The sequence below is a fragment of the Streptomyces sp. NBC_01723 genome (assembly GCF_036246005.1).
Classification (GTDB): Bacteria; Actinomycetota; Actinomycetes; order Streptomycetales; family Streptomycetaceae; genus Streptomyces.
In genome coordinates this window covers 8,584,700-8,697,337 of sequence record NZ_CP109171.1, presented here as the reverse complement: position 1 = coordinate 8,697,337, position 112,638 = coordinate 8,584,700, and the positions used below count along the sequence as shown (strand labels likewise).

Genomic DNA, 112,638 nt, shown 5'->3' with positions numbered 1-112,638 from the left:
TCCTCGTCCGCCCCGACGGCTACGTCGCCTGGACCGCACCCGGCACCACCGACGACCTCGGCCAGGCCCTCGAGCGCTGGTTCGGCGCCGCCCGCACGGCCCTCTAGGCACTCTCGACCGGTGGGCCGGTCCTTCCGGCCAGACTGCCAGGCACCCGTCCGGGCGCCGGGCGCCCGGCGCCGGGACGGCCTCTACGACTCCAACCACGAAGGATCTGGTGGAATGGCTGGCACCGAACAGGATCAGGTGAGCGCAAAGCCCCATGTGGTCGTCATCGGGGGTGGTATCGCGGGACTGGCGGCGGCGTTCCGGCTCCGCAACGAGCCGGTGCGGGTGACGGTCCTGGAGGCGTCGTCCCGGCTCGGCGGGAAACTGTCGGTCTCCGAGGTGGCGGGGGTCGCGGTCGACGAGGGTGCCGAGTCCCTGTACGCCAACCGGCGCAGGACCACCGGGCTGATCCAGGACGCCGGGCTCGGCGAGACGATCATGTCGGCGGGCGAGACCGCGTCGGCGATCTGGTCCCGGGGCGGGATCCGGCGCCAGCCGGACCGTCAGTTCATGGGCGTGCCGTGCGACATGGACGACCTCGCCCGGTCCGGTGTCGTCTCCGCCGAGGGTGTCGGCCGGGCCCGGCAGGACCTCGTGCTGCCGTCCTTCGACCGGGTCGGCGACGTCTCGGTCGCGGACCACGTCGGCGGGCGCTTCGGCCAGGAGGTCGTGGACCGGCTCGTCGAACCTTTCCTCGCCGGGGTGTTCTCCGGCCGTGCCGCGGACCTGTCGTTCGAGGCCACGCTGACGCCGCTGGCCAAGGCGTCGCGCGCGCACGTCTCGCTCGCGGACGCGGCGGGCTCGCTGACGCCGGTGCTCGCCGAGGGGCAGAAGCCGCCGCCGGTGCGGGTGGCGACCCTGGACGGCGGATTCGGTTCGCTGCCCCCCGTGCTCGTACGCCAGGTGCTGGCGGCCTCGCCCGACGCGTCGGTGCGCACCGACGCTCCCGTCCGGGAGCTCACCCGGGTCGCGGGCGGCTGGCGCCTGACCGTGGGCTCGGCCGCCGGCGCGGAGCACATCGACGCCGACGCCGTCGTCGTCGCCGTTCCGGCCGGTCCCGCGGGCCGGCTGCTGGCCGGGGTCCCGGGCACCTCCGCGGCCGTCTCGGCGTTCGGGGAGGTGCCGTACTCGAGCGTGGCGATGGTGACGCTCGCCTATCCCCGCGCGGCGTTCCCCGGCGGGCTCTCCGGCCGCGGCTACGCCGGCTACCGGGTGCCCGCGGTGGAGAACAGGGCGGTCAAGGAGGTCACGTTCACCACGGTGAAGTGGCCGCACCTGGCCGGCGAGGTGGAGATCGTCCGCTGCTCGATCGGGCGGTTCGGCGAGGAGGGCCTGCTGCAGCGCGACGACGCCGGCCTGGTGGCGCTGGCGACGGCCGAGCTGGCCGAGGCCACCGGTGTCCGGGGCACCCCGGTGGCGACCCGGGTCAGCCGCTGGCAGGACGCCCTGCCGCAGTACACCGTCGGCCACTTCGAGCGGGTGCGGCGGATCCGGGAGACGGTGGCCGCCCAGCCCGGACTCGCGGTGTGCGGCGCCCTGTACGACGGTGTCGGCGTCGGCGTGTGCATGGCCTCCGCGCGCCAGGCCGCCGACCAGGTGCTGGCCTGGGTGAGGCAGAACGCCGCGGCCGGTCCGGTCGCGGTCGCAACCTGAGCCGTCCCGGCGGATGCCGAAGGGGGCCGGGCCCGGTGACTTCGGGCACGGCCCCTTCGGTCTGCCGGGCGTGTCAGCGGTCCAGCACCGCGGCGAACGCCTTCGCCAGGACCTGCTCCGGGTCCTCGGCGGCGCCCGTGCCGCGCCAGGCGACGTGCTGGTCGGGACGGACCAGGAGCGCGCCGGCGCCGGTGATCCCCCGGACGGCCTCCCAGCCGCCGTCCGCGTCGGCGTACTCACCGCCGTCGCCGATGCACACCGTGGCGACACGGACCGAGAACTTCTCCGCCACCCGCGCGACCGCCTCGCTCCACGGCGTCCCCTGCGGGCCCGTGATCAGCGTGAAGCCGGTGCTGTCCGTGGTGTCGAGCGTGGACAGGCGCCGTCCGTCGCGGGTGATCCAGGCGTGCGGCAGCCGGTGTCCGGGGCGGGACGTCGGCCGGTGCTCGTTGCGCATGGGGACGCGGGCCGGCGCCTCGCTGCCGTCCGGGACGAGCGCGCCGTCCTCGTAGTGGAAGCCGACCTCCATGTCGAGCGACTGGCAGCCCCCGCGGTGGGTGTGGAAGATCTCCAGGGCGCGCGCCCGCACGGTGTCACCGAGCGGCGAGGGGTCGAAGTACGACTCGAGCCGCTGCCTGCGGCGCCCCGCCGGGATGTTGTGGCCGGCGCCCACGGCGTCGATGACCGCCTGGTGGTGGACGGCGGCGGACACCGCCCAGTCCACGTTCTCCCGGCCCACGGGCCGGCGTTCGCTCTCGTAGGTGTCGATCAGGCCTTCGGTGGCCCGGCCGCCGAGCACCGCGGCCAGCTTCCACGCGATGTTGTGCGCGTCCTGGATGCCGGTGTTGAGGCCGAGGCCGACGGCCGGGGGCTGGCGGTGCGCGGCGTCGCCGGCGATCAGCACACGGCCGACGCGGTAGCGGTCGGCGAGGTGCGCGTGCACGATCCAGTCCGTCACCTGGTGCACCGTCACCTCCAGGTCCGGGATGCGCAGCAGCTCGCGGATCCTGGGGACGACCGTCTCGTTGTCCCAGCGTCCGGGCGGGCCCGGGGCGAAGTGCAGGCCCCACTGCTCGCACGCCTTGCCCCAGCTCGGCCCCATCTCGATGAGGTTGCTGGACAGGTCGGGGTCCTCCGGGCTGAGGAAGTGCGTGATGAGCGTGCCCTCCTCCCACCACGGGGACAGATCGGCGGAGAAGTACGCGGTCGTGGTGTTGACCAGCCCGGGCGGGCCCTGCATCTCGATGCCGACCGCGGCTCCGACCATGCGGCCCCCGTCGGCCCCGATGAGGTACTTCGACGTGACCGTGGTGAGCTCCCCGGTGTCGAGGTCGCGCACCTCGGCGACGACGTGGTCGCCCTCGTCGGAGAAGGAGATCACCTCGTGGTGGAACAGGATCCGGCCCGGATTGCGGTCCTCCGCGTGCCGGCGCAGGATCGGCTCCAGCCACATCTGCGGCAGCTTGGCGGGCAGCACGGGTCCGGCCGCCGCGTAGGTCCCGGTCAGTTCACCGCCGCCGAAGGCGTCCATCTCGTGGATCAGGCGCCGGTCCAGCGGCCCGTCGCCGGCGAGCGTGGTCTGCCAGCGCACCTTGCCGAACTTCTCCAGCGGTGCCGCCTCGGCGAGCACGTCGTCGGCGACCGCGTGCTGGCGGAAGATCTCCATCGTGCGCTGGTTGAGGTAGTGCGCCTTCGGAACCCTCGACGTGTCCGGGTGCCGCTCCACCAGCAGATGATCGACGCCCTGGTCGGACAGGAAGACGGAGGCGGACAGACCACATCCGCCACCGCCCACGATCAGAACCGGAACCTCGACTGATCCCATGGTCGTCCTTTCGGAAGGTGGCAGACAGACCCGCGCCGGCGTTGCGCATCAGGGCGACGGGGACTGCCGTACGTGCCGGTCTTGGTAGTGCTCGCAGCATGGCAAGGACGTCTCCACCGCCGGTCAAGGACGGGTGGAGACGTCCTGCGCCCACCGGTCACCGGGAACGCCGCAGCCACCGCTCGTGCCACGGCCGCCGCGGCCGGCCGGTCTGCGCCGGGAGGTCGCTGAAGGCCCAGCCGAGCCAGTCCTTGATGTCCACCGCCAGCACCGGTCCGCCGTCCTTGAGGTAGCGGGCGCCGTCGAACTGCGCGTACTTGCGGTCGATCAGACCCAGCGCGTGGGTGCGCTCCGGGCTCTCGCCGACCACCCGGCCGGTGCCGCGCAGCCGTACCCACCAGGCCTTCAGCCAGTCGTCGTCGTAGAGGTCGGCCAGGACCGTGACCCGCTGGTCGTGGTCCAGGTTGCGCAGCCGCTTGGGCCGCGGGTTGCCGTTCTTCGGCCGGTCGGTCGGCGAGTAGAAGACGTCGCCGTCGACGACGAAGATGACGGGCACCATATGGGTGCCGCCGCGTTCGTCGACCGTGCCCAGCCGGACGGACCGCTCCCCCTCGAACCGGCTCCGCATCTCGTCCTGTCCGAGTTTCATCACCGCTCCTCGTGTCTGGCGCCGCGCATGGCCGCGGCGCCGAGCAGGCCGGCGCGGAGGTCCCGGCGCCGGTGCGCGCTGCCCGTACGGGCCCGGGTGGCCCGTCAGGCCGCTCAGGTCCGGCCGGCGTGCTGCCGCCCGGACACCGGCTGCCGCTCCCCGCGGTGCCGGCGCGTCCTCACCAGCAGCAGCACAACCACGCCCACGACGGCGAGGCCGACGGTGGTCAGGCCGGACAGCCGGATGGTGCCCCCCGGGCCGAGCGCGCCGACCAGCGGTCCGCCCAGCGCCGCGCCCAGCGGGGTCGCGATCACCAGGATCGCGCTGCGGAAGGCGCTGAGGCTCACCAGCTCCTCCAGGGGTGCCTTCTGTTGCAGCAGGGTGATCGTCACCGGGCCGTAGGGCGCGTAGATCAGTCCGCCGAGGCCGAAGCCCACGATGCCCGCGGCGAGCGTGCCGAACTGGGCGAAGGGGAGGATCGCCAGCCCCCAGCCGGCCACGATGGCCAGCGCGGTCGGCCACAGCGGGAGCCGCCGCAGCGTTCCGGCGACCAGGGCGCCGATGACCGCGCCGACGCCGAAGGTGCCCCAGATCCACCCGAGTGCGGTGGGATCTCCGCCCATCTCCTCGGCCACGAAGACCGGGACCGCCACCTCGATCGGCCCGTACAGCAGGTAGAACACGAAGGTGAGGGCGAGCAGGCCCATCAGTTCCGGGTGGCGGGCGAGGGTCTGGCCGCTGCGCCGCAACGGGACCGGCGGACGGCGGCCGATCTTGCCGGCGCCGCGCACCCGGGCCGACACGACGGCGAGGTACAGATAGCTGACCGCGTCACCGGCCAGCACCGCCGCGGGCCCGAGCGCGGCCGACACCAGACCGGCCAGCGGCGGCCCGATGATGAACGACAGCTGCTCCTGGCTGCCCACCAGCGCGTGTCCGGCCAGCCGGTCCTCGTCCTTCAGGGTCTCGGCGACGAACGTCTGCCGTCCGGCGATCCCCCAGGCGTGCAGGACCGAGGAGGCGGCGAGCAGGGCGATGTAGGTGGTGACGTCCAGCAGATCCAGCCAGTACAGGGCCGGGATCAGGGTGAACACGGCCGCGCGCAGGACGGCGTTCAGCAGGATCAGGCTTCTGGCGTTGCGCCCGCTCAGCCAGCGTCCCAGGGTGAGCGAGCCGATGGCGGCGGGCAGGCTGTAGGCGGCGACCGCCAGGCCCACCACGATGGACCGGTCGGCGGGATCGGCCAGTTCGACGGCCAGCCACGCCACACCGACGAAGCTCATGCCGTCGCCGAGGAAGGAGACCAGGAAGCCGGGCTGGAGCCGGCGGAAGTCGGGGTTGGCGAGGCAGCGGGTGTAGCCCTCGGGCAGCACCCGCCGCGCCCGCCGTGCTCGGGTCTTCACCGCTGTGCCTCGGATTCGCTCACCGCGCAGCGGAAACCGATCTCCGGGCTCCTGGTCACCAGCGTCTTGCCCGCCCGGCTCACGGCGGTGAGCAGGGCCGGGGGTGAACTCCACGCCCCGCCGCGCACGCTGACCTCGGCCGACCACTCGCCCCACAGGTCGCCCGGGTCCATCGTGCCGAAGCGCGGCCGGAAGGGGAGGCCGTCCAGGTACCGGGTGGACGTCCACTCCCACACGTTGCCGCACAGGTCCCGGACCCCGAAGGGCGACTCGTTGCCCGGCAGGCCGTTCACCGGGCCGGTCGGCGCGGTCAGTTCGGTGATGCGGAGGTCCGCGAGCCGGTTCAGCCACGTCTCGCGGTCCGGGTCGCCGTCCGCGTCCCGCGCGAGGACCGCGTGCAGGCCCCGCACCCGCTCCGGGCGGAACGTGTCGCCCCACGGGTGGTGGCGGTGGTCGTCGCCCCGCGCGGCGCGCTCCCATTCGTCCTCGGTGGGCAGCCGCTTGCCGCACCAGTCGGCGTAGGCCACCGCGTCGTACCAGCTGACCCCGGTCACGGGGTGGTCACCGGCGAAGCGGGGGTCGTCGGCGGTGGAACGGGTGTGGTCGGTGCCCCGCGGCTCGTCCGGGTGGCACCACAGGTGGCCGTGGGCGGCGACGTCGGCGACGAACGCGTCGTACGCGTCGTTGGTGACCGGCAGGGTGTCCAGGTGGAACCCCGCCACCTCGACCTCGTCCACCGCCGCTGCGGCCGGGTCGCCCCAGGAGCGTTCCCGGCCGGGGCGGGTCCCGCGGCGCAGCCGTCCGGCCGGGATGTGCCGCATGCCCTCCAGGGAGAGCCGGCTGGGCAGCCGGTCGGCCGACAGCGGGACGGGCAGGTCGTCCAGGACCGACTCGGCCGGTCCCGCCTCGGCGAGCAGTGTCCGCGCCGAGGCGAGGGCGTGCGCGTCCGCCACCGTCACGTAGTTGCCGACGCCCGCGGCGATCTGGTCCGGGGAGCGGCCGAGCACGGCCAGCAGGGCGTGCAGCGCCTGCGGGCCGCCCGCGGACCGCAGGGCCGGTGTCCCGGCCAGGGACGCGAGCGCGGGCCCCCGCACGGTCTCGTCCGGGTCGGCCAGCGCCCACCCGACGGCCTCGGCCGCCAGGTCCGGGGCGAGCCGTACGGCGGCAGCGAGGGCCCGCCGGCGGATCTCGGGCGTGTCGTGCAGCAGGCCGACCGCCAGGCACTCCTCGAGCAGCGGCGGGTCGGTCAGCCGTTCCAGGGTGCGCACATAGCCGTCGAGCAGGGCGTCGCGTTCCGCCGCGGGCCCGTCGGTCCAGCCGGCGATCCGCAGCACCTCGGACGGGACGTCCGAGGCGGCGGGGCCGGGGGAGAACTGCTCGGTGATCGTCATCGCGTGCCGGCCTCCGCTCCGGTGATCATGCTGGCGAAGTCCTCGCCCGCCCGATGGCTGTACTCCGTGCCCGCCGTGGGCTTTTGACCCGCCGAGTAGTACACGTACAGCGTCGCCCGGCTGGTGTCGTCCAGCACCGGGCCCGAGTGGTGGAGGATGTTGTAGGTGTGGCAGATGACGTCGCCCGCCTGCGCCTCGAGCGGAAGCCCCTCGGGCTCGAGGCGTCGCGGCGGGTAGCGGTGGGATCCGGGCACGAGGACCAGGCAGCCGTTGCGGACGGTGGCGTCGTCCAGGTAGATGCCCACGTTCACCAGCGGGGTCACCGGGAGATCGTGCGGGAAGTCGAGGTGCCAGTCCAGCGCGCTGTACGAGCTGCGCCTGCCGCGTTTCATCTGCCACACGGCTCCGTCGATGGCGTCCTCGAACCGCCAGGTCGGCCCGCCCAGCAGGCCGGGGCCGAGCGCGTCCAGGTTCCGGCGTCCGATCAGGTCCCGGGTGGCGTCGCAGTGCAGGGTGAAATAGGGCAGCCGGTGCAGGGTCGCCCGGCCGTCCTCGTCGTACGACGGCTTGATCACCCGGTCGCGGCGGGCGGCCGGCACCTTCCCGTCGAGGGTGTCGCGTTCCAGGCGTTCGGCGTCGCGCCGGATGATGTCCACGTCCTGCGCGTCGAACACGCCGCGGTAGACGACGAACCCGTACTGCTCGTAGAAGGCGCGTTGTTCCGCCGTCACCGTGCCGTCGTAGGTGAATCGCGGGATGCGCTGCGGGGAGCTCACCGGATCACCCCCCGGAATCCGATCTCGTTGTGCCGGTCCGTGAAGAGGTCCTTGCCGCGGAAGTACGCCGTGACCTGTTCCCGCATGGAGGTCCACGCGCCGCCCCGGATCACCACCGAGGTCTCCTCGGCCGTCGCCCATTCGGTACGGGGCCTGCCGGAGATCATCGGATTCATCCGGTCGCGGGTGAAGAAGTTGGTGTCCGTCCATTCCCAGCAGTTCCCGACCAGGTCCGCGACCCCGTAGGCGCTGACGTTCCTGGGGTGGGAGCCGACCGGGACGGTGGTGACCTCGGGGGTCTTCTCGTCGAAGGTGCTCAGGACGTCGCGCCAGTGTTCCAGGCTCCGCGCCGGTCCGAAGGAGGCGCCGAACCACCGCAGGGCGTCCGGGTCGAACTCGTCGCCCCACGGATAGCGCGATCCCCGCTCGCCGCGTGCGGCCTTCTCCCACTCCAGCTCGGTCGGCAGCCGCTTGCCGAGGTGGGCGAGGTAGGCGTAGGCGTCGAACCAGTCGACGCCCGTCGCGGGGTGGTCGGGGCCGAACCGGGTGTCGCCGGCGATCCCGCGGCGGTGGTCCTTGCCCTCGGGCTCCTCGGGGTGGCAGAGCGCGTGCTCGGCGGCCTGCGGGCCGTCCGCCCACGCGTCGTACTGCCCGTTGGTCACCGGGTACCGGTCGATGAGGAAGTCGGGCAGGTGGCGGGTCTGCCGGGGGACCGCGTCGTCCACGTCGTACAGCGGGTGCACGACGTCGTCCATGCCGATGCCGACGACGAACTCCGAGGCCGGGATGCGCACCATGCCGTCGGGGACGGGGGGCAGGTTCTCCGGGTCGTAGTCCCAGTGCTCGTCCAGCGCGGTCTCTGGCGGCAGCTGCCCGGTCCCGGAGTGCTCCCGCTCGATGCCCAGCCGGGCCGCGCGGTCGTCGGCACCCAGGATCCGGTCCATCGCCTTGGCCACGACCGCGGCCCCGATGCCCACCGGTTTGGTGCTGCGGAACAGGCCGGCCTCGGCCGGCCCGGTGATGTGCACCAGTTCCTCGTAGGCCTCGCCGACGCGGTTTCGTCCGGCGATCCTCGCGGCGGTGAACACGACGAAGTCCTCGTCGTCGCCGAGCAGCCAGACCAGGAACTCCCGCGCCGCGGGATGGGTGGCCAGGAACGGTTCGACGCCCTCGAGCACCGACAGCCGGATGTCCGCGCGCGGGTGGGTGGCCGCCAGCGCACAGAGTTCCTCGACGATCCGGGGATGCCGGAACCCGGCGATCGTCTTTCGCAGTTCGGCGCGTTCCCGGTCGGTCAGCGGATCGCGGGATTTCTGCCACGGCTCGTGGGCCAGGAAACGGTCCACCAGCCCACTCAGGGTTTTCTGTTCAACGGAAAAGCGCTCGTAACTCCATCGGTGCACTGGTTCCACCTCGATTGCCCGGGTCAGTGATTCATGAGGTCGAAAACCCAGTCTGTGGAGGGCCCGTACGGCCCTCCACAGACTAAGAGCTTGCCCTGGTCAGGCCGCCCACTTGAAGTGCGAGCCGGCCGGGCGGACACCGCCCTTGCGCTGCGAGCGCAGCGCGTTCCACTGACGAAGCGTCTTCATCTGTTTCACCTCCTGATGCTGAATCGGCAACCGAGTGCACCGACGGTCCCTTTCAGCGATCCGCTCTGTCAAGTTCTCGAATTTTTACGTCCTTTTGACCACGCGGAACGGCTTGTTCAACTGCGCCGATTCAGCGGTTGAACGGCGGGTTCAGGGGCCATTCTCCTGGGTGCGTTCCATTCCGCCCCCCACGATTCGAGAGGAGTACGGCGTGCGCGTTCTCGTCGTGCCGTTTCCCTGGAAGACTCATCTGTACAACCTGGTGCCGCTGGCGTGGTCGCTGCGGACGGCCGGGCACGAGGTGCGCGTGGCCGGCTGGCCCGACCTCCTCGACGCCGTCACCGGAGCCGGCCTGACGGGGCTGGGCGTCGGTCCCGGTGAGGCACCGCGGGTCCGCGCGGAGCGGGACCGGCGCCAGACGTCGGAGCGCGCCTCCGCCGCGAGGAGGGCCCCGCAGGAGGGCGGCCTGGACCCGCTGTTCGACCTGCGGCCGGACCGCGAGCGGCTGAGCTGGGAGCAGGCCTCCCGGGTCTTCGACGACCTGGTGCTGCCGCAGGCCCGGAGGTCCAACGACCCGATGATGGAGGACCTGGTCGCCGCCGCCCGCGCCTGGCGGCCGGATCTGGTGCTCTGGGGCGCCAAGGCCTTCGCGGGGGCGGTGGCCGCCGCCGCGGTGGGCGCGGCCCACGCCCGGGTGCTGTACTCCGTCGACGTGTACACCCGGCTGCGGGAGGACTTCCTGCGTGCCAAGGCCCTGCAGCCACCGCAGGGGCGCGCCGACGCGCTGCGCGACTGGCTGGCCGGCTGGTCCGCGCGGTACGGCGTGGAGTTCTCCGAGGACCTGGTCAACGGGCAGTTCACCATCGCCCCGTTCCCCGAGGCCTTCCGGCCCGACCCGCGGCCGGACACGCTTCCCGTGCAGTTCGTCCCCTACAACGGTCAGGCCGTCGTGCCCGGATGGCTCGCCGGACCGCCGCGCCTGCCGCGGGTCCTGATGACCTTCGGCGACTCGCTCGACGACGGGCCGGTACGGCTGCTGCCCGTCGAGCGCGTCCAGGAGATCCTCGACTCGGTGGCCGGTCTGGAGATGGAGCTGATCCTGGCCCTGCCGCCGCGCACCCGGCGGGAGCTGCGCGAGGTGCCGGCCAACACCCGTGCGGTGGAGTCCGTTCCCCTGTCCGAGGTGCTGCCGACCTGCTCGGCGGTGGTGCACCACGGCGGCACCTGGTCGTTCGGCTGCGCCCTGCGTCACGGCGTTCCCCAGCTGCTGATCGGCCGGGCGTTCGACGCTCCGCTGAAGTTCGGCTGCCTCGAGCGCGCGGGCGCGGGGCTGGCCATGACACCCGCTCAGGCGGACGGACCCGCGGTCCGTGCCGCGCTGGTCCGCCTGCTCGGGGACCCGGATCTGCGCGCGAACGCCCGCCGTTTGGGCGAGGAGACGCTGGCCCTGCCCTCGCCGGGCGAGCTGGCGCGCACCCTGGAGGGCGTGGTCGCCGCCCGCCGGACCGGCCCGGTTCTCGCCCCGCGCTGACCTGGCGGGCGGGCCGGTCGGGCCCCGCACGGTCGCCGTGCGGGGCCCGAAGGGTGTGGCGGCTACGGCGGGTACGGCGGGTCAGGAAGCCGGGACCGGGTCCGGTGCCGCCTGGCAGGTGGCGTCGGCTCCGCTGCGGGAGGCGGGGCGGGTGCCGTCGCGCAGGAAGTCGCCGACATGGGTGTTGAGGCAGGTGTTGTTGTTCGCGGACAGGGCCGCGCCGACGTTGTGGCCGCCCTTCTCCAGCACCAGGCGGGAGTTGGGGAACAGCCGGTGCGTCTCGGTGGCGCCGGCGGTGCCGTGCGCGGTGTCGTACTGCGGCTGCACCAGCAGGACGTCGACCGAGGGGTTGCCGATGGAGTGCGGCTCGCTGCGGTCGGGCTGGGGCCAGAACGCGCACGGCGCGTTGTACCAGGCGTTGGTCCAGGTCAAAAAGCGGTTGCCGGCGTCGTACTGGCGGCTGTGGGCGCGGTGCCACTTCTTCCAGTCGCTGGGCCAGGGGCCGTCGATGCAGTTGACGGCGTTGGTCATGGCGTGCCGGTTCTGGTGGGGGAAGCCCGGCGGGGAGTAGTTGGCGCGCAGGGAGGCCGGGTCCTGGTCGACCACCCAGTCCGAGAGGATCTGCGCGCGCGAGAGCCAGGTCCAGCTGCGGTAGACGACCGGTTCGAAGACGTCCGCCCACTCGGAGGGGCCGATCCTGCCGTCGACGGGTGCGGCGCGCAGGGCGTCCTGGCCCTGGTAGTAGTGCGCCTCGACCTCGGCGGCGGTGTCGCCCAGGTGGTAGACGGCGTCGTACTTGGCGACCCAGGCGAAGAAGATCTCGGCGTTGCGCTGGGACGTCACGTTCTTGTGGAGGCTGCCGCGGTAGCCGACGGTGCTGGGGCGCACCACGCTGTCGAGGACCATCCGCTGCACCCGGTGGGGGTAGAGCGTGGCGTACATGGAGCCGAGGTAGGTGCCCCAGTCGGTGCCGAAGTAGGTGATCTTCTGCAGGCCGAGGGCGGCGCGCATCCGGTCGAGGTCGCGGGCGGCCTCCTCGGTGCCCAGGTGGGCGAGGACGTCGCCGTACTCCTCGCCGCAGCTGGCGGCGTAGGCGCGGGCCCGCTCGGTCCATTCGCGTTCGGCCGCGGGGGTGGCGGGCACCGGGTCGGGCTGGGCGTGGCCGGGGTCGAGGTAGTCGCTGTCGCAGACGACGGAGGGTTCGCTGGCACCGACACCGCGCGGGTCGAAGCCGATCCAGTCGTAGGCGTCTCCGACGTCCTGGGCCAGGCCGGTGGTGCCCTGGGCGTAGCGGGTGGGCAGGTCGCGGCCGATGCCGCCGGGCCACTGGCCCCGGTTGAGGATGACGGCGCCCTTGTACTCGCTGTCGGGGGCGGTGTGCCGGGCCCGGGTCAGCGCGAGGCTGATCTGCCGGCCGCCGGGGTCGCCGTAGTCGAGCGGCACCTCGATGGTGCCGCACTCCAGGCCCTGGAGCATGTCGCCCAGGACCGGGTCCCCGCCCGGGCACGGCGTCCAGGCCACCGCGGCGGGCCCGGCGGCGGGCGTGGCGGCGGCCGGGTCGGCGGATGCGGCCGGGACGAGGGCCGAGCCCAGCAGTCCGGCCGCGATCACTGGCGAGACCAACGCAAGTCTTCTCACAGTTTCCCCTCCTGATTTCAGCGCGCTGGCAGCGTGGCACCGCCCTGTCGGCTCACGCTCAAGAGCGCCTGGAGACCGGCTCGAGGCAGGGGGTGTGAGGGTGCGGGGCGCCGGCGGGGCTCCCTAGCATGAGGCGAACCCATTCCAACCCCCCCGGGAGTGACCATGGCTGACTCGGCCATCCAGGGAATCAAGACCGTGCTGCATCCCGTGGCGGACGTGGCGGCGGCGAAGAAGCTGTACAGCGTCCTGTTCGGCATCGAGCCGCAGACCGACTCGGAGTACTACGTCGGTTTCGACGTCGCGGGCCAGCACGTCGGGCTGGTGCCGGCGGGGGCGCAGGACGCGCAGGTCGCCTACTGGCACGTGGCCGACATCGAGGGCAAGCTCGCCGAGGTGAGTGCCGCGGGTGCCACGGTGACCGGCCCGGCCAAGGACGTCGGCGGCGGCCGCCGGGTGGCGACCTTCACCGACCTCGACGGCAACGTCGTCGGGCTGCTGCAGGACAGCTGACCCCCGCTCCCCCACTCCCCCTTTTCGCCTTCTCTCGCTTTCCCCGCTTTTTTGTTTCCGGCCGGCGGCCGTCTTCGGAAGTCTTCCTTTCGAGCACGTCTCGAGAGGGTTTCGAGGGCGGCCGTTCAGCATCGGCGGACGGGGACGCCCGTCACGAGTCCCCCCTTTTTTTTCTTCTTCCGGCCGGAACACACAAGGGGAAACGGACATGCTCCGAGCGCGGTACGGCGACTGCGACGTGGTCTCATGAACATTCTCGTCACGGGCGGTGCCGGATTCATCGGCTCGCACTATGTACGGACCATGCTGGAGGGCGGGTTCGCGCAGTTCGAGGACGCCCACATCACGGTCCTGGACGACCTGACCTACGCGGGAAACCGGGACAACCTGCCCGCCGCGCACCCGCGGCTGGCCTTCGTGCGCGGCAGCATCCTCGACCGGGAGCTGCTGGCCGGCGTGGTGCGCGGCCAGGACGCGGTGGTGCACTTCGCCGCCGAGAGCCACGTGGACCGTTCCATCCGCGGCGGCGGTGTCTTCGTCCGCACCAACGTGGAGGGCACCCAGGCGCTGCTGGAGGCGTGTCTGGCGGCCGGTGTCGGGCGGGTGGTGCACATCTCGACGGACGAGGTGTACGGCTCCATCGAGCAGGGCGTGTGGAGCGAGGAGTCCCCGCTGCTTCCCAACTCGCCCTACGCCGCGTCCAAGGCGGCCTCCGACCTGGTGGCGCTGGCGTACGTGCGCACGCACGGGCTGAACCTGTCAGTCACCCGCTGCTCCAACAACTACGGCCCCTACCAGCATCCCGAGAAGTTCATCCCGCTGGCCGTCACCAACCTGCTCCAGGGGCGTCCGGTGCCCGTGTACGGGGACGGGGGGCAGGTGCGGGAGTGGCTGCACGTGGACGACCACTGCCGGGCGGTGCACCGGGTACTGACCGGCGGCCGGGCGGGCGAGGTCTACAACATCGGTGCCGGCACGGCGGTGGCGAACCTGACGCTGGCCCACCGGATCGCCGAGCTGTGCGGGGCGGGCGCGGACATGGTCCGCCACGTCACCGACCGCAAGGGCCACGACCGGCGCTACGCCCTGGACCAGGCGAAGATCGAACGCGAGCTGGGCCACCGGCCGCTGACCGCCTTCGAGGCGGGCCTGGCGCAGACCGTCGCCTGGTACCGGGACAACCCCCGCTGGTGGAAGCCGCTCACGGACGGCGGGGTGCGGGCATGAGCGCGACGTTGCTGCTGGTCGACCGTTCCCGGGCGGGCACCGCCGAGCGGCTCGCGCGCTCCGCCGCGGCGCCCGAGGGGGCGCACACGGCCACCGCGCGGATACCGGGCTGGCTGGAGGAGCACCGCCTGCGCACCGCGGCGGTGGTGCGCAAGATCCCCTTCGCCGAGCTGGACGCGTGGTCGTTCGCGGCGGGCACCGGCAACCTCCACCACCGCAGCGGGCGGTTCTTCACCGTCGAGGGACTCGACGTCACGGTGGACGGGGCCGGGTGGCAGCAGCCGATCATCGTGCAGCCGGAGATCGGCATCCTGGGCATCCTGGCCAAGGAGTTCGACGGTGTCCTCCACTTCCTGATGCAGGCGAAGATGGAGCCCGGCAACCCCAACCTGGTGCAGCTCTCCCCCACCGTGCAGGCCACCCGCAGCAACTACACCAAGGCGCACGGCGGGGCGGAGGTGAAGTACCTGGAGCACTTCCTCGACCCCGCTGCCGGCCGGGTCCTGACCGACGTCCTGCAGTCCGAGCACGGCGCCTGGTTCTACCGCAAACGCAACCGCAACATGATCGTCGAGGTGGACGGCGACGTTGCGGCCGACGACTCCTTCCGCTGGCTCACGCTCGGGCAGATCCTCGAACTGCTGGGGCAGGACAACGTCGTGAACATGGACGCGCGCACCGTCCTGGCGAGCGCCCCGGCGCCCGCGGACGGGACCCGGGCGCTGGCCTCCGACGGCCAGCTGCTGGCCTGGTTCACCGGGGAGCGGGCCCGCCACGACGTCCACGCCCGCCGGGTTCCCCTGGCCGGCGTCGAGGGGTGGCGACGGGGCGCGCGGGAGATCGGCCGCCCGGACGGCCGGTTCTTCCGGGTGGTGGCGGTCTCGGTCGAGGGCGCCGGGCGGGAGGTCGCCGGGTGGAGCCAGCCGCTCATCGAGCCGGTGGAGCGCGGTGTCGTGGGCTTCGCCTACCGGGTGTTCGAGGGAGTGGGGCACGTCCTGGTGCACGCCCGCCTTGAGGGCGGCTTCCTCGACACCGTCGAGCTCGCGCCGACCGTGCAGTGCGTGCCCTCCAACCACGAGCCGCCCGCGGGCGGGCCGCGCCCGCCGTTCCTCGACGCGTTCCTCGGTGCCCGCCCCGACCGGGTGCGGTACTCGGCGGTGCACTCGGAGGAGGGCGGCCGCTTCCTGAACGCCGAGAGCCGCTACCTGATCGTGGAGACAGACGAGGCGACGACGCCCGCCCGGGCTCCGCGCGGCTACCTGTGGGTGACGCCGGGCCAGCTGAACTGGCTGGCCGGGCACAGCCGTTACGTCAACGTGCAGGCCCGGACGCTGCTCGCCGTCCTCGGCACGGCCACCGCCGGCCGCTGAAAACGCGTTCGGGGCCTGGTCCGGCGGCTGCGGCCGCCGGGCCAGGCCCCGAACGCGTCGCGGGTTACGGCGCCGGGGTGAGCCGGCTGGTCATCGGGGTCCACGTCTTGGGGTTGATCCGCCAGTCCACCGGCTCCTGCCGGGTGGCGACGTTGACCCGGTTCCAGAGGTTGACCAGGCCGATGTGCATGACGACGGCGGCCAGCTGCACCTGGTTCCAGTGCCGCGCGGCCTCCTCCCACACCTCGTCCGAGACGGGGTCCGGGCGGCCGTCGATGCGCGTGGCCGCCTCGGCCAGGGCCAGCACGGAGCGTTCGGCGTCGGTGAAGCAGGTCTGCTCCCGCCAGACCTCCACCAGCGGCAGACGGTGGTCCTCCTCCCCCGCCTCCTCGAACTCGCGCTGCTTGGTGGGCAGCTGCACCGTGCGGCCGTTGATCTGGCTCACCCTGAGGTGGATGAGCACGAGCGTCTGCAGCGGCACACCGACGCTGTTGACGGCCTTGACCAGCGCGCGCATCGGCGGAAGAACGTCGGGAACCACCAACGAGGGGTTGGGCATCCGCGGCGACATGTTTCTCCTTCGCATGGGGATCGACATCAGGCGGCCCGTCCAGGCGCCGTTTTCCGGTTGGTTCACTTCTGCGGCACGGCCTGGCCGGCCCGGGCCGCCTGGGCCAGCGCCCGGTGCAGCCGCCGGTCGGCGGTCTGCCCCGCCTCCCACTGCACGCCCACCGCAAAGGGGTGGCCGGCCACTTCCACGGCCTCGACGGTCCCGTCCTCGGCCCAGCCGGTGGCGACCAGGCCCTCACCGAGGCGGTCGACCGCCTGGTGGTGGTGGCAGGCCGTCATGGGCTCGGCCTCGTCAAGGACGCCGGCGACGCGGCTGCCGGGCCGCAGCTTGAGCGGGCGGCGGCCCAGCGTGAACGACCGGCCGCGCGGGCGGTGGCCGTCGTGGCCGGTGACGTCCGCCAGGTGCTGGTGCAGGGTGCCGCCGTGCAGCACGTTGAGCAGCTGCATGCCCCGGCAGACGGCCAGGACGGGCAGCCGCGCCTCCAACACCCGTGCGACAACAGCGAGTTCGACCCGGTCGGCGGCCGGGTCCACGGCCCGCGTCGAGGGATGCGCCGGCGCGCCGTACAGGGCGGGGTCCAGGTCGGGGCCGCCGGGCACCAGCAGGGCGTCGAGGCGGCCGGCGATGTCCTCGGCGCCGGGCAGCAGCGGCAGCAGCAGCGGTGTGCAGCCCGCCTCGGACAGGTAGGTCAGGTGCGTGCCGAGCGCCAGCGAGACGACCAGGTCGCTGCCCTGGAGGGTGACGGGCGCCGTCCGCGCGCAGATCCCGACCACCGGCCGGCGCCCGGAGCGGGCCGGGCCGTTCGTGTTGGAATTCATGACCACCCTCGTGGGTTTCCGGGTTCAACTGAGGAAATGCAGCAGATGAAACACGCGCTCTGCCAGACGGCCACCGTGGCCAAATTAATCTGCGCGCCGCTGTGCGGGCCATCGTTCACGACGGGCTCCAGGCTGCGACTACTGAACAGATAGCGGTCCTGCTATCACAGGTGGCCGGGGATTTTTTTCCGGCGAGAACTCTCGCCGGCCATTCAACCGAGGTGACCATGATCGAGGCCAAGAACCTCACGAAACGCTACGGCGACAAGACCGCCGTGGACGACCTGTCGTTCACGGTCGAGCCCGGCCGGGTCACCGGCTTCCTGGGCCCCAACGGCGCAGGCAAGTCCACCACGATGCGTCTGCTGCTGGGGCTCGACGCACCCGACGCCGGCACCGCCACCGTCGAGGGGGTGCCCTACCGCTCACTGGCCCGTCCGCTGCGGGTGGTGGGGGCCCTGCTGGAGGCGCGGGCCCTGCACACCGGCCGCAGCGCCTGGGACCACCTGCTGTGCCTGGCCCAGAGCCAGGGCCTTGGCCGGCGCCGGGTCGGAGAGGTCGTCGAGCAGGTGGGGCTCGCGTCGGTGGCCCGCAAACGCGCGGGGGGTTTCTCCCTCGGCATGGGCCAGCGGCTGGGCATCGCCGCCGCGCTGCTGGGCGATCCCAGGGCGCTGGTCCTGGACGAGCCGGTCAACGGCCTCGATCCCGAGGGCATCCTGTGGATCCGCACGCTGATGAAGTCGCTGGCGGCCGAGGGCCGGGCGGTGTTCGTCTCCAGCCACCTGATGAACGAGATGGCCGTCACCGCCGACCACCTCATCGTCGTCGGGCGCGGCCGGCTGGTCGCCGACTGCTCCACCCAGGAGTTCATCGAGCGCAGCACCAAGCAGTCCGTGCTGGTCAGGACACCCGACGGGGAGAAGCTGGCGCAACTGCTGCGGGAGGCCGGCGCCACCGTGACCGCCACCGCCGACGCCGACCTGGACGTCACCGGGCTCGAGGCCGCCCGGATCGCCGAACTCGCCTCCGCCGGCCACCTGGTGCTGCACGAGCTGTCGACGCGGCGCGGCTCCCTCGAGGACGCCTTCATGGAACTGACCAAGGACGCCGTCGAGTACGAAGCCGGCGTGCCCACCGCCGGAGGTGTCAAGTGAGTGCCACGACCGCGCCCGGCCGGGCGTCCGCGCCGCGGGCCGAGGACCGCGCGCCCGGCTTCGCGAGCCTGATGCTGTCGGAGTGGACCAAGATCCGCTCGGTGCGCTCGACCGTGTGGTCGCTCGCCGTGCTGGTCGTGTTCACCTGGCTGCTGACTGCGCTGTTCATGAAGATGGGCATCGCGAACTGGGACAAGACCGATGCGTCCCAGCAGGCGGAGATGAGGATGGACCCCACGGGCACCATCCTGGGCAGCGGCATCCTGCTCAGCCAGCTCGCCGTGTGCGTGCTGGGCGTGATGGCGATCGCCTCCGAGTACTCCACCGGCATGATCCGGGCCAGCCTGCTGGCCGTGCCCGGGCGGCTGCCGATGCTGGCGGCCAAGGGCACGGTGTTCGCGCTGCTGGTGTGGGCGGTGGGCGAAGTGACCGCGTTCGGCTCCTTCTTCATCGGCGCGCCGATCCTGGACGGCAAGGCGCCGGTCTCGATCGGCGACCCCGGCGTGGCGCGGGCCGTCTTCGGCTGCGGGCTCTACCTCGCGCTGCTGGGCCTGTTCGCGCTGGCCGTGGGCGCGATCATCCGGCACACCGCGGCGAGCATCACCGCCGTCGTCGGCTTCGTCCTGGTGATCACCCCGATGGCGGGCCTGCTGCCCGGCAGCGTCGGCGAGCACGTGTACGCCGCCCTTCCCACCGAGGCCGGCTTCATGATCACTCAGCAGCAGGCCCGCGCGGGCGACCTGCTGGGGCCGTGGCAGGGCCTGGGGGTCCTCGCGCTGTGGACGGCGGCGCTGCTGGCCGTCGCGGCGGTGCAGCTGCGGCGCCGCGACGCCTGACCGGGGGGTGTCCGCCGCCGGCGCGGCGGGCCCCCCTCCCGGCCCGTTTCGAGGCGCCGTCGACCTGCTCTCCACCACGGCTGGACACCCTCCTGCGACCCTCGTCGCCAGCGGCAGCAGAGAGGGAGTTACAGGAATGGCTCAGAGCAACGCGCACGCCGTGCCGATAACGAGTGCATTGAGTCCCGTCCGGATGGAGGGCGTCGCGGCGCCCGCGCACCGCGCATTCGACCCGGGGAATTTCGAGCGACTGCCGGCCCGCGACGTTGTGCTGGCCGCGCTCGCCCCGGGTGTCCTGCTGCGCCAGGGCGGCACGGACGCCGCTCATGTGCGGCTGCTGGTGGACGCCGCGGAGGCGGCGGACCTTCCCCCCATCCTCGTCCAGGCCGACGGCTGCCGCGTCATCGACGGGCTGCACCGCGTGGAGGCCGCCCGGCTCATGGGCGCGCACAGCATCCGGGCCCGCTTCGTGGACTGCTCCAACTCCGAAGCCCTGGTCATCGCCCTGCAGACCAACGGCTCGCACGGCCTGCCGCTGGCGAAGGCGGACCGGGTCACCGGCGCCGAGCGGGTCCTGGGCTCCCACCCCGACTGGTCCGACCGCGCCATCGCCTCCGTCACCGGTCTGAGCGCGAAGACGATCGCGTCGCTGCGCGAGAGGTCCGCGCTCACCGGGCCGCCGGCCGGCAAACGCGTCGGGCAGGACGGCCGGCGGCGTCCGGTGGACGCGGGTGAGGGCAGGCGGCGGGCCGCCGAGTACATCGCCGCCCACCCCCACGCCCCGCTGCGCCAGGTCGCCCGGGCCACCGACGTGTCGCTGGGCACGGTCCACGACGTCAGCGCGCGGCTGCGCCGGGGCGAGGGCCCCGAGCGCGGCGGGCGGCGGGCCGGCGCCCTGCGGCCGCCGCACGTGCGGCCGGTGCCCAGTGCGCTCCCGCCCCAGGCGCCGCCGGCCGAACCCGCCGCCGCGGCCGGTGACGGCGGGGGCCGTCCGCCGCTGCGGGTGGCCGGGCCGGCCGAGAGCCGGGGGCAGCGCCGCAACCACACCGACACCCCGCCCACCTGGGCGACGGTGACCGCCCGGATGGCCACCGACCCCGCCGTCCGCTACACCGCGGGCGGCCGGGAGCTGCTGCGCTGGATGCAGACCCACGCCGCCGGGCCCGGCGAGGACTGGCGGCGCCTGGCCGACGCCGTCCCGCCCCACTGGCTCGCCGTCATCGCGCCGATCGCCGATCACATCGGCAGGGAGTGGCTGCTGCTCGCCGAGCAGCTCAGGGCCCGCCAGGAGCTGTGCCGCACCCCGCCGCCCTCAGGCTCCTGAGGGCGGCCCGTCCGCCACCGTCCGCACGATGCCCGCCGGGTGCGGCTCGGGCTGGGTGAAGGCCGCGCACGGGGCCGGGGGCACAACGTCGGCGGGCGGCCGCAGCGGGGGCAGGGCCAGCAGGACGGGCGGGTCGGCCGGCCGCGGCGGGCGCAGCCGCACCGCCGCGCTGGTGACGCTGTCCGCGGTGACGGTCACGGCCGCGCCGGCCCCGCCCGCCAGCGGCACCGGGCCGGTGCGGGGAGGGTGGCCGGCGCCGGGCGCCGCGGCCGCCACCGCGAGCAGGTGCCAGTGCCCCGCCGGGACGCCGGACAGCAGGTAGCAGGACGGGCGGTCGGCGGGCACGTCGACGATCGTCTCGGCGAGGGCCGGGTAGCGCACGACGGGCGTGGCGAAGACGCCCAGGTAGACGCGGGCGTCGCCGTGGCCCGCCGGCAGGCGGACCGTTCCGGCGACCGCGCCGCGCTCCGGGCCGGGGCCGGGGTCCGGGGCGGGCGGGGCCTGCCCCTGCTCGCGGCACAGCCTGCCGTAGCGGGCGGGCGACAGTCCGGTCGCGGCCGTGAAGGCGGCGCAGAACGCCTGGGGGCCGGCGAACCCCACGGCGGCGGCGACCTCGGCGGTCAGGGCGCCGGAGCACTCGAGGAGCCGTTTCGCCTCGTGCACCCGCACGGCGGTGAGGAATTGGGCGGGGCTCATGCCGGTCGTCTCCCTGAACCGGCGGGAGAATTCGAAACGGCCGAGCCGGGCTCTTTCGGCGAGGCGGGAAACGCTCAGCGGTTCACCGAAAAGCTCGCGTATGCGGTCGATCGCCATGTCCACTGCCGCGTCCACAGTCACCTCTCCCGGGCCGGTCGGCTCAACAGGATGGCTCGCACCGGTGGGGATGTGCTCGAGTCCGGCTCGCGCCCCGCTGCACGACCCGTCCAGGTGGCGGCCGGGGGAAGGCGTCAGGAACGGAGAAGCCGCCCGGGCCGGGGCGCGGCTAGCGTGCGGTCATGGACCTCCGCCTGCATACGAGTTCCCTGCCGCACGACGATCCGGACGCCGCCCTCGCTTTCTACCGGGACGTCCTGGGCTTCGAAGTCCGCCAGGACGTGGGGCGGGGCCGCACCCGCTGGATCACGGTCTCTCCCGCCGGCCGGCCGGACACCGCCCTGCTGCTGGCGCCGGCGGCGGCCGGCGCGCAGGTCACCGACGCCGAGCGCGGCCGTGTCCTGGAGATGATGGCCAAGGGCACCTGGGGTCTCATCGTCCTCGCCACCGGCGACCTCGACGCCACGTTCGCCCGGGTGCAGGCCGCCGGCGCGGAGATCGTCCAGGAGCCGGCACGGCGCGCGGGCGGGGTGCGGGAGTGCGCGGTCCGCGATCCCGCGGGCAACCTGGTCCGTATCCGGGAGGTGCCCCGCGCCACCGGCGGCACCGGGCGAGGGGGCGCGTGATGTGCCATCCGGGATGGCGGCAGGCGATGTGCGCCGCGCAGCGTCTGCGGGACCTCGCGCAGGTGCGCCGCGTCCGCGACCGCATCGACCGGGACAGTACGCGGCCGCTGGACGTCGAGGCACTCGCCCGCGCGGAGGGCCTGCCGGCCGGGCTGCTCGCCGCGCGGTTCCGGGAGGCCTACGGCCTGTCCCCGTACGCCTATGTGACGGTGCGGCGGGTGGAGCGGGCGATGGAACTGCTGCGCCAGGGCGAGCTGGGCACGGCGCAGCTCGCCCGGGCCGTGGGCTGCCCCTGCGCGCAGGTCCTCGCCGCCCGTTTCGCCGAACTGGCCGGCATGAGCGTCCAGGACTACCGCAGGCGGGCAGCGGCCGGCGCCGGCGGGCTGCCGTGGTGTGCGGGCCGGCCGGCGCCGCCGGACTCCCGCGCCCCGGCCCGGCCGGCGTGAACGCCCCCGGCCCGCCCGGGCCCGCCGGTCGCGGCACCGGCCGGCGGGCCCGGGTCCGCGCACGGGCCTGCCGGGCGGTCAGAAGGAGATGCCGGTGCCGACCGGGCCGGTGGCCTCCAGGTAGGCGACCAGCTGGCAGGCCTGTGCGGCGCAGTCCACGGTGACGGTGGAACCGGTGCCGGTGCTCCAGTCGGTGGCCGTGAACTGCCGGCGCACGGTGTAGGGGGTGCGGAAGGTGCCGTCGGCTCCGACGGTGGCCCTGGCCAGGGTGTCGGTGCAGGTGGTGGCCTCCCGGCACTGCGAGACGGCGACCTCGGCGCCGGCCGGGAAGCCGGTGCCGGACACGGTCACCAACTGGCCGTCGGCCAGGCCGGCCGCGGGGGTGGCGGTCACGGCCGGGGCCGCGGAGGCCGGGGCGGCGGTGAAGGCGAGGGCGGCGACGGTGGCGGCGCCCAGCAGGCCGGACCTGGTCAGACGCGAGCGGATCTGCATGGCTGGTCTCCCCAACGGGTGTGAGCGGAACGGCGCGTTCTGGTGATCACGCCTCACTCAGGGTCGGCGGCGGCGCATGAGACCGGCTTGAGAACTCCTCAAGTGCCCGCCCAGCCGCGCTGGGGGGTACGGGTCACAGGCCGTCCTCGACGGCGGCGCAGGTGTGGTGCGGCCGCCCGCCGAGCCGGCGCCTGGTCTGCCGCACGGCCCACCCCGGGGCCGGATCACCGGGCCGCCCCGGGGTGGGGTGGGCTCAGTTCTTCCGGCTCGAGCGTTGCCGCTCCCCCACGGCGGCGGACCGGCTGCCGCAGCTGTGACCACGTTCCGGTCTCCGCGCTGGCGTGCACCCGTGGGACGGGTCTTGGCGGTGGGCGTCACCGGTGCGGGCACATCCACTTGTGGGCCTGGTCCCAGCACGCGGCCCGCCGCCGCGAAGTCGGGCGCCGCCTGCGCGATCCCCGTTTCGCCCCTGTGGAGACCTTCCGTTTCGGCCACCCGGACGCGGCCGCACTCTGGCTGGCGTCCCTGTGACGCGCACCGGCCGCGGGCGCGGCCGCACATGCTGCGCCGGCCGGAAAGATCCAGCGGCGGCACGCACCGCCCGGTCCCCGTTCTCGGGCCTTCAGGGCCGGGCACCGGGCTGGGGGCTGCCCAGCATGAAGCCCACGCCGCGCACGGTGACGATCCAGCCGCTGTCGCCGAGTTTGCCGCGCAGGCTGCTGACGTGGGTGTCGACGGTGCGGCGGGACCAGGAGTCGCCCCAGATGCGCTGGAGGAGCTGTTTGCGGGGGACGACCGTGCCGGGGTGCGAGGCGAGCAGGCACAGCAGGTCGAACTCCTTGCGGGTCAGGGCGACTTCCTCGCCGCCGACGAGGACCTCGCGGGAGCCGGTGTCGATGTGCAGGAGGCCGTGGCGGATCTCGCGGGCGGCGGCGGGCTGCCACTCGGCGCGGCGTATCACGGCCTCGATGCGGGCCATCAGCTCGCGCAGGCCGTAGGGCTTGGCCACGTAGTCGTCGGCACCCGCCTGCAGGCCCAGGACGCAGTCGAGTTCGGAGGCGCGGGCGGTGACGATGATGACGGGCACCCGGCTGACGGCCCGCAGGGCCCGGCAGACCTCCAGGCCGTCCAGGTCGGGCAGTTCGAGGTCGAGGAGGACCAGGTCGGCGTCCTCGTGGGCGCGCAGCGCGTCGCCGCCGCGGCGTACGCCGAGGGCGTGGTGGCCGTGGCGGCGCAGCTGGGTCAGGAGCAGGTCGGCGCTGCCGGTGTCGGCGTCGACGACCAGGACGCGGCGCCCGGAGGGCCGGCTGAGGGCCGCCGCCGCGTGGGCGGCGGCCGGCTCGTGCCCGCCCGCGGTCCGCGGGGCGGCACGCTCGGGCGGGCGGGCGGCGAGCAAGGCCTGTGCCGGTGTGTGGGTCATGCCTCCCCCGGGGGGTCCGGTACGGCGGGCCGCGGGCGCGTGGGCGGCCCCCGGGGGGTGAATCTAGGCACGCGCGGTGGAGTGCCGGTACAGCCCTGCTGGCCGTCTGGGCGGCGTGCCGGTCAGGGGGTGAGGACCCAGGCCGACTCGTGGCGGGTGAAGCCGATGTGCGGGTAGTAGCCGGCGGCCGCGGGCGCGGACAGCAGGACGAGTTTGGCGGCGGGTGCCGCGTCGCGGGTGGCGTTGATGAGGGCGCGGCCGATGCCCAGGCGCTGGTGTGCGCGGACGACGGCGATGTCGCTGACGTAGGTGACGTAGGAGAAGTCGGAGACGGCGCGGACCAGGCCCAGCAGGGTGCCCTGTTCGTCGCGGGCGGCCAGGACGAGGTTGGCGCCGGCGAGCATGGCGGCGAAGCGTGCGCGGTCGGCCAGGGGGCGGCGGGCGCCGAGGCCGGAGTCGCGGTAGACGCGAAGGGCCTCGTCCAGGTCGAGGGCGGCGCCCGTGACGCGTTCAGTCTTCCAGCTCATGCAGCTTCTCCAGTCGGGTGCGGATGACGTCGTGGTGGGTGAGGTAGCGCTCGGGGGCCAGGGCGGTGGTGTGGATGCCGTGGGCGGCCAGGGCGGCGCCGAAGTCCTCGCCGCCGGCGAGGGTGCGGTGGGCGGCGGCCTGCACGCTGCGGTAGGCGTGTTCGCGTTCCGTGCCGCCGGCGAGGAGGTCGGCGAGGACGGCGGAGCTGTAGAGGAGGCCGCCGGTGTCATCGAGGTGGGCGCGCATGCGGTCGGCGTCGACGGTGAGCGAGTCGACGAGGTCGGCGGCCCTGGTGACCTGGAAGTGGCCGACGCAGAGGCTGTCGGGCAGGATCACCCGTTCCACGCTCTGGTGGGCGAGGTCGCGTTCGTGCCACAGGGCGACGTTCTCCAGGGCGGTGTCGGCGTAGCCGCGCAGCAGTCGGGCCAGGCCGCACAGGCGTTCGCTGGTGGTGGGGTTGCGTTTGTGGGGCATGGCGCTGGAGCCCTGGTAGGCGCCGGTGCGGTGTTCCTCGACCTCGCGGACCTCGGTGCGCTGCAGCAGGCGCAGTTCCAGGGCGATCTGTTCGACGCAGGCGCCGAGGGTGGCCACGGCCTGCAGGAGCTGGGCGTGGCGGTCGCGGGCGACGACCTGGCTGGGTGCGGGTTCGGCGGCCAGGCCCAGGGCGGCCAGGACGTGTTCCTCCACGCGCGGGTCGATCAGGGCGTAGGTGCCCACGGAGCCGGAGACGGTGCCCACGGCGACGGCCTGGCGGGCGGCGGCGAGCCGGTGCAGGCTGCGGTCGACGGCGAAGGCGTGGGTGGCGAGTTTGTGGCCGAACGTGGTGGGTTCGGCGTGCATGCCGTGGGTGCGGCCGGCCATGACGGTGTCCCAGTGCTCCAGGGCGCGGCCGGTCAGGACGCGGCGCAGGCGCAGGGCGGCGGCGGTGAGCAGGTCGGTGGCGCGGGCCAGGGTGTGGCCCAGCGCGGTGTCGACGAGGTCGTAGCTGGTCATGCCGTGGTGCACCCAGCGGGCGGAGGGCTGGGGGATGTCCTCGCACCAGGCGGCGAGGAAGGAGAGCACCTCGTGGTCGCGTTCGCGTTCGATCTCCGCGACCCGCTCGGGGTCGGGTACGCGGGCACGGCGCATGTCCTGGACGGCCCGGGCGGGGATGTGGCCGAGGTCGGCCTGGGCCTGGGAGGCGAGGATCTCCACCCGCGCCCAGGTGGCGTAGCGGGTGCGGTCGTCGAAGAGGCGGGCCATGTCGGGCAGCGTGTAGCGGGCAATCATGCGACGCCCTTCGTCTGGGGGGCGGGGGGTCAGTAGGCGCCGAAGTACTCGCGCTGTTCCCACTCGGTGACCTGTCCGGGCGCCGGCGGGCAGGTGTGGCACCAGGCCTCGAAGCGGCGCAGTTCGCTCTCCTTCAGCTTGGCCAGGCAGGCCGCGAGCGGGTCGCCGAGCAGCCGGGCGGCACGGCCGGCGCGGAAGGCGTCCAGGGCCTCGCGCAGCCCCTGCGGTACGAGGCCGGCATCGCCCGGCACCGCGGCCCCGGCGGCCTCCACGGGTGCGGCCGGCGCAGCGATCCCCTCGAGGCCCGCGAACAGCTGGGCGGCGACGGCGAGATACGGATTGGCGCACGGCTCGCCGATCCGGTTCTCGATGTGCGCCCCGGCACCGCGGCCGACGACGCGGAGCATGGCGCTGCGGTCCTCCTCGCTCCAGCCGAGCCGGGTGGGCGCCAGGGTGTGCTCGGCGGCGAGCCGCCGGTAGCCGTTGACGGTGGGCACCGAGAGGAGGAACAGTTCGCGGGCCCAGTTCAGCAGCCCCTCCGCGTACGCCTTGCCGTGCGGGGACAGCCCGCCGGAGGGGCCTTCGGTGCCGAAGAGGTTGGTGCCGGTGGTGAGGTCGGTGACCGACTGGTTGAGGTGCCAGCCACTGGGGTCGGCGGCGTCCAGGAGCGGTTGCGACATGAAGGAGGCGTGGTGTCCGCGTCGGGCGCACCAGCTCTTGGTGACCGTGCGGAAGAGCAGCATCGCGTCGGCGGTGTCCAGGGCGGACATCGGGGCGAACGTCGTCTCGACCTGGCCGGGCCCCGACTCGTGCTCCATCGACCTCAGCGGCAGGCCGAGGGCGAGCAGGTGCAGGGCGAGCGGGTCGGTGAGGGGGGCGACGGTGTCGTAGTACGCGTCGAGGTTGAACTGGTAGCCGGCGTTCAGGGCGGACACGCGCGGTGCCCCGCCCTGCAGCCCGAAGCCGTTGCCGGTGTTGCCGGGGGCGTCGTCGAGGCGCCGGGTGAGGTACCACTCGACCTCGAGGCCGAGGACGGGCGCGAGATCCCGCTCGGTGTACCGGTCGACGACGCGCCGCAGCACGGTCCGCGACGAGAGCGGGTGCGGGCTGCCGTCGCGCAGGTACTCGTCCCCGATGACCCAGGCGGTGCGTGCGTCGCCGCCCGGCAGCGGGTGGAAGGTGAGCGGGTCGGGGACCAGGACGAAGTTCCCGGCGCCGGCGATCTCGTCGACGCCGATGCCGTGGTCGCCGAGGAAGTCGACGGCGACGGCGTGTCCGGTGTCGAAGACGAACGGGCCGGGGCTGAAGTTCATGCCGTTGCGCAGCACGGTGCGGAACGCGTCGGCGGTGAGGGTCTTGGAACGGGCCAGACCGTGCGGGTCGCCGAAGACGAGGCGCACGAAGTCGAGGCCGGCGAGGCTCGCCTCGACCCGCTCGGCCGCGGCGGTCCGGGCCTCGTCCCACAGCCCGTGATCGGCCACGAACGAAGGCTGCCCGACACTGCCCTGCGCTGCGGGCGAGGACCATGACCTGGCGTACATGGGAACGTCCTTTCCACGGGCGTGCGTCATCGGGCGATCGCGGGTTCCGGCACGCGCGCGCCCGGCGGGACCGGTGTGCCGAGGTCGGCCTCCAGGCGTCCGGCGAGCTGCACGACCAGGTCGTCGGCGCCGACCGGACCGACCAGCTGGACACCCACCGGCAGGCCGGCGCGGGTGAGTCCGGCGGGCAGCGACAGGGCCGGCTGGCCGGTCATGTTGAAGGGGTACGAGGCGGGTGCCCAGGCCAGCCACTGAAGGTCCCGGGCATCGGCCGCCCAGGGCGGACCGACGGCGTCGGCGGCGAACGGCTCGACCGCAACGGTGGCCATGGCGAGGATGTCGTAGCGGTCCATGACCGTGCGCAGGGTGGCGCGCAGGTTCTGGCGGACCTCCTCGGCACGGATCACGTCGGCGCCCCCGAGGGTGCGTCCGTGCCGGATCACCGCCAGGCGGCCGGGGTCGGCCCGCTCGTCGTCCTCGGGACGGGCCCCGGCCGCCTCGGAGGCGGCGAGGAGGTCGACGAGCGCGGGGTACAGGTGGGTGCAGCGCACCTCGACGTCCTCGACCAGGTGTCCCTGGTCCGTCAGGGCCAGGCGGGCCTGTTCGGTGACGCGGCGGACCTCGCCGGCGGTGCCGTCGTACTCGATCCAGCCGATCCGCAGCGCCCGCGCGGTGCGTGGCGCGTCGAGGGAGCCGAGGCCGGAGTCGGGGTCGGCCGGGTGCGGACCGGCCATGACCTGCGCGAGCAGCGCGGCGTCGGCGACGGTGCGGGCGATGGGGCCCTGGTGGGCGAGACGGTCGGCGCTGTTGGGCACGTACGGGATGCGGCCGAGGGACGGCTTGAAGCCGACGACGCCGCAGAACGCCGCCGGTATCCGGATCGACCCGGACCCGTCGGTACCGAGGGCCGCGTCGCACAGGCCCGTCGCCACGGCGGCGGCGGCGCCGCCGCTGGAGCCGCCCGCGGTCAGGCGGGGGTCGTAGGGGTTGCGGGTGGGCGGGGCGACGCGGCTGACCGTCGAGGCGCTCCAGCCGTACTCGGAGGTGGCGGTCTTGCCGACGACGACGGCACCGGCGGCGCGCAGCCGGGCCACCGCGGGCGCATCCTCACGGGGACGGTCGTTGGGCAGCAGCGAGCCCCGCCGGGTGGGCAGGTGACGGGTCTGCAGCAGGTCCTTCACGGAGACGGTGGTCCCGAGCAGCGGCATGGTCCGCCAGGCGTCGGCGCCGAGTTCCCGGATACGGGCGTCCGCGCGCCGTGCGGCGCGCAGTGCCTCCTCGCCCGCAACGGCCACGTACGCCTCGAGGGTGTCGCGCTCGCGCGCCGCGCTCAGGACGGCGGCGGTGTGTTCGACGGCGGACACCTCGCCCCGCCGCAGGAGTTCCCTGGTGCGGCTGACGCCGTGGGCGGTCATCGGTCTCCCTTCACGACGCTCGGCGTTCCTGGCCGGCCGCGGACGCGGGTTGCCGGCCGGTGACGGCGCTCCAGTGCCAGCCGGCGTCGAACGCGGTGACCTCGAGGTCCGTTCCGGCGGCGACGAGCCCGGCGGCCAGCGAGGTGGCGCGGGCGATGAACCCCGACACCCGGTGGGCGGCGAGCAGGTCCTGCTCGCCGAACGGGTCCCCGGCGCAGCGCAGCAGTCTGAGGTCCATGAAGCCGTCGAAGCGGCGGCCGTCGACCTCGACGGACTGCGGGGAGCGCAGCGAGAAGCGCACGTTGTTGCTGACGTGCCCGTGGTGGTGCTGGTCCGAGAAGAACGCGACGTCCGGGATGAGGGGCGGCACGAAGTGGTCGCGGGCCACCACCTCGGGCACCCTGGGCAGATTGCCGGCGACGAAGTGCCAGGAGTTGTACTGCATGCGCGAGGACATCGCCCAGGCGGCGTCGGCGAGTGCGGCTTCGGAGCCGCCGAAGTGGGCGGCGGCCGCCGGCCGCGGCACCACGCAGCAGAAGAAGTGCGTGATGTCCCAGTCGCAGATCTCCGCCCAGCTCCCGCCGCGCAGCGCGCGCACCAGGTCCGGCAGTGAGCGCATGCCGCGGCTCATCGCGAAGTCGGCACCGAAGGCGTCGACGGTGGCGGCCACGGTCTCGTACACCAGGGACTCCAGGCCGGTGCCGAAGGCTCCGTGCGGTTCGGCGAGCCAGCCGGGCGCGGCGGCCAGCTCCCGGCCGAGTTCGGCGAGCGTGCCGCCGGCCAGCGGCAGCCTCGCGCGCAGGCGTTCGGCGACGGCGTCCTCGCGGGCCCCGGCGACGGGCCCCGCAGGAGCGGCCACCCGTTCCACCTTGTGCATCAGGACCCCGTGGATCTCGCGGTACAACTGGGCGCGCCCACCCAGCTCCCGGCGTCGCTCGCGCAGCGCCACGGCGAGCCGGTCCAGGTCGGCGACGCGCCGCGAGGCCGCCGCGGGCACGGGTTCGGGCCCGGGTACGGCGTTGTAGGCGCGGCGCACCCGCTCCAGCGTGTACGCGACGTGGTCGACGGTCAGCTGGGTGCCGTTGGCCTCTTCGATCCGTCCGAAGCCGGCCGAGTGGATGAGCAGGGTCAGGCAGACGACGAGCTGGACGTCCTGGTCCGACCACAGGTCGAACGGGAGGTCTTGCAGCGCGCTCAGCGCGCAGTCGGGGTGGCCGGGCCACAGGGTCTTGCCGGTCAGCGTGTTCTGCCCCCGGAAGTTCGTGTACTGCGTGTCCTCCTGGTGGAGGACGAACGGTGCGGTGCGCAGCGCCGCCTCCCGGGCCTGGTCGACCAGCGCGGCCCGGCCCTCGGGACCCTGCCCGGCCAGCCACAAGCGGCAGTCGGCGACGCTGTCGGCACTGTGCTGCCGGGCGCGCTCGAGTTCGCGCCGGTAGGCGGCGAGCGCGGCGCGGTCGTACGGCACGCGGAGCACTCCGCCGACCAGGTCGCGGGGGTCCAGGGGGCGGGCGCCGGGCGTGCGCAGGGCGATGCGGCCGTTGGTGGTGAGCCCGATCTCGCCGAGGAAGGCGGGGCGTCCGGACAGACGGGAGGCCGATCGCGCGGGCGCTGCCGCACGGGCCCCGGGCGAGTCGGCGGGGCTGTCACCGAGGTCGTCCGGGTCACGCCAGCTCAGGCCGAACAGCGCGAGGAGGGCCGCCTGTTCCGCACGGTTCAGGGCCCGCAACGGGACGTCCGCGGGGACGTGTCCGTCGAGGGTGAGCAGGACGTCGAGCGCGGCTCGCGGGTCCCCGGCCTCGCTCGCCCGTCGCCACACGCGTCGCAGCAGCCCGGAAAACCCCGCGTCGGGGTCGCTCACCCGGTCCGGCTTGGCCGTGCTGCCGGCGGGGGTGCCGAGCCGGCTGGGACGGCGGCTGATTCGCTTCCTCGCGTTGGCGGCGCGGCGGGATTCGGGGCGCCCCGCGGGCTCCTTCATGCGGCCCTCGCGGCGGTGAGTTCGACGTGGTTCCACAGCGCGTCGTCGGTCGGGGTCCAGTCCTCGTCGACGTAGATGCAGTCGACCGGGCACTCGAGCACGCAGGCGGGGCAGCCCGAGCACAGCTCCGGGACGATCACCACGTCCAGGCCCCGGTCGAAGATCGCGCCGAACTCCGCGGGGCAGCCGCGCAGGCAGCTGTCGCAGGTGATGCACTCGGACGCCTCGATGCGTCGCGGGGGCTTCTTCCAGTTGCCGGCGCGAGAGCGTGCGGCGATGCGATCGGCGCGCTCCGACAGCGCGGCGGACGAAGCAAGCTTCTTCACGGGATCGGCCCCCTCCGGGACTCTGCTCGGCCAAGCCGAGCCGGACGGTCCCGATCGTCACCGGGCTGCCTCGACTGCCCCCGGAGCGCGGGTGGGGACCAACTGGAGGGCCGCGACGTCCGCTCGAGTCGGCTGCGAGCGCGGCCCGTGCGCGCCGCCGGACCGTTGGTGTCCTTCGTGCACGCGGACCGTCGCGTCCGCTGCGCGTCGACCCGCCCGCCCGCGGGCAAGCCGTCCGGCCGCCCGCCGCCCACCACGGAGGAACCCATGCCCCTGCCGCCCGCCCGCGTCGTGCGGGTCGTCGAAGGCGTGCGTACCGGTCTGCAGCGGCTGGCACGCAAGCTGGCCCCGGCACCGTTCTCGCTGCTCGAGATGGTCCAGGGCGCCATGCTCAGCCAGGCCCTCTACGCCGCCGCGGAACTGCGCGTGGCCGAAGCGCTGAGAGACGGTCCGCTGTCCGCCGAACGGCTCGCCGAGCGCGTCGGCGCCCATCCGCAGACCCTGCAGCGGCTGATGCGGCTGCTCGCCTCGAACGGCGTGTTCGCCGAGCGCGGGGACGGCTCCTTCGAGATGTCCCCGATGGGGGCGGCGCTGCTCGAGGACGCGCCGATGTCGATGCGCGGCATCGCCCGGCTCATGGGCCACCCGATCCACTGGGAGGACTGGTCGCACTTCGTCGACGCGGTGCGCACCGGCGAGCCGAGCCTGCCGAAGCTGCGGGGTATGACCGCCTTCGAGTTCATGGAGGCCAAGCCGGAGTACGGCGAGGTGTTCATGAAGGGCATGGGCGCGATGTCCGCCACCGAGACCGAGCCGGTTCTCGCGGCGTACGACTTCTCGCGCTTCGGCACGGTCGTCGACTTCTGCGCGGGCCGCGGCGAGCTGCTCGCCGGGATCCTGGGGAAGTCGCCGGGCGTGCGCGGCATCCTGGCCGATCCCCGGGTGGACGAGAACGGTGCGGCCGACTACCTGGCCGGGCAGGGGGTCGCCGACCGGTGCGAGGTGGTGTCCGCCGATCTGTTCGGGCCGGTGCCCGGGGGCGGGGACGCCTATGTGCTCAAGCACATCGTGCACGACTGGCCCGAGGAGCAGGCCCTGCGCATCCTGCGCAACGTGCGGGCCGCTATGCGGCCGGGCGGACGGTTGCTGCTGATGGAGATGGTCGTGCCCGACAAGCCGAACGCCGCGCACTCCTCGAAGCTGGTCGACCTGTGGCTGATGCTGCTGGTGGGCGGCCGGGAGCGGACGGCCGGGCAGTACGGGGAACTGCTGGCGAAGGCCGGCTTCCGGCTGGAGCGGGTGGTGCAGACGCCCGCGGCGATCTCGGTGGTGGAGGCCAGTCTCCGTTGACATCCTCGCCGCCCTGAAGGACGGCGATTCCCGCCTACCGCGGCGTTGAAGGCTGCGGTGTCGGGTGGGTTCCTGCTTCGCTGCGCGGTGCCGGGACGAGTCCCGGTCTTACCTGCGCTCCACAGGCTGACACGGCCAGTCCGGCCGCCTTGGCGACGTTGACCGCCGCGTTGATGTCCCGGTCCAGGACCGACCCGCACGCCCCACACGTCCACACACGGACGTGCAGCGGCTTCGGGCCGTCCTTCACGCCGCACTGCGAGCACACCTGGGAGGTCGGCTCGAAGCGGCCGGTCTTCACGAAGGTGCGCCCGTACCGTGCGGCCTTGTACTCCAGCATGTTCACGAACGCCGACCATCCGGCGTCGTGGACGGACTTGGCCAGCGCGTGCGGGCGAGTCCCTTCACCGCCAGGTCCTCCACGGCGACCGCTTGGTTCTCGCGGATCAGCTTCGTGGAGAGCTGGTGGTGGAACTCGCGGCGTGCGTCGGCCACCCTCGCGTGTGCGCGAGCGACCTTGATCCGGGCCTTGTCCCGGTTGCTGGAGCCCTTCTCCTTGCGGGAGAGGGCGCGCTGTGCCTTCTTCAGGCGCTTCTCGGCGCGGCGCAGGAAGCGCGGGCTGTCGACCTTCGTCCCGTCGGAGAGGACCGCGAAGTGCCCGAGCCCGAGATCGATGCCCAGCTCGGGTGTGACCTCGGGAAGGGCTTCCTCCGGGCCGGTCTTCACGACGAAGCTCGCGAAGTACCGGCCCGCACTGTCCTTGACCACCGTCACCGTCGACGGCACGGAGGGCAGCGTCCGCGACCACTTCACCTTGACGTCGCCGATCTTCGGCAGACGCAGCTTTGCGCCGGTCGTGATCGACCAGCGGGCGTTCGCGGTAAGCCGGACGGCCTGCCGGGTGTCCTTCCGCGACTTGTACCGGGGTGCGCCCATACGGGGGCGCTTGCCTTTGAGCCCGTCGAAGAAGTTCTTGTACGCGGTGTCCAGGTCGCGGAGGGACTGCTGGAGGACGACCGCCGACACCTCGCCGAGCCAGGCCCGCTCCGGGGTGTTCTTCGCCTCGGTGATGAGCGCCTTCGACAGGTCCCCGGCCTTCGGGAACGGCATGCCTTCGCTGCGGGCGGTCTCCCGAGCGCGGAGCGCGTCGTTGTAGACCACCCGCGCACACCCGAACGCCCTCGCCAACGCGCTGCGCTGACCGGCGCTCGGGTACAGACGGAAGCTGTACCGAAGCTGCACGCGGATCACGGTACACAATTGGTTTATGGGTATTGATGAGAATGTTCGTACTGGTCGTCACTGTGTTTTCCGCATGCATGTCCACTTGGTTTTCGTGACGAAGTACCGGCACAAGGTCTTCGCCGATCGACACCTGACGCGGTGCGAGGAGATCATGCGGGCCGTGTGCGAGGACTTCGAGGCCGAGCTGGTCGAGTTCAACGGCGAGAACAACCACGTCCACCTGCTCGTGAACTTCCCGCCGAAGGTCGCCGTGTCCAAGCTGGTCAACAGCCTCAAGGGCGTCTCTTCCCGGCGGCTGCGCCAGGAGTTCCCCGACCTCGTCCGCCACTACTGGCGGGCACAACGACTCTGGTCCGGCTCGTACTTCGCCGGTTCCGTCGGCGGCGCACCGCCCAGCATCGTGAAGCAGTACATCGAGCAGCAGAACCGGCCGCTCTGACCTGGGCTGAGGTGAACGATGCGGATCCGTGCACACAGCTGAGGTCAGAGCAGCTCTCAGATTCGCTTCACCACCGGGCTGAAGCCCGCTGCACTGCGAACAGTCCCGGTAGCTCTGGCGCAGCAGTGAGGGGTGCCGCCCGCTGGTTTGGGCGGCACCCCTCACTGCGTACGTCAGTGTCCGGCGGGCTCGCCGAACCAGCGGGCGAGGGCGGTGGCGAGGCCGTCCACGGCGCCGGCGCCGGTCCACGCGACGTGTCCGTCAGGCCGGACCAGCACCGCCTGTGCGCCCGCGAACACGGCACCGCGGTCGGCCGTGCGGGCGGTGACGGTCACGACGTCGACGCGGCCGGCCCAGGGCGCGGCGGCCTCGCGCAGGCCGGGGTCGCCGACGAGGTCGAGCAGGACAGCGTGTCCGGCGTGCAGCAGGGCGAAGGTGTCGGTCTCTGTGTCGGGCCCGGTCAGCGGCGTCTTGCCGAGGCGGCGCCCGAGGAGCGGGTGCGTGCTCCCGCCGTCGCCGGGCTCGCTGCCGTCGATGCCGTCGTAGCGGATGTCGAGGTGGGAGACGATGCCCGCGAGGTGGCGGCGGACCGTGTCGTGGCCGGTCAGCTCGGTGATGATCCGGCGCAGCGGCTCGGCCTGGTCGCCGCCGAGGAAGACCATGCCCTGGGCGCGGGTGTTCATCAGCAGGCGGCGCCCGACGGGGTGGCGCTCGGCGTGGTAGGTGTCGAGGAGGGCCTCGTCGGCGCGTGAGGTGACGACGGCGGCGAGCTTCCAGCCGAGGTTGGCGGCGTCCTGGACGCCGGTGCTCAGGCCCTGGCCGCCGGCGGGCAGGTGGATGTGCGCGGCGTCGCCGGCCAGCAGCACGCGGCCGCGTCTGTACTGGGCGGCCTGGCGGGTCGCGTCGCTGAAGAAGCTGACCCACTCGGCGCCGCCGCCGCTGATGTCCTCGCCGGTGATGTGCTCCCAGGCCTTGGCGACCTCCTCGAAGGTGACGGTGTCGTCGGCGCTGCGGGCGGCGGCGCCGTGCGGGCACACGATGATGCGGTGCACGCCCTCGCCCAGCGGGGCGGCCATCACCATGCCGTTGGGAAGGGTCTCGCCGAGGTAGCGGGGCTTGAGGTCGAGGCCGGTCACGTCGGCGAGGAACATCGCCCGGGTGGCCTCGGTCCCGGGGAAGTCGATGCCGACGAGCTTGCGCACCGTGCTCTTGCCGCCGTCGCAGCCCACCAGGTAGGGCGCGCGCAGCTGCCGCACGCCGTCCGCGGTGCCCACGGTGACCTCGACGTGGTCGCCGTCCAGGAAGCCGTCGGCGACGGCGAGGACCTCGTACCCGCGGCGGATCTCGGCACCGAGGTCGGTGGCCCATGCGGCGAGGACGGCCTCGGTCTGGCTCTGCGGGATACCGCGGGCACCGAAGTGGGCGCCTTGAAGGGCGGTGAAGTCGAACTGGACCCCGCCGAAGTGGCCGACGGGGCTGACCTCCAGGGTCTCGCCCTGCCCGAAGCGCGGCAGCAGCCCGCGCTGGTCGAAGACCTCCATCGCGCGGGCGGTGAATCCCAGGCCGCGGGACTGGCCGGTGGGCTCGGGCAGCTTGTCGAGGACGATCACTTCCGCCCCGCCCAGGCGCAGTTCGCCCGCGAGCATCAGTCCGGTCGGGCCTGCGCCTACGACGATGACGTCGGCGTCCATCGTGGTGTCCTGCATGGTGGTCAAATCCCTCTCATCTTCAGTGGTCCGTGCTCGGCGGGGGCGTGCGAGGGCGGGAAGTGTCCGGTCCGGGGACGAACGGCTCAGGCAATGCCGAACCACCGCCCGGCCGCCTCGGCGAGCCCGTTCCCGTCCCTGCCGCCCGCCCAGACGACGTGGCCGTCGGGCCGGACCAGCAGGGCCGGTGTCCGTTCGAGCGGTGAGCCGGGGGCCGGGTGCGCGGTGACCGTGTCGACACGGCCGGCCGCGGTGGCGTCGAGCCGCGGCGGCGGGGCGCCGAGACCCAGGAGCAGCCCGCGCCCGGAGCGCAGCAGTTCGGCCGTGGTGCAGACGATCTCGCCGACGCGCAGCCGCACGTGCGGCAGCCGCGCCCCCCGCAGTGGGTGCTCGGGTCCCCCGACGTCGTAGCGGACGTCGAGGCCGCTGATCATTGCGGCGAGAGGGGCACGCACCTCCTCGTGGGCGACGAGTTCGGCGAGGACCGTGCGCAGCGGTTCCACCTCGGGGCCGCCGAGCAGCAGCAGGGCCTGGGCCCGGATGTTGCCGAGGACGGCGGCGCCGACGGCGGCGCGTTCGGTGTCGTAGCTGTCGAGGAGAGCGGCGGGTGCGGTGCCGTCGACGGCGGCGGCGAGCTTCCAGCCGAGGTTGTAGGCGTCCTGGAGGCCGAGGTTGAGTGCCTGGCCTCCGATGGGCATCTGCCGGTGGGCGGCGTCCCCGGCGAACAGGACGCGGCCGTGCCGGTAGCGGGCCAGGATCCGGTTCTCGTCGTCGAAGTGGCCCACCCACAGCGGGGTGGCGCCGGTGATGTCCTCCCCGGTGACGCGCTTCCAGGCGGCCGCCAGCTCGTCGAAGTCCGGGGCGCCGGCGCGTTCGCGGACCGCGGCACCGAACTCGTGCACCATCACGCGGGTCACGCCGGCGGGGTTGCGGGCGGCGACGGCGAGGCCGCCGGGGAGGCGTTCGAAGCGCCGGTTCGGAATGTCGACGCCCTCGACGTCGGCGCGCAGCAGCTCGCGGGCGGCCGGGGTGCCGGGGAAACCGGCGCCGGCCAGGCTGCGCACCGTGGAGTCCTGGCCGTCGCAGGCGACGAGGTGGGCGGCGCGCAGGGTGACACGGGTGCCGTGGCGGCTGGTGGCGGCCGCCACGACGTGGGAGCCGAGGTCCCGCACGGCGTGCAGGGTGTGGCCGCATCTGAGGTCGGCGCCGAGGCCGAGGGCCCACTCCTCCAGGACCGCCTCGGTCCTGGTCTGCGGCACCTTCCACTGTCCGGGGTAGGGACCGGGCAGGGTCAGGTCGAGGGGGATGCCGCCGAAGTGACCGCGCGGCTCGCACGGCGGGCTGCCGAGGTCCGCGAGCAGACCCCGGCTGTCCAGCAGTTCCATGGTGCGGGCATGCAGGGTGGAGGCCCGGGACTCCGTGGTCGGGCCGTGGCGCCGCTCGACGAGGGTCACCTGGATGCCGCGCAGCGCCAGTTCACCGGCGAGCAGCAGGCCGACGGGGCCCGCGCCGACGACGATCACCTGGGTGTCGACCGTCTCGGCGGGCCCGGTGCGCGAAGACCGGCCGTTAGGGTGCGGGGCGCCGGCCATGTCAGCGGTTCCGCTCCGCGTGGTCCTTGGCGTGGCCGAGGGTGGCGAGGCTGTTGGTGCTGAGCGCGCCGTGCACATAGGCCCGGGCATCGGCGACGGTCGCCTCGGGGCCGAGGATCCGGGCGATGTTGTCCGTGTTGAGGGTGACGGTGTGCTGGGAGCTGGCCGTGGTACCCGAGTCCTCGGTCTCCTCGAAGGTCCACACTCCGGTGTGCAGGGTCATCAGGGCCGGCAGCGTGACCTGCTTGTAGGCGATGCGGTGGTGGCCCAGGACGACCCGGTAGGACTTCGTCGTGTGCGTGGAGCCGTCCTTGGCGCGGGTGTCCATCTCCAACTCCTGGAGGCCCGGGGTGTCCTCGGTGAAGCGGACACGGGCCACGTGCGGCAGCCGCTGCGGCCACAGCCCCGCCTCGTTGACGAAGGCGAAGGCGTCCTTGGCCGAGCCGTGGATCGTCACGGTGTCGGTGAAGGAGAAGGTCAGTTCCTGCGCGTCGGCGGCGTGGACGCGCTCGACGTTCTCCTTCAGCGCGGTCAGTTCACTGGTGCTGTTCCTGTCCACGGCCCGCTCGATCCACAGCAGGTCGTGGGGGTCGTCGTCGATGGCCCGGTAGTCGTGCAGGAGCCTGACGCGCGAGGTGCCCTCGTCGAGGGGTTCGACGATCCAGGTGCCGCCCATGGCGGCGACCGGCGGTGCCGGCACCTCCTGGCGGAAGGTGATGCGCAGGGCCTCGGGGTCGAGGGTGCGGTGCGAGGTCCAGGTCTTGGGCTCACCGTTGGCGGTGGCCCAGATGCGGATGCGCTCCTGGTCGCCGCCGGTCTCCTCGCGGTCGACGTGGATGGTGGGCGGGAAGATCCGCGGCCAGTTGGTCACCTCGGCGAGGAGACGGTAGACGGCGGCGGCAGGCGCGCTGATGGTGATCTCGTGCTCGACCTCACGAGTCGTCATGACGGCTTCTCCTCGGCGGTACCGGCTGTGCGGACGGCGGGAGCGCGGGCTCCCGGTGGGCGGGCGGCCTAGAAGTTGCCGAGGCCGCCGCAGACGTTGAGTGCCTGGGACGTGATGGACGCCGCGGTGTCGGAGGCGAGGTAGCCGACGAGGCCCGCGACCTCCTGGGGCGTGGAGTAGCGGCCGAGCGGAATCTTGGCCTGGAACTTCTTGAGGATCTCGTCCTCGCTGGTGTCGTACGCCGCGGCGTAGCCCTGCCGCACCCGCTGGGCCATCGGCGTCTCGACGTATCCGGGACAGACGGCGTTGACGGTGATGCCGGTCGGCGCGAGTTCGTTGCCGAGGGCCTTGGTGAAGCCGACGACCCCGTGCTTGGAGGCCGAGTAGGGGGCGCCGAGGACGACTCCCTGCTTGCCGGCGGTGGAGGCGATGTTGATGATCCGGCCGCGGTCCTTGGCGCGCATGCCGCCGGTGGTCAGGACCTCACGGGTCATCCGGAACACGCTGTTGAGGTTGGTGTCGATGACGTCGTTCCACAGCTCGTCGGTGATGTCCGCGGTGGGACCGCCGCCGGAGCGGCCGGCGTTGTTGACGAGCACGTCTACGGTGCCGAACGCGGCGACGGCACCGAGCACGAACTCCTTGACACAGGCGGCGTCGCGGACGTCGAGCTGCCGGCCGTCCACGTCGAGGCCCTCCTCGCGCAGCGCTTTGGCGGTGTGGGCGACGTTGTCCGCGTCGCGCGCGCCGATGAACACCTGGTGTCCCTGGTGCGCCAGCAGCCGGGCGACTTCCAGGCCGATGCCGCTGGTCGCACCGGTGACGAGGGCGACCCTGCGGGTGGAGTCGGACATGGGGTGCTCCCTTTCAGGCGGCCCGGGCCCCGGGCAGGGACAGCTGGGCGTTGACGATGTCGAGCAGGTCGCGCGGCGTGATGTCGTCGCCGAGGTCGTCGTCGTCCAGGACGATGTTGTACTCGCGCTCGATGCGGCCGCCGGTCTCCAGCAGCGCGATGGACTCGTAGCCGAGGACCGCGAACGTGGTGTCCTGGATGTCTCCGTCGAGGTCGACGTTCTCGTCCGCACCCGCGGCCTCGAGAAGGATGCGCCGGAGGTCGTCGAGGGTGAACTGGATACTGGCCATGGGGTGCTTCCTTCGGTCTCGGGGCGGTGGCGCGCCCCAGCTGATCGTTTCTGGTGCGCACAGGCCGGCCGGCGGCCCGCCGGTGGTGTGCCGTCCGCTCAGGCGGACGCCTCCCACCGGTAGAAGCGCCGTGCCATGGCGTCGGCCGGGGAGCGCCAGGTCGCGGGGTCGTAGGGGTCGATGAACGGTTTGAGGTCGTCGCTGATCCGCACGAAGCGCGGGTCGTCCTTGGCGCCCTGGATCAGCTCGCCGCCGTTGTCCTCGTCGAAGTCCTGGAGGTGGAAGTAGAGGCCGTTGAAGGCGAACAGCTGGCGCCGCCGGGTGCCCATCCGGTGCGGCATGTCGGTCGCGTCGAACTCGGCGAACAGTTCGGCGACGTCCGCGCTCGAGCCGGGCGCCATGCGGGCCACGATCAGCGTGCTGTGCATAGTTCTCGCTCCTTGGCGGGTCCGATGGGGTGCGCGGGGCACGGGTGCCGGCCGGCGGCCGACGCCGTAGGGCCGGCGCGCGCCACCCGGTGCGCGGGCCGGGTTACTCGCCCGCGGCGCGCGTGTGCACGACGCGGTAGGTGTTCGCGTCGCACGCGATCTGCAGCTCGGCGATGCGCTCGTCGTTGGTCTGCCGCGGCTTGGGCTTGCGCGCGTGGGGCAGGTCGCGGAACGCCTCGTAGCTCTCCTTGCTGTCCCACTGGGAGTAGACGACGGCGAAGGCGCCCTCGACGAACATGGCGCGCAGCCCCTTGAAGACACTGTGCGAGCGGTAGCCGGGGACGTTCACCAGCCATTTTTGGCCCTCGCCCAGGAGCTTGACCAGCTCGGCCTGGTCGGCCTCGGCGACCCGGTGGACCTCGATGGCCGTGTAGTCGTCGCGCCCCGGCGAGACCTCGACGCGGCCGCCGAGACCGGGGTGGGCCTGGGAGAAGGCGATCTCGTTCTGCAGCAGCCGGATGGCCGTGGTGATCTCGCGGAAGACGGGCAGTGTGCGGTGCTTGAACTCGTCGCCGGCGTAACGCTTCTCCAGGTCCTCGCCGCTGCGCCACTGGATCAGGTTGGCGGTGCCGGGGGTGTCCTGCCCGGCATGCACGGTCGAGGAGATCCATCCCTCGTAGGCAGCCGTGTCGACGATCTTGCCCATCTCGGTGAGCAGCTGCTCCTGGTGCTCGGGGGTGTCGGTGGTGAACAGGTTGAGGACGGTCAGGTAGTTGTCCTCGGTGGAGATGATCGGCATGGTTCCTTCGCTTCCTCGGGATACGTGTGTGCGGTCAAAAGGACCGGTCAGGCGGCGGGGCCGAACCAGCGGGCGAGCGCGTCGGTGAGCGGCATGCCCGTGGCACCGGCGGCCGGTCCCTCACCGGCGGCGCCCACCCAGGCGATGTAGCCGTCGGGACGGACGAGCACGGCGCCGAGGCCGTCTTCGGCGTCCTGCACGGTGACGGTGTCCACGCGGTCGGACCAGCCGTGGCCGGCGGCACGCAGATCCTCGCTCCCGGTGAGGTCGAGCAGCAGGCCACGGCCCGGCTGCAGGAAGGAGAAGACGCCCTGCTTCACGCCGTCCCGGGTGACCTGCTTGTCCTCCAGGCGGCGGCCCAGCAGCGGGTGGCGGTCGCATCCGACGTCGTGGCGGATGTCGAGCCCGGTGACCATGCCCACCAGGTGGCGCTGTACCTCCTCGTGCCGCACCAGCTCGGCGAAGACCTGCCGCAGCGGCGCGACCTCCTCGCCGCCGAGGTAAAGGGTGCGCTGGGCGAGGGTGTTGGCGAGGATGCGGGCTGCGACCGGGTGGCGCTCCAAGTGGTAGCTGTCGAGCAGCCCCTGGGGGGCCAGGCCCTTGACGTCCAGCGCGAGCTTCCAGCCGAGGTTGACGGCGTCCTGGATGCCGGCGCTCATGCCCTGGGCGCCGATCGGCAGGTGGATGTGGGCGGCGTCGCCGGCGACGAAGACGCGGCCCTTGCGGTACTGGGTGGCCTGCCGGCTGACATCGGTGGTCGAGGAGACCCACAGCGGTGTGGCGCCGCTGATGTCCTCGCCGGACAGGCGGTGGAACGCCTCGGCGACCTCGTCGAAGGTGATCGGGCCCTGGCCGGTGCGCATCGGCTGTGCGCGGTCGTAGTAGATGACGCGGCTGCGGTCCGGACCGAGCGGCAGCACCATGACCATGCCGCCGGGCACCGGCTCGCCGCTGAAGCGCGGGCGCAGCTGTACGCCGGCGATGTCGGCGAAGCGCAGTTCGACGGTGGGCGCGGTGCCGTCGAAGTCGATCCCGGCGCTGGTGCGCACGACGCTGCGGGCGCCGTCGCAGCCGACGACGTGGCGGGCGCGGAGCGTGCCGGTGCCCTCGGCGGTGGCCACGTGGACGCGGACCTCGTCGTCGTCCTGTTCGACGCCGGTGACCTCGACTCCGCGGCGCACCTCGACACCGCGCTCCGCGATCCAGCCGGCGAGCATGCCCTCGGTCCGCGACTGGGGGATTCCGCGGGCTCCGTACGAGCCGTTCGCAATGACCCGGTAGTCGAGCGGCACTCCACCGAAATGACCGAACGGAATGACGTCGACATCGCCGAGCCGGGATATGAGTCCACGCTGTGCGAATTCCTCGATCGTGCGCGCGGAAAAGCCGAGGGCGCGGGATTCCTTGATGGGTTCGGCAAGCCGGTCCACGACCAGGGCGGAGACTCCATGGAGACTCAACTCGCCCGCGAGCATGAGTCCGGTGGGCCCTGCTCCTACTACGATCACGTCCGCGTCAAAGGTGTCCATCTTCCCTCTTCCGACTGGTGTTTGATGAGTATTGCCGGACCATGGAGGAACGGTAAAGCGAGTCCGGTACAGGCTTTGCGCAATCCATTACAGAACTTCGCCGGTAATGTCAGATCTCTGGCAGGGTGCTGGTCCGCCGGCCGCGCCCGGCGCCATGCTCGAGCGGTGACTTCCCCTCTCTTGCCCGCCGATTCGGCCGCGGCCGCCGATTCCGCGGACGCCGCAGTGGTCGCCGAACTCATGGGCCGTTATCTGGTCACGCTCGACGACGAGGAGCCCGACGACGCGTGGGCCCGGAGCCTGTTCACCGAGGACGCGACCGTCGCCTTCCCGATGAGCCGCCACCAGGGGTGCGCCGGACTCGCCGAGTGGCACCGCGCCTCGCTCGCGGCGTTCGCGCGCACCCAGCACCTGGGCTCGCCGGCGGTGGTGACCGTCACCGGGGACAGCGCGGTGTTCCGCGCCAACGTGCTGACCACGCACGTGCATCACCCGGGCGGGGACCGGCCGCCGCTCTTTCGTGCGGGGACGCTCGCCTCCGGCGAGGCCCGCAGGACGGCTGCCGGGTGGCGGATCGGCGAGCTGTCGTTCCGGGTCCTGTTCACCGAGGGCGAGCCCCCCGTACGGGGCTGATCACCGCGGGGCTCAGATGTCCACGGCCGGGCCCTCCTCCCCGGGCGGGGTCATCGCCGTGAGCAGGCGCGGGTCCAGCATGGTGGTGACCGAGGTGTCCCCGGCCGGGTCGAGCCCGGCGTCGTGGCAGGCCGCGCTGATCAGGTAGCGGCCGAGCACCGGATGGGTGGCGAACGCCCACTCGTCGCCGAGTGCCGCGGCACCGTCGGGGGTGCGCAGGCCGCCGAGGGCGAGGCCGAAGCCGAACTCGGTGAAGGCGAGCCGCATGCCCTGCCCGAGCGCCTTGGTGTACGCCTCCTTCAGGGTCCACAGCCGCAGCACGCACGCCGCCCGCTGCTGCGCGGACAGCGCGTCGAGTTCGGCCACCTCGGCCGGCGTGCACATCCGGCCGAGCATCAGGTCCAGGTCGAAGCGCCGGTCCGCGCACTCGGCGTCCAGTCCGATCCGGCCCATCCGGCTGATCCCGACGGCCATCAGCTCACCGGTGTGCGTCAGCGCGACCTCCACCTGGTCGAGGCCGCGCAGGTAGGGGCGGCCGCCGAGACGGTAGGCGATGTCGATGTCCTCGGGCCGGATGCCGAGCGCGGCCGCCGCGGTGTACTTGATGAGCAGCCGGGAAGCGGCGAACCGGCTGCGGACGGCGGGGTCGTTCGTGCCGGTGTAGCGGTTCCAGTCCCGCCCCAGCAGCGCCTCGAGGCGCGGCGTGGTGAGCACCGCGGGAAACCACTCGGTCCACGTCGCGTACGCCACCGTGGTCCCGCGCTCCAGGAGGTCCTCGCGTATGCGCAGCCAGGAGCTGTCCGGGCGCGGGATGTGCACGGGCGGCGCGACGGCGGAACCGTGCGCGGTGGCGACGACGCCCAGTGCGCTCAGACGCCGCAGGGTGTCGAGGACGCCCACGGCGTCACGGGAGTCGATGTCGTCCGTGACGCGGCCGTCGTCCCCGCGTGCGGCCACAGGCTCCCTGTGGTTCATGGTGTTCGCCTCCCAGCGTCGTCCTGCGGGTCCGGCGGCCGGCTCCCGGGCCGGCCGGCATCCCGGGCCGGATCGTTTCTGCCCAGTGGGGGCCTCACGCGAGCCGCATCCCGTAGAGGTCGAAGCTGCGCCCGTCGCGGTACCGGTCCACGAGCCGGGCCGCCAGCTCCTGGGTGATGCCGTCCGGCAGGTCAGGCACGTCCAGTCCGAGGCGGCGGCCGAACCTGGTCAGGGCGATCAGCGCCCACTCGGGCTCGGCGAGCAGGCCGCCGTCCGGGGTGCCGAGGCCGGCGTTCTCGCGGACCCCGAGGCAGGACGCGGCCGCGAGCAGCAGGCAGTACCGGTCGACGAGGACGTACGCGGCCGGTGCGAGCGCCCCGGTGTCCGGGCGCCCCAGGAGGGTGGCGCACCGCTGGGCGAGGCTGTGCACCTCGGCGGCGAAGGCGCGGGCGAGGTCGGCGAGCGCGGCCCACCTGGGGCCGCGGTCCCGCGTGCCGTCGAGCCGGGCGGCGGCGCCGGGCAGTACGGCGAGCAGACCGTCGCAGCCGCTGTGCGGATCGCGGGGTTTTGCGTCGAGCCGTCTAAAGTCGAGCGCGCTGCGCCCGGCACCCGGGGTGAAGAGGGCGCCGGGTGCTTCCTGTCCGTTGTCTGCGTCGCGGGCCGCGTGGGCGAGGGTGCGCAGATGGGGGACGAGCACGGCCTGGGTGTCGGCGGTGCCGGCGTGTCCGAGCCCGGCCACCGGGAGGTCGCGCACGAGTTTCTGGAAGCCGCCGTAGGCGGGGCCGCGGTCGTACCCGCGCGCACCGAGCACCGCGGCGAGTTCGTCGAGGTCCTCATGGAGCAGTGCCGACACGGCGTACTTGACGGCGGCGGAGGGAACCAGTGCGTGCTCGGGCGCCAGGTCGAGCAGCCGCAGACCGGTGACGGCGAGGCTGTCGCAGGCGAGCAGGTCGGCGAAGACTCCGGCGAGCACCCGGCCGCGGCGGCCGCGCAGTGTCAGGCCGCGCCGGGACTCGCTGACGGCCCGGACGGCGTAGCGCAGCGCGCTGTCCATTCCGCCGACCAGAGCACCGCCGGACACCAGCGCCCGGCTGACCTGGAAGGTGCGCAGGGAGAGGCTGACGCCCTCGCCCCGCTCTCCCACCAGGGCGTCGGCGGGCACCGGGCAGTCCTCGAGCCGCAGCCCCGCGTAGTGTGCGCCGCGCATGCCGTGGGTGCGGGCGCGGGGCAGCCGGTGCACGGCGTGCGCCGGCAGCCTGCCGCTCTCGAGCAGGAACACGGAGTGGCTGTCCGGGCCGTCGCCGGGCGCGGTGCGGACGTAGGCGACGAAGGTGTCGGCGCGGTCGGCGTTGATGACGACGTCCTTGCGGCCGTCGACCACGTAGCCGTCGGGCGCGGGCCGTGCGGTGTACTCGCCGCGCAGGATCGCGTTGGCGTGGGCGAACTCGCGGTGCAGGATCGTGATCCGGCCGCCGCCGAGCAGCAGCGACGCGGTGTCCCGGCGCTGGCGCTCGTCGCCCGCGGTCCACACCACGGACGCCGCGAACAGGGCGGTCACCCCGGCGCCGAAGCCGAGCGCGACGTCCCTGCGGAAGACCGGCCGCAGCACCTGGGTGAGTGCCTCGACGCCGGTGAAGCGGCCGCCCAGGACGGTGGGCACGAACTCGGCGGCCAGTTTGAAGCGGCCGAGCAGGTCTTCGGTGGCGGCGGGTACCTCGCGCCGTTCGTCGGCGGCGAGCAGCGCCTGCTGGCCGTGCGGGTTGCCGTCGGCGAAGGGGTCGCCGAGCAGGTCCTCGAGGTACCGGGCCCGGGCGGCTCCGTCACCAAAGACCCGCGGGACCCGGGCGTGAGCGGTCACACCCGCGGCCACGGTCGTGCCGGAACCCGCGGTGAGACTGTCGTTCACGTGCGACCTCCAACGTCGGCCCGTCCGGCGGGGGCGGAGGGGCAAGAACAGCGCGATGAGCGGGAGGGGTGCGGCCCGGGGGGAGGCGGTGCGGCTCAGGCCCGGCGGGCCGGCGCGCACTCGGCGTGCTCCCTGGCCAGCCGCAGCGCGACGCCGCTCTCCCGGGCGAGCCGGGAGCGCAGGGCCTTACGTGCGAGGCGTACCGCGTCCACGCCGTCGCCGTACCGCTCGCGGACACCGTCCTCGTCGAGGACCGCGTGGTGCCGCGCGACGACGGTGACCCCCGCGCCCCAGGGGTTGGGTTCGACCGACCATTCCCCCGCGTGCGCGGCGAGCAGCGCCGGCTCCTCGGTGTCCCTGATGTCCTTGTAGACGATGCGCCCGGCGTGCGGGAATCCGATCCGTACCGATTCCGTCGTCCGCGCGGTCCCGTCGGCGCCGTCGAGTTCCACGGTCATCAGCTGCACTCCGGGCCCGCGTTCGGCGATGTCGATCCCCTTCGCGCCGGGTACCGCGTCGGGCCGGTCGCCGAACCGGTGCAGGAAGTCGTACACCGGCTCGACGGGGGTGTCGACGCTCACGGCGTCCTCGAAGGACAGGACCAGGTCGTCGAGGCGGCGCCAGCGCTCGGCGAGCTGCCGGAGGTTGTCGAGGGCGGCCCGGCTGTTGGCGGTGGTGGCCCTCTTCACCCAGTCCACGTCGGCGCGCGCGTTGTCGGTCACGGTGAAGTCGTTGCTGAGGGTGACGAGCGACCGCTCGGGGCCTCGCGGTTCGACGGTCCAGCTGCCGCCCATCGAGGTCACCGGCCGGGGCAGCACCTCCTGGCGGAAGTCGACCCGGTGCGCCACCGGGTCCAGGACACGTCGGGTGGTCCAGGACTTGACCTCGCCGTTGGCCATGACCCACATCCGCAGCCGCTCCGACTCACCGTCGAACTCGAGCTGTTCGACATGGAGGGTCGGCGGCAGGAAGATGGGCCAGCGCAGCGCGTCGGCGATCAGACCGTAGAGCACGCCGGCGGGGGCGTCGACCTGCGCGTGCTGGGCCATGCGGTGCACGGGCGCGAGATACATCCCCACACCTCTCTCGTCTCGGCGTCCGGAAGGCGGGGCGGGCCGCCGTGGACGCCGCCCGCCTGTGGGTACAGGCTCGCCATGGACTGTGTCCTGATCCGGTGGAGAACGACTCGTCCGCTTCTCGAACACCGCTGGAATCCGCAGCGGAACACGGGGCGCCCCCGTGAACGACGACCGTGCTGGACGCCGGATCGATTAGGGCACGACCTCCCTGCCCCACCCTGCGGCACCGCTCCCCCACACCGGTGTCCGGACGGCCGCGCCGGGCAAACGCCACGCCGCCCCCGCACCCGACCCGGCCACTCGTCCGGGCGCTCTCCTCACCCCAAGACCGGGCCCGGCCGCTCCCCCGCCGCGTCACACCGGCACCGGCCCAGAGCCCGGCCACTCCCCCACCGCCCACACCCACACCGGCCCAGAGCCCGGCCACTCCCCCACCGCCCACACCGACACCGGCCCAGGGCCTTCACGCTCGCCTGAGGAGTTGCGCCCGCCCCACTCACACCCGTCCCACGGCCGCTTCCCGCACCGGGTGACACCACGTCGGGTCACGGAACACCGGCCCCCGCGACCATCACTGCGCCGGGACCTCCAGCCCGGTCACCGAACGCTCGACTCGGAGTCCAGAGGACGTCAGACGGTCCTCGAGGGGCCGCTTCCAGCCTGAGCGGAGTGGCACGACGATCCGCCGACCGAAGGGGGCCCCGATGACGATCGCCCGGCGTCTGCTCCGGCTGTCCCGCGCCCTGGCCACCACTGTCTGGCAGTCCATGGTCGCCGTCGGCGCCGTCCAGCTCGCCGGCGAGACGGCCCGCGCCGACACCCGCCTGGTGGACGCGCCTGCGCCGGGTCACCCCGAACGCCTGCGCCCCGACGTGCCGTTGACCGCGCTGGAGCGCGCGCTGCTGAAGGACATCGGCCCGGCACGCTGACGGACGCGGTGCAGCCGCCGGGCCGTCGCCGGGTCAGGCCGCGTACAGGTCGAAGGTAGAGGTGCGTCGCGGCCCGGACGCCAGGTCGAGCTGGGGGTCCACGGCGAGGATCGCCTGGTGCAGCCGCTGCAGCTGCGGCGAGGGCTCCACGCCCAGCTCGTCGACCAGGCGGCGGCGCAGCCGGTGGAAGACGTCGAGCGCGGCGGCCTGCCGCCCGCAGCGGTAGAGCGCCACCATGGCCTGGGAGTGCAGCCCCTCGTGTTCGGGGTGGCGGGCGATCAGGTCCGTGAGTTCGGCGGTGACTTCGGCGTGCCGGCCGATCCTGAGGTCGGCGTCGATGCGGCGCTCGCGCGTGACGAGCCGGCTCTCCGCCAGCCGCATCGCCTCGATCTCCAGGACCGGGCCGACGGGAACGTCGACCAGCGGAGGCCCCTGCCACAGGCTGAGCGCGGTGCGGTAGGTGCGGGCGGCCCGCTCGTCCTCGCCGTCCTCGAAGGCCTGCTGGCCCTCGGCGACGAGGCGTTCGTAGGCGTGGACGTCGACCGCCTCGGCCGGTATCTGCAGCAGATAGCCGCCGTGCCGGGTGGCCAGGACGTCCTTGGCGGTGCCCGGAGCGCCGGGCCCCATCGCGGTACCCAGCCGGCGCCGCAGCTGGAGGATGTAGGTCTGCAGGGTGGTCAGGGCGCTCTGGGGCAGTCCGGTGCCCCAGATCTCCTCCATGAGCGTGGGCACGGGCATGACCCGGCCCGGGTAGAGCGCGAGCAGGGCCAGGATCTGGCGCGGCTTCCCGGCCGTGGGAACGATCGACATCCCGTTGACGTCGGCACTCAGCGGACCCAGAACACGAATCTCCATGGCTTCCTTCCCCGTACCTCGACAACTGGACTCGGCTTTTGAGCCGGCGTTCGAACCGGTGCCCGAGGCTCGGTCGATATTGCGCCACGCGGGGGCCCGCTGTCCTTACCCCACGACGGATGCACGAGGCCCGCCGTATCCCGCCGCAACCACGCGCCCGCCCATTCGTCGAGGAGGCATCGAGCGGAATCCTTGCGGCCCCCCTCCCAGCAGTTCCTGCCGTATGGGCGGCACGCCGTTTTGCACACGGCGAGAAGACGGCGCGCCCCTGTTGCGCCGGCCCGTGCGCGGAGCCGTCCATTTACCCGTCGCCGGGGCCGGGCGGCCACACCGGGAAAGCGGCGTGAGGGTGCGGCGGCCGGATAGGGAAACCGGACGCGCGGCGCCCGGTTTCTTGTTCACGCGTACCGTCCGGAAGCCGGAATCCGGGAAGGGGGGCGCCGGCTCTTGGGCCGGCAGCGGGAATCGCCCCCCTCCCGGGCGGCGTCGCCCTCTGTTTCCGAACGGCCGGCCCCGCCCAGGCCCACTTTTCCCCGTACGGGGCTCAGGGCGCCGCCCACAGGGGGCAAGACTGGCCGGGGCGGCGGAGCGCAGCGCAGCGGCTCACCGGCGGACGGAAGGGGCAGGGCGGGCACCGCATCCGGGCGGACGCAGGGGGCGGTGCCCGCAACGGCCCGTGCGGGCCGGCTGCGTCGGCTGCCGGCACCACCGCGCCCGGGCCTTTGGGGGCGCCGCGCACCGCACCGGGCTGGGACCGCCCATCCTGGCTCTCCCGGCCCGTGCCGCTCCCCGGTCCTGGCCCTCCCGCCCGTGCGGTGGCCCGCCCGGGGCGCAGGACGCGGCCGCAGGGCTGGGCCGCGATGACGGGAGGACCGGGACGGCCGGGACGCCGCGGATGCCGCCGTCCCGGGGGCGTGGAGCGGTCAGGGAACCAGGAGGTCCGCTCAGAGAGGGTCCGCCAGGGAGGTCTGGCCGGGGGGCTGGCCGGGGAGGTCCGGGGGCGAGGGTGAACTGCCGTTCCGGGACGCGGTGTTGGGGTGCCGGGGAGGCGCCGGCCCCGGGAGGTGAACTGCCGTCTGGGCAGCCGGTGTTGGGTCCGGTGGGTGGGCACACGGGGGGGGCGTCGGCGGGAGCCGTCGGCGCGGCCCGGTGCAGTCCGGGTGGAGGGAGGCCGGCCCGCCGCCCGCCCGGGGGGGGGGGGGGGGGGGGGGGGGGGGGCGGGGGGGGGGGGCTGTGCTGAAGCCGGCCGGCCGGTCCCGCCGCGCGGGGGGTGCCTCTGTGTCTTTCGTCAAGCGGCGGGGGGGCTTCCCGGTTCGTAGAAGGTTCCGTCGCGGAGCATGGCGAACAGGACGCTGATGCGGTGGCGGCTTGTCGAACACCGTCTTCCCGGCCGGAGTCAGGCCGTGGCCGTGATGCGTCTGCTTGCCGACGTCCAGGCCACGGAAGATGCCCACCCCGTCGATACTGGTCACCGTGCCCCCACAGGTCTCGCAGCGTGCCGGCCCCAGGGGCGGAGGCCGTTCTCGCGCATCCACGGTATGCAGACCTGCCGCCCGCAGCGGCCGGGCATTGCGCCCGGCCGGGCGGTGGTCGGGCCTCTGATCAGCGTCTGTGACGGCACCCCTCGGACCCGGTGACACCACCCCCCAGGTCATCCCATCGACAGGGGGCAACAGTCATGCCGGGACCGGAGGCCAGCGGCCCTCTTGCAGGACCGCGAAGAAGACAACTGTGAGAGTTCTTCTGCGGCCCGGGATGGGTTGCTGCCAGGCTCGGCGCTCGTGATCCGGCATGACTCGCAAGATAACTGGCGTTCCGTCAAGGGCTGCCGTTCCCCCGAGATGTCTGCCGGACGCGGGCGTCGGCCTGGCCCACCCGTTGGCTTGATCAGCAGCTTGTCCGCCTTCCGGCGTGACTCATCACAGTTCCGCCACGTGGTGACTCCACCCAGGCCGACACCGTCACGGTCGTCCGCCCGGAGGAGAACAGCCGCATGACCATGCTCGCAGAACACGTCGATGGCGTCATCGGCGTCGACACCCACCGCGACACCCTCGCCGCGGCCGCCGTCAGCCCCATCGGCGCCGTGCTGGCCAGCACCGATTCCCCGGCCCACGCCCGCGGCTACCGACGCCTGCTGGACTTCGCCCGCCAGCAGGTCCCCGGCCGCCGCTGCTGGGCCCTGGAAGGCATCGGCAGCTACGGCGCCGGCCTCGCGGCCTTCCTGGACCAGGCCGGCGAGCAGGTCGTCGAGGTCTGCCGCCCAAAACGAGCGGCCAACCGCGGCGGCCGCAAGACCGACATGCTCGACGCCGTCCGGGCCGCCAAGGAGGCCCTGACCACCGAGCATCTGATCCAGCCCCGCCTCCGCGGCGAACGCGAGGCACTGCGGGTGCTGCTTGCCACCCGTCACGGCGCGGTCCTCGCTTCCACCGCCGCGATCAACCAGCTTAAGGCCCTGATCGTCTCCGCGCCGGACGGCCTCCGCTCCGAGCTGCGAAAGCTCAAGCGCCTCGAACAGATCGCCTACTGCGCTCAGTTCCGCGACCGCCCGGCCCAGGACCTGGAGCACCGGATGACGGTGCGGGCCATGCGGTCCACGGCCCAACGCGTCCAGGCCCTGCAGGCCGAGGCCAAGGGGCTCGAGAACGAGATCCTCACGCTGGTGCGGCACCAGGCCCCCGCGCTTCTCAACCTGCTCGGAGTCGGACCGATCACCGCCGCCCAGATCTTGGTCAGCTGGTCTCACCAGGGACGATTCCGCTCGGAAGCCGCCTTCGCCTCCTTCGCTGGAGTCTCGCCGATCCCTGCCTCGTCCGGGCTGACCAACCGACACCGGCTCAACCGCAGCGGCGACCGGCAGCTCAACCGGGCCATGCACACGATCACCTTGATCCGGATGCGGCTCGATCCCTCTACGAAGACGTACGTCGCACGCAAGATCGCCGAAGGTAAGACCTCCCGTGACGCGCAGCGATGCCTCAAGCGAGTGATCTGCCGCCAGGTCTTCAAGATCCTTGAGCGCTCCGACCGGAACCAACTCGGCAACGTCGAAGCACTCACTCAAGCGGCTTGACACGACATAGCAGCCTCGGGGTGTCCGCGGCCGGCGGGAGGGGCCTGACCCTGCGGTTGCGGCGGGCGGCGGTGGCGGGGCCGCTGCCCGCTCACGGGCGGGGCGGGGTGGGGCGGGGTCAGCCCACGCGGGCCACGGCCCGGCCGGTGGCCTCCGGGCCGCGGGCCGGGGCGGTCTCCGCGGCGGCCGTGAGGATGGAGCGCTGGAGCCGGCTGATCGTCGTCGACGGTTCGAGTCCCAGCTCGTGCACGAGGGTGGCCCGCAGCCGCTGGTAGACGCTCAACGCCTCGCCGCGCCGTCCCGAGCGGTGCAGGGCCACCATGAACTGGCCGTGCAGGCTCTCGTGCATCCGGTGCCGGTTGACCAGGACGGTCAGCTCGGACAGCAGTTCGCGGTGGCGGCCGAGTCTGAGGTCGGCCTCGATGCGCTGGTCCAGCGCGCACAGCCGCAACTCCTCCAGGCGCTTGACCTCCAGGCCGAGCCGGCTGCCGGCGCTCACGTCGGCCAGCGCGGTGCCGGTCCACAGTGCCAGGGCCTCGCGCAGCCTGCGTGCGGCGCCCGTGAAGTCCTCGGCGTCCACGGCCCGGTAGCCGGCCCCGGCGCGCTGCTCGAACTCGCGGAAGTCGACCCGGCCGCCCCGGCTGTCCAGGCGGTAGCCGCCGGGCAGGGTGACCAGGACGTCCTTGGCGGTGACGTCGCGTTCGCCGCCGGCGGCCAGCGCGGCGCCGATGAGCTCGCGCAGCTGCAGCACATAGGTCTGCAGGGTGGTGCGGGCGCTGCGCGGCGGCTCGTCGTCCCACAGCTCCTCGATCAGGCAGGAGACGGGGACCACCCGGTCGGCGTGCAGGGCCAGCAGGGCCAGCACCTGACGCGGTTTCGGGGCGGTCGGTGTGATCGAGACGCCGTGCTCGCGTACGGACAGCGCGCCCAGAACTTCGATGTCCACTGTCTTGTCCCCCTTGGAGTCCCATGCCGGTTGCTGCGGGTCCGTGCCGCGAGGGCCGCCGCTTGGACACCCGGAGGGCTCTCGACGACACTGGCTCGAAGACGATTAAAAAAACAGCACAGTCGGTTTGTCAATGGGGGTGGCGCACATCCGGCCATCCCGGCGCCCGGGGCCGACGGCGGCGGACGCCGGGCGCACGCTCGTGCCACCAGGACGGAAAGCCCTTCATACGGGGGGAGTTGCCGCGCCCGCGGGGGCGATGTTCCAGGTGGAGTCGAGGCCGGTATGCCACGCTGGAGGGGCAGGTTCCGGCCTCCCGGCGGCTGCTCCGTCCGGGGCACGGACGCCCGGACGGGAACCGCCGCCCGGGCACGGCCCCCCAAAGAACAGGGCGCATGGTCTTGTTATGGGCGAGGGCGGGGCAGTGTCCGCCCGCGCGCGGCGGGAGGGCGTCCGGGCGCGGCGGGAGGGCGAGCGTACGGGGACGGCGGACAGGCCGCGAGGACGTACCGGGGGGACAGGCCCGGAGGGCGTCCGGACGCGGCGGAAGTGGGCAGGCGTGGGGGCGGGGCAGAGCTGGGGGTGCGTGCCGGCCGGAGCCGGAGCCGCGACGGGAGGCCGCTGCGGCGGTGGCAGGCCCAAGCCGCAGGGCACTCGGCGCGCGCGGGCGGGACGGCGGCCGCAGGCGGCCGGCACGGTCGGCTCGAAGGCTGAGGACCCGGCAGCTGCGGGCTGCGGGTTGCGGGGTGTGGGCGGCCGGGACCGGGCTCCGCCGCCCACGGGTTGCGGGGTGGGGGCGGCCGGAACCGAGGAGGTCGGCTGCGGGTTGCGGGTGCCTCCCGGGCAGGGCTGCCCGCCCCGGGGCGGCCGGGGTTACCGAGGCGGCCGGGGCCGGCGGGGTGCCGGGGGTTGCCCGGGGCCGGGACAAGGAGTCAGCAGAGGCCGGTCCCCGGGGGTGCGAATCCCCGGGGGTGCGGGTCCCCGGGGGGTGCGAATCCCCGGGGGGTGCGAATCCCCGGGGGTGCGGGTCCCCGGGGGCGGGGGCCGCGTGCCCTCTCCGGGGGGTCAGTGGGGGCGGGGGGGCCGCGTGCCCTCTCCGGGGGGGGGTCAGTGGGGGCGGGTGCCGGCGGCGGTGAGGGAGGTGAGGGCGGGGGCGGCGGCCAGCCGGGGCAGCAGGAGCTGCCAGAAGCGGGTGAGGGTGGCGTGCGAGAGCCACTGGGGGTCGCGGGTGCCCAGGACCTCGAAGCCGGTCGTCGCGGCCACCACGGAGGACGTCACCGTCTCGGGTGCGACCTCGCCCAGCACCCCTTCGCCGGCCGCGCGTTCGAGGGCGGCTGCGACCCAGGCGTGCCACTGGCGGTGCAGTGCCTGGCCCGCTCCGCGGACCCGGTTGCGGCCCAGTTCGAAGCCGGCGCGCAGCACCACGTCCGCGGCGAGCCGGCGGGCGAGGTCGTGGGAGGTGTCGACGAGCAGCTGCAGGCAGTTGCCGGCGCTGCCTTCGTGGGCGGTGACGATGGTCTGAAGCCGCTGGGCGGCGGCCTGTTCCACCGCGTCGGCCAGGGCGGCCTTGTTCGCGAAGTGGAAGTGGAGCGCTCCGTTGCTCACCTGGGCCAGGGAGCTGATCGCGGTGAGCGAGGCCACGCTGAAGCCGTCGCGGTCGAAGACCGTGGCGGCCGCCGTGATCAGCGCCTGGCGGGTGCGCAGCGCTCGTTGCTGTCGGGCCATGCGGAGTGCTCCGTTACTGCGGCGGGTTGCCGTGCTTGCGGGAGGGCGGGTCGGCGTGTTTGGTGCGCAGCATCGCCAGGGAGGCGATGAGCACCTCGCGGGTCTCGGCGGGGTCGATGACGTCGTCGACCAGGCCGCGCTCGGCCGCGTAGTAGGGGTGCATCAGCTCGGCCTTGTACTCCTTGACCATGCGGGCCCGCACGGCGGCGGGGTCCTCGGCGGCGGCGATCTGGCGGCGGAAGATGACGCCGGCGGCGCCCTCGGCGCCCATGACGGCGATCTCGTTGGCCGGCCAGGCGTAGGTGAGGTCGGCGCCGATGGACTGGGAGTCCATGACGATGTAGGCGCCGCCGTAGGCCTTGCGCAGGACCAGTGAGATGCGGGGCACGGTCGCGTTGCAGTACGCGTACAGGAGTTTGGCGCCGTGGCGGATGATGCCGCCGTGCTCCTGGCCGACGCCGGGCAGGAAACCGGGGACGTCCACCAGGGTGAGGACCGCGATGTTGAAGGCGTCGCACATCTGCACGAAGCGGGCGGCCTTCTCGGAGGCCTCGATGTCCAGGACGCCCGCCAGGGCCTGCGGCTGGCTGGCGACGACGCCCACGACCTGGCCGTCCAGGCGGGCCAGCGCGCAGATGATGTTGCGGGCCCAGCGCTCGTGGACCTGAAGGTACTCCCCGTCGTCGACGATCTCCCCGATCACATCCGCCATGTCGTAGGGGCGGCTGCCGTCCGCGGGAACCAGGGCGGCCAGGCGCTCGCAGCGCCGGCCGGGCGGATCGGTGCACTCCGCGCGCGGCGGATGAGCCCGGTTGTTCTGCGGCAGCAGGGACAGCAGGTAGCGGACCTCGGCCAGACAGGTCTCCTCGTCGTCGTAGGCGAAATGACACACGCCGCTCGTCTCGGCGTGCACGTCCGCACCGCCCAGCGCGTTGTGCGTGATCTCCTCACCGGTGACGGCCCTGACCACGTCCGGGCCGGTGATGAACATCTGCGAGGTGTCCCGGACCATGAACACGAAATCGGTCAGCGCCGGGCTGTAGGCCGCGCCGCCCGCACACGGGCCGAGCATCACACTGATCTGCGGGATCACCCCGGACGCCCGCGTGTTGCGCTGGAAGATCCCGCCGTACCCCGCAAGCGCGGACACGCCCTCCTGGATACGGGCCCCGGCACCGTCGTTGAGGGAGACCAGCGGGGCACCCGCCGCAACCGCCATGTCCATGATCTTGTGGATCTTCGCGGCGTGCGCCTCCCCCAGCGCACCGCCGAAGATACGGAAATCATGCGCGTAGACGAAGACCGTCCGGCCCTCAACCGTGCCCCACCCGGTCACCACCCCGTCGGTATAGGGCCTCTTGCCCTCCAGACCGAACCCCGACGCCCGGTGCCGGCGCAACTGCTCCACCTCACAAAAAGAACCCGCATCCAGGAGCAGCCCGATCCGCTCACGGGCCGTCAGCTTCCCCCGCGCACGCTGCGCCGCCGTCGCCTGATCACCCGGCCCGGCCAGCGCCCGCGCACGGATCCCGTGCAGCTCGGCGACACACCCCCGCCCGCCCGCCGGCCCCGCGGCCACCTGAGAAACGTCATTGAGGACTGTCACGATGCCTCCCTCCCGGGCGCGACCGGCACGAACCACCAGGTTAACAAACCGTCTGTGCGGTTTACAGGGGGGTGGGTGCCGTGCGCACACACATCAGCTGAAAAATGACCCGCCGGACACAGCCACCCGCCACAACCGCAACCGCCCCCCGCCCCCCGCCCGCCACCCGCCGCCCGGCCGGGGCTGCCCCCGACCCACCCTCCCGGGGCCCCGGCCGAACAACACACCAGGGACGGAGGAAACGGCAGGACCTGGCCTGGACCTGGACCTCGGCCTGGGCATGGGCCCGGACCTCGGCTTGGGCATGGGTTTGGGCTTGGGTCTGGCCTGGGCCTGGGGTTGGGCCTGGGGTTGGGCCTGGTTCTGGGCCTGGGGTTGGGCTTTGGGTCTCGGCCTGGTTCTGGGCCTGGTTCTGGGCTTGGTTCTGGGCCTGGTTCTGGGCTTGGTTCTGGGTTGCGGTCTCGGCACCTGGCTCTGAGGTTTGGGTTTCGGCCTCGGCCTGGGCCTGGGTTCGGCCTTGGCCTGAGGTCTGCAGTTGAGGGTTGAAGGTTGGGTCCCGGTCTGGGCTAGGGGGGTCCGGGTCTGAGGTTTGGGTCTTGGCTTGGGCCTGTGCCTGGGTTCGGTCTTGGCCTGAAGTCTGCGGTTGAGGGTTGGGGGTTGGGGGTTGGGGGTTGGGTCCCGGTCTGGGCTTGGGGGTCTGGGTCTGGGGGTCTTGGTCTGGGCGTGGGTCTGGGGTCTGGCGGCCCTGCTCACCGGTCGTGCGGCGGACGGGGACGAGGGGGGTGGGGGGTGGGGGGTGTTCGTGCCGTCGGCCGCAGGACGGACGGGGCGGCGGACGGCCGGGGGGGGCCGGGGGTGTTACTGCCAGCAGTGGGGCGGGCGGTGGGCCGCCCGGGGGCTCTCCGGGCGCCAGGACGCCGCGCCGGGCGGCTCCTGCCCCGCGGCCGGCACGCGGTGTGCGGCCCGCGCCCGCCGGGCCAGTACCGCACACAGCACCGCCGTCAGCGCGGCCAGTTCCTGCTCGCCGGCCCGGCCGCGCTCGATACGCAACACCGGGGCCCGGGCACCGGATTCACCCATGTCCGCTCCTCTCCACTGCAGCCACCGTGCCCCGCCCCGCTGCAGGACCGCCTCAGCCCCGCTCGAGAACCACTCGGCCCGCCACCCGCCCACACCCGCCCGGACCGGCACGGCGTGAACTGCAACGACCCCCACGAGCGGGCCGGCACCCAAGGCCGCCCACCGGACCGGCCCTCGACGCCGGCTCGCAACATTCCCGGGCGGAGGCTGCGATTCCTCTGGAAATCAAACCGGGTGGTCTCTATCTTTTGGGCCTCCGCAGACCATCTCCGATCTCGTTCTGGGGGAGCGATGACCGCGAGCACGTTCGACACCGTCAGACCGCCGGCCGCACAGCCGGCACCACCCACAGCCCCGCCACACCCGCCGCACCTGCCGCACCTGCCGCACCTGCCGCACCTGCCGGCCGTCCCGGGCCACGGACCCTGGACCTCCACCGTCCCCAGCGAACTGGTCCACCGGGCAGCCGTCGCCGAGGTGATGCTCACCGACTGGCAACGCCTGACCGAGACCCGCTACACCATGCGCGCACAATGGCCGCGCGGCCACAGCTTCTTCACCCCCCTCAACGGAAACCACGACCCCCTCATCGCCGCTGAAACGATCCGCCAGGCCGGAGCCCTGCTCGCACACGCCGAGTTCGGCGTCCCCCTCGGACACCACTTCCTGCTGGAAGAACTCACCCTCACCGTCGAACCCGGCCAGCTGCACGTGGGCCACGCACCGGCCGACCTCGACCTCCACATCACCTGCACCGACATCACCCGACACGGCCGACGCCTGGCCGCCCTGCGCTACGAGACCACCCTCCAGCGCCACGGACAGCCCGCCGGACACGGCCAGATCTCCTTCAGCGTCGTCACCCCCGCCGTATACCGGCGACTACGCCCCCCACACGTCTTCACCCCCCACCACACCCCCATCCCCCTCACCACCCCCACCGCCCCCCACACCGTCGGACGCCACTCCCCCGCCGACGTCGTCCTCACCCCCACCCCCCACCCCCACCAATGGCAACTACGCACCGACACCCGCCACCCCATCCTCTTCGACCACCACGTCGACCACATCCCCGGCATGCTCCTGCTCGAAGCCGCCCGCCAAGCCGCCACCGCCCTCCTCGGCCAACCCACCACCCAACCCCACCACCTCACCACCCACTTCACCAAATACGCCGAACTCGACCAACCCTGCCTCATCAACGCCCACCCCCACCCCCACCAACCCCACACCATCCACATCACCGGCCACCAAAACAACCAACCCATCTTCACCACCACCCTCACCACCACCCCACCCACCACACCCACCACGCCCACCAGGCCCACAGCCGCATCGGCAAACAGCGAATAGCCCAGAACAACACCCACCTCCCACCAGGCCAGCACCCAGGCACCCGCCAACACACACCAAGACCAAGACCCGACCCCACCCCCCGACCCCACACACCAACCCCCCAACACCCCCTCCCCTCCCCTTCTCCTTTCGGCCCACGACCAGCGCAAAAGGCGCACAAAAAGAACAATGCCAGACACCCCACCACCCCATGAAAGGCATAGCAGCCTACATCCTTAAGCTGCGGGTTCAAGTGGGGAGCACAGATACCAACGGAGTTGCCGGACCGGCCCGTGGTGGGATTGCAGGCGAAGCCGGGAACGGTGTTCTCACTTCGCAACCACGGCCGGACCCACACAGCCGACGGCCTGAGCGAGGCCGGCCAGTGCCGTGGACAGGATCAGCGGTTCCGCGACGGTGCGGCACCGCATGCCCCCTTCACGGCAGGAGCTTGAGGGACGGTGCACGCGGACGCGGGCCGTGGGGACCGGCCGGCGCTGGCCGTTGTAACGCAGTACCGGACGGGGACGACAGAGCAGATACATGTACTGATCACGCCCAGAATGCGGATCAAGCAGACCCGGCGGCAGCTGCCCAAACCGTGCAAGAAAAGGCCGGTGGACCGGGTGACGCTGCCGCAAGCCGGCCGGACCCGCTGCTGGTTCCTCACCCAGTACGGGGCGCAGATCGCCTCCGAGCGGCCGGAGCTGCGGGGCTGGCGGCCGTCGCGGACCGTATCCGACCCGACCGCCGCGAGGCTACGGATCGGGCACGCGCTGACGGTGACGGACACCGGGCTGGCGTTCGTCCAGGACGCCTGCCGGCGTAGGGACGCGTGCCAGCCTTCGGTGCCACCAGTTGGACTGGATTCCCGAAGTCCACCACCCCCTCGGCGGGGGTGAGGCGGTCAGTCCTGACGCTCTGCTCCTCTACGGGACAGCACCGACAGCGACCGGGGACGGGGGCGGGGGTGGTTCGATGCTGCGGGCGTCCAACGCGCCATCCGTGAGCAGATCGCAGTCCTGCTGACACGCTGACGTCGGCTGCGCAACCAATACTTCACGGGCATGCGACACGGAACCGACTCGCGCACGGTGGGACCGGCACACCAGGCGCCAGCCCCCTTCCCTCAACACCTCCGCCCGGCCACAGACACTTCGGCACCCACACGCGCGGTCGACGTGCACCCGCACCGCGCCCTCAATCAGCCTGCTTCGGTCAAGGTTGCGTGCGCGGCGGCGAGGATCTCTTCGGAGAGCGGAGAGCCGTTGGTGGCCCGGGACAGGACCAGCGCACCGAACAGGGTGCAGAGGCGGACGATGCCGTCCTGGTCGTCGGTGGCGAGGAAATCGGCGAAGTCGGCCACCCCCTCGGTGTAGACGCGACGGGCCTCACGCCCCCCGCCCTCGCGCGCGATGTCGGAGGCGAGGGCTGCGACCGGACAGCCGTCCGCCGGGCCGTCGCGATGCTCGACGGAGAGGTAGGTGTCGATCAGCACCCGCTGGGCGGCGTCGCGCCGCTCTTCGTACCGCTCGAGTCCCCCGGCGTAGCGCCGGGCGAGCTCGGCGAACGCATGGGCGGTGGCCTCGCCGACGAGCGCCTCCTTGGACGCGAACTGCTTGTAGAAGGCGCCGTGGGTGAGGCCGGCCGCCTTCATCAGGTCGGCGACGCTGACCTGCGTGCCCTGCTCCCGGAACAGCCGGGATGCGGTGTCCACCACCCGCCTGCGATTTTCCTCCGCCTGCGCCTGCGATACGCGGCCCATGGCCACCTCCCGTTTGGATGTCGGCTGGCATCTATCGTAAACCCATGTTTAGATTGTCTCCATAATCTAATCTGCTGCGGGCACCGCCGGTGCCCGCCAGGACCAGGAGTGAGCATGGAACTGAAGAACGCGGTCGCGGTCGTCACCGGCGCAAACCGGGGGCTCGGGCGATACCTGGCAGCCCAGCTCGTCGAGCACGGCGCGAAGGTCTACGCGGCGGCCCGGCGTCCCGAGTCGGTCGACCTGCCGGGCGTCACCCCGCTGCGCCTCGACGTGACGGATCAGGAGTCGATACGGGAGGCCGCCCGCATCACCTACGACGCGACGCTGCTGATCAACAACGCGGGCATCTCCACCGGCGCGACGCTGATCGGCGGCGACCTGGACGAGGTACGTCGCGAGATGGAGACGAACTTCTTCGGCCCGCTCGCCGCGACCCGGGCCTTCGCCCCCGTCATCGAGGGCAACGGCGGCGGCGCCGTACTCAACGTCCTGTCCGCCCTGTCCTGGTTCCACCCGGCCGGCCTCGGCTCCTACGCGGCCTCCAAGGCCGCAGCCTGGGCGCTGAGCGACGCGACCCGTGAGGAACTGGCGCCGCGCGGCATCACCGTCTCGGCGCTGCACGTCGGCTACATGGACACCGACATGGCCGCCGACGTACCCGCCGACCAGAAAGTCGCCGCCGCCGACGTCGCGGCCCAGGCCCTGCATGGCATCGAGACCGGCCTGCCCGAGATCCTCGCCGACGGAACCAGCCGATACGTCAAGCAGAACCTGTCCGCGGCACACCAGCCGAACGCAGGCTGACACCCACCCCCGTCCACCCCGGCGCGACCGCCTTCCCACCCCCCACGCAAAGACACCTCACGCATGACACGGCCTTCGGCCACCGGACCGGACTGCGCGCCTCCGAGTACACGCTCGGCACCGCGAACTTCGGCACCGACTGGGGCGCCGGCGCCAAGCGGACGAGGCACGCCGGATCTTCGACCGATTCGCCGAGGCCGGCGGCACCTTCCCCGCCAGCGCGGACGGCTACCAGTTCGAGGAGTCGGAGGAACTGACCGGAAAGCAGATCTCCACCGACCGCGACCACTTCGTCCTGGCCACCAAGTTCCCCCTCGGCGCCACCTGGCAGCCGGACATCTCCAAGACCGGCAACAGCCACAAGAACATGGTCGCCTCGGCGGAGGCCAGCCTGAAACGCCTGGACACCGACTACATCAACCTGCTCTGGGTGCACTTCCCGACGCACTCCGACGGAGGAGCTCCTGCGCGGACGTGACGACCTAGGGTCTGTCGTCAAATAATCTTCGGTCGGAGATCATGGTCGGGTGATACGTCGCCATGAACTCTCCGATGCCGAATGGGCGTTCGTGCAGCCGCTGCTGCCCCGGTCCGAGCGAGGCCGCAGGCGGCTGGACGACCGGACGGTCCTCAACGGGATCGTGTGGAAGTTCCGGACCGGTACGGCTTGGCGGGACGTGCCCGAGCGGTACGGTTCCTGGGCCACGCTGCACACCCGCTTCCGCCGGTGGGCCAAGGACGGCACCTTCGAGCGGATGCTCCGGGCTGCCCAGGCCAAGGCCGACGCGGCCGGGGACATCGAGTGGCTGGTGTCGGTCGACTCCACGATCGTCCGGGCCCACCAGCACGCGGCCGGAGCGCGAAAAGGGGGCTCCGGACCCCGGGACTCGGCCGGTCCAGAGGCGGCCTGACCAGCAAGATCCACCTGGCCTGCGACGCTGTGGGCCGACCGCTCGCCTTCACCGTCACCGGCGGCAACACCAACGACTGCACCCAGTTCACCGCCGTGATGGAGGCGATCCGGGTGCCCCGGCTGGGGCCGGGCCGGCCCCGGGTCCGACCCGGCCACGTCATCGGCGACAAGGGCTACAGCTCCAAGGCCATACGCACCTGGCTGCGGCAGCGGAACATCCGGCACACCATCCCGGAACGGTCCGATCAGACCCGCAACCGGCTCCGACGCGGCAGCCGTGGCGGACGCCCGCCGGCCTTCGACAAGCAGGTCTACAAGCGGCGCAACGTCGTCGAACGGTGCTTCAACCGCCTCAAGCAATGGCGCGGCATCGCCACCCGCTACGACAAGACCGCCGAGTCCTTCCGGGCAGCCGTCACCCTCGCATCGCTGCTGATGTGGGCGTGACATTTGACGACAACTCCTAGGGCCCTGGGGAGTCGCGAGCAAGGTGTCGGTTGGAGGCTGTGAAGCCAGATGACGGTGCCGCGGAGGTGGAGGGCGGCGAGGTAGCTGTCCGGCGTCTTGTCGTACCGGGCGGCGGTCCCGCGCCACGCTTTGAGCTTGTTGATCAGGCGTTCGACGGTGTTGCGGTCCTTGTACAGGTCCGCATCGTGGGTGACCGGCCGTCCGCCGCGCCGTCCCCTCTTCTTCCGGTTGGCCGCCTGGTCCTCCTTCTCCGGATGACGGCCTTGATGCCGGGCATAGAACGCCGAGGACCGCGCCGCGGACGTGCTGGCGGACCGCGTGGCGCTGCTCCTCCATCAGTCCGCGGTACGCCTCGGTCCGCTGTGGATCGTCGGTGCTTCGGGCGAAGGCGAAGCTGCAGAGCTCGCATCGGGTTGCTCGCGCTTGATGGCCGCGTCCACTGCGGCACCGATGCGGCGCAGTGCCGCCAGCTCGTGGGGCTCGAGATCATCGATCAGGTACTCGCGGACTGCGGCTACGTGCCCCGGCGCCGCTGCCACCACTACGTCGTAACCGGCCTCGGTCAGCGTCGCGGTGGTGCGCCTTCCGGAACCGGGGATCCGCTTCCGTGCGAGCAGTTCGCGCTTCTCGAGCCGACCGACGACATGGGACAGCCTCGACAGTGACGCCGCCGTTTGCGCGGCCAGGGCGCTCATCTGCATGGTGCGATCCGGCTGCTCGGAGAGGACCGAGAGCACCATGTACTCGAAGAAGGTCAGCTGAGCCTCGCGCTGCATGCGCGCATCCAGCGCGGCCGGCAGGCTGATCATGATCGCGGAGTTGGCCAGCCACGCCGCCAGCTCGTCGCCGTTCAGCCATCGCGTCTCGGCAACCGGACCGGTGGACGCCCCCGAGTCGGAGCCTTCGTCGGCACGAGCCGTCGCCTCGGATGTCGGCCCGTTCCGTGGTCGCCGACGGCGCCGGCCGTTCGTGTCATCTGCCGTCCTCGCCATGAGGACATCCTAGACCCACTTATTGACGCGTCAAGTTCGAAGGAGTAGAACTTGACGCGTCAAGTTCGCTGCGGCGCTGAGGCCCGCCCCACACGGAATGGACAACAGATGCAGTCCACGTCGCTCGGCAGGCTCGATGTCCCGCGCATCGGCCTGGGTGTCATGGGGATGTCGGCCTTTTACACCGGCGCCGGCCGGGACGAAACCGAGTCGATCCGCACCATTCGTCGCGCCGTCGACCTCGGTGTCACCCATCTGGACACCGCCGAGGTGTACGGCCCCTACGTCAACGAGGAACTGCTGGGTCGCGCGATCAAGGGCCGCCGGGACGAAGTCGTCCTCGCCACCAAGTTCGGCCTCGTCTCCCACACCGGCCGGCCGGGCCCGGACAGCACCCCCGCCAACATTCACACGGCTGTCGACGGCTCACTGCGGCGGCTCGGAACCGACCGCATCGACCTCTACTACCAGCACCGGGTCGACCCCAACACTCCCATCGAGGAGACGGTGGGGGCGCTGAGCGAGCTGGTGGAGGCGGGCAAGGTCCTCCACATCGGACTGTCGGAGGCGGCAGCGGCGACCGTCCGCCGGGCCCATGCGGTCCGTCCCGTGGCCGCTGTCCAGAGCGAGTACTCGCTGTGGACGCGGGACCCGGAGGCCGAGGTGTTGCCCACGCTGCGCGAGCTCGGCATCGGACTGGTTCCCTACGCACCGCTGGGACACGGCTTTCTCACCGGTGACATCCGCACCCTGGACGGTCTGGACGCCGCCGACTGGCGTCGCTCCAATCCCCGGTTCACCGGCGACAACCTCACGCGCAACCTGCGCATCGTCGACCAGGTACGCGAGGTCGCCGACGAGGTCGGGGCCACGCCCGCGCAGGTCGCTCTGGCCTGGCTGCTCGCGCAAGGAGACGGCATCGCGCCCATTCCGGGGACGACACGCATCGACCGCCTCGAGGAGAACAGCGCCGCCGACGTCATCCGACTCACCCCGGGCCAGATCGCCCGCCTGAACAACCTCACACCGGCGTCCGGCGAACGCCATGCCGAGCCCGACATGGCCGCCGTCGACCAGTGAGAGAAGCGCGAACGCGCCGATTCGCCCCGCGCACCACACCACGTCTTGCTTCAGCGAAAGAAATGGAACACCACATCATGTCAAGCAATCTCATTCGCGTCGGAATCATCGGCGCGGACACGAAGGCGAGCTGGGCGGGCGCATCGCACATACCCGCGCTGGCGGCACAGCCCGATTTCCACCTGGCCGGTGTGGCGACGCGGCACGAGGAGAGCGCGCGCAGCGCTGCCGCGGCGTTCGGCGCCGAGCGTTGGTTCGCAGACCCCTACGCGCTCATCGGTGACCCTTCGATCGACCTCGTCACCGTCGCGGTGAAGGTACCGGCTCACCGCGAACTCGTCCTGGCGGCCCTCGCGGCGAACAAGGCCGTGTATTCGGAGTCGCCGCTGGGCGCGACCGTTGCACAGACGGAAGAGATGGCTGACGCGGCCGGCTCTCTGCACACCGCGATCGGCCTGCAGGGCCGGCTCAACCCCTCGGTACGCCGCGCGGCGGAGATCATCGCTCAGGGCCGGCTCGGGCGGCTGCTCTCGGCGCGAGTCGCCGCGACGACCTTCGGCAACGGCCCGGAGTCGGTGAGCGCGTATGAGTACTTCGACAAGGCAGCGTCCGGAGCCGGCTTCCTCACCATCGCCGCGGGTCACGTGCTGGATGTGGTCGAGGCCGTTCTCGGCGACATCACCGAGATCGACGCCCGCACCGAATTCCTCTGGCCGCAGGTGAAGCTGGTGGACACCGGCGCGATCACCGTCCGCGAGGTCCCGGATCACCTCGACGCCATCGCCAAGACTTCCTCGGGGGCGCCGGTCGGAGTGCAGATCCTGGCGGGCGTGCCCGCCCCCGACGCCCACTTCAGCCTGGAAGTACGCGGATCGGAGGGCTGGCTGAAGCTGACGGGCGACCACCCCGCGGGCGTTCAGGTCGGCGACCTCACCCTCTCGTCGAGCGTCGACTTCACCGCGCCCGACCGCCCGGTCGCCACCGGCGCGGGACCCACCGCCGCCGACATCTGGACGGGCGCTTCCATCAACGTCGGCGAGGTCTACGCCAGCCTGGCCCGCGACATCACGAACGGCACCCACCACACCCCGGGTTTCCAGCACGCCGCCCACAACAGCCGTCTCATCGCCCGAGTCGAACAAGCCGCTCGGACCGGCGTCCGGTGCTGACGCCATCGCACCTCGCGGCACCGTGCATTACTGCCGTGACGGATACGGCGACCGATCCGCGGGCACGGGCGGCCGACATAGGTTCGGGCCGCTGAAGGGTTCCTGAGACCCACAACCCCGATCAGGGAGTCGTTGATGATGTCAGTCCCTCGTCACTATGGCGCTCGCGGCGCTTCGCGGCAGGCTCACGGCGTATGACCACCTCCGCGCGCGCCGCTGTTCTCGAAGCGCAGGACGGGCCCTTCGAATTTCGCGACATCGAGATCGAGGACCCGCGGCCCGACGAGGTACTCGTTCGCATGGTCGCGACCGGAATATGCGCGACCGATGCGCACGTGCGGGCGCAGCGAATGGCGACTCCGCTGCCGGTGGTGCTGGGGCACGAGGGAGGAGGAGTCGTCGAACGCGTGGGGGCCGCTGTCACCACCGTCGAGCCCGGTGACCACGTCGTCCTCTCCTACCACTCGTGCGGCCGCTGCAAGCCGTGCAGGTCCTCTCACGCGGCCTACTGCGACAACGTCTGGGCAGCCAACTTCGCCGGTGCCCGTCTGGACGGCTCGAACGGTCTCCACGTCGCCCACGGCACTGAGCCGCACGGTCACTTCTTCGGCCAGTCCTCGTTCTCCACCCACGCCCTGGCCCACCAACGGAACACGATCAAGGTCCCCCGCGATCTGCCCCTCGACGTCATGGCGCCGCTGGGGTGCGGGCTGCAGACGGGCGCGGGGGCCGTACTCAAGGCCCTCGCCGTTCCGGCGGGAGCGTCCTTCGCGGTCTTCGGCGTGGGCGCGGTGGGCCTGGCGGCGGTCATGGCTGCACATGTCGCGGGTGCCACCACCATCGTCGCCGTCGACGTCGACGCCGGCCGCCTCGATCTGGCCCACGATCTCGGAGCGACGCACCTCGTCGACCCCGGCCGGGTCGAGGATCTGACCGGCGCGCTCCGGACCGTCGACGAACGCGGTCTGGAGTACGTCCTCGACACGAGCGGCCGCGCGGAGAACCTCGACGCCGGGGTCGGCGCCCTGGCACCGATGGGCCGATTCGGCTTCGTGGCGTTCCACGAAGGAGCGGGAGCCGTGCTCGACGCCGGCCGGCTCACGCTCGGCCAGTCGCTTCAGGGCATCATCCAGGGCGACGCCGTCTCGTCGCTCCTGATCAACGACCTTGCCCAGCTCTATCGAGCGGGCCGGTTCCCCATCGACCGACTGCTGTCCTTCTACGACTTCGCCGATATCAACACCGCGTTCGAGGATGCGGGCTCAGGCCGCGTCACCAAGGCAGTCCTTCGATTCACATCACCGGGATAGACCACCCGTTCGACAGCTTCCCAAGAACACAGAAAGGCGTCCCGCCGGTGTGCCAGAGCAGTCAGATACCCATCAGCGTCGAAGAAACCCCGAGCTTCTACGGGATCGACCACTATGGATTCCCCCGCGCGGGGGCGGACGACCCGTTGGACCCCGCGGGCTATTACCCCCCGTATTTCCAGAGCGAGCACTTCCAGAAGTACGGCTACCACGTGGAAGAACTGCGCGGCGGCTTCTACTGGGTCACCAGTGCCGGCTACGACGCCGCATTCGTGGTGACCGAGGAGGGCGTGGTCGCGATCGACGCACCCCCGACGCTGGGCGAGAACATGCTGGCGGCGATCGAGGACGTCACCGACCGACCGGTGACCCACGTCATCTACAGCCACTGGCACGCCGATCACATCGGCGCGGCCTCCGTGTTCGGTCCCGACGTCGAGATCGTCGCCCACCGCATCACCAAGGAACTCCTGGAGCGCTTCCCCGACCCGAAGCGCCCCCTGCCGACGAAGACGTTCGACGACGAACTCGTCCTCGAAGTGGGCGGTGTGAGCCTGCAGCTCTCCTACAGGGGAGAGAACCACTGCCCCGGCAACATCTTCATCTACGCACCGCGGCAGAAGGTGCTCACGGCCGTCGACATCGTCAGTCCGGGAAGCGTCACGTTCATGCACTGCGACGCCTCGCAGAACATCTCCGGCTGGTACGAGGCCCAGTCCCAGATCCTCGAATACGACTTCGACTACTTCGTCGGCGGGCACCACATGCATTACGGCACCTACGAGCAGGTGAAGCTGTGCGTGGAGTACTTCACCGACGTGCTCGAGGGGGCGACTGCGGCGGTCGAGCGGTTCAGCCGCTCGGATGCGCTCGCCGACATCGTGACCGGCACCGGCTGGGACAGGATCTTCGTCGGTACCGAGAACTGGATCAGCTCCATGGCGAACTACACCACCCGCCACGTCCTCGAGAAGGAGACGAGCGACGGCCGGCTCTGGTGGGAACGGCTGGCAGGAGCCACCACCCAGACCAAGTACCACGCGTACACCGTGCTCGAATCGATCCGCCTCGAACGGCCCCGGCCGGACTACCGCCTGCGGGGCGAGAACCCTCCGGTCTTCCTGACCTGACACCGTTCTGAACGGTGCGAGCAAACCCTTGTATACGAGAAGGATCATCATGAAAGCCGTCGTCATCACCTCGTTCGGCGAACCCTCCGTGTTGCGGGTTGCGGAGGCTCCGCGACCGGTGCCGGGTCCGGGTCAGGTACTGGTGCGGGTTCACGCCGCGGGGGTGAACCCGGCGGAGATCCAGGCACGCGCCGGAGTGTTCCGCCTGCGTGCTCCCGCCATCATCGGATTCGAGTTCGCCGGCGTCGTCGAGGCGGTCGGCCCGGGCGTCGACGAGGGCGTGGTCGGCGACCGCGTCGCCGGGTGGCCGGACTCCGCCACCCAGGGCTCGTACGCCGAGTACACGGTCAGCAGCAACTTCGCGACGATCCCCGACGGCGTTTCCTTCGAGGAGGCCGCGGCTACTGTCATCGGCGCCGACAACGCGGCGAGGGCTCTCGGGCTTCTGAACATTCGCCCGGGTGAGACGCTCGTGGTCACCGGCGCGAGCGGTGCTCTGGGCGGCGCCGCCGTGCAGTTCGCGCGACAGCGCGGTGTGACGGTGATCGGCGTCGCCGGGACTGACAACGCCGACTTCGTCAGGAGTCTCGGAGCGACCCCTGTCGCCCACGGCCCGGGCCTGGTCGATCGCATCCGTGCCGCCGCTCCGGGCGGGGTCGACGCCGCGCTCGACACCGCCGGCAAGGGGCTCCTTCCCGCCCTCGTCGATCTTCTCGGCGGCCCCGACCGGATCGTGACGCTCGCCGACCGCGATGCCGCGCAACACCGCGTCGTATTCAGCCCCGGGGGCAGCGGGAACCGCGACCGCGGCCCTGTCCAGGAAGCCCTGAATCTGATCGCCGCCGGCGCATGGACCGCACGCATCGGCCGAAGCTTCCCACTCGACGAGGCCGCGGACGCTCATCGCCTCGTCGCCACGGGCCACACCCACGGCAAAGTCATCCTCCTTCCCTGACTCGGCCGACCGGCCGTCCAACCACGACAACAATCAATTGGAGAATCCGAAATGCCTGCAGTCCTCGTCCATGGTGTACCTGATACCCACCGGCTTTGGGACACCGTCCGTTCCCATCTTCGACGCGAAGATATTGTGACGATCGATCTCCCCGGGTTTGGCGTACAGCTGCCAGAGGGATTCACGTCGACGAAGGAAGAGTATCTCGATTGGCTCATTGAGAAGATCGCGGAAATCGGCGAACCCGTCGACCTGGTCGGTCATGACTGGGGGTCTCTGCTCACGGGCCGTCTCGCGTCTGTCCGGCCAGATCTGGTGCGGACGTGGACAGGCATCAGCGGACCGATCGATCCGGAGTATCCGTGGCACTATCTTGCCAAGATCTGGCAAACGCCGGGCGAGGGCGAGCAATGGATGGCGGACCTCGACCTCGAGGAGTTCGCAGCAAGTCTCAACGAGGCGCAGATGCCGCGCGACGCGGCAGACGAAGCGGTCCGGCATATCGATGCCACCATGAGGGCAAGCATTCTCGCCCTTTACCGTTCGGCGATCGAGGTCGGGGCAGAGTGGAAGCCAGGTTTGAGCAAGGTGACCGCACCAGCGCTAGTGATCTGGGGCCTGGACGATCCGTTCCTTCCTCACCGCTTCGCCGACGAGCTCGGTAATGCCACACGCGCACGTGCCGTCTTCAAGCTGCGCAGCTCGCACTGGCCGATGATCGAGCGTGCGGCCGATGTCGCGCGCGAACTCGAGGCCCACTGGGCTCACGTGTAAAACCTGCGCTTGGGTCACTCGGGCTCACCATGGCGAACGGCAATAATTGCTCGCTCGCCATGGTGAGCCCGAGTGCCCACGCATTTTTCCGGAAACGAATCATCGTGACGCAGCCCGGAGAGCGTTTGCCGGGGCTGCACAAGGCAGGAGCATCCTCATGACGAATTCAGCACATACCCGGATCGGCGTCGGCCTTGTCGGGGCCAGTGCCGATCGGGGTTGGGGCGGAATTGCTCACGTCCCGGCGCTGCAGGCGCTCGACGCATTCCAGATCCGCGCCGTCAGTACGACTCGTATGGAGAGCGCGAACGCGACCGCTCGTCGGCTGGGCGCCGATCTCGCCTTCGACACACATGAGGCTCTGGTCGTGCGACCGGAGGTCGACCTGGTGGTGGTTGCGGTCAAGGTGCCGGATCACAAGCAGATTGTTTCCGACGCGCTGGCCGCGGGCAAGATGGTTTATTGCGAATGGCCGCTCGCAAGAAACCTGTCGGAGGCCGAAGCGCTGGAGGGGTTTGCCCGCGAGCGGCGGCTGCGGACGGTCGTCGGGTTGCAGGGCGGCCTGCACCCGCCGGTCCTCTTCCTTCGCGACCTCATCGCGCAAGGCGTGATTGGCAAGCCGCTCAGCACGAGCATCCGAGCGCATTTGGCCGACGACATGTGGGTCGGCCGATATGACCCGCCGGTCGAGTACATGGCTCAGGCAAAGAATGGCGCCACGCTCCTGAGCATCATGCTCGGCCACGGGCTCGAACCGCTTGCGCGCGTGCTCGGCACGTTCGAGAGTCTGTCCGCCGTCGTCGCCAATCAGCGCGGTGACGGCGTCCGCCTCTCCGATGGCGCGTCGCTGCCGAAGGACGCGCCGGATGAGATCGTCGTCGCCGGCGTTCTCGAAGGCGGGATCGTCACTTCGCTGCACTACAGTGCCGGGCAGTCTGCCGGCTCGGCGATGGTATGGGAGATCCAGGGCACCGAGGGCAGTGTGCGTGTGGAGTCGGCGTCGGGCTACATCCATTTCACCGATTTCACCATCACGCTGAGCCGCGGCAGCGAGCCTGTCCAAGTGCTACAGGTCCCCCCCGCTTATGCGGCTCCCGACCTGCAACTCGACGCACCCGCAGCGGGGGTCGCCCGCCTCTACGCCCAGTTCGCCGCCGACCTCCGTGACGGAACCGCCGATGCGCCGGATTTCGCGGTCGCACTCGATCGCCACCGGGTACTCGAGGCGATCACACGGGCCGCTGAAACAGGTCATCGGCAGCATCTGTCCCGCCCCGACCGAATGAACTCCGATCTTTGAACCCTGGAGAGGCACTGCCGCAGGACCCGAGGAGATGGCGATCCGCGAGCTAACCCTGACTTGATCACACAGAGCTGACCCGCACCGTGTCGAAGAACTCTGCCGACCAGCGGGACCTCGCCCTCCATCCCTCTTCTTCAATGCGGCGCCGACTGCGTCGCTCGCCCACCGCTTCCCCCGCGCCGTGCAGCGCTCATCCGCATCGCCGAATCGTGCCCATGCGTGCCCCACGACGCGGGCTGCTCAGGTGGCATTCGACACCAGCTGGCCGCGAAGGCACAGCTGGCCCTCATAGCGGCAATGCAGGCGTGGCGTGGCCATGCCTGAGCGTCTTCGGTCGGGATGATCCTCGAAGAGCCCGACGATCAGGACAACGATCGAGCGCAGCGCGATTCGGGACATTTATGGCTCTTCGCGGATGAGGGTGTAGTCACGGAGCGCCCGATCGGCGCCGGGTAGAGGTCGAGGCCCTCCAAGATGGAAGTTCTCACACTGCCCATCGCCGGAAGACCTCGACGTTGCCCCACCTTACGTTCAGCGCGCCCGATTTGACCATGTTCTGCGATCTCGATGACCGCGGCCTGGTCGTCGTCGGGCAGCACCGCAGCCCGGAGCGGACGGTGCTGGAGTGCCGGGTCGCCGGGCCGGACCCGTGGTGCCGACGCTGCGAGGCCGAGGGCACGCCTCGCGACACGGTGACGCGCCGCCTGGCGCATGTCCCGTTCGGTCATCGGCCCACGACGCTGCTGGTTCGTGTTCGTCGTTACCAGTGCACAGGGTGCGGGCGGGTCTGGCGGCAGGACACCGCTGCGGCGGCGGAGCCGGGGGCGAAGCTCTCTCGCGGCGGAATGCGATGGGCACTGGAAGCCATCGTGGTCGATCACCTCACGGTCTCGCGCGCCGCGGCCGGTCTCGGCGTCGGCTGGCACACGGCGAACACCGCGATCCTCACCGAGGGCAAGCGGCGACCGGGCCCGGTTCGACGGGGCCCGGGTGATCGGTGTCGACGAGCACGTCTGGCGTCACACAAGGTTCGGGGACAAGTACGTCACCGTGCTCGCCGGCGACGCCCTCGACGTCTGCCGACGTCGCGTCCAGACAGACATCTTCGGCCGCCGGGGCCGCAAGGACGACCCGCGCTACAAGGCGCGCCGCACCCTCCACACTGGCGCGGGACTGCTCACAGGCCGTCAGCACGCGCGTCTCGAGGCGCTGTTCGCCATCTCCGAGCACGTCGAGGTCGAGGCGATCTGGGGCACCTACCAGCGCATGACCGCCGCATACCGCGAGCCCGACCGCTCCCTGGGGAAGAAGGCCATGCAAGCGGTGATCGACGCCCTCGCCAGCGGCGTCCCCGCCGCGCTCGTCGAGTTGCGCAAGCTCGGCCGCACTCTGAAGCAACGCGCCGCGGACGTCCTCGCTTTCTTCGACCTGCCCGGCACGTCCAACGGCCCGACCGAGGCGATCAACGGCCGCCTCGAACACCTCCGCGGCACCGCCCTCGGCTTCCGGAACCTGACTCACTACATCACCCGGTCGCTCCTCGAAGCCGGCGGATTCAGACCGCGACTACACCCCTGATTGCGAAGAGCCCTACATGGACACGGACACGATTCCGTGGCAGCCGCGCACCATGCTCGACCCGTTCGTGGCGCTGAGCGTTGCCGCGAGCGTCACCGAACGGGTGCTGCTGGGCACATCCACCCTCGTCGCACCCTGGTACTCCCCCTTGCTGCTCGCCCGGTCGCTGACCGGTGTCGACGTGGTGAGCGGGGGACGTCTCATCACCGGCCTCGGAACCGGCTGGTCGCCCGAGGAGTACCAGGGAGTGGGCGTTCCCTGGCAGGAGCGGGGCCCGCGGCTGGACGAGTGTCTGGACGTGCTGGAAGCCGTGTGGACCACCGAGCCCGTCGCGCGACACGAGGGCAGGCACTACACCTTCCCCGCCGCCCACATCGGGCCCAAGCCGCTCCAGCGCCCCCGGCCCCCGATCTACCTGTCCGGCTTCGCCCCGGCCTCCCGACGCCGGGCGGCCCGCCGCACGGACGGCGTACTTCCCGTCGCGGTGCCCGTCCGGGGTTCCGCATTCGACCCCGCCACCGTGATCAACCAGCCGCTGCGGGAAGTCCGCCGCCTCGCCGAGGCCGAGGGCCGCGACCCGGCCCTGGAACTGCTGCGTCAGACGACGGAACTGTCCCGCTGAAAGCCGAGCCGTAAGACGGGACGGTGCGCCCCGGGGGCCGCGTCATCGCGTCGGTCCCTCGCGCGCGGTCGAGGTGGCGGCATAGAGCCAACGGCGAAGGACGAGAGTCACAGCCGGCATCATCAGATACGTCATCAACGTACTGAACAGCAGCGCGAGCATCAGCACCCGCGCCACAAGCGGCCAAGCACGGAGCGCCGGCCCCAAAAGACCGTTGCCGATCAGGGAGATCGGGAGTACGGCCGCGAAGGCGGCGAGCGCCATCTTCCACCGAGGCGGCGCCGTCGTGGGCGTGTCGTGCGCAGTGGTGAACAGGGTCTCCATTCCGGAGAGTTCGCGACGCGCCACCTCGCTCTGATGATGGCCCTCGCAGTGGTCGAAAAGTGCGGCCCGCTCAGGTGACGTCGTCCAGTGCCGCGCGGCCTCCTGGTCGCGGAACCGGTGGATCAGAACCCATGGCCCGGCGGCCGTGGCAGGCCGGAACAACCCGTCCCCCAGGTGTCCGGGAAACGCTGAGGCGGTGTCGGTCACCCGCCCGAACCACTCCCGGAAGTCCTGCTCGTAGCCGGGTTCCACAGCGCGCGCGGTCAGCAGGGTGACGTCGGCCGGGCCGACGTCGTCCGTCTCGGTCATCGATTCTCATTCCGCCGTCGAGAGCTGTCAGAGCTGCGGTGCCACATGCACGAGGTGCTTGGTCTCCTGGAATTCCTCGATCCCGCGGATGCCGTTCAGGCGGCCCACTCCCGACTGCTTGAAGCCGCCCTCCTCGAACTGGTCGTGGACCATGGCCCAGGTGTTGGTCCAGACGGTCCCGGCCTGCAGTTCGCGGCCGACGCGCAGGGGGCGGTCGACATCACGGGTCCAGATGCTCGCGGCCAGGCCGAACTCGGTGGCGTTGGCACGCGCCACGGCATCGGCCTCGGAGTCGAACACCTCGAAGGTGGCGACCGGCCCGAACACTTCGCGCTGCACGATCGGCGAGGACACGTCGGCGACCTCGATCAGGGACGGGCCGAGGAGCGCCCGATCCCGCTTGCCCCGCACGAGGACGGTGGCGTAGTCGGCCGCGGCGGCCACGGTCTGTTCGACCCGTTGGGCGTTTCCTTCGTCGATCATGGCGCCCATCTCGCTGGCGGGGTCGTCGCCGGGCCCGACCCGGACCGTTTCGAGAGCGGCGACGAGCCGCCGCCGGAGTTCGTCGGCCACGCCGCGCTGGACCAGTATCCGACTGCCCGTCATGCAGAACTGGCCCGCGAACATGGTGACGGCCTTGGTGAGCACGGGCACGACGGCGTCCAGGTCGGCGTCGTCGAAGACGAGCATCGGCGTCTTTCCGCCCAGCTCCATGGACAGCGTTTTCAGCGTCGGGGCGGCCTGTTCCATGATCACGCGGCCGACCGCGGTGGAGCCGGTGTAGCTGATCACGTCGACGTCCGGGGAGGAGACCAGCTCCGGAGCCCCGGCGTTGCCGCTCTCGGTGAAGACGTTGAACACGCCCGGGTCCAGGCTCGGAGTGTCGGCGACGATCTCGCTCAGCACTCCGTTGACCAGGCCGGTCTGCGCCGGCATCTTCATGACCACGGTGCAGCCGGCCGCCAGGGCGGGTGCGAAGGATCGCGCCGAGAGGATGACCGGTGAGTTCCACGGCACGATCACCGCGGCGACACCCGCGGCTTCGCGCAGGGTCATCGAGTACATGCCGGGCCGCACTTCCCCGGCCCTGCCGTGGTCGGTGAGGGAAAGCGCCGCGTGGTAGCGGAGCTTGGGCACGGTGCCTTCGACTTCGAGGGCCGCCTCGGCGAGTACTTTCCCGTTCTCCCGCGCCAGCAGGGTGATCAGTTCGTCCTTGCGCTGCTCCAGCCGGTCGGCCAGTTCGTGCAGCGCTGCCGCACGCCGGTGGCGGTCGCGGGACCAGGCGGTGGAGCCGAAGGCCCTTCGGGCCGCGGCCACGGCGGCCCTCGCCTCCCGCGCACCGCCGTCGGCGAAGGTGCCGAGCAGGCCGTTGGTCGCGGGGCTGCGTGACTCGCCGCGGGAGCCGGAGTCCTGCCACTGCCCGTCGATGTAGTGGCGCGCGTGGGGCAGGGTTTCGGACTTGGGCATGAGGTGACCTCTCGTCATGCGTCGCACGGTGTTTCGCCGCGGGTCCGCGGGACAACGTCAGCGACGCTACAAATCAGGGCCGGTGAGCGAATCGGGCGGGCAATCCGTCGTTTCCGCCGGAGGCGTCGCGCGCCCGCTCCGCCCCGCCGCGGCCTGCCTGCGCTCACGGCGGCTCACAACCGGCGTGGAGGTCGCTCAGCTCGGTTCGCGTGTTGATGCCGAGCTTGGCGAACACGTTCCCGAGGTGGTGGCCCACGGTGCGGTGGCTGATCCGCAGCTGTACGCCGATCTCGCGATTCGTCAGCTGTTCGGCGGCCAGTTGGGCGACTCGCTGTTCCTGGGCGGTGAGCCGGTTCACCGCCCTGGTGTCCGAGCTTCCCCGGCGTCCCGGCGCTCCGGTGAGGTCCTGCTCGCGCTGCGCGCGTTGGCGCAGCGGCTCGGCACCGAGCCGGTCGAACGCCTCCAAGGCGGCGCCGATCCGGACGCGCGCATCGGTCCGCCGGCGGCCCCGTCGCAACCACTCGCCGTAGGACAACTGAGCGCGCGCGTAGAGCAGCGGGTGGGATCGGGCACCCGGCACGTCGAGTGCGGCCAGGAAGGCACCCTCGGCCCGGGCGCCGCCGAGGAGCCCGCGCGTGACGTGCGCGGCACAGCGCGCCCACGGCGCTCCCGTGCGCCGCGCCCAGGCTTCGAGCACCCGTGCCCGTTCGTCCGCGAGGTCGCTTCTGCCGACGCGCACGGCCGCCTCGGCCGTGTCGAGAGCGGCCAGGAGCGCGAAGGTCGAGTGTTCCGCGCCATGGCCCGGCTCGGTCAGGCGCACCAGGATGTCCAGTGCTTCCTCGGGACGCTCGCGAAACAGCGAGGCCATGCCGCGGTTCCAGTACGCGGCGGCGCTCAGCGCGCGGACGCCCTGCGGGAGTGACGTCTCCAGAGTCCTGGCGGTGGCCTCCGCGACGGCGCGTTCGTCACCACGCGCCGCGGCGAGCCAGCCCAGGCTGGTGCGGCAGTGGGAGGCGATGTGGTCGGCACCCAGGTCCTTGGCCAGCCGCAGTCCCTCCGCGGCCGAGGACTCCGCTTGCGGCCAGCGGCCGGCAGCGTTGTCGAGCATCGCGGTCTGGGCCAGGGCGGCGGCGAGCCGAGCGCGCTCGCTGCGCCGCCGCAGATGCGGTAACCGGCGGCGCAACGCATCCGCCATCGGCTTGTCGATCCCCCAGGCCAGGGCGAGGGGTGTCGGCGGCAGCAACGGCAGGATGGTCGTACGGGCCCGCGCGGCGGCATCACCCAGGTCGGGGGTGTCCGCCGACGCCGCGTCGGCAGACACGTCGTCGCTCCACCAGGCAAGCGTGCCGGGTAATCCGGTCCGGCCCGCGACGTCGTCTTCGAGCAGCAGTTCCAGCGCTCTGTCCCGCAGGTCGCCGCGTCCGACGGACCAGGCGGCGCGCATGGCCAGCGTGCCCAGTTCCAGCGCCGTTCCCGGTTCCGGGACGCGCTTCATGTCGGTGATCAGGAAGTGGTGCGCCATCTCCGGCATGCCCCGGGCGAACTCCATGATCCCCCGCAGACCCCGGCTCCGCCGGGAGACGTGAGCACCGGGGGCCAGCCGTTCCGCGTCATCGAGCAGGCGCTCCGCCGTGGCTGCCCACCCGGCGTCCCAGGAAGCCCGGGCCGCCTCGGCAAGGCGTTGTGAGGCGTCGATCGGTGCGGCCGACAGTTCGGCGGCCCGCCACCACGCCCGTGCCGCCGTGTTCGTGGCCCCGCGGAGCCGGGAGCGGGCGGCGGTCCGTTCGAGGAGCCGCGCGACGTCCTCATCGCGTCCGTGGGCCAGGGCGGCGAGATGCCATGCGCGCTCCTCCGCCTGGTCCGGCATCGTGGCGGCCAGGGCGCGGTGAGCCCGGCGCCTCGTCGCGGCACCGCAGCCCTCGTAGACGGCTCTGCTCACGACGGGGTGCCGGAAACCGACGCGGTTGCCCGCCACGTGGAGCAGGCCCGCGTTGGTCACTTCTTCCCAGACGGCGTCACCGGCACCCGACGCACGGCCGGCCCGCTGCACCGTGAGCCGGTCGCCGTGCTCCTCGGCCGCCGCGAGCACGGTCAGCAACTGCGCCGGAGGGCTCAGGGCCTCGATCCCGGCACGAAAAGCCCGCTGCAGACGCGGCCCGACGGACGGTCGTCCTCGCTTCCAGCGATGCTCGGCGTCGTCGAGGTCGCCCCCGAGCGTGGCCAGTTCGTGCAGCGCCAAGGGGTTGCCCCCGGCCTCCCGGACCATGTTCCGCGCCGTCGCCTTGTCGGCGAGCGGCGCCACGGCCGCCACAAGCTGCCGCGCGCTCTCGTCGCTCAGGCCGTCGACCCGCACGTCGGCCACGCCTTCCCAGGGCCGGGCGGCCGGATCGCTGTGATCGGCGAGCACGACGACCACGGGATGCGCTCCCACGCGTCGAGCGACGAACCCCAGGCACAGCGCGGTGGCCTCGTCGAGCCACTGCCCGTCGTCCACCACAACGAGCACGGGCTGCCGCTCGGCGAGTCCGCAGAGCAGCGACAGCACGGCCGCCCCGACCACCAGACGGTCCGTCGACTCACCGCTCAGCCCGAGCGCGGTACGCACAGCGGCGGCCTGGGCCGTCGCCAGCAGCCCGACACGATCGGCCAGCGGTCGCAGCAGCCCGTGCAGCCCCGCGAAAGCCAGGTCCGACTCGGGCCGGGTGGCCGAGTGGCTCAGCCGGACGAAGTCCGCGGCCTGGCCGTGCACGTGGCGAAGCAGAGCTGACTTGCCGATACCCGGCTCGCCCCACACCACGAGCGCGCCACCGCTCCCGCCGCGGGCCTGCGTAAGCAGCCCGTCGAGAACCGCGGTCTCCTCGCGGCGTCCGAACAGCTCCGTCGGCGCTGCCGCTGTCGCAGCTCCGTCACCGGACCCGCCACGCGCCCACCGCATCACGTCACGCGTTCGGACTGGACGAGTTCGCGGACGCGCGGCGCGACCTCGTGACCGAAGAGGTTCAGGTCGGCAGGCTCGTCAGAGGCGAGGATGAACCCCGATACGCCGTACTGCAGGGCGAGGTCGGCGATCTGTTCGGCCCAGTCGCCGGGAGTCCCCTGCAACAGGCCGTCGCCGGCGCCGGACGTGAATCGGCCGCTCAGGTTGAGCAGGCGGCTGACCGCCGCGGGCTCCCGACCGGCGGCGGAGGCGGCCTCGTCGATCTGCTCGTTCATCGCGCGCAGCGATGCCGGGCCCTCGGGCAGGAATCCCAGGGAGGGCAGCCAACCGTCGGCGATCTTGCCCGTCAGCCGGAGCATGCGCGGCTTGTAGGCACCGATGCGGATCGGGATGCGATGGGCGGGTGCCGGGCCGCGCTTTGCGCCGTTCACGGTGTAGAACTCCCCGGTGACACGGAGGGGCCCGGTCTCGTCGGTGGCCCACAGCCCTCGGATCACGTCCACGGCCTCCTCCACCGCCCGCACGGCCTGGGCCGGTTCGAGCCGGCGGCCTCCCATCGCGACGATGCCGTCCCAGAACGCGCCCGCGCCGATGCCCAGTTCGACTCGCCCGCCGGTCAGCCGGTCCAGGCTCGCGGCGGCGCGGGCCAGCACGGCCGGGGGCCGCAGCGGAAGGCTCAGCACGTTGCCGCTGATCCGGATCCTTTCGGTGCGTGCGGCGACGTACGACATCAGGGTCCAGGTGTCCTGGAACGCCGACTGGTAGGGGTGGTCCTGGAAGCTGACCAGGTCGAGGCCGGCCCTCTCGGAGGTCAGGGCCAGCTCGACCGGCGCCTGAGGCGGGCGGGCGGTGGGGGTGATGAAGCTGCCGAACCACAGTTCGTGGCCGTAGTCGCTCATGAGGTGCTTCCTCCGGGGTGGTTCGCGGCGGGCGTGAGGGCGAAGTTGTCGCCGAACACGCCCTCGGGGTCGTAGACGCTCTTCAGCTCACGCAGACGCGAGAGGGTCCGTGGGGGCCAGGCCGCGGCGATCCGCTCGGGCCGGAGGCTGGACTCGAAGCTGATGTAGAGGCCGTCGAGGAAGGGGCTCAGCCGGGCCCAGGCCCGGTCGACCACCTCGTCGGCACCGCCCATCACCACGAGCGAGAAGTTCGCGTCGCGGTGGGCGTAGGCCGTGGCGTCCGCGGGAACGTCGGCGACGGCGCCGCCGACCGAGCGGAGCTGGAACCATCCGATCGCGCCGCTGCGGATCACGCGAGCCGCCGCCGCGGCGAACTGCGGGGTCACGTGCCGGAGCAGACCGCTGCGTGAGACCGGTTCACCGTGGGAGACCGGTGGGTCGTCGCTCGCGTTGTCCATCACGGCCGCGTAGGAGGTGATGACGATGTGCTGGGCGTACATCGCGGAGATCGCGGCCAGTGGCTCCAGCCGGGCGCGCACGGTCTCCGGGTCCGAGGAGTCGACCATGGTGCTGCTCACCGCGAGCGCTGGTCGCCCGCCGTGCGGGGGCGGCACGATGACGAAGCTGGTGAGGTCCCGCGGTGAGTCCTCGACCGCCCGGCCCCATTCGACGAGGTAGCGCTCGAGGTCGCTCGCGTCCTGGGTGAGCCGGGCGAAGGCGACCGCGCCCACGTCGTCGGCCTCGAACTCGAAGGCAGTGACGATCCCGAAGTTCGCGCCCGCCCCTCGCACGGCCCAGAAGAGATCGGCGTTCTCCGAATCGTCGGCCCGCACGACGGAGCCGTCCGCGAGCACCATCTCCACGGCCCGCAGGCGGTCGATGGTCAGTCCGTGCCCGCGCGCGAGGTACCCGATGCCCCCCGCCGTGGCGAGGCCGCCCACCCCGACGCCCCCGTAGTCGCCCGAACTCAACGCCCAGCCGTAGGGCTCCAGTGCGGCCGCCACCTCGGCCCAGCGCGCACCCGGGCCGATGCGCACCCGGCGTGTCTTCCTGTCGAGCACCTCGATCGCGTTCATCAGTGACACGTCGATGACGATCCCGCCGTCATTGGTGGAGCGGCCGGAGACCCCGTGTCCGGCGCTTCGCCGAGACAGGGCCACGCCGGGATGCCGGCGGGCGAACGCGAGCGCCCGGGTCACCTGCTCGTTCGTCGCCGCCCGCAGGATGATGCCGGGCGCACCGCCGCGCAGGTACCCGGACCGCAGCCGGGCGTAGGCCGGATCACCGGGCTCGACGACCTCGGCCATCTCCGGCGGAGCGCCCTCGTAGTCGATCCCCGGCCGGCGCCTGGCGCGCACGGCGGACCGCCGGACCCGCGCGCCCGACCATCCGCGCGGAAGCACCGCGTCCACGGCCGCCCGCAGGGCCGGGGCGACCTCGCTCGCGAAGCCTGCCGCGACGTCTCGCTCCTCGGTGTCCAGCACGATGGTGCCCACCCCGTGCTCGACGACGAGTGGCAGCAGGTCGTTCACCCAGTCCGCGGCGGTCCCGGTGAACCTGCCTGTCCGCTCGCCGAAGCCACCGCGGATCGTGACCCGTCTGCGGATCTCGCGGGGATCGCGGCCTGCCCCTCGCGCCGCCTCGTCGACTGCGCGGTTGCCCTGCGTCAGCGTGGCGGCGTCGCACCCCGTCGACCACTCGTCAGCCCGCAGTCCGACCAGCCGGAGCAGGTCTTGGTCCTGGCCGTCCACGGAGATCGGCACGTCGTGCGCGGGCGCGGCCTTCTCAGCTCCCGCGAGACGGTAGAAGCGGCCGGTGAACCGGCCGAGGCCACGGTCGAGGACATTCCAGAGCTCGCGAACGACGGCGATCGCTTCACCCAGTGCCGCGACCGAATCGGCTGTCCCGGGCGCGGCGGCTGACGGGCCCGCTCGGAAAGCCAGTTCGACCCTGCCTTCGGTGAGCCGATCCAGGCTTGCGACGGCTCGTGCGAGCATCGCCGGATGGAGAGTGGCGGGGCGTGCCTCCAGCACCAGTCCGAGAGAGACCGTCGCCGCGGCGATCCAGGACGCCACAGTCGACGGTTCGAGATCGTCGCCGGCGGTTCCGGCCGGGACGACCAGCAAGTCCAGTCCCCACTGCTCGGCCAGGCCCACCACTTCGACCAACCGGCCGGGCCCGCAGTCGGCGTCAGAGGGCAGGTGCAGCCCGAACCTCAGCGCGTGCCCGTAGTTCATAGCGCGTGGTGACAGGCCGAGTGTGCGTTCATGGACCAAGGCTGCACGGCGATGATCACAGGCAACAAGCGGGACATGACCAGGTCATCAAAAGTGACACGCTCCAGTATCGTGACCGTATGACCGGTCCTCGACAGCCCGATGATTCCTCCGCCACCGCGGGCCAGAGCCGCCCGGAAGCGGGCTACGAACACATCGACGACGACGTGTGCCGCAGTTTTCAGCGCTCGGTCGAGATCGTGGGCAAGAAGTGGAGCGCCGCGGTGCTCCTGGCGGCGATGCGGGGCGCGCGCCGATTCGTCGACTACCGAGCGCGGATCCCCGGAATCTCGAACCACCTTCTGTCCCAGCGTCTGCGTGAACTCGAGGGCCACCGACTCATTGAGCGGCTCGTGGTACCAACGACGCCGGTCCAGATCACGTACCGGCCCACCGAACAAGGCGCCAGCCTGATGCGTGTCCTGCATCCGCTGATCGAATGGAGCGCCAAGAACGAGGACATGGACACCTGACGAGCTGGTCGCATGCCGCCCACGCACCCGATCCGTTGCGTACCGGGACCGGTGATTGCGCGGGCGACGGCTCGCGGTGTGGCTTCAGCGGTGCGGGAACAGGAACGGGTTACGGGACCAGGACGATCTTTCCCGTGGTGTGGCCGGCCATGATCTCGCGGTGGGCAGGGGCGGCCTCGCGCAGGGGGTAGCTGTCCGCGATCACGATGCGCAGGCGGCCTGCTGTCGCGGCTTCCGTGAGCTGCAGGCGGGCGGCTTCCCGGATCTCGGTGCCGGGATCCGCGCCCGGCACACCACCCAGGAGCTTGATTCCCGCGCGAGCCCCGCGCTCGCGGCCCGCGATGGTGGCGATACGCAAGCGGTCCGGCACGAGCTCCACGGAGACATCCACCGCCTCATCGCTGCCCACGAGATCGGCCGCGCGGACCTTGATCCGTACCTGGTTCGGCTTCGGCCCTGGGACGGCGACATCGATCACCGACAGGACCTCGGGGCCGCCATATGCGCCTGCCACTACTGCAATTGTTTCGCTCATACGCGGGAACAACTGTTGGGCGAGGTGTCCCGTTCCTTCGGTCCAACGGGACCGATCACCCGTGTCGGGCACCATGCCGGAAGGCTGTTGTGAGGACGTGCACGCCCTGACCCGCACCGTCCGGAGCCACCCTTCCGTGGCCAGGGAGCCCGACCTGGACCGGCACACGGTGCGCACGTAGCGAAGCCCTCGGTGTAGACCAGGTGCCGTTGTTCCTGCTCTGTCGCTGCCGCGTCGGCGAAGCGGCGCCGCTCCGGATGTCCTGCACGATGACGTCGTCGATGAAGTGGTCCTCAGACTCGGCGTCGGTGAGCTCGCCGGTCATAGTCGAGAACTTTCCCGGATTCTCGGCAGGCAGACAGTGCCCGAAGTCCTCACTGGTCACGGGGATCAGGAAGGCGTTCATCGAGTCCTACCAGGACGGCTCCTTTCAGTACTGTCCTGATCGCGGCCGACCGGATCCAGGCGCGCGGTGACGGGGGCGAAGCCGGGTCTTCCACGACCAGCCTCGCCCCGTCAGGCGCGGTTCGAAGGCCTCCAGTTCTCAGGTTGCCGCCGCGGTCTCCGCGAGCTTCTGGAACTCACCCAGGTCGTAGTTGGCGAGCGCGGAGTCCAGGTTCGTCAGCGCGCCCAAGTGCTCGATGAACCCCTTGGGGTCGTACTCGATCTGGAGGGTGACCCTGCTCGTCGTGTCGCTGAGCCGGTGGAAGGTGACGACGCCCGCGTGGTCCACCCCCTCCGTGGTCCGCCAGGCGATCCGGTTCTCCTCCACCACCTCGGTGAGCTCGGCGACGAAGTTCCTGTCCGCGCCGGGCAGGGCAAGCTGCCAGGCGAAGCGGCGCTCGTCCAAGGGCTGCACCAGGCGGACGTGGCTCAGGAACGACGGCCACCTCGTCACGTCGCTCCACAGGGACCAGGTCACGGACACGGGGGCTTTGATGTCGACTGTCTCTACCAGGGAAGAGGACACGCGGCACCTTCCTCGCTCGCTCGGGCCTGGGCTTCGGTCTACCGCAGGCGGTACACGGATGGGTCCCTGTTACCCGCAAGGGGTCGACGCACACGGCGACGCCCGGAACGGCTACCGGCCCACAGGGTCCTCGGGCCGCGCGGCGGCCTGGGCCCTCGTGTACACGTCGAGGCGGTCACACATGCCGTGAACGCCGCACTCCGCCGGCGCGGGGAGACAGCGAACGCCTGAGGTGCTCCGGTTCCGACCTTCAGGCCGAGGAAGAGGACGGTGGCCTCCCCCTCTACGGCACCGGCCCGTACGTGACGGTCTGCTCCGGGCAGCCGGCCGCGACCTCGCGCATGACCGCCGCTTCGGCCTCATCCGCCGACAGGGTCCAGCGCAGCTTGGTACCCACCCACTCGGCGACATAGCGGCAGTGCACTTCGGCGGCCGACGGCATCCACGTCGCCGGGTCCTGGTCCGACTTGGACCGGTTCGAGCGGGCGGTGACCGCGACGAGGCTGGCGTACGCGCCCAGGTCGTTGGCGTACGCCTCCCGCTGCTGCGCAGACGAGGTCGAGGCGCCGCTGTCCCAGGTCTCGGCCAGCGGACCCATGCGGTCGATGTCGAGGCCAGAGGCCGAGGTGACCCACACCTGGTCGTAGTAGGAGAACCAGCGGCCGCCCGTCAGCCGACACCTCGGCCCCACCGTCGGGGCCTCCACCGCCACCGCATCCCGGTGGCGGACAGCTGCTCCGCCCGCTCCGGAGCCAGCGTGGCGGCCCTGCTGTGCTGGTTGCCGATCCACGCCCCGAGCTTGAGCTCCCACTCCTGCTGGTCCTGGCCGACGGTCGGCTCGACCTGCCTTACGCAGCCAGGCCGCGAGCGGACGCCGTCACGAGGCCCGGGCTCCTCCGCCGATTGGCGAGAAACGTCCGCTTCCCGCCGAGCACGAGCCCCTTCTCGTCCCCTTGACGCTATCCCCCCTCTTCTTTATAGTCAATGTGACTCTAAAGGAGAGGGGGGCTCATGGCCGACATCACCAAGCGTTTCGGCTGGCGTCATCTGCGGGCGGCGCCCACGGCTCACATACGACACCACCGTGCGGGGCAGCTCACGCACGACGGTCCCGGGCTGAGCTTCTGGTTCCGGCCACTGGCCGCCGCGCTGTCCGAAGTGCCGGTCGACGACCGGGAGCTGGCGATGACGTTCCACGCCCGGACCGTCGACTTCCAGGACGTGGCCGTGCAGGCGACGGTCACCTACCGCGTCGCCGACCCCGCTGTCGCAGCCGAACGACTCGACTTCTCCGTCGATCCCGACACGGGGGTGTGGCGCGGCGCCCCGTTGGAGCAGTTGGCCACGCTGTTGACCGAGAGCGCTCAGCAGCACGCTCTCGAAGTACTGGCCCGCACATCCCTTGCGGCGGCTCTCGCCGAAGGCGTGCCCGCGGTGCGCGAGCGGGTACTCCAGGGACTCCGCGAGGAACCGCGGCTGCCCTCCACGGGGATCGAGGTCGTCGCCGTCCGCGTGATGGCGGTGCGGCCCGAGCCGGAGGTGGAGCGTGCCCTGCGCACCCCCGCCCGGGAGCTGATCCAGCAGGAGGCGGACCGGGCCACGTACGAGCGGCGCGCGGTCGCCGTGGAGCGTGAACGCGCGATCGCCGAGAACGAGTTGGCCAGCCAGATCGAACTCGCGCGGCGCGAGGAGCAGTTGGTCGAGCAGCGCGGCGCCAACAGCCGCCGGGAGGAGGAGGAGAAGGCGGCGGCCGACGCGGTCCGGGTCGGCGCCGAGGCCGAGCGGGCGGTGCGCCTCGCGCAGGCGGAGGCGGAGGGCGCCCGTGCGGTCGGCGAGGCCCGCGCCCAGGCGCAGGCGGCCTGGCTGCGGGTGCACGGCGACGTGGACGTGGCGGTCCTGCGCGCCCTGACCGGCACCCGCCTCGCCGAGAACCTGCCGCGCATCGACAGCGTCACCGTCTCCCCCGATGTACTGACCGGGCTGCTCGCACGGCTCGGGGCGGGCCAGGAGCCCGCGGCGTGAGCCTGGCGCCCCGGGCCGTCCTCGTGCATCGCGCCACCGAGTACGAGGAGTTGGTCGCCCGGCACGGCACGCATGGGCAGGCGGCGTTCTTCTTGTCCTCGCGGGGCCGGTCCATCGAGGAGGTCGTCGAACGGCATCACCGGGTGGAGCGGGCGCTCGCGCTCGTGTCGGCCGCGGTGCCGCTGAGCTGGCGGCGCGCGCAGGTGGAGCGGGCGGACCTGGACCGTTTCCTGTTCGGTCCCGAGGACGTCGTGGTGGCGGTCGGGCAGGACGGGCTCGTGGCCAACGTCGCTCAGTACGTCGGTGACCGGCCGGTGGTCGGCGTCGACGCGGATCCCGGCCGCAATCCGGGTGTCCTGGTGCGGCACCGGCCGGCGGACGCCGCCCGGCTGCTGCCCGCCGCCTTCTCCGTCTCCGCGGGCGGGGACGAGCTGAGCATGGTCGAGGCCATCACCGACGACACGCAACGCCTGGTGGCGCTCAACGAGATCTACGTCGGTTCGGCCGGTCACCGTACCGCCCGGTACCGCCTGGGTCTCGACGGCGACAGGGGTGTCGTCGAGACCCAGGCCTCGTCGGGGGTGCTGATCGGCACGGGAACGGGGGCGAGCGGCTGGCTCCGGTCCGCGTGGCGGGACCGGTCCACCGAGTGGCGGCTGCCGCACCCCACGGAGGCGCGGCTCGCCTGGTTCGTCCGGGAGGCGTGGCCGTCCCCCGCCACGGGAACACGCCTGAACGCGGGTGAACTGTCGGCGGACGCGCGGCTCACGGTGACCGTGGAGTCCGAGCGCCTTGTCGCCTTCGGGGACGGCATGGAGAGCGACGCGCTCGAACTCACCTGGGGCCAGACGATCCGCCTCGGCCTGTCCTCCACGAAGCTACGGCTAATCGGCTGACGGTCAGAGCGCGGCGTTCATAAGGTCGAGGGCGCTCTGCTGGCGGGCCGCGTCAGTGCGGTCGACCGGGCCGTACCCCCTACAGTGCCGGCTCGTAGGTGACGGTCTGCTCGGAGCAGTCGGCCGCGACGTCGCGCATGGCCGCCGCTTCGGCCTCATCCGCCGACAGGGGCCGGCGCAGTTTGGTGCCCACCCACTCGGCGATGTAGCGGCAGTGGACCTCGGCACGGGTGTTGCAGCCGTCGGAGGGGTCGGCCTGTCTCCAGGTGGAGCCGGACGAGGCGGAACTTGGTTGGATTCGCGCCGCCGCGGATCCCAAAATCGCGGGGGTTCATGTGACGTCCCGCCTGCCTGTCGTCAGATGATCGATTGACGACAGCTCGGATCGGAGGAACGGGCGGCGGTGACTGCCGCGACATCGTGGTGGATGGTGAAGACCCGGTCCAGGCCGACAATGCCCATGATGCGAGCGGTGTTGGCGGGGACAGCGGCCAGGGCTATGCCGGCGCCTTGTTCGGTGGCCAGGCTGCGGGCGGAGATCAGCGCGCTGATCCCACTGGAGTCACAGAAGTCCAGACGGGCCAGATCCAGGACCAGTAGCTGACCCGCGGCCAGGGTGAGACTCTCCACGGCCTTGCGCAGGTCGGGTGCCGTGTGGTGGTCGAGGTCACCGGTGATCTCCAGTACGGGACCGATGGCGGCGTCTCGGGTGGTGATCGTCAATGAACTCATGTCGGGTCTTCGCTCGCGGTGAGGTTCGGGGTGGGCACGCCGAGGGCGAGCAGTGCGGTGTCGTCGTCCAGGCCCTCGCCGAAGGAGGCCAGCAGCCCGCTCAGGGCGGTGATCAGCGCCTGCGGGCCCGCCGGCGGCTGACCGGCGGCGAACGCGCGCAGGGCGTCCTCGCCGTACAGCTCGCGCTCTGGCCCGGTGCGGGCCTCGGTCAGGCCGTCGGTGTACAGGAGCAGGGTGTCGCCTGGCAGCAGGTCGGTGCGGGCGGCGGCGAACGAGGCCTGGGGCAGGACGCCGACAAGCAGGCCGCCGGGGGTGGGCAGGAAGTCGGTACTGCCGTCCGCGCGCTGGATCAGCGCGGAGGGATGTCCGCCGGCGGCCAGGTGCACGCCGACGCGTCCATCGTGGGGTTCGAGGACGCCGAATATGACGGTGCAGTAGCGGCCTTCGCCGCTTTGGTATCGCTCGTGCAGCACCGTGTTCAACGTGGTCAGCACGGTGACGGGGTCGACTTCGTGCAGGGCTGCGGCGCGCAGGGTGTAGCGGGTCAGGGAGGTGACTGCGGCGGCCTGGGGGCCCTTGCCGCACACGTCTCCGAGGAAGAACGCCCACCGGCCGTCGCCCAGGGGGAACAGGTCGTAGAAGTCTCCGCCCAGCAGGTCCGGGGAGGCCGTGTGGTAGTAGGAGGCGGCCTCCAGGCCAGGAACCGCGGGCAGCTGGGTGGGCAGCAGGCTCTGCTGGAGGACGGCGAGCGCTTCCTGGAGCCGGGCCCGGTCGGCCTCGGAGCGTCGGCGCGCTTCCTCCGCCGCCCGGCGGCCACGCAGCAGTTCTGCCTCGTAGGCGCGGCGGTCGCGGGCGTCGAAGACGGTGGTGCGGATCAGCAGCGGCTCACCGTCCTGGCTGGTCTTCACCTTCGAGGTGACCAGCACCGGCATCCGCTGGCCGCCGGCCGTCTTGATGTCCAGGGCGATGCCGCTGGCCTCGCCCTTCATCTGCAACAGCGGCGCGAAGTGCGTCTCGTGGTAGAGCTTGCCGCCGACGCTGAGCAGGTCGGTGAACCGCATCCGCCCCACCACCTGTGACCGGTCCAGGCCCAGCCATTGCAGCAACGTGGTGTTGATCTTCGCGATGGTGCCGTCCATCAGCGTCGACAGGTACCCGCACGGGGCCTGTTCGTACAGCTCCTCCGCGCTGTCCTCCAGCAGCGATGTGAATACTGCGTCCGTGGCGTCTACGCCCTGCTCCTCACCCGGCTCGGGCTCCTGGGCGGTGCGGCACATCATCAGACCGCTCCGAGGAAGTCGACGATCGCCCCCGCGGTGGCCTGCGGCGCGCTCAGCTGCGGGCAGTGCCCCGTCGCCTCCAACGTCACCAGCCGGCTGCCGGGGATGACGTCATGGACGTAGGCGCCGACCTCGCGGGGGGCGATCACGTCCTGCCTGCACTCCAGGATCAGCGTCGGCACCGTCACCGTCTTGAGGTCCTCGCGGCTGTCCGACAAGAACGTCGTACGGGCGAAGACGCGGGCCATGTCCGGGTCGGTCGCGCAGAACGAGGCGGTCAGCTCCTGGCCGAGTTCCGGCCTCTCCGCGTTGCCCATGATGACCGGGGCCATCGCCGCCGACCAGCCCAGATAGTTCGACTCCAGCGACTCCAGCAACTCGTCGATGTCCTCGGCGCTGAACCCGCCCCGGTATCCGTCCTCATCGATGTAGCGGGGCGAGGGCGCGACCATCACCAGACGGGAGATGCGCCGCGGCGCCTTCGCCGCCGCGAGCACCCCGACCATCGCGCTGACCGAGTGCCCCACGAACGTGACGTCGCGCAGGTCCAGCTCCTCGCAGACCTCCAGCACGTCGAGCGCATAGCCCTCCAGGGAGGTGTACCGGCGCTCGTCCCATGCCGTCGGGTCTGCCCGGCCCGAGCCCACGTAGTCGAAGAGCACCACCCTGTACCTTTCAGCCAGCGTGGGGAGCACCAAACGCCACATGTTCTGGTCGCAGCCGAACCCGTGCGCCAGCAGGAGCACCGGCGCATCCGCACGGCCGGTGACGGTGACATTGTTCCTGCGGCGGATATCCATACCCGCCAGTTTCCCATCCCCCCGCCCCACCCCAGGCAGGGGCCCGGCCCGGCGGCCTACGAAGGCCGTACCCGGTGAGGCGTCGCCCCGCGGATTGCCTGCGGCAGCCGGCGGCAGCCACGTCGCCGGGGCCTGGTCGGCCATGGACGGGGTGGAGCGGGCCGTGACCGCGACGAGGCCGGTCCCCGCTTCCAGGTCGTTGACGTACGCCTCCCGGCCTTTCGCTTCCCAGGCAGAGGCGCCGGTGGGTTCCAGTGGCGGAAGGCGTCCCGGTCGTAGCCTTCGCGGGACTCGGCGGCGATGGGGAGGGCGGGCGGGAACCGTCAGTGGCACGGCGGCAGGAAACGCGGCGTTCAGACCGCGCAGCACGGTGGAGTGGGGCGTTCGCCGAAGGCGCCGCCCGTGTTAGGGGTCCGCGGGGACAGGCAGGGGGACGCCGTGTCGACCGTGAGTGAGTCGCCCTGTAGCCGCCCGGTTTGGCGCACACTGCCCGGAGGAGGCCGTCTGCTGTTTGTGTGTTCGGTCGGCGGCTCCCATGACACGGTCCCGGGCGGGTAGACGCTGCTCAGCCCACAAGGTCAAGAGCACCAAATTTCACTACTGAAAGTGACAACCTATGTCTTACCCGCTTATGAAGCAGGCGGAGGGGCAGGGACCGGACGACAGTCTGCGGCGACATCTGACCTGGAGCGACGCAACACTCGCGGCCGCCCGGGCCCGGGCCGAAGTCGACGCACTCCTGCTCGCCTTGCACCACACCCACCGGGTGGCGGTGCCGCCAGCCGCTGCCGACGACATCCGGCTCGTGGCCAGTGAACTGGTCACCAACGCCACACGACACGCGCCAGGCCCCGGCAGTCTGGAACTCCGGCGGGCCCACCACGGCCGCACGCTGCTGATCACCGTGCGGGACACCTCTCCCGTCATGCCCCAGCCCCAGCCGGCCGACCCCCGCCGCATAGGAGGACACGGGCTCAGGATCGTTTCGGCCCTCAGCAGCGCCCTTATCGTGAAGCGGGCCGCCGGAGGCAAACAGATCACAGCTGAGCTGCCCCTTCAGGCGAGCCGGCCTCCTGCGCACGGCCGACGGTCTCACGCGGAGAGGACACCCGACGCCCCTTCAAGGGCCACCCCCGGGTAGAGGCAGGCACCCGCGGCTCGCCCGGCGTGGCGCGGCAGGATTCCGGCAGGACTCCGAGTGCCCCCGGCCCGATATCGGGTCAGGGGCGCTCGTGCTCGGTGCGGAACTGCTGCGCCACGTCGCGCAGCTTGATGTTGTGGTGCTGAGAGAGACGGCGGAGGACGTTGAAGGCCTCGTCTTCGCTCATGTGGTGGCGTTCCCTGAGGATGCCCATGGCTTCGCCGATGGCGTGGCGGGTCTCCATGGCGTGTTCGAGCTGGTCGATGGTGCGGGCGCTGGCCAGGGCAACGGCGGCGTGGGAAGCGAGCATCCAGCCGGCGGTTTCCATGTCCTTGGTGAAGGTGCCGGGGCGCCGGCCGTAAAGGTTGAGGGCACCGAAGTCTTCTTTGTCGGTGTAGAGGAGGATGCCGGCCATGCTGCCGATCCCCAGCTTGCGAGCCTCCTCGGCGTAGGCCGGCCAGGCAGGCTGGGGGCGGGTCATGTCTGCGATCCGGTAGGTGCGTTCGCCGTTCACGCGGCGGGCGAGGTCGTAACACGGCCCCTCACCGAGCTGGCCCTGGATGCGATCGGAGGCTTCAACCATCTCTCCGCACGAGGACAGGGTGATCGCCTTGCCCTTGCGCACCGCCAGGATCCCCGCCGCATCACAGCCCTCGATCAGGTCCACCGCGGCCGTCGAGATCGCATCCAGCGTCTCTTGGACCGAGGACTTCTCCAGGAGATCCCGGGCCAGCTCAGCCATCTGCTCAGCGAACCTCTGCCACTGCATGTCGCTACCACCTGCCTCAGCACGCCCGTCGGAACTGTCCGCTCACTCTAGTTCCCCACGTCTCTCACGCTGCCACCAAGGCCTGCGCACACGACTCGCTACCCCCTGTAGTACCCGCTCCGGCACCAGCCGGGCCGGGACCGCGGACGACCCGCTCTACACCACAGCGTCCGTCCGCATCGGCCCGCGCGGCGGCGGCAAACCGTATGGGCGCCGCCCATTCCCGCTCGATATACGCGCATCTCCCCCGTATTTGCGCATCTCCCCCGTGCGGTGGAGGCGCTCCTCCTGTGAGCCGACGCGCCTCGTCCGGCCCCGGCCCGTAGCGTCGAGGTCATGCAATCCGAACCCGGCAGAACCCTCCGTCGCTGGGCGTACGCTGCCGTCGCCTGGTTGGTGGTGTGCTTCGTATGGCACGGGGTGCCCTTGTGGATCGGCTGCGCGGTGCTGACGATGCGGGGCGTGCCCGGTCTCGTCGAGAACGTCACCACAGCGACGGGACTCACTCCGCACGGCCTGCTCGGGATGGAGAAGGAGGCCGTTGACACAGGGTCACGGGACTTCTGGAAGACCATGGTGATCAACGGCTACTTCTTCCTCGGCGCGGTGCTCCTCGTTCCGGCCACCGTGCTGTCCCGCCGGAGTCGACGCCGAGCGAGGGTGAGGTGCGGAGTGGATGCAGCGCGACCCGCCAAGGCGCGCTCCTGAGAGCTGACTGTCGCGTCAGCAGCGAGTGCCTCCGGAATTCGTGAACATCGACTTGGCCGCACTCCGGGGTGCCTCCCGCGCTCATGGACAAACGACGGATCGGCAGTCTTGCCACCCTCGCCGGGATCGTCCGGGACTGTGCGCAGCACGCGGGTACCGGTACGCGGCCCGTTACGGCCACGCGGCACGGGGGACCCGACGCCCATGGGACTCACACAGGGCACGCACCGATCGCGCGGCTCCGGCCTGGGACCAGCCGCGAGCGTCGGTATCGGCGCCGCGGCAGGCGTCACGGCAGCGGCCGGTCTCCTGATCGGCCGCAAAGCGGCCACGGTCGGCAAGATCGGCAAGGGGCACTCGCTCAAACACCGCGCGCTGGACCTGGCGGCCGGTTCGATGCAGCGGAAGTACCCGCTGGAGGCGATGAGCACCTACCTCAACGGCTTCCACATGTACGCCGACGACATGGGCCGGCAGGTGGAAGCCACGCACCTCTGCATCCACCTCCAGCACGACCTGCACCAGTGCGTCATCTTCGACCGCAACGCGCCCGACGCCCGCCTGATCGGCATCGAGTACATCATCAGCGAGGAACGCTTCCGCGGCCTGCCCCAGGACGAGAAACGGCTTTGGCACAGCCACCACTACGAGGTCAAGTCCGGCATCCTCACCGCCCCCGGCATCCCCGACCTGGCCGAACACGCCTACTTCGAGGATCTCGTCACCACCTACGGCAAGACGTTCCACACCTGGCAGTACGACCGCGACGACTTTCCCTACGGCATCCCCCAGCTGATGATGGGCTTCACCGAGGACGGACAGGCGTCGGACGAGATGATCCGGGCTCGGGACGACAGGCTCGGCCTCTCCACGTCCCGCAAGCGCGAGAACCGGGAGGACATTCCCACACCCGAAGTGGCACCGGGTGCCAACGCCTGGGAAAGCGGCCGTACCGTGCAGACTCGCATAGAGGAGACGGACTTCACGCGCTGACCGTTACGACTCGTCACCGTCGGCGGGCAGCGGCCGCGCTCCGGGCGCGAACCGGCGGGCCGGGACCCGATCACGGTGCCCGGATACCGGCGGGCGTCCGCCCCCTTCTGGAGGACGGCGTCGTCATCCGTATGCCGGTCGAAGACCTCGACGCCGGTGCAGTCGGCCAGTGCGGCGACATGCCGTTCCCCCGGCCAGAACCAGGTGGTCCCCTCGAGAGCACCGTCGCCGACGGACACGCTCGGCAGACTGCCGCCGACCCGCGTCACGATGCGCGCCTCCCGGACAACCATGCTGACCCAGGCGTCCTCGCCGATGTCCAACCCGTCGACCGTGCTGCTCTCGGCTGGTGATCCTTCCTCCACCAAGTGACGGGCCACGCCCTCCGGGTGGGAGGCCGATCTTCTGCGACATCGGCTCCACGCCCCGTGGGGGCGTTCAGGTCAGTCCTCCTCGGGCATCGGTGAGGCGAGTTCCAGGACGACGGCAGCCGTTCCGAGCGCCGGTACGTCGACCGGGACGGTGCCGTCCGGGGCGGGCCCGGCCTCGCGCGGGCACAGGCCCAGGTAGGTGGTGCGGAAGGCGCGGGCCACACTGAAGGGGGTGCTCAGGCGACAGGTGACCGGGGTGTCGGCCACCGACTGGAGACGCACCAGCAGGCGGCCGTTGTTGGGGACTGTCACTCCGACGAGCCGCACCCGGGGGTCGTTCACCGTCAGGAACCGGGTCTGCGCCGGGACTTCGGCCCGGGCCGAGGCGCGGGCGCGTACCGGGACGAGGGGGTGGCCGGTGACGGCGGCGACGCGCACGCCGAGGGTGTCGGCGTCCTCCTCGCCCGTGCTGAAGCCGACGCTGTAGCGGAAAACGTGGTCGAAGCCCTGCTGGGCGGGGAAGTTGGTGTCCCAGATGTTGTTGTGCACCCAGGAGAAGACCGTGGCAGGCTCCTCCTGCGGCAGCGACTGGGGATAGGGGACGTAGGGGATGACGATCCCGCCGAGCTGGACGAGCGGGGCGTCCGTGGTGGCCAGTGCGGCGTGGCGGGTGCCGTCGCTCAGGCTGATCCAGCGCCGGACGGCGCGCATGTGGGCCGCCGAGCCCGGTACGGTCTCCCGGTCGGTGCCGAGGACGCCGCCGGTGGCCTCCGTGTGCACGACGGGGTGGTCGAGGGCGAAGGGGAAGGCGAAGTAGGCGCTTTCCTTCGTGAGGGTCGCGTCCTTGTCGATGCGGTTCTCGATGTCGACGCGGGCCGCTCCGTGCGGGAGGTGCACCCGCACCCGCAGTCGGCGGGTGCCGGCCGGGGCGCACTCGTAGACGAGGGTGTGCCCGGTGGCGTCTGTCGTGCGGTCGACGAGCGCCGCGGGCGGGGCGGTACGGCGCGAGGCGAGCAGGTGCATCGAGTCGTCGGCCACGGTCTTGCTGGATTGGTGGTTGAACGCGCCGGCGGTGGCGTACTCGTCGTAGACGTAGCCGTTGAAGCCGACGACGGCGTCCTGGCGGACCAGCTCGCGGCCGGTGGCCCTGTCGACTATCGAGGAGACGCACGCCTCGCGCAGGTCGACCGTCACGCGCAGGTGGTCGTTCACCAGGACGGTGGCGTCGGCGGACCCGAGCGCCGCCGCCTCGGCGTCGTGAGCCGCCGGGGACTGTGCGCCGGTGAGGACGTCCAGGCGCACGGCTCCGCACGCCGGCACGTCCGCGACGGGAACGTTCAGGAAGCGGCCGGCCGCGCGGTGGCGTTCGTTGCTCTGGGCCTCTTGTGCGAAGGGCAGCGGTTCGCCGGTGCGGGCGTCGAGGACCCGGACCGGCTCGTCGAGCGCGACCGTGCTCTCCGGGAGGAAGAGCCTGGCGGTCTCGCTCCGCGGCCAGCTGCACGTGTTCACGGCGTAGAAGGACGCCGCCGCGCCGGCGGCGGGGGCGAAGGCCTCGCCGAGCAGGGCGGACGCGGAGTCCAGGAGCGTCTCTGCGTCGTCGTGGGCGCGCATGGCCTGGGCGTACTTCCAGTGCCACTGCTTCTCGCCGGACCCGTGGCCGTGCTCCCCGTGGGTCCAGGGGTCGCCCGCGCCCCAGGTGTGCTCGTTGAACAGTGAGGCGGACCGGTAGACGGCCGGCGCGTCCGTGGTGACGGCCGTGCTGCCGGGGACGCCCATCAGGTGGGCGTAGCCGGCCACGGTCTGCGCCTCGGCGAGGGCGGCCTGGCCGCGCCGGGTGGCGGCGAGCGGGACGGCTCCCGCGCCGACGCCGTCGACCCACCAGTCGCTCCAGTCGCCCCGGTAGGTCTCCAGCCGGTCCCCGACGCGCTTCTCGGCGTCCTCGAAGAAGTCCTGGTTGCGGGAGGCGCGCAGTTGCGGGTAGGCCCACTCCTCGTTCCAGCGGCGCACGGTGTCGGAGATGATGCGGCGCGGTGGGCCGTTGTCGGCGAACTTGCCCAGCACGCGCAGGTGCAGCACGTCCCACGGGTAGGGGTCGGCGGTGTCCGGCAGGCCGAGGGCGGGGAAGCCGGGGATGCCGCGTCCCTGGTGGGGGTAGGGGAAGCGGGCCAGGGCGCTGAGGTAGGCGGGCAGCAGGTCGTCGACGTGGTCGTAGGACTCGTCGAAGCCGAGGATCGAACCCTCCATGTAGGCCAGCCCGTGCGGGGTGTCCGTGCGCCAGACCAGGACGCTGTTGCCGCTCGGCGCCTGCCATCGGAACAGGCGGGGCAGGTGTTCCCCGCCGACCCGGTGGGGCGCGGCGCGGCCCGCCCAGTTGTGCGCCACGGACAGGTGGCGGATGCCGTGGTCCGCGAGGACGTCGGGCAGGCCCACCACCTGGCCGGGCACGTCCGTCTGCATGGCCGTGGTGATGTCGATGCCGTGGCGGTCGCGCAGTTCGGCCACCGGGCGCAGCAGTTCGTGGAGTTCGTCGGTGGAGCAGGTCTCGGTGTGCAGGTTGAACGGCATGGCCGTGAGTTCGACGCGTCCCTCGCGCACCCGGTCCAGGAAATCCTCCACCTGGCGGCGGGGGCGGTTGGCCCGCCAGTCCTGGAAGGAGTGGAACCCCTCGACGGCCCAGCGGAACCGGGCGGGTTCAGGCCAGTCGTCGGTGTCGCGGCACAGTTCCAGCAGCGAGTCGAGATAGGCGCGGCTCTCGGCCATCACCCGGCCCTGCGGGTCGGTGTAGCCGATGTCGAGGTGGGAGTGCTGCACCAGGTGGAGCGTCCAGTGGCGCTGCGGGTGGGCCTCGAAGGCGAGCAGGGTGCCCTCCTCCAGCTCCGGCAGTTCGATCAGCAGCGGGGTGGGGGCGTCCACCTCCGGGACGAGGAGGCGGGTGTCGCCCCCTGGCCCCGGCACGAGCTCGCTGTGGACCGGGGTGCCCCCGCTGGTGGTGACGCGGGCCCTGGTGAGGGGCGGTCGCGGGCGGGCGCCGTCGGGGCTTTCCACCCGCAGCCGTACGGACTGCAGCAGTCCGCCTGTCGCGTCGTGGCGCAACAGGGGCTCCCCCGACAGCCGCACCCGCAGGCCGCCGAGGCCGACGGTGGTGGCCACGCGCTCCCTGAGGAGGTCGCGCGCGATGTCGGAGTCCCACCAGGACGGCCGGGTCAGCGGTGGCTTGGGCATGTGCGTGGGTGTCCTTTGCGTCGAGGGTGCGGTGGCGCGGCCGGCCGCGTCAGGAGGACCGGGTGGCGCAAGTGGGTGGCGTCAGGAGGACCGGTGGCGCTGGTGGGTGGCGTCGGCGAGGGTGGCGAAGATCTGGACCATGGCCGACTGGTTGAGCGTCGCGGCCGGCGCGGCGGGGTCGTAGTCGCCACCGTTCGAGGGCTGGAAGCGGAACAGGCCGTTCGTGGCGTCGCGGTTGGTCCGGTAGGTACTGTCCGCGTACGCGCTCATGGTCTTGAGGTAGGCCCCGTCGGGTCGGACGGCGTCCAGGTCGAGCAGGTCCTTGAAGTAGAAGGCGTTGAAGACGGCCGGCTGATCGTGCAGTCGGCTGCCCTCGGCCCAGTACGCCAGGGAACCGCGGGCGTCCTCCACCGCCTTGCGCAGGTAGCCGGCGTCACCGGTGGCGCGGTGGAGGGCGGTGGCGGTGCCGATCATGGCGCCCGAGTTGTACGTCCAGAGCGTCCCGTTGGTGCTGCCGTCGTCGCCGCGGTCGTTGGCGTACAGGCCGGGCGCGGTGCGCATGCACGAGTACACCCAGCCGTACCACTGCTCGGCCTTGGCGAGGTGGGCGGGGTCGCGGGTGTGCTCGTAGAGCCGGGCGGCGAGCTGGGCGGAAAGGGCGGTGACGTTGGTGGCCCGGATGGTGTTGCCGGGACCGTCGTACCAGTCCATGCCGCCGGGGCACGCCTTGGTGGTGTCGTCGTCCCAGGCCCGGGAGACGACCGGCACGACCGCTTCGGCCCGCTCCAGGTACCGCTCGTCGCCGGTCGCCTCGTACTGGTCCAGCTGGGACAGGGCGACGACGGCGTTGTCGTCGTAGTACACGTCGCCGCCGGCGCCCAGGGGGGCGGGCAGGTACGACTCGTAGCCCGGTCGCTCACCGGGGGTGTAGTAGAGCTCGGCCGTCTCGAAGCGCTCGGCGGCGTCGCGGCGGTAGGCGGCCCCGGTGCGCGGGAGGTGCTGCATGTCGACGGCCGCCTGTGCGGCCTCGCGGAACGGCCACAGGTAGGAGTGCTCGGGGTCGGAGGCCTGGCGGGGGGTGTGCTCCAGGTACAGCCCGTGGCGGCCGGGGCCCTCGTACAGGTGCTTCTGAAGGGCACGGTAGGCGCCGGTGGCACGGTCGGCCCACTGGGCGGAGGAGAGCGGGCGGGGGTGTGTGGGGCTCTGGGCGTCCGCGGGGGTCCGGGCCTGTGCGGGGGCGGCGGCCCAGAGCAGGCCGGCGCAGAGGACGGGGGCTACGGCGCGGGTGAGCAGCGATCTCGGCATGACGGTGTCCCTTCGCGATGATGAGGACGTTGAGGGGGAGGCGGCGGGCAGGCGTGCGGGCTCAGCGGTGGATCTTGAGGCTGCTGACGAAGAAGCGCTGGGCGGAGAAGAACAGCAGCAGCGTCGGCAGCGAGACCAGCAGGGCGCCGGCCAGGACGATGGGCGGGCCGACGTTGGAGTAGTTGCCCTGGAGGTCGGCGAGCGCGGCCATGACGGGGCGGATGTTGCGGCTCGTGACCATGGTGATGCCGAACATCAGGTCGTTCCAGACGGCCACGAACTGGAACACGAACACGGCGATCATGGCTGACCGGGTCAGGGGGACGTGGATCTGCCAGAACACCCGCCACCACGAGGCGCCGTCCATGCGCGCGGCCTCCACCACCTCACGCGGCAGTGTCAGGGCGTAGTTGCGCATGACGAAGAAGGCGAACGGGACCGCGATGGCCGTGTAGATCAGCACCAGGCCGATCTGGGTGTCGTAGAGCGAGGTGTGCGCGTAGGACAGGAACAGCGGCCTGAGGAAGACCTGGAGGGGCAGGAGGGTGCCGGAGTAGATCACCCAGAACCACAGGGCCTGCCGCCTGACCGGCATGACGATCGTGGCGAAGGCGGCGAAGCCCGCGATCACCGCGGCGGCCACGGCGCTGACCACGGAGTACAGCAGGCTGTTGCCGAGCGCGGGGCCCAGGTCGGCCTGCTCCCAGGCCTGGGACATGTTGTCGAACAGCCCGAACTCCCGGGGCAGCCAGTGCGGGCTGCCCGTGTAACTCCCGGCGGGTACGAGCGCGTTGACGACCAGGAGCCAGGTGGGGATCAGCCAGAGCAGGGCGAGCACCCCGATGACGGCGTTGCGCAGAAGTCGGCCGAGGGGCATCGTCATTCGCCTTTCACGTCGAGCTGGCGGCGCAGGTAGAGCCAGGAGGCCGCCAGCACGATCACGGTGAGGACGACCGCGATGGCCGCTCCCGCGCCGGGCCGCAGCTCAAGGAAGGTCTCGTTGTACATGGAGACGGCGAGCGTCTCGGTGGCCCGTCCGGGGCCGCCCTGGGTGAGCACCCAGATCAGGTCGAAGGACTTGAGGCCGTTGACCAGGCTCATGCCGATCACGATGATCGAGACCGGACGGAGCTGGGGCAGGACGATGTGCCAGAACTGCTGCCGCCCGTCGGCGCCGTCCAGGGCGCCGGCCTCCAGGGTCTCGGGCGGGATGGACTGGAGTCCGACGAGGAAGAGGATGACGGCGACGCCGGTGGCCTGCCAGGCGTTGGCGAGGATCATCACGACGGTGTTGCCGGGCCAGGTCAGCAGCCAGCCCTGGGCCAGCGAGTCGAGTCCCATGCCGGTCAGGACCTGGTTGACGGCGCCGTCGGTGGTGAGCATGAAGTTCCACACCACCGCGACCGCGGACCCGGAGAGCGCGTAGGGCAGGACGACGCACAGCCGCGCGAGGCGCGAGAAGCGGCCGGCGTTGGTCATGCAGGCGATGGCGAGCCCGAGCACGAACGGGAGGGCGACCGTGCCCACCACCCACATCAGCGTGTTCTGGATGGAGCGGGCCAGGGCCGGGTCGGACGCGAAGAGCGCGTAGTTGTCGAACCAGCTGAACGGCGAGGTCCGGGTGTCGCTGAAGAAGCCGCGGTGGATGGTCCACACGAACGGCGCCAGCAGGAACAGTGTCACGAGCAGGACCGCCGGGGCCATGAAGCCGGCGGCCGCCACCCGTTCCCGCACGGCGACCCACCGGTGGGTCCGGGGGGTGGGCAGGGTGCGCCGGGGGCCCGTGGGTCCGGCGGCGGTCGGAGGGCGTCGGTCGGTCACCGGAGTGCTCATGCTTCGTCTCGCTTCCAGGCCGCCCATTCGCCGTGCGCGCGTTCCTGCATCCGGCGCAGGGTGGTGGCCGGGGAGGTCTGCCCGGCCATGAACCCGCCGAGGTCGTTGGTGTTGCCCTGGATGAGGCTGGGCGGGCTGGCCTCCCAGTAGCGGACCAGGGCCGTCCGGCGGTTGCGGGCGATGTCCCGCTGGAGCTCGGCCACCACCGGATTGCCGGCGCGCACCGTGGGGTTGGCGGAGCTGTCCTGGAGGAAGTCGCTCCACACTCGCTGGACGGAGGGCGTGAGCCAGGCGCCGACGTTGGCCGTCGCCGCCTCGTGCGAGGAGGCGCGGCCGGGCACCACGAAGACCCCCGACTCGGCGATCACGCTCTTGGGCGTGGAGGGCCGCACCGTCGGCAGGATGAAGGCGCCGTAGTCGGTGCCGGGTTTCATGCCGGCGGCCGACATGCCGGAGGCCTGCCAGGTGCCGTGCAGGAACATGCCCACCGTGCCCTCCTTCAGCGCGCCGGGGCCGCGGGCCTGGTCGAAGTCGGGGGGCGTCATCCAGCCCCTGCGCATGAAGTCGTGCCAGATGTCCATCGCTTGGCGGGCCGGTTCGTCGGTGTAGGAGGCCTCGCCGGCCACCAGGCGCCCGTAGAAGCCGGGGTCGACCTTGCTGACCAGTTCCTGGAACCACTCGATCGCGGGCCAGCCGCCCACCTGGCTGGCGAGGAACGGGGTGATCCCGTTGCGCTTGAGGACTTTCGCGCAGTGCAGCAACTGCTCCCAGCTGCCCGGGGCGGACAGGCCCAGCTTCCGGAACACGGGCTTGCTGTAGAAGAGCACGTAGTACGACTCGTACAGCGGGATGCCGAACGCCTTGCCGCGGTAGGAGACCGCCTCCCGGGACGTGCCACGCACCCACCCCTTGGCCGCGTACCCCTCCCAGACGTGTGTCAGGTCGGTGAGCCCACCGGCCCGCGCCAGGCGCTTGAGCTGGTAGCCCGACGCCCACTTGACGAGGTCCGAGGCCTTGGAGGTCTGCAGGGTCATCTGTACGACCTGCTGGTACGAGGTGACCGACGGATTCGACAGCGGCCGCAGCGCGAAACCGGTGATCTTCTCCAGTTCCCGGCCGGCCGCGCGGTAGCCGTCGTCCCAGGTGGCGTTGTCGTTGGAAATGCTCGTGGTCCCCGGCTGCGCGGATGTGCTCGCTCCCCGTGCGCAGCCCCCCGTCGTGAGGGCGGCCGCACCGGCGGCCGCCCCGACGAGGAGGCGGCGCCGGGCAAGCGGCGCGGTCGCGCTGCTGGTCCTGCCCGATGCTGACATGGATCACCTTCACGGAATCGGGCCACCTGCATGGCCGGATGTGAATCACGGGGTGCGCGGGACCCATTGAGGCCCGGAGCTGCCCAGTGCGTGTTGCGTGGAGGTTAACGACACCATTCCGGCCACAGCAAGGCTTCGACTCGAAGAAATTCGAGTTCCATTGCGGTTCTGGGGCAAATACGCAGGTCAAGTGCATGAAGACATAGCCGAGAGCCCACGGAACGGGCATGGACTCCTTCAGCCATGCACTGTTATCGTTAACGAGCATCGTGGAGCCGAGTAAGGAGCAGCTGTGCCCGCGTCTCGTTCGTACGACCCCCTCCCCAGCTACGAGCCGGTCGCCGGCGAGGTCGTCGCCGGCTGGCCCGCCCTGGCCGTCGGCCTGCCGCCGGGCCCGCTCGTCCTGGCCGTCGACGGTCCCGCGGCCCTGGACTGGGCCGCGCTGGCCGACGGCCTCGCCGAGGCGGTTCGCGCCGCGGGCCGCGAGGCGGACCTGGTCGACGTGCGCGCCCACTACGGGCCGGCCGCCGGCGAGCGGCCGGCGGCCCGCCCCGTTCCCGACGACGACCCGTTCTTCACCCCGCTGTCCCAGGCCCGGGTCGAGGACCTGTTCGACTCCCCTCCGCGGCCCGAGCGCCCCGGCGGAGATGCGGTGGTCGTGGCGTACGGGCCGGGCGCCTCGCTGTGCGAGCCGGACCTGCTCTGGTACGCGGACCTGCCCAAGCGGTACGCCGAGGCGGCGGTGTCGAAGGGCGAGCTGCCGGTCGGCGTCAACCTGGGCCGCCCCGCCGCACCCGGCGACCTGGTGCGCCTGTTCTACACCGACTGGCCCGTGCTGGACCGGCACCGCGACGCGATCGCGGAACGGATCGACCGATGGATCGACGTCCAGGACCCGGCCGCCCCGGCCGCACTGGACGGGGCGGCCCTGCGCGCCACCCTTGCCCACCTGGCCCGGGGCCCGGTGCGCACCCGTCCGTACTTCAACTCCACCCCGTGGGGCGGCCGGTGGGCGGCGAGCGAACTCGGCTTCACCCCACAGGCCGGCAACACGGCCCTCGGCTACGAGCTGATCGCGCCCGAGGCGGGCGTCCTGGTCGGCGAGCGGGGCGGACCGCAGGTCGAGGTCCCCTTCCAGCTTCTGTGCGTCACCCGCCCCGTGGACCTGCTCGGCGCGGACGTGCACCGCCGGTTCGGCACGTCCTTTCCGATCCGGTTCGACTACCTGGACACGGTGGGCGGGGGCAACCTGTCCCTGCATCTCCACCCACGCGAGCAGTACATGCGGGACGTGTTCGGCTGGCCGTACACCCAGCACGAGACGTACTACGTCACCGCGAGCGAGGACGGCGCCCGGGTGCTCCTCGGCCTCACCGAGGGGGCCGACGTCGACACCCTGCGGCGCCAGGTGGAGGACTCCGTCGAGAACGGCGCCCCGGTGCCCGTCGAGGACCACGTCCAGTCCCACCCGGCGACGGTGGGTCAGCTCTTCATGATCCCGGCGGGCACACCGCACGCCTCCGGCGCGGGCAACCTGGTCCTGGAGGTGAGCGCCACCCCGTACCTCTACTCCCTGCGGCTCTACGACTGGCTGCGCAAGGACGCCGCCGGTGCGTCCCGTCCACTGCCCTATGAGCACGGGTTCGCCAACCTGGACACGGACCGGCGCGGGGAGGACGTCGTCAAGGACCTCGTTCAGCAGCCGCGCACGCTGCGCGCCGGGGACGGCTGGCGCGAGGAGGTCGTCGGTGCCCTGCCCGAGATGTTCTACGCGGTGCACCGCCTCGTCGTGGAACCGGGTTCCGCGATCCCCGACGACACCGCGGGCCGCTTCCACATCCTCAACCTGGCCGCGGGCGAGGGCGCCGTCGTCGAGACGGCGGACGGCCGTACGCACCCGCTCGCCTTCGCCGAGACCCTCACCGTCCCCGCCGCGGTCGGCCCTTACCGCGTCCGCGCCCTGGGCGACACCGAGCTGCGGATCGTCAAGGCGCTGGTGGTGGAGCCGTGACCGGGTCCCCCACCGGCCGGGCCCCGCTGCCGGTTCCGGTGCTCGATATCGGCGGTACGCACGTCACCGCAGCCCTCGTGGACCCCGCCGCGAGCCGTGTGCTCCCCTCGACGGTGGTCCGCACGCGTCTGCGCTCGGACGCGGAGGCCGACGTGGTCCTCGACGCCGTCGCCGCGGCGGCCCTGGCGCTGCCCGCCGGGCACGGCCCGCGCTGGGGTGTGGCGATGCCGGGTCCCTTCGACTATGCCACCGGCGTCGGCCGCTTCGAGGGGATGGGCAAGTTCGAGTCCCTGTCCGGCGTCGACGTCGGCGCCGGCCTGCGCGCACGCCTGGCCGGCCGGGCGGAGCGGCTGTGCTTCCTCAACGACGCCGACGCGTTCGCCGTCGGCGAGTACCGCTCCGGTGCCGCCGCGGGCCACGATCGCGTCGTCTGCCTGACGCTGGGCACGGGGGTGGGGTCCTCGTTCCTGTCCCGCGGCCGTCCCGTCCACTCCGGCCCCCTGGTGCCGCCGAGCGGCCACGTGCACCGGCTGACCGTGCACGGCCGGCCCCTCGAGGACACGGTGTCGCGCCGCGGCCTCCGCGCCCACTACGCCGCGCTCCGCGGGGCGGGGGCGGTCGGGGGTGCGGGGGCGTTGGTGGAGGCCGGCGCGGAGGCTCCCACCCGCCCCGCCACCGGTTCCGGGGCGGACGACGCACTCCTGCCCGACGTCCGGGAAATAGCCGCACGCGCCGGGAAGGGGGAGGCCGCCGCCGGCGAAGCCTTCCGCTACGCTTTCGACGCACTCGGCCGAGCCCTGGCTCCCTGGACCGACCGCTTCGAGGCGACCGCGGTGATCATCGGTGGCTCCGTGGCCCGGTCGTGGGGGCTGATCCACCCCGCGCTCACCGCGGGGCTGGCCTCGGCCGGTGGACGGCGCGTACCCGTGCTGCCGGCCCGGCGGCCCGAGGAGGCCCCCTTGCTCGGCGCCGCCCACTGGGCGCGTGAGGCAGGGGACGCTCCATGAGGGCCGGGGCCGAGACGCAGACGGGCAGAGGAGGGGGCAGGAGCATGACCGCTCGCCGGGGTAGCGGGCCGACGATGCACGACGTCGGCAAGCTCGCGCAGGTCAGCGCCATGACCGTCTCACGCGTACTCAAGAACGACCCGGGCGTGTCGGAAGCGACCCGCGAGCGGGTCTTCGCGGCGGTCGACCGACTCGGCTACCGCCGCAATCAGACCGCCCGCAGTCTCCGCCTCGGCGGCAGCGGCATGATCGGTCTCGTCGTCACCAACCTCGCCAACCCCTTCTACTCGCGCCTCGCGCTCGGCGTCCAGGAGGTGGCGACGGAGTACGGCTTCCGCATGCTGCTCAGCAACTCGGGCGAGGAGGCCGACCGGGAACCCGAACTCATCGACGGACTCGTCGACCACCAGGTCGAAGGGCTGATCGTCGTACCGGCGGGCAGCCGGCAGCAGCACCTGGCGAGCGCCATGCGGCACGTCCCGGTCGTCTTCGCCGCCCGGCCGCCCGCCGGTCTGGACACGGACTGCGTGCTGGTCGAGGACTTCCACGGCGCGCGGGAGGCCACCGCCTGCCTCCTGGCCGACGGACACACCCGCGTCGCCTTCCTCGGCAACCCGCCGGCGCTCTACACCGGTGCCGAGCGCCTGCGCGGGTTCTGGGCGGCGCACGAGGAGGTCGGCGTCGAGCCGGACCACTCCCTGATCCGCCAGGGCCTGGTCGACTCCGCGGCCGCGGAGCGGGCCACCCTGGACCTGCTCGGGCGGGTCGATGGCCCCACCGCGCTCTTCTGCACCAACAACCGCATCAGTCAGGGCGCCATCCGGGCCCTGTACAAGGCCGGGACCACCCTGCCCGTCGCCGGCTTCGACGACTTCGACCTGTCCGACGTCCTCGGGCTGCCGCTGACCCTCGTCTCCTACGACGCCGACGAGATCGGCCGCCAGGCCGCACGTCTGCTGATCGACCGCCTGGAACAGGATGACGCGGCGCCGCGGGCCTCCCGCCGCGTCACCGTCCCCACCCACGTGGTCCGCCACGGAGCCCCCTCCGGGAACGGGCCCGACCGCCCGTCGGCCGGCACCTGACACCCGCGTCCGCACCACGCACCCGCCGGCGCCGGACCCACTCCCCACGTTACGGGACGCACCCGCAGCCGATGCGGGACGCACCCCAGCCGAGCCGAAAGGCCGCCCCATGGGCTTCCCCAGCTTCCCCACCAGCGTCAAGGACCACCCCACCGTCCGGGAGGCAGTCCGACGACTCGACGACCTCGGTGATCCGCGCTTCGGCCGGATGCTGACGCGCTGCCTGGACGACACCCTGGCCCGCACGGTCCGGCCGATGCCCGATGGCACGGCCTTCGTCGTGACCGGCGACATCCCCGCCATGTGGCTGCGCGACTCCACCACGCAGCTGATGCCGTACCTGGCCCTGCTGCGCGACGACGACGGCCTTCAGGAACTGGTACTCGCCGTGCTGCGCCGCCAGTTCGCCCAGATCGCCCGCGATCCGTACGCCAACGCCTTCAACGCCGGACCGTCCGGACAGGCCCACGACCCGGCGGACCTGTGCGAGGACCCCTGGGTGTGGGAGGAGAAGTACGAGGTCGACTCTCTCGCGCTCCCCCTCCTGCTGGCCCACCGCTTCTCGGTGGCGACCGGGCGGACGGACCACGTCCCGGACACCCTGCGGACCGCGCGCACGGTCATCGCGCTGTGGCGCACGGAGCAGGACCACGAACGCCTCTCCACGTACCGCTTCCGCCGCGAGGGCGGCTCACCGAGCGACACGCTGCCGAACGCGGGCCGGGGCACGCCCGTCGCCCGGACCGGCATGACGTGGAGCGGCTTCCGGCCGAGCGACGACGCCTGCGCCTACGGGTACAACGTCCCCGCGAACCTGTGCGCCGCCGCCGCCCTCGACGCCGTCGCCGAACTGGCCCGCCCCGCCCGTGACATGGAGCTGGCCGAGAACGCAGCCCACCTCGCAGCGGAGCTGCGGGCAGCCACCGCGCGGCACGGCACCGTGGAGCACTCCGAGTTCGGCACTGTCTACGCGTACGAGGTGGACGGCCACGGCAACGCGCTGCTGATGGACGACGCCAACATGCCCGGACTGCTCTCGCTGCCCCTGATCGCGGACGTTCCCGTCACGGACCCGCTCTACCTCGCCACACGACGGTTCGTCCTCTCCCCGGCCAACCCCACCTGGCACCGGGGCACCGCCGCCGAGGGCATCGGCAGCCCGCACACACCCGACGAGCACATCTGGCCGATCGCCATTGCCGTGCAGGGCCTGACCGGCGGCGAGGACGAGCGCCTGACGGCTCTGCGCAGGCTCCTGTCGACCGACGCGGGCACGGGCCAGATGCACGAGTCGTTCCACAAGGACGACCCCCGCCGCTTCACCCGCCCCTGGTTCTCGTGGGCGAACGCGATGTACGCCGAACTCGCCCTGGACGTCACCGGGCTCGGCACCCGCCCGCTGTGGTGCGCTCCTACGACCCTCTGAGACAGGATTTCGTCCCGTCTTGGATCCCCTTTTAATGCCCGGACGGGCGTATGGATCCGTCGTTCTCCAAGCGATTCGACGTACAGGCAGTCCTGGAGGACGGCAATCGTCCCGTTCATTTCGGGACGAACCTGTTGTCTGGTCTCATCGAGGGGATTGACGAGTTCCGGCGTGATCTCGAACAGCAGCGGCGGTCGAGAAGTCTGAGGCCTGCGATGCTCGGAGCCTTCTTGCGGGTGGACGATGCCGATCTGCTCCAGCGCATCGCCGAGTTCCCCTCCGCGTGCGTGGTGGTGAGCAGACAGCCGCGGGGCACATACCGCGCAGAGCGGTTGCGGAGAGTCTCCGAGGCTGTGAAGGATGCGGCTGGCCTTCCATCGTGGGCGAGGCTTGACTTCATCCGGGAGTCGATGGAATACCCCACGCCGCGGCAGCAGTACACGCCCTGACGGCACACGGGTACAGCTTGCCCTCTCCGGTGGCGTGCTCGGTAAAGCCCGGCACAGCCGCTACCAGTCCGGCCCGGCTGCGGTGAAGTCCCGCCGCACCAGATCACCATGGACTGGCGGCCCGGCTTCGGCGTCCCTCCCGCGGCCCCTGCGCTTGCCGAAGGCACTCCACCAGCCGTGGCCCCGATGATCCGCCCGGCGGTCCGCTCAGCCATGGCCTCGTCGGCGGCCCGGGGCTCGTCGAGAGGAAACGTGACCGAACATCTGAGGCCCTCGCCCGGCGCGGCCGCCCCTCAGTCCGGCAGGGCGCGTCTAAGCGCTTCGTCCAAGCGGCGCGCCAATTCCCCGTCACTCGGCGGGTCGTCGGCGAAGAGGGCGCCCAGCTCGGTGGTGAAGGTCTGGGTGAAGGCGCCGTACAGCGGGGTGCGGGGGCGGTGCACCGCCTTCTGGAGGGCGGGCAGCAGGATGTCGCGGGCGTACTCCGGGCGGCCGGCCGCGTCGCGGGGCACGGTGTCGGCGCTCTCCCCGGTCGGCGCCGCCGAGGGCCTCGCCGTACCCACCGCGCACGTCACGGCATCGTCCGTGTATGCGGAGCTGCGCGTCGCCGCGAAACCGGCGTCCAGCAGGCAGCGTTCGCTCTCCTTGCCGGTCAGGTACTCGATCAGGTCGGCCGCCTTGGTCCTGCGCTGGGACGCCGCGGTCACGGCGAGGTTCTGGCCGCCGAGGACGGCCCGCCCCGGCAACGCGGTCACACCGAGCCGGTCGTCGCCGGGGAACGACTGGTGCAGGGCGGGATACACGTACGGCCAGTGGCGCAGGAAGGTGGTGCGGCCCGCGGTGAAGTCACCGAGGGAAGCCGCCTCGTCGGAGTGGAAGGCGTCCGGGAGCACGTACGCGGCCTCGGTGCGACGGCGCAGCTCGCTGATGCCCTCGGTCAACTCCTCGACGGTGGCGTCGTAGTGGCCGTCCTCGCCGGTGAGCGTGAGGTCCGGTACGGCCGACGCGAACGCCTCCACGGCGTTGACCGTCCGCCCCTCGTACGTGGCGAGCTGGGTCGTCCAGCCCTTGTCGTAGCCGTCGGGCTTGTGGTCGCCGACGGCATTGATCAGCGTCTTCAGTTCCGGCCAGTCCAGGCCGCCCGTCAGGTCGGTCTGCTCGACGTCCGCCTGGCTCAGGTGGTCGCGGCGGTAGTAAAGCAGGCCGACATCGCTGTTGAAGGGGGCGGCGTACACGTTGCCGTCCCAGCGGGCGGTGCTCGCGACGGGGGCGATGACGTCGTCGTCGAGCAGCGTCTCGGGCAGTGGGCTGATCAGGTCCGCGGCGGCGAACTCCGGGACCCAGGTGACGTCGAGGTTGACCACGTCGTAGGCGGCGCTGCCGGACTGGAGCGCGCCGAGCAGTTGGCTGCGCTGTTCGTCGGCGCTGCCGGGGAGTTCGACCAGTCGGGCCCGGTAGCCGGTGCCGGCCTTCTCCTGCTCGGTGTTCCAGGCGTCGATGAGCCGCTGGCGGACGCCGTTCTTGCCTGTGACGTCCCGGCCGCTGGCGACGACGATGTCGCCGGGCACGTCGACGGAGGGCGGCGCCGCGGGTCCGCTTCCGCCGTCGCCGCCACCACCACTGCACGCGGTCGGCAGCAGCAGACACAGCGCTGCCGGCAGTACCACCAGCCGCCGCCGAGACTGTCGTCGCAGCCGTACTCCGCGCATCAGGTCTCCCCCGTTCCGGTGCGCGCGACCTCGTCGTGCAGGGCGGCGCCGAGATCGTCGTCGGCGTCCAGGCACCGGCCGCCGCTGGCCTTGGAGATCCGGGCGTCCGGCTTCCCCGCGTCGCAGCCTCCGCCCTTCAGGGAGACCATCGCGATCGGCAGCCCTCTCGCGCGGGCGATGTCCAGGAGGTTGCCGAAGCCGTCGTCGGCGAGCCGGTCCGCGTCCTCGTCGTCGGTGACGAAGACGATCAGGCCGGGGCGTTCGTCGACGGCGTCCCGGACCTCCATGGCGTCGAGAGCGGCCCGCAGCGCCCCGAGCGGGTTCGCCTCGGCGTCCCGGACCTGGGCCTCACGGTCGATGGCTCGCTCGGCGTCCTTGCCGGAGTGCGGGCCGAAGGGGAGCAGAGTGTCGTACGTGTCCTCACCTGCGTCCGACACCGCCCACACGGCGTACTCGTCCCGGTCGCCGAGCCCGCCCAGCGACTGTTTCAGCAGGCCTGGCCCACCGCTGGGCCCCTCCCACTGGCCGGCCATGGAGCCGGAACTGTCGAGCAGGAACAGCACGCGGCCGGGCCCGTTGGCGCCCCGGTACTCCCCCAACGACGCCTCCATCGCGTCCCGTCCGGCGGACTCGGTGAGCGGCGACGGCGCCCTCAGCACCCCTTCGGCGACCTCGGTGGGGTCCAGCAGGGCCCGGTCGCCGGTGGCCGCGCGGAAGCCGTCCCGGGCGAAGGCCACCCGGCCGCCCTCGCCGGTGAGCCACTCCCGGAAGGCCTCCGCCTCACGGTCCCGGTCGGCCTCGTCGCGGTCGGCGCCCTGCCAGCGGACGCGGACGAAGACCGGCTCCAGACCCGGGACGTCACCCGGGTACTGGGCCATGCGCGGGGTGCGGCGCGCGCTGTCGCAGCCGATGCCGCTCTTCAGCAGGAACTCGGGGACGAGGGCCGCGGTGCGGTTGTCGACGGCGTCGTCGTCGGGCAGCGCGCACAGCAGCTCGGCGGCGGTCGGAGCGGGCGGCCCGGACTGGGCGACCCGGCCCTCGGCGCGGCGGGGGCCGTCGGCGCCGGCCGCGCCCTGGGTGCCGTACAGGGCGATCGTGGCCAGCAGCCCGGTGTCGGTGAACTCCGGGTCGGGGCGGCGCACGGCCGCGTCCGCGTGCCGTGCACGCAGGTCGTCGATCATCCGGGTGAGTGGGGGGCCGGTACGGTCGTCCAGCTCGTCGACGGCGATGCCCTGCGGGACGGCGAGCACGACGGGAGAGTACGCGAAGGGCTCTCGGTCGGCGTCCAGTTCGGCCACGGCGTCGGTGTCCTGCCCCGCGACGGCCCGGGCGGCGTCGGCCGGGGAAGCGGGTATCCACACGTCGGGCTGCGGGCCGACGTCGCGCTGCGGGTTGGTGTCGGCCTCGCGGGGTTCCTGCCAGGCACCGGTCTGCTTGCGCAGGGCGGTGACCGCGTCGGCGGCGCCCGCGCTGTAGACGGTGATGCCGCTGCGGCGACAGTCGTCGCCGGTGGTGTTCGCCTCCGACGTCAGATACGCGTCGGCTGCGGCCCGGACGGTCGGCTCGAGGTCGGGGTCGGTGAGCACCCGCAGTTCCAGGGGTGGGGCGCAGGAGGAGGGGCCGCCGGTCAGAACGAAATGACGGTAGACGCCGATACCGAGGGCGGTGACGGCCAGGACCAGCATGACGACACCCCCGGCGACCAGCCGCCGCGTCCGCCGCCACTCCCCTCTCGTTCCGTCCTCGTCTCCCGTGTCACCCGCCCGCACACCGGGATTCCCGTCGCCGCCCTGACCCTCCCGGGCCCCGGAGTCACGCCTACGACGGATCAAAGCCCCCCAGGCTGCGCCCATCCCGCCCAGCCATCCGACCAGAACCGCCCCGACCCGACGGAGAGGCCCAGGGTCGGGGTCGGGGGCCCAGGGCACAGGCCCAGGGCCGGGGCCGGGGGCAGGGCCGGGGCCGGGGGCAGGGCCGGGGCCGGGGGCAGGGTCAGGAGCGGGCGGGCTTCCGGTCCCCCCTGGCCCGGCGGCGAGCAGCACGTCCATGCCGGGCTCGGCACGGCTCTCCGGTTCCCAGGCGTCACCCCGTACCGTCCGGTGACCCGCGGCGGACATCCGGGCCCGCAGGTCGTCCACGAGGGCGCGGAACGACACATCGCCGCCCGCCTCCAACAGCTTCACCAGCTCGGCGGTGAACGGCGTCGGCGTGTCGGGATCACCCGCGTCGATGCGGTGATTGGGCTGCACGCTCATCAGCAGCAGCCGCCGTTTGTCGGGGGTCTCCGGGCGGACCCAGGCGGCGTTGCCGGCGAAGCAGCAGTCGAGGACGACCACGATCCGCCGTGCCGAACTGGCGGTGAGCATCGCCTGCGCCAGGCTGAACAGCACCGCGCCCGGAAAGACCGCGTGGCCGCCCGCCACCACGCGTGCGTTGCGCATCTGCAGGAACAGCTCGTCGCCCGCGTTCGGAATCGCCCCGTGCCCGGCGAAGTACAGCAGCAGGACACCGTCCGCCTCGTTGGCCGCCTTCCACAGCTCCTGGTCGAAGGTGCCCTGGTCGGGAGAGCGGCACACCGTGATCTCCCGCTCGGCGAACACACCGCCGTGCCGCAGCGCCTCCGCCAGCCGGTTCAGGTTGTGTTTGACCGCGGGTAGGTCGCCGGGCACGCCGTCCGGCGGCGCCGTGTTGTCGTACTCGGACACTCCGACCAACAGCGCCCGGTTCGCCTTCCCCCGCGGGTCGTAACCGGTCACCGGCCGCCTACCTGTCGTCGGGTCGCACCGGCTCGACGCGCACCTGGGGCGGATCGCCTTCCTCCACCGCACGGCGGTTGGCCTGCCATGCCTCCACGGATCGTCTGACCTGGTCCACCACGCCCTGGAACATCGCGCCTGCGGCGCCCCCGAGGACCGCCACGACGATGTCCATGCCGGTGCCCATGGGGGTGCCGGCCTCGTCGGTCCGGCTCTGTTCGGTGATGCGGAGCTGGTCGATCCGGGCCAGGTCGGCGAGCGGTTTCTCCCGTTCCAGCCACTTGTGCAGGGCGACGATGTCAGTCGCCCTCTCGGTCCCGTCCAGCCGGATCCGGATACCGCGCGTCACCACACCGTCCCCCTCAGCCATAACTCACCATCATGACACCGCTGTTGCGCACAGGCGAGGGTCTGTACGCCGCCGCCCTGCCACGCACGCGGGGAGCGCACGCCGCCGCGTCCAGCACTACTCGGCACCGGCAACGTCGCCCGAGCGCCGGCCCGCGGATGGTGGGACGCAGGACACGACGTGCTGCTCGGTTCACGTCGCCCCGGGGAACGGACAGACCTCCCCGTGTCGGGCCTGAGTGAGACAGCCGACCACGCAGAAGTACTGGTCAACGCCACCTTCGCTCTGCTCTTCATGGGCATCGCGGGCGGTCTGGGCGCCGACACGTTCGACATCCACATGGTCACGCGCCCCTCTGCCCGGGTCAGCCCGCCCGCGTGATCTTGGTGGACGGATCGTGGCGGGGTGATCCGTAGCCATGGACTCTCCCTCGGAGGGGCCCCCAGTGAGTACCCACCCGGAGGCGCGGAGGTTCGTCCGCCAGGGCCGTCGGGCGACCGACGGCGATACTCGCGCCGGCCCTCGGCGCCGGTTCGGTCTGCGAAATGGGGCGGTGGCTCCTGGGCAGTTCGGCTCAGCGATAGCCTGCGTCATCATGATGCGCGCTTGGATCTTGCCGATGGTGTTCGTGCTCTGCGGCTCAGCCGTCGCGACTCGGCCGGCCCTCACGGGGGACCCCGGCACTGCCGCGGCACTCCTACTGGTGTTCCTGGTACTCGCCGGCGTGCACTCTCCCCTCGTCTTCCCGAGGTCGATCGGTGCGCGCGAGGCACAAGACCGCGCCGCGGTAGACGGCCGGCCGGTCGTCTACTGGCGGCCAGGCTGCACGTACTGCATACGACTGCGCTTCCGGCTGGGCCGCAGCGGACGCCAGTTGCACTGGGTCAACATTTGGCGCGACCCGGCGGCAGCCACAGC

98 protein-coding genes and 8 pseudogenes (2 of these 106 only partly in view) are annotated in these 112,638 nt (G+C 72.0%); 43 read left to right on the top strand and 63 right to left on the bottom strand.

The genetic code is table 11. The annotated features are described in order from the left end of the window. Window positions 1-107, top strand: partial view of an FAD-dependent monooxygenase gene (locus tag OIE75_RS40430; protein WP_329468919.1) — the end only. 1,360 nt of this gene lie to the left of the window's left edge; only the last 107 of its 1,467 coding nucleotides appear in the window; its start codon lies beyond the left edge, outside the window; it ends in the stop codon at window positions 105-107. A 115-nt stretch (window positions 108-222) separates the two neighbouring features. After that, a complete protein-coding gene (gene hemG, locus OIE75_RS40425; protein ID WP_329468921.1) occupies window positions 223-1,701 on the top strand; it encodes a protoporphyrinogen oxidase in 1,479 nt (492 codons plus the stop codon). A 73-nt stretch (window positions 1,702-1,774) separates the two neighbouring features. Here the strand turns inward: hemG and OIE75_RS40420 are convergent, their stop codons facing one another. The 6 genes from OIE75_RS40420 to OIE75_RS40395 all read right to left on the bottom strand — a co-directional run bounded on the left by OIE75_RS40420 (window position 1,775) and on the right by OIE75_RS40395 (window position 9,091). Next, entirely contained in the window at window positions 1,775-3,526 is a 1,752-nt protein-coding gene (locus tag OIE75_RS40420; protein WP_329468922.1) for an FAD-dependent monooxygenase, read from the bottom strand. A gap of 157 nt (window positions 3,527-3,683) precedes the next feature. Further along, complete coding sequence (locus tag OIE75_RS40415) at window positions 3,684-4,175, bottom strand: pyridoxamine 5'-phosphate oxidase family protein (protein WP_307017536.1); 492 nt, start codon at window positions 4,173-4,175, stop codon at window positions 3,684-3,686. A 113-nt stretch (window positions 4,176-4,288) separates the two neighbouring features. Beyond that, complete coding sequence (locus OIE75_RS40410; protein WP_307017534.1) at window positions 4,289-5,578, bottom strand: MFS transporter; 1,290 nt, start codon at window positions 5,576-5,578, stop codon at window positions 4,289-4,291. Further along, the gene (locus OIE75_RS40405; RefSeq protein ID WP_307017532.1) at window positions 5,575-6,969 is read right to left on the bottom strand and encodes a formylglycine-generating enzyme family protein; all 1,395 of its coding nucleotides are present in this window, start codon (window positions 6,967-6,969) and stop codon (window positions 5,575-5,577) included. The genes OIE75_RS40410 and OIE75_RS40405 overlap by 4 nt, the downstream gene beginning before the upstream one ends. Further along, entirely contained in the window at window positions 6,966-7,745 is a 780-nt protein-coding gene (locus tag OIE75_RS40400) for a phytanoyl-CoA dioxygenase family protein (RefSeq protein ID WP_307017529.1), read from the bottom strand. Before OIE75_RS40400 ends, OIE75_RS40405 begins: the two co-directional genes overlap by 4 nt. Beyond that, window positions 7,742-9,091 carry a formylglycine-generating enzyme family protein gene (locus OIE75_RS40395; RefSeq protein ID WP_307017527.1) on the bottom strand — a complete coding sequence of 450 codons (1,350 nt, stop codon included), beginning with the start codon at window positions 9,089-9,091 and terminating at the stop codon, window positions 7,742-7,744. Before OIE75_RS40395 ends, OIE75_RS40400 begins: the two co-directional genes overlap by 4 nt. A 457-nt stretch (window positions 9,092-9,548) precedes the next feature. On the opposite strand from OIE75_RS40395, the gene OIE75_RS40390 reads away from it, so the two are divergent. Beyond that, the gene (locus OIE75_RS40390) at window positions 9,549-10,868 is read left to right on the top strand and encodes a nucleotide disphospho-sugar-binding domain-containing protein (protein WP_307017524.1); all 1,320 of its coding nucleotides are present in this window, start codon (window positions 9,549-9,551) and stop codon (window positions 10,866-10,868) included. 81 nt (window positions 10,869-10,949) lie between these two features. Here the strand turns inward: OIE75_RS40390 and OIE75_RS40385 are convergent, their stop codons facing one another. Next, a complete protein-coding gene (locus tag OIE75_RS40385; protein ID WP_329468925.1) occupies window positions 10,950-12,491 on the bottom strand; it encodes an alpha/beta fold hydrolase in 1,542 nt (513 codons plus the stop codon). A gap of 180 nt (window positions 12,492-12,671) precedes the next feature. On the opposite strand from OIE75_RS40385, the gene OIE75_RS40380 reads away from it, so the two are divergent. The 3 genes from OIE75_RS40380 (at window position 12,672) to OIE75_RS40370 (ending at window position 15,616) form a co-directional block, all read left to right on the top strand. Then, window positions 12,672-13,019, top strand: a complete 348-nt coding sequence (locus OIE75_RS40380) for a VOC family protein (RefSeq protein WP_307017519.1) — start codon at window positions 12,672-12,674, stop codon at window positions 13,017-13,019. Between the two features lie 246 nt (window positions 13,020-13,265). Continuing rightward, complete coding sequence (gene rfbB / locus OIE75_RS40375) at window positions 13,266-14,246, top strand: dTDP-glucose 4,6-dehydratase (protein ID WP_307017516.1); 981 nt, start codon at window positions 13,266-13,268, stop codon at window positions 14,244-14,246. After that, the gene (locus OIE75_RS40370; protein WP_329468928.1) at window positions 14,243-15,616 is read left to right on the top strand and encodes an NDP-hexose 2,3-dehydratase family protein; all 1,374 of its coding nucleotides are present in this window, start codon (window positions 14,243-14,245) and stop codon (window positions 15,614-15,616) included. Before rfbB ends, OIE75_RS40370 begins: the two co-directional genes overlap by 4 nt. Window positions 15,617-15,680: 64 nt before the next feature. On the opposite strand, the gene OIE75_RS40365 is transcribed toward OIE75_RS40370, so the two are convergent. Together OIE75_RS40365 and OIE75_RS40360 are read right to left on the bottom strand one after the other, a co-directional pair. Then, window positions 15,681-16,187 (bottom strand): carboxymuconolactone decarboxylase family protein, encoded by a 507-nt coding sequence (locus tag OIE75_RS40365; protein WP_114533038.1) that lies wholly within the window; start codon window positions 16,185-16,187, stop codon window positions 15,681-15,683. A gap of 62 nt (window positions 16,188-16,249) precedes the next feature. Beyond that, the gene (locus OIE75_RS40360) at window positions 16,250-17,005 is read right to left on the bottom strand and encodes a gamma-glutamyl-gamma-aminobutyrate hydrolase family protein (protein WP_329468929.1); all 756 of its coding nucleotides are present in this window, start codon (window positions 17,003-17,005) and stop codon (window positions 16,250-16,252) included. Between the two features lie 227 nt (window positions 17,006-17,232). Between OIE75_RS40360 and OIE75_RS40355 the strand changes: the two genes are divergently transcribed. From OIE75_RS40355 to OIE75_RS40345, 3 genes are all read left to right on the top strand, one after another. Continuing rightward, entirely contained in the window at window positions 17,233-18,159 is a 927-nt protein-coding gene (locus OIE75_RS40355) for an ABC transporter ATP-binding protein (RefSeq protein ID WP_329468930.1), read from the top strand. After that, window positions 18,156-18,995, top strand: a complete 840-nt coding sequence (locus OIE75_RS40350) for an ABC transporter permease (protein WP_307017511.1) — start codon at window positions 18,156-18,158, stop codon at window positions 18,993-18,995. Before OIE75_RS40355 ends, OIE75_RS40350 begins: the two co-directional genes overlap by 4 nt. A 136-nt stretch (window positions 18,996-19,131) precedes the next feature. Next, window positions 19,132-20,319, top strand: a complete 1,188-nt coding sequence (locus OIE75_RS40345; RefSeq protein WP_329468931.1) for a ParB N-terminal domain-containing protein — start codon at window positions 19,132-19,134, stop codon at window positions 20,317-20,319. Here OIE75_RS40345 and OIE75_RS40340 read toward each other — a convergent pair. Then, entirely contained in the window at window positions 20,308-21,132 is an 825-nt protein-coding gene (locus tag OIE75_RS40340; RefSeq protein WP_329473907.1) for an AraC family transcriptional regulator, read from the bottom strand. The two genes, OIE75_RS40345 and OIE75_RS40340, sit on opposite strands and share 12 nt — an antisense overlap. A gap of 182 nt (window positions 21,133-21,314) precedes the next feature. Between OIE75_RS40340 and OIE75_RS40335 the strand changes: the two genes are divergently transcribed. Next, a complete protein-coding gene (locus OIE75_RS40335; RefSeq protein ID WP_307017507.1) occupies window positions 21,315-21,758 on the top strand; it encodes a VOC family protein in 444 nt (147 codons plus the stop codon). Then, window positions 21,758-22,204: a helix-turn-helix domain-containing protein gene (locus OIE75_RS40330; RefSeq protein ID WP_307017505.1), complete on the top strand. Its 447-nt coding sequence runs from the start codon at window positions 21,758-21,760 to the stop codon at window positions 22,202-22,204. The genes OIE75_RS40335 and OIE75_RS40330 overlap by 1 nt, the downstream gene beginning before the upstream one ends. 78 nt (window positions 22,205-22,282) lie before the next feature. On the opposite strand, the gene OIE75_RS40325 is transcribed toward OIE75_RS40330, so the two are convergent. From OIE75_RS40325 to OIE75_RS40290, 8 genes are all read right to left on the bottom strand, one after another. Next, complete coding sequence (locus OIE75_RS40325) at window positions 22,283-22,696, bottom strand: enediyne antibiotic chromoprotein (RefSeq protein ID WP_329468932.1); 414 nt, start codon at window positions 22,694-22,696, stop codon at window positions 22,283-22,285. Window positions 22,697-23,318: 622 nt separating this feature from the next. Beyond that, entirely contained in the window at window positions 23,319-24,116 is a 798-nt protein-coding gene (locus OIE75_RS40320) for a response regulator transcription factor (protein WP_329468933.1), read from the bottom strand. Window positions 24,117-24,238: 122 nt separating this feature from the next. Then, a complete protein-coding gene (locus OIE75_RS40315) occupies window positions 24,239-24,643 on the bottom strand; it encodes a GNAT family N-acetyltransferase (protein ID WP_307017499.1) in 405 nt (134 codons plus the stop codon). Then, complete coding sequence (gene purB / locus OIE75_RS40310) at window positions 24,627-25,913, bottom strand: adenylosuccinate lyase (RefSeq protein ID WP_307017497.1); 1,287 nt, start codon at window positions 25,911-25,913, stop codon at window positions 24,627-24,629. Before purB ends, OIE75_RS40315 begins: the two co-directional genes overlap by 17 nt. A 29-nt stretch (window positions 25,914-25,942) precedes the next feature. Continuing rightward, window positions 25,943-27,394: a glutamine synthetase family protein gene (locus OIE75_RS40305; RefSeq protein WP_329468934.1), complete on the bottom strand. Its 1,452-nt coding sequence runs from the start codon at window positions 27,392-27,394 to the stop codon at window positions 25,943-25,945. Window positions 27,395-27,480: 86 nt separating this feature from the next. Then, window positions 27,481-28,869, bottom strand: coding sequence for an amidase (locus OIE75_RS40300; protein WP_307017493.1), 1,389 nt, complete (start codon window positions 28,867-28,869; stop codon window positions 27,481-27,483). A gap of 10 nt (window positions 28,870-28,879) precedes the next feature. Beyond that, window positions 28,880-30,844: a hypothetical protein gene (locus OIE75_RS40295; RefSeq protein WP_329468935.1), complete on the bottom strand. Its 1,965-nt coding sequence runs from the start codon at window positions 30,842-30,844 to the stop codon at window positions 28,880-28,882. Next, window positions 30,841-31,170: a 4Fe-4S dicluster domain-containing protein gene (locus OIE75_RS40290; protein WP_307017489.1), complete on the bottom strand. Its 330-nt coding sequence runs from the start codon at window positions 31,168-31,170 to the stop codon at window positions 30,841-30,843. The genes OIE75_RS40295 and OIE75_RS40290 overlap by 4 nt, the downstream gene beginning before the upstream one ends. 267 nt (window positions 31,171-31,437) lie before the next feature. On the opposite strand from OIE75_RS40290, the gene OIE75_RS40285 reads away from it, so the two are divergent. After that, a complete protein-coding gene (locus OIE75_RS40285; protein ID WP_307017486.1) occupies window positions 31,438-32,520 on the top strand; it encodes a methyltransferase in 1,083 nt (360 codons plus the stop codon). A gap of 34 nt (window positions 32,521-32,554) precedes the next feature. Here the strand turns inward: OIE75_RS40285 and OIE75_RS40280 are convergent. Further along, a pseudogene (locus OIE75_RS40280) lies at window positions 32,555-33,762 on the bottom strand (RNA-guided endonuclease InsQ/TnpB family protein). A 25-nt stretch (window positions 33,763-33,787) separates the two neighbouring features. On the opposite strand from OIE75_RS40280, the gene tnpA reads away from it, so the two are divergent. Then, entirely contained in the window at window positions 33,788-34,204 is a 417-nt protein-coding gene (gene tnpA / locus OIE75_RS40275) for an IS200/IS605 family transposase (protein ID WP_329468936.1), read from the top strand. Window positions 34,205-34,377: 173 nt separating this feature from the next. Here the strand turns inward: tnpA and OIE75_RS40270 are convergent, their stop codons facing one another. From OIE75_RS40270 to OIE75_RS40235, 8 genes are all read right to left on the bottom strand, one after another. After that, on the bottom strand, window positions 34,378-35,895 hold the full coding sequence (locus tag OIE75_RS40270) for an FAD-dependent monooxygenase (protein WP_443078434.1): 1,518 nt from the start codon (window positions 35,893-35,895) through the stop codon (window positions 34,378-34,380). Between the two features lie 101 nt (window positions 35,896-35,996). Then, the gene (locus tag OIE75_RS40265) at window positions 35,997-37,502 is read right to left on the bottom strand and encodes an FAD-dependent oxidoreductase (RefSeq protein WP_329468938.1); all 1,506 of its coding nucleotides are present in this window, start codon (window positions 37,500-37,502) and stop codon (window positions 35,997-35,999) included. 1 nt (window position 37,503) lies between these two features. Further along, the gene (locus OIE75_RS40260; protein WP_307017476.1) at window positions 37,504-38,448 is read right to left on the bottom strand and encodes an aromatase/cyclase; all 945 of its coding nucleotides are present in this window, start codon (window positions 38,446-38,448) and stop codon (window positions 37,504-37,506) included. Window positions 38,449-38,516: 68 nt separating this feature from the next. Beyond that, a complete protein-coding gene (fabG, locus tag OIE75_RS40255) occupies window positions 38,517-39,302 on the bottom strand; it encodes a 3-oxoacyl-ACP reductase FabG (protein WP_329468940.1) in 786 nt (261 codons plus the stop codon). A gap of 13 nt (window positions 39,303-39,315) precedes the next feature. Continuing rightward, window positions 39,316-39,591: a phosphopantetheine-binding protein gene (locus tag OIE75_RS40250; protein ID WP_307017473.1), complete on the bottom strand. Its 276-nt coding sequence runs from the start codon at window positions 39,589-39,591 to the stop codon at window positions 39,316-39,318. Between the two features lie 98 nt (window positions 39,592-39,689). Further along, window positions 39,690-40,019, bottom strand: a complete 330-nt coding sequence (locus tag OIE75_RS40245) for a TcmI family type II polyketide cyclase (protein ID WP_329468943.1) — start codon at window positions 40,017-40,019, stop codon at window positions 39,690-39,692. Window positions 40,020-40,122: 103 nt separating this feature from the next. Beyond that, the gene (locus OIE75_RS40240) at window positions 40,123-40,818 is read right to left on the bottom strand and encodes an antibiotic biosynthesis monooxygenase family protein (protein WP_329468945.1); all 696 of its coding nucleotides are present in this window, start codon (window positions 40,816-40,818) and stop codon (window positions 40,123-40,125) included. A gap of 47 nt (window positions 40,819-40,865) precedes the next feature. After that, window positions 40,866-42,347 carry an FAD-dependent monooxygenase gene (locus tag OIE75_RS40235; protein WP_307017467.1) on the bottom strand — a complete coding sequence of 494 codons (1,482 nt, stop codon included), beginning with the start codon at window positions 42,345-42,347 and terminating at the stop codon, window positions 40,866-40,868. 165 nt (window positions 42,348-42,512) lie between these two features. Here OIE75_RS40235 and OIE75_RS40230 point away from each other — a divergent pair, with 165 nt between their 5' ends. After that, window positions 42,513-42,980, top strand: coding sequence for a nuclear transport factor 2 family protein (locus tag OIE75_RS40230; RefSeq protein ID WP_307017464.1), 468 nt, complete (start codon window positions 42,513-42,515; stop codon window positions 42,978-42,980). Between the two features lie 12 nt (window positions 42,981-42,992). On the opposite strand, the gene OIE75_RS40225 is transcribed toward OIE75_RS40230, so the two are convergent. From OIE75_RS40225 to OIE75_RS40215, 3 genes are all read right to left on the bottom strand, one after another. Then, complete coding sequence (locus tag OIE75_RS40225; RefSeq protein WP_329468946.1) at window positions 42,993-43,955, bottom strand: 4'-phosphopantetheinyl transferase family protein; 963 nt, start codon at window positions 43,953-43,955, stop codon at window positions 42,993-42,995. Between the two features lie 94 nt (window positions 43,956-44,049). Continuing rightward, window positions 44,050-45,861 carry an acyl-CoA dehydrogenase gene (locus tag OIE75_RS40220; protein ID WP_329468947.1) on the bottom strand — a complete coding sequence of 604 codons (1,812 nt, stop codon included), beginning with the start codon at window positions 45,859-45,861 and terminating at the stop codon, window positions 44,050-44,052. 95 nt (window positions 45,862-45,956) lie between these two features. Next, window positions 45,957-46,934: an aromatase/cyclase gene (locus OIE75_RS40215; RefSeq protein ID WP_307017459.1), complete on the bottom strand. Its 978-nt coding sequence runs from the start codon at window positions 46,932-46,934 to the stop codon at window positions 45,957-45,959. Window positions 46,935-47,644: 710 nt separating this feature from the next. Here OIE75_RS40215 and OIE75_RS40210 point away from each other — a divergent pair. Continuing rightward, window positions 47,645-47,869 carry a DUF6059 family protein gene (locus OIE75_RS40210; protein WP_307017457.1) on the top strand — a complete coding sequence of 75 codons (225 nt, stop codon included), beginning with the start codon at window positions 47,645-47,647 and terminating at the stop codon, window positions 47,867-47,869. Between the two features lie 33 nt (window positions 47,870-47,902). Here the strand turns inward: OIE75_RS40210 and OIE75_RS40205 are convergent, their stop codons facing one another. Together OIE75_RS40205 and OIE75_RS41665 are read right to left on the bottom strand one after the other, a co-directional pair. Further along, window positions 47,903-48,724: an AfsR/SARP family transcriptional regulator gene (locus tag OIE75_RS40205; protein ID WP_307017456.1), complete on the bottom strand. Its 822-nt coding sequence runs from the start codon at window positions 48,722-48,724 to the stop codon at window positions 47,903-47,905. Window positions 48,725-50,070: 1,346 nt separating this feature from the next. After that, a pseudogene (locus tag OIE75_RS41665) lies at window positions 50,071-50,196 on the bottom strand (IS110 family transposase); the annotation flags it as partial. A gap of 521 nt (window positions 50,197-50,717) precedes the next feature. On the opposite strand from OIE75_RS41665, the gene OIE75_RS40200 reads away from it, so the two are divergent. Beyond that, the gene (locus OIE75_RS40200; RefSeq protein WP_329468948.1) at window positions 50,718-51,800 is read left to right on the top strand and encodes an IS110 family transposase; all 1,083 of its coding nucleotides are present in this window, start codon (window positions 50,718-50,720) and stop codon (window positions 51,798-51,800) included. 118 nt (window positions 51,801-51,918) lie between these two features. On the opposite strand, the gene OIE75_RS40195 is transcribed toward OIE75_RS40200, so the two are convergent. The 4 genes from OIE75_RS40195 to OIE75_RS40180 form a co-directional block, all read right to left on the bottom strand. Next, window positions 51,919-52,746, bottom strand: coding sequence for an AfsR/SARP family transcriptional regulator (locus OIE75_RS40195; RefSeq protein ID WP_307017454.1), 828 nt, complete (start codon window positions 52,744-52,746; stop codon window positions 51,919-51,921). 1,107 nt (window positions 52,747-53,853) lie between these two features. Beyond that, a complete protein-coding gene (locus OIE75_RS40190; RefSeq protein WP_329468950.1) occupies window positions 53,854-54,471 on the bottom strand; it encodes a ScbR family autoregulator-binding transcription factor in 618 nt (205 codons plus the stop codon). 13 nt (window positions 54,472-54,484) lie between these two features. Next, a complete protein-coding gene (locus tag OIE75_RS40185; protein ID WP_329468951.1) occupies window positions 54,485-56,077 on the bottom strand; it encodes an acyl-CoA carboxylase subunit beta in 1,593 nt (530 codons plus the stop codon). An 858-nt stretch (window positions 56,078-56,935) separates the two neighbouring features. Next, a complete protein-coding gene (locus OIE75_RS40180) occupies window positions 56,936-57,157 on the bottom strand; it encodes an acyl-CoA carboxylase epsilon subunit (RefSeq protein ID WP_307008753.1) in 222 nt (73 codons plus the stop codon). Window positions 57,158-57,448: 291 nt separating this feature from the next. Here OIE75_RS40180 and OIE75_RS40175 point away from each other — a divergent pair, with 291 nt between their 5' ends. Both OIE75_RS40175 and OIE75_RS40170 read left to right on the top strand, forming a co-directional pair. Continuing rightward, window positions 57,449-58,510 carry a ScbA/BarX family gamma-butyrolactone biosynthesis protein gene (locus tag OIE75_RS40175; RefSeq protein ID WP_329468952.1) on the top strand — a complete coding sequence of 354 codons (1,062 nt, stop codon included), beginning with the start codon at window positions 57,449-57,451 and terminating at the stop codon, window positions 58,508-58,510. A gap of 443 nt (window positions 58,511-58,953) precedes the next feature. Next, window positions 58,954-59,394 carry a replication-relaxation family protein gene (locus OIE75_RS40170; RefSeq protein ID WP_329473902.1) on the top strand — a complete coding sequence of 147 codons (441 nt, stop codon included), beginning with the start codon at window positions 58,954-58,956 and terminating at the stop codon, window positions 59,392-59,394. 302 nt (window positions 59,395-59,696) lie between these two features. Here the strand turns inward: OIE75_RS40170 and OIE75_RS40165 are convergent, their stop codons facing one another. Next, complete coding sequence (locus OIE75_RS40165; RefSeq protein WP_329473901.1) at window positions 59,697-60,257, bottom strand: TetR/AcrR family transcriptional regulator; 561 nt, start codon at window positions 60,255-60,257, stop codon at window positions 59,697-59,699. 114 nt (window positions 60,258-60,371) lie between these two features. On the opposite strand from OIE75_RS40165, the gene OIE75_RS40160 reads away from it, so the two are divergent. The 3 genes from OIE75_RS40160 (at window position 60,372) to OIE75_RS40150 (ending at window position 62,424) form a co-directional block, all read left to right on the top strand. Further along, window positions 60,372-61,064 (top strand): SDR family oxidoreductase, encoded by a 693-nt coding sequence (locus tag OIE75_RS40160; RefSeq protein WP_329473900.1) that lies wholly within the window; start codon window positions 60,372-60,374, stop codon window positions 61,062-61,064. 139 nt (window positions 61,065-61,203) lie between these two features. Next, window positions 61,204-61,542 carry an aldo/keto reductase gene (locus tag OIE75_RS40155; protein ID WP_329474166.1) on the top strand — a complete coding sequence of 113 codons (339 nt, stop codon included), beginning with the start codon at window positions 61,204-61,206 and terminating at the stop codon, window positions 61,540-61,542. 52 nt (window positions 61,543-61,594) lie between these two features. Continuing rightward, a protein-coding gene (locus OIE75_RS40150; protein ID WP_443078435.1) for an IS5 family transposase occupies window positions 61,595-62,424 on the top strand; the annotation gives its coding sequence in 2 pieces (ribosomal slippage) (window positions 61,595-61,934 and window positions 61,934-62,424; 831 coding nt in all). Between the two features lie 44 nt (window positions 62,425-62,468). Here OIE75_RS40150 and OIE75_RS40145 read toward each other — a convergent pair. Together OIE75_RS40145 and OIE75_RS40140 are read right to left on the bottom strand one after the other, a co-directional pair. Continuing rightward, window positions 62,469-62,699: pseudogene (locus OIE75_RS40145) on the bottom strand (IS5/IS1182 family transposase); the annotation flags it as partial. 81 nt (window positions 62,700-62,780) lie between these two features. Beyond that, the gene (locus OIE75_RS40140; protein WP_329473899.1) at window positions 62,781-63,437 is read right to left on the bottom strand and encodes a MarR family winged helix-turn-helix transcriptional regulator; all 657 of its coding nucleotides are present in this window, start codon (window positions 63,435-63,437) and stop codon (window positions 62,781-62,783) included. A 108-nt stretch (window positions 63,438-63,545) separates the two neighbouring features. On the opposite strand from OIE75_RS40140, the gene OIE75_RS40135 reads away from it, so the two are divergent. The 7 genes from OIE75_RS40135 to OIE75_RS40105 all read left to right on the top strand — a co-directional run bounded on the left by OIE75_RS40135 (window position 63,546) and on the right by OIE75_RS40105 (window position 71,155). Continuing rightward, a complete protein-coding gene (locus OIE75_RS40135; protein WP_329473898.1) occupies window positions 63,546-64,517 on the top strand; it encodes an aldo/keto reductase in 972 nt (323 codons plus the stop codon). A gap of 62 nt (window positions 64,518-64,579) precedes the next feature. Further along, a complete protein-coding gene (locus tag OIE75_RS40130; RefSeq protein WP_329473897.1) occupies window positions 64,580-65,686 on the top strand; it encodes a Gfo/Idh/MocA family protein in 1,107 nt (368 codons plus the stop codon). A gap of 194 nt (window positions 65,687-65,880) precedes the next feature. Beyond that, entirely contained in the window at window positions 65,881-66,996 is a 1,116-nt protein-coding gene (locus tag OIE75_RS40125) for an NAD(P)-dependent alcohol dehydrogenase (RefSeq protein WP_329473896.1), read from the top strand. Between the two features lie 47 nt (window positions 66,997-67,043). After that, window positions 67,044-68,126, top strand: coding sequence for an MBL fold metallo-hydrolase (locus OIE75_RS40120; protein WP_329473895.1), 1,083 nt, complete (start codon window positions 67,044-67,046; stop codon window positions 68,124-68,126). 49 nt (window positions 68,127-68,175) lie between these two features. Next, complete coding sequence (locus OIE75_RS40115; protein WP_329473894.1) at window positions 68,176-69,081, top strand: NADP-dependent oxidoreductase; 906 nt, start codon at window positions 68,176-68,178, stop codon at window positions 69,079-69,081. 51 nt (window positions 69,082-69,132) lie between these two features. After that, entirely contained in the window at window positions 69,133-69,855 is a 723-nt protein-coding gene (locus tag OIE75_RS40110) for an alpha/beta fold hydrolase (RefSeq protein WP_329473893.1), read from the top strand. A 157-nt stretch (window positions 69,856-70,012) separates the two neighbouring features. Beyond that, the gene (locus OIE75_RS40105; RefSeq protein ID WP_329473892.1) at window positions 70,013-71,155 is read left to right on the top strand and encodes a Gfo/Idh/MocA family protein; all 1,143 of its coding nucleotides are present in this window, start codon (window positions 70,013-70,015) and stop codon (window positions 71,153-71,155) included. Window positions 71,156-71,398: 243 nt separating this feature from the next. Here the strand turns inward: OIE75_RS40105 and OIE75_RS40100 are convergent, their stop codons facing one another. Next, window positions 71,399-71,557 (bottom strand): hypothetical protein, encoded by a 159-nt coding sequence (locus OIE75_RS40100; protein ID WP_329473891.1) that lies wholly within the window; start codon window positions 71,555-71,557, stop codon window positions 71,399-71,401. A 152-nt stretch (window positions 71,558-71,709) separates the two neighbouring features. Here OIE75_RS40100 and OIE75_RS40095 point away from each other — a divergent pair. Together OIE75_RS40095 and OIE75_RS40090 are read left to right on the top strand one after the other, a co-directional pair. After that, a pseudogene (locus OIE75_RS40095) lies at window positions 71,710-72,736 on the top strand (transposase). A gap of 16 nt (window positions 72,737-72,752) precedes the next feature. Further along, on the top strand, window positions 72,753-73,358 hold the full coding sequence (locus tag OIE75_RS40090) for a TIGR03619 family F420-dependent LLM class oxidoreductase (protein ID WP_329473890.1): 606 nt from the start codon (window positions 72,753-72,755) through the stop codon (window positions 73,356-73,358). 42 nt (window positions 73,359-73,400) lie between these two features. Here the strand turns inward: OIE75_RS40090 and OIE75_RS40085 are convergent, their stop codons facing one another. From OIE75_RS40085 to OIE75_RS40065, 5 genes are all read right to left on the bottom strand, one after another. Further along, window positions 73,401-73,991, bottom strand: a complete 591-nt coding sequence (locus OIE75_RS40085) for an antibiotic biosynthesis monooxygenase (protein ID WP_023536342.1) — start codon at window positions 73,989-73,991, stop codon at window positions 73,401-73,403. Between the two features lie 27 nt (window positions 73,992-74,018). Continuing rightward, complete coding sequence (locus OIE75_RS40080) at window positions 74,019-75,458, bottom strand: aldehyde dehydrogenase family protein (RefSeq protein ID WP_329473889.1); 1,440 nt, start codon at window positions 75,456-75,458, stop codon at window positions 74,019-74,021. A 163-nt stretch (window positions 75,459-75,621) separates the two neighbouring features. After that, window positions 75,622-78,393, bottom strand: coding sequence for a helix-turn-helix transcriptional regulator (locus OIE75_RS40075; RefSeq protein ID WP_329473888.1), 2,772 nt, complete (start codon window positions 78,391-78,393; stop codon window positions 75,622-75,624). Next, complete coding sequence (locus OIE75_RS40070; RefSeq protein WP_329473887.1) at window positions 78,393-79,295, bottom strand: LLM class flavin-dependent oxidoreductase; 903 nt, start codon at window positions 79,293-79,295, stop codon at window positions 78,393-78,395. Before OIE75_RS40070 ends, OIE75_RS40075 begins: the two co-directional genes overlap by 1 nt. Then, window positions 79,292-81,532 carry an LLM class flavin-dependent oxidoreductase gene (locus OIE75_RS40065; protein ID WP_329473886.1) on the bottom strand — a complete coding sequence of 747 codons (2,241 nt, stop codon included), beginning with the start codon at window positions 81,530-81,532 and terminating at the stop codon, window positions 79,292-79,294. The genes OIE75_RS40070 and OIE75_RS40065 overlap by 4 nt, the downstream gene beginning before the upstream one ends. Before the next feature lie 119 nt (window positions 81,533-81,651). Here OIE75_RS40065 and OIE75_RS40060 point away from each other — a divergent pair, with 119 nt between their 5' ends. After that, entirely contained in the window at window positions 81,652-82,044 is a 393-nt protein-coding gene (locus OIE75_RS40060; RefSeq protein WP_023536348.1) for a winged helix-turn-helix transcriptional regulator, read from the top strand. Between the two features lie 109 nt (window positions 82,045-82,153). Here the strand turns inward: OIE75_RS40060 and OIE75_RS40055 are convergent, their stop codons facing one another. Together OIE75_RS40055 and OIE75_RS40050 are read right to left on the bottom strand one after the other, a co-directional pair. Next, the gene (locus OIE75_RS40055; protein ID WP_329473885.1) at window positions 82,154-82,654 is read right to left on the bottom strand and encodes a zinc-binding dehydrogenase; all 501 of its coding nucleotides are present in this window, start codon (window positions 82,652-82,654) and stop codon (window positions 82,154-82,156) included. Beyond that, window positions 82,635-82,985, bottom strand: a complete 351-nt coding sequence (locus OIE75_RS40050; protein WP_329474175.1) for a hypothetical protein — start codon at window positions 82,983-82,985, stop codon at window positions 82,635-82,637. Before OIE75_RS40050 ends, OIE75_RS40055 begins: the two co-directional genes overlap by 20 nt. Here OIE75_RS40050 and OIE75_RS40045 point away from each other — a divergent pair. Then, a pseudogene (locus tag OIE75_RS40045) lies at window positions 82,951-83,041 on the top strand (SAM-dependent methyltransferase); the annotation flags it as partial. The gene OIE75_RS40050 and the pseudogene OIE75_RS40045 sit on opposite strands and share 35 nt — an antisense overlap. 82 nt (window positions 83,042-83,123) lie before the next feature. On the opposite strand, the gene OIE75_RS40040 reads toward OIE75_RS40045, so the two are convergent. Both OIE75_RS40040 and OIE75_RS40035 read right to left on the bottom strand, forming a co-directional pair. Beyond that, window positions 83,124-83,549, bottom strand: coding sequence for an SRPBCC family protein (locus tag OIE75_RS40040; RefSeq protein WP_329473884.1), 426 nt, complete (start codon window positions 83,547-83,549; stop codon window positions 83,124-83,126). 283 nt (window positions 83,550-83,832) lie between these two features. Beyond that, window positions 83,833-84,264: pseudogene (locus OIE75_RS40035) on the bottom strand (HNH endonuclease family protein); the annotation flags it as partial. Between the two features lie 296 nt (window positions 84,265-84,560). Here OIE75_RS40035 and OIE75_RS40030 point away from each other — a divergent pair. Continuing rightward, complete coding sequence (locus OIE75_RS40030) at window positions 84,561-85,571, top strand: SPFH domain-containing protein (protein ID WP_307017412.1); 1,011 nt, start codon at window positions 84,561-84,563, stop codon at window positions 85,569-85,571. Then, window positions 85,568-86,467: a hypothetical protein gene (locus OIE75_RS40025; protein ID WP_329473883.1), complete on the top strand. Its 900-nt coding sequence runs from the start codon at window positions 85,568-85,570 to the stop codon at window positions 86,465-86,467. The genes OIE75_RS40030 and OIE75_RS40025 overlap by 4 nt, the downstream gene beginning before the upstream one ends. A gap of 79 nt (window positions 86,468-86,546) precedes the next feature. Here OIE75_RS40025 and OIE75_RS40020 read toward each other — a convergent pair whose 3' ends face one another. Genes OIE75_RS40020 through OIE75_RS40005 form a run of 4 tightly spaced genes read right to left on the bottom strand, consistent with a single transcriptional unit; the run spans window position 86,547 to window position 89,279 of the window. Beyond that, the gene (locus tag OIE75_RS40020; protein ID WP_329473882.1) at window positions 86,547-86,786 is read right to left on the bottom strand and encodes a hypothetical protein; all 240 of its coding nucleotides are present in this window, start codon (window positions 86,784-86,786) and stop codon (window positions 86,547-86,549) included. A 38-nt stretch (window positions 86,787-86,824) separates the two neighbouring features. Further along, complete coding sequence (locus OIE75_RS40015) at window positions 86,825-87,199, bottom strand: STAS domain-containing protein (RefSeq protein ID WP_329473881.1); 375 nt, start codon at window positions 87,197-87,199, stop codon at window positions 86,825-86,827. After that, window positions 87,196-88,476 (bottom strand): SpoIIE family protein phosphatase, encoded by a 1,281-nt coding sequence (locus OIE75_RS40010; RefSeq protein ID WP_329474165.1) that lies wholly within the window; start codon window positions 88,474-88,476, stop codon window positions 87,196-87,198. The genes OIE75_RS40015 and OIE75_RS40010 overlap by 4 nt, the downstream gene beginning before the upstream one ends. Window positions 88,477-88,478: 2 nt before the next feature. After that, the gene (locus OIE75_RS40005; protein ID WP_307018312.1) at window positions 88,479-89,279 is read right to left on the bottom strand and encodes an alpha/beta fold hydrolase; all 801 of its coding nucleotides are present in this window, start codon (window positions 89,277-89,279) and stop codon (window positions 88,479-88,481) included. 616 nt (window positions 89,280-89,895) lie between these two features. On the opposite strand from OIE75_RS40005, the gene OIE75_RS39995 reads away from it, so the two are divergent. Next, on the top strand, window positions 89,896-90,420 hold the full coding sequence (locus OIE75_RS39995; RefSeq protein ID WP_307017406.1) for an ATP-binding protein: 525 nt from the start codon (window positions 89,896-89,898) through the stop codon (window positions 90,418-90,420). A 79-nt stretch (window positions 90,421-90,499) separates the two neighbouring features. On the opposite strand, the gene OIE75_RS39990 is transcribed toward OIE75_RS39995, so the two are convergent. Further along, on the bottom strand, window positions 90,500-91,189 hold the full coding sequence (locus OIE75_RS39990) for a GAF and ANTAR domain-containing protein (RefSeq protein ID WP_307017405.1): 690 nt from the start codon (window positions 91,187-91,189) through the stop codon (window positions 90,500-90,502). 336 nt (window positions 91,190-91,525) lie between these two features. On the opposite strand from OIE75_RS39990, the gene OIE75_RS39985 reads away from it, so the two are divergent. Together OIE75_RS39985 and OIE75_RS39980 are read left to right on the top strand one after the other, a co-directional pair. Beyond that, the gene (locus OIE75_RS39985) at window positions 91,526-91,897 is read left to right on the top strand and encodes a hypothetical protein (RefSeq protein WP_329473880.1); all 372 of its coding nucleotides are present in this window, start codon (window positions 91,526-91,528) and stop codon (window positions 91,895-91,897) included. A gap of 204 nt (window positions 91,898-92,101) precedes the next feature. Beyond that, window positions 92,102-92,890, top strand: a complete 789-nt coding sequence (locus OIE75_RS39980) for an OBAP family protein (protein WP_329473879.1) — start codon at window positions 92,102-92,104, stop codon at window positions 92,888-92,890. Window positions 92,891-93,333: 443 nt separating this feature from the next. Here OIE75_RS39980 and OIE75_RS39975 read toward each other — a convergent pair whose 3' ends face one another. The 5 genes from OIE75_RS39975 to OIE75_RS39955 all read right to left on the bottom strand — a co-directional run bounded on the left by OIE75_RS39975 (window position 93,334) and on the right by OIE75_RS39955 (window position 100,931). Then, entirely contained in the window at window positions 93,334-96,483 is a 3,150-nt protein-coding gene (locus tag OIE75_RS39975; protein WP_329473878.1) for an alpha-mannosidase, read from the bottom strand. 81 nt (window positions 96,484-96,564) lie between these two features. Further along, window positions 96,565-97,788, bottom strand: a complete 1,224-nt coding sequence (locus tag OIE75_RS39970) for a glycoside hydrolase family 76 protein (protein WP_329473877.1) — start codon at window positions 97,786-97,788, stop codon at window positions 96,565-96,567. 61 nt (window positions 97,789-97,849) lie between these two features. After that, entirely contained in the window at window positions 97,850-98,671 is an 822-nt protein-coding gene (locus tag OIE75_RS39965) for a carbohydrate ABC transporter permease (protein WP_329473876.1), read from the bottom strand. Further along, window positions 98,668-99,621 (bottom strand): carbohydrate ABC transporter permease, encoded by a 954-nt coding sequence (locus OIE75_RS39960; RefSeq protein ID WP_307017392.1) that lies wholly within the window; start codon window positions 99,619-99,621, stop codon window positions 98,668-98,670. The genes OIE75_RS39965 and OIE75_RS39960 overlap by 4 nt, the downstream gene beginning before the upstream one ends. After that, the gene (locus OIE75_RS39955) at window positions 99,618-100,931 is read right to left on the bottom strand and encodes an ABC transporter substrate-binding protein (protein ID WP_329473875.1); all 1,314 of its coding nucleotides are present in this window, start codon (window positions 100,929-100,931) and stop codon (window positions 99,618-99,620) included. Before OIE75_RS39955 ends, OIE75_RS39960 begins: the two co-directional genes overlap by 4 nt. Before the next feature lie 292 nt (window positions 100,932-101,223). Between OIE75_RS39955 and OIE75_RS39950 the strand changes: the two genes are divergently transcribed. The 4 genes from OIE75_RS39950 to OIE75_RS39935 all read left to right on the top strand — a co-directional run bounded on the left by OIE75_RS39950 (window position 101,224) and on the right by OIE75_RS39935 (window position 106,460). Then, on the top strand, window positions 101,224-102,942 hold the full coding sequence (locus tag OIE75_RS39950) for a class I mannose-6-phosphate isomerase (protein ID WP_329473874.1): 1,719 nt from the start codon (window positions 101,224-101,226) through the stop codon (window positions 102,940-102,942). Continuing rightward, window positions 102,939-103,949: an ROK family protein gene (locus OIE75_RS39945; RefSeq protein ID WP_329473873.1), complete on the top strand. Its 1,011-nt coding sequence runs from the start codon at window positions 102,939-102,941 to the stop codon at window positions 103,947-103,949. Before OIE75_RS39950 ends, OIE75_RS39945 begins: the two co-directional genes overlap by 4 nt. 44 nt (window positions 103,950-103,993) lie before the next feature. Next, window positions 103,994-105,034, top strand: coding sequence for a LacI family DNA-binding transcriptional regulator (locus OIE75_RS39940; RefSeq protein ID WP_307017384.1), 1,041 nt, complete (start codon window positions 103,994-103,996; stop codon window positions 105,032-105,034). A gap of 109 nt (window positions 105,035-105,143) precedes the next feature. Further along, window positions 105,144-106,460, top strand: a complete 1,317-nt coding sequence (locus OIE75_RS39935; RefSeq protein WP_329473872.1) for a glycoside hydrolase family 125 protein — start codon at window positions 105,144-105,146, stop codon at window positions 106,458-106,460. 382 nt (window positions 106,461-106,842) lie between these two features. On the opposite strand, the pseudogene OIE75_RS39930 reads toward OIE75_RS39935, so the two are convergent. From OIE75_RS39930 to OIE75_RS39915, 4 genes and pseudogenes are all read right to left on the bottom strand, one after another. Next, window positions 106,843-107,095 (bottom strand): annotated as a pseudogene (locus OIE75_RS39930) (IS3 family transposase); the annotation flags it as partial. A 107-nt stretch (window positions 107,096-107,202) separates the two neighbouring features. After that, the gene (locus tag OIE75_RS39925; protein ID WP_329473871.1) at window positions 107,203-108,615 is read right to left on the bottom strand and encodes an extracellular solute-binding protein; all 1,413 of its coding nucleotides are present in this window, start codon (window positions 108,613-108,615) and stop codon (window positions 107,203-107,205) included. Beyond that, window positions 108,615-111,371 (bottom strand): substrate-binding domain-containing protein, encoded by a 2,757-nt coding sequence (locus OIE75_RS39920; protein WP_329473870.1) that lies wholly within the window; start codon window positions 111,369-111,371, stop codon window positions 108,615-108,617. Before OIE75_RS39920 ends, OIE75_RS39925 begins: the two co-directional genes overlap by 1 nt. Before the next feature lie 7 nt (window positions 111,372-111,378). Next, window positions 111,379-111,741, bottom strand: coding sequence for a hypothetical protein (locus OIE75_RS39915; RefSeq protein ID WP_122619469.1), 363 nt, complete (start codon window positions 111,739-111,741; stop codon window positions 111,379-111,381). A gap of 87 nt (window positions 111,742-111,828) precedes the next feature. Here OIE75_RS39915 and OIE75_RS39910 point away from each other — a divergent pair. Both OIE75_RS39910 and OIE75_RS39905 read left to right on the top strand, forming a co-directional pair. Then, window positions 111,829-112,041, top strand: a pseudogene (locus OIE75_RS39910) (NAD(P)-binding domain-containing protein); the annotation flags it as partial. 274 nt (window positions 112,042-112,315) lie between these two features. Next, window positions 112,316-112,638, top strand: the 5' portion of a protein-coding gene (locus OIE75_RS39905) for a glutaredoxin domain-containing protein (RefSeq protein ID WP_329473869.1). The gene runs 115 nt beyond the window's last position; the window shows 323 of its 438 coding nt (coding positions 1-323); its start codon is at window positions 112,316-112,318; its stop codon lies beyond the right edge, outside the window.

Bases quoted from the DNA above. Each gene is read 5' to 3' on its own strand.
- hemG (WP_329468921.1), top strand. From the start codon at position 223: ATGGCTGGCACCGAACAGGATCAGGTGAGCGCAAAGCCCCATGTGGTC.
- OIE75_RS40420 (WP_329468922.1), bottom strand. From the start codon at position 3,526: ATGGGATCAGTCGAGGTTCCGGTTCTGATCGTGGGCGGTGGCGGATGT.
- OIE75_RS40415 (WP_307017536.1), bottom strand. From the start codon at position 4,175: ATGAAACTCGGACAGGACGAGATGCGGAGCCGGTTCGAGGGGGAGCGG.
- OIE75_RS40405 (WP_307017532.1), bottom strand. From the start codon at position 6,969: ATGACGATCACCGAGCAGTTCTCCCCCGGCCCCGCCGCCTCGGACGTC.
- OIE75_RS40380 (WP_307017519.1), top strand. From the start codon at position 12,672: ATGGCTGACTCGGCCATCCAGGGAATCAAGACCGTGCTGCATCCCGTG.
- rfbB (WP_307017516.1), top strand. From the start codon at position 13,266: ATGAACATTCTCGTCACGGGCGGTGCCGGATTCATCGGCTCGCACTAT.
- OIE75_RS40370 (WP_329468928.1), top strand. From the start codon at position 14,243: ATGAGCGCGACGTTGCTGCTGGTCGACCGTTCCCGGGCGGGCACCGCC.
- OIE75_RS40365 (WP_114533038.1), bottom strand. From the start codon at position 16,187: ATGTCGCCGCGGATGCCCAACCCCTCGTTGGTGGTTCCCGACGTTCTT.
- OIE75_RS40360 (WP_329468929.1), bottom strand. From the start codon at position 17,005: ATGAATTCCAACACGAACGGCCCGGCCCGCTCCGGGCGCCGGCCGGTG.
- OIE75_RS40355 (WP_329468930.1), top strand. From the start codon at position 17,233: ATGATCGAGGCCAAGAACCTCACGAAACGCTACGGCGACAAGACCGCC.
- OIE75_RS40345 (WP_329468931.1), top strand. From the start codon at position 19,132: ATGGCTCAGAGCAACGCGCACGCCGTGCCGATAACGAGTGCATTGAGT.
- OIE75_RS40340 (WP_329473907.1), bottom strand. From the start codon at position 21,132: ATGGCGATCGACCGCATACGCGAGCTTTTCGGTGAACCGCTGAGCGTT.
- OIE75_RS40335 (WP_307017507.1), top strand. From the start codon at position 21,315: ATGGACCTCCGCCTGCATACGAGTTCCCTGCCGCACGACGATCCGGAC.
- OIE75_RS40330 (WP_307017505.1), top strand. From the start codon at position 21,758: ATGTGCCATCCGGGATGGCGGCAGGCGATGTGCGCCGCGCAGCGTCTG.
- OIE75_RS40325 (WP_329468932.1), bottom strand. From the start codon at position 22,696: ATGCAGATCCGCTCGCGTCTGACCAGGTCCGGCCTGCTGGGCGCCGCC.
- OIE75_RS40320 (WP_329468933.1), bottom strand. From the start codon at position 24,116: ATGACCCACACACCGGCACAGGCCTTGCTCGCCGCCCGCCCGCCCGAG.
- OIE75_RS40315 (WP_307017499.1), bottom strand. From the start codon at position 24,643: ATGAGCTGGAAGACTGAACGCGTCACGGGCGCCGCCCTCGACCTGGAC.
- purB (WP_307017497.1), bottom strand. From the start codon at position 25,913: ATGATTGCCCGCTACACGCTGCCCGACATGGCCCGCCTCTTCGACGAC.
- OIE75_RS40300 (WP_307017493.1), bottom strand. From the start codon at position 28,869: ATGACCGCCCACGGCGTCAGCCGCACCAGGGAACTCCTGCGGCGGGGC.
- OIE75_RS40295 (WP_329468935.1), bottom strand. From the start codon at position 30,844: ATGAAGGAGCCCGCGGGGCGCCCCGAATCCCGCCGCGCCGCCAACGCG.
- OIE75_RS40285 (WP_307017486.1), top strand. From the start codon at position 31,438: ATGCCCCTGCCGCCCGCCCGCGTCGTGCGGGTCGTCGAAGGCGTGCGT.
- tnpA (WP_329468936.1), top strand. From the start codon at position 33,788: ATGGGTATTGATGAGAATGTTCGTACTGGTCGTCACTGTGTTTTCCGC.
- OIE75_RS40270 (WP_443078434.1), bottom strand. From the start codon at position 35,895: ATGGACGCCGACGTCATCGTCGTAGGCGCAGGCCCGACCGGACTGATG.
- OIE75_RS40265 (WP_329468938.1), bottom strand. From the start codon at position 37,502: ATGGCCGGCGCCCCGCACCCTAACGGCCGGTCTTCGCGCACCGGGCCC.
- OIE75_RS40260 (WP_307017476.1), bottom strand. From the start codon at position 38,448: ATGACGACTCGTGAGGTCGAGCACGAGATCACCATCAGCGCGCCTGCC.
- fabG (WP_329468940.1), bottom strand. From the start codon at position 39,302: ATGTCCGACTCCACCCGCAGGGTCGCCCTCGTCACCGGTGCGACCAGC.
- OIE75_RS40250 (WP_307017473.1), bottom strand. From the start codon at position 39,591: ATGGCCAGTATCCAGTTCACCCTCGACGACCTCCGGCGCATCCTTCTC.
- OIE75_RS40245 (WP_329468943.1), bottom strand. From the start codon at position 40,019: ATGCACAGCACGCTGATCGTGGCCCGCATGGCGCCCGGCTCGAGCGCG.
- OIE75_RS40240 (WP_329468945.1), bottom strand. From the start codon at position 40,818: ATGCCGATCATCTCCACCGAGGACAACTACCTGACCGTCCTCAACCTG.
- OIE75_RS40235 (WP_307017467.1), bottom strand. From the start codon at position 42,347: ATGGACACCTTTGACGCGGACGTGATCGTAGTAGGAGCAGGGCCCACC.
- OIE75_RS40225 (WP_329468946.1), bottom strand. From the start codon at position 43,955: ATGAACCACAGGGAGCCTGTGGCCGCACGCGGGGACGACGGCCGCGTC.
- OIE75_RS40215 (WP_307017459.1), bottom strand. From the start codon at position 46,934: ATGTATCTCGCGCCCGTGCACCGCATGGCCCAGCACGCGCAGGTCGAC.
- OIE75_RS40210 (WP_307017457.1), top strand. From the start codon at position 47,645: ATGACGATCGCCCGGCGTCTGCTCCGGCTGTCCCGCGCCCTGGCCACC.
- OIE75_RS40205 (WP_307017456.1), bottom strand. From the start codon at position 48,724: ATGGAGATTCGTGTTCTGGGTCCGCTGAGTGCCGACGTCAACGGGATG.
- OIE75_RS40200 (WP_329468948.1), top strand. From the start codon at position 50,718: ATGACCATGCTCGCAGAACACGTCGATGGCGTCATCGGCGTCGACACC.
- OIE75_RS40190 (WP_329468950.1), bottom strand. From the start codon at position 54,471: ATGGCCCGACAGCAACGAGCGCTGCGCACCCGCCAGGCGCTGATCACG.
- OIE75_RS40180 (WP_307008753.1), bottom strand. From the start codon at position 57,157: ATGGGTGAATCCGGTGCCCGGGCCCCGGTGTTGCGTATCGAGCGCGGC.
- OIE75_RS40175 (WP_329468952.1), top strand. From the start codon at position 57,449: ATGACCGCGAGCACGTTCGACACCGTCAGACCGCCGGCCGCACAGCCG.
- OIE75_RS40165 (WP_329473901.1), bottom strand. From the start codon at position 60,257: ATGGGCCGCGTATCGCAGGCGCAGGCGGAGGAAAATCGCAGGCGGGTG.
- OIE75_RS40160 (WP_329473900.1), top strand. From the start codon at position 60,372: ATGGAACTGAAGAACGCGGTCGCGGTCGTCACCGGCGCAAACCGGGGG.
- OIE75_RS40140 (WP_329473899.1), bottom strand. From the start codon at position 63,437: ATGGCGAGGACGGCAGATGACACGAACGGCCGGCGCCGTCGGCGACCA.
- OIE75_RS40135 (WP_329473898.1), top strand. From the start codon at position 63,546: ATGCAGTCCACGTCGCTCGGCAGGCTCGATGTCCCGCGCATCGGCCTG.
- OIE75_RS40130 (WP_329473897.1), top strand. From the start codon at position 64,580: ATGGAACACCACATCATGTCAAGCAATCTCATTCGCGTCGGAATCATC.
- OIE75_RS40125 (WP_329473896.1), top strand. From the start codon at position 65,881: ATGACCACCTCCGCGCGCGCCGCTGTTCTCGAAGCGCAGGACGGGCCC.
- OIE75_RS40115 (WP_329473894.1), top strand. From the start codon at position 68,176: ATGAAAGCCGTCGTCATCACCTCGTTCGGCGAACCCTCCGTGTTGCGG.
- OIE75_RS40110 (WP_329473893.1), top strand. From the start codon at position 69,133: ATGCCTGCAGTCCTCGTCCATGGTGTACCTGATACCCACCGGCTTTGG.
- OIE75_RS40105 (WP_329473892.1), top strand. From the start codon at position 70,013: ATGACGAATTCAGCACATACCCGGATCGGCGTCGGCCTTGTCGGGGCC.
- OIE75_RS40100 (WP_329473891.1), bottom strand. From the start codon at position 71,557: ATGTCCCGAATCGCGCTGCGCTCGATCGTTGTCCTGATCGTCGGGCTC.
- OIE75_RS40090 (WP_329473890.1), top strand. From the start codon at position 72,753: ATGGACACGGACACGATTCCGTGGCAGCCGCGCACCATGCTCGACCCG.
- OIE75_RS40085 (WP_023536342.1), bottom strand. From the start codon at position 73,991: ATGACCGAGACGGACGACGTCGGCCCGGCCGACGTCACCCTGCTGACC.
- OIE75_RS40080 (WP_329473889.1), bottom strand. From the start codon at position 75,458: ATGCCCAAGTCCGAAACCCTGCCCCACGCGCGCCACTACATCGACGGG.
- OIE75_RS40075 (WP_329473888.1), bottom strand. From the start codon at position 78,393: ATGCGGTGGGCGCGTGGCGGGTCCGGTGACGGAGCTGCGACAGCGGCA.
- OIE75_RS40070 (WP_329473887.1), bottom strand. From the start codon at position 79,295: ATGAGCGACTACGGCCACGAACTGTGGTTCGGCAGCTTCATCACCCCC.
- OIE75_RS40065 (WP_329473886.1), bottom strand. From the start codon at position 81,532: ATGAACTACGGGCACGCGCTGAGGTTCGGGCTGCACCTGCCCTCTGAC.
- OIE75_RS40060 (WP_023536348.1), top strand. From the start codon at position 81,652: ATGACCGGTCCTCGACAGCCCGATGATTCCTCCGCCACCGCGGGCCAG.
- OIE75_RS40055 (WP_329473885.1), bottom strand. From the start codon at position 82,654: ATGGTGCCCGACACGGGTGATCGGTCCCGTTGGACCGAAGGAACGGGA.
- OIE75_RS40050 (WP_329474175.1), bottom strand. From the start codon at position 82,985: ATGAACGCCTTCCTGATCCCCGTGACCAGTGAGGACTTCGGGCACTGT.
- OIE75_RS40030 (WP_307017412.1), top strand. From the start codon at position 84,561: ATGGCCGACATCACCAAGCGTTTCGGCTGGCGTCATCTGCGGGCGGCG.
- OIE75_RS40015 (WP_329473881.1), bottom strand. From the start codon at position 87,199: ATGAGTTCATTGACGATCACCACCCGAGACGCCGCCATCGGTCCCGTA.
- OIE75_RS40010 (WP_329474165.1), bottom strand. From the start codon at position 88,476: ATGTGCCGCACCGCCCAGGAGCCCGAGCCGGGTGAGGAGCAGGGCGTA.
- OIE75_RS40005 (WP_307018312.1), bottom strand. From the start codon at position 89,279: ATGGATATCCGCCGCAGGAACAATGTCACCGTCACCGGCCGTGCGGAT.
- OIE75_RS39995 (WP_307017406.1), top strand. From the start codon at position 89,896: ATGTCTTACCCGCTTATGAAGCAGGCGGAGGGGCAGGGACCGGACGAC.
- OIE75_RS39990 (WP_307017405.1), bottom strand. From the start codon at position 91,189: ATGCAGTGGCAGAGGTTCGCTGAGCAGATGGCTGAGCTGGCCCGGGAT.
- OIE75_RS39985 (WP_329473880.1), top strand. From the start codon at position 91,526: ATGCAATCCGAACCCGGCAGAACCCTCCGTCGCTGGGCGTACGCTGCC.
- OIE75_RS39980 (WP_329473879.1), top strand. From the start codon at position 92,102: ATGGGACTCACACAGGGCACGCACCGATCGCGCGGCTCCGGCCTGGGA.
- OIE75_RS39975 (WP_329473878.1), bottom strand. From the start codon at position 96,483: ATGCCCAAGCCACCGCTGACCCGGCCGTCCTGGTGGGACTCCGACATC.
- OIE75_RS39970 (WP_329473877.1), bottom strand. From the start codon at position 97,788: ATGCCGAGATCGCTGCTCACCCGCGCCGTAGCCCCCGTCCTCTGCGCC.
- OIE75_RS39965 (WP_329473876.1), bottom strand. From the start codon at position 98,671: ATGACGATGCCCCTCGGCCGACTTCTGCGCAACGCCGTCATCGGGGTG.
- OIE75_RS39960 (WP_307017392.1), bottom strand. From the start codon at position 99,621: ATGAGCACTCCGGTGACCGACCGACGCCCTCCGACCGCCGCCGGACCC.
- OIE75_RS39955 (WP_329473875.1), bottom strand. From the start codon at position 100,931: ATGTCAGCATCGGGCAGGACCAGCAGCGCGACCGCGCCGCTTGCCCGG.
- OIE75_RS39940 (WP_307017384.1), top strand. From the start codon at position 103,994: ATGACCGCTCGCCGGGGTAGCGGGCCGACGATGCACGACGTCGGCAAG.
- OIE75_RS39935 (WP_329473872.1), top strand. From the start codon at position 105,144: ATGGGCTTCCCCAGCTTCCCCACCAGCGTCAAGGACCACCCCACCGTC.
- OIE75_RS39925 (WP_329473871.1), bottom strand. From the start codon at position 108,615: ATGCGCGGAGTACGGCTGCGACGACAGTCTCGGCGGCGGCTGGTGGTA.
- OIE75_RS39915 (WP_122619469.1), bottom strand. From the start codon at position 111,741: ATGGCTGAGGGGGACGGTGTGGTGACGCGCGGTATCCGGATCCGGCTG.